The organism is Aliiglaciecola lipolytica E3, assembly GCF_000314975.1.
GTDB lineage: Bacteria > Pseudomonadota > Gammaproteobacteria > Enterobacterales > Alteromonadaceae > Aliiglaciecola > Aliiglaciecola lipolytica.
Genome location: NZ_BAEN01000030.1, coordinates 1 through 85,224 on the forward strand (window position 1 = coordinate 1; position 85,224 = coordinate 85,224).

Annotated in this window: 77 protein-coding genes and 5 tRNA genes; 56 read left to right on the top strand and 26 right to left on the bottom strand. The window is 43.3% G+C overall.

The annotated features are described in order from the left end of the window. The 3 genes from GLIP_RS06400 to GLIP_RS06410 all read right to left on the bottom strand — a co-directional run. On the bottom strand, positions 1 to 880 hold an 880-nt coding region (locus GLIP_RS06400; protein WP_040522172.1), incomplete at its 3' end, for an NADH:flavin oxidoreductase. Between the two features lie 147 nt (positions 881 to 1,027). Next, positions 1,028 to 3,151 carry an oxidoreductase gene (locus GLIP_RS06405; protein WP_008843782.1) on the bottom strand — a complete coding sequence of 708 codons (2,124 nt, stop codon included), beginning with the start codon at positions 3,149 to 3,151 and terminating at the stop codon, positions 1,028 to 1,030. Between the two features lie 77 nt (positions 3,152 to 3,228). Beyond that, positions 3,229 to 4,065: an alpha/beta fold hydrolase gene (locus GLIP_RS06410; RefSeq protein ID WP_008843783.1), complete on the bottom strand. Its 837-nt coding sequence runs from the start codon at positions 4,063 to 4,065 to the stop codon at positions 3,229 to 3,231. Between the two features lie 300 nt (positions 4,066 to 4,365). Between GLIP_RS06410 and GLIP_RS06415 the strand changes: the two genes are divergently transcribed. The 21 genes from GLIP_RS06415 to GLIP_RS06515 all read left to right on the top strand — a co-directional run bounded on the left by GLIP_RS06415 (position 4,366) and on the right by GLIP_RS06515 (position 25,587). After that, positions 4,366 to 5,103: an SDR family NAD(P)-dependent oxidoreductase gene (locus GLIP_RS06415; protein ID WP_008843784.1), complete on the top strand. Its 738-nt coding sequence runs from the start codon at positions 4,366 to 4,368 to the stop codon at positions 5,101 to 5,103. Positions 5,104 to 5,125: 22 nt separating this feature from the next. Further along, entirely contained in the window at positions 5,126 to 5,794 is a 669-nt protein-coding gene (locus GLIP_RS06420; RefSeq protein ID WP_008843785.1) for a nuclear transport factor 2 family protein, read from the top strand. A 23-nt stretch (positions 5,795 to 5,817) separates the two neighbouring features. Next, on the top strand, positions 5,818 to 7,677 hold the full coding sequence (locus GLIP_RS06425; protein ID WP_008843786.1) for a long-chain-acyl-CoA synthetase: 1,860 nt from the start codon (positions 5,818 to 5,820) through the stop codon (positions 7,675 to 7,677). Next, positions 7,674 to 8,888, top strand: coding sequence for a thiolase family protein (locus GLIP_RS06430; RefSeq protein ID WP_226992188.1), 1,215 nt, complete (start codon positions 7,674 to 7,676; stop codon positions 8,886 to 8,888). Before GLIP_RS06425 ends, GLIP_RS06430 begins: the two co-directional genes overlap by 4 nt. A 1-nt stretch (position 8,889) precedes the next feature. Then, complete coding sequence (locus tag GLIP_RS06435; RefSeq protein WP_008843788.1) at positions 8,890 to 9,825, top strand: bifunctional OB-fold nucleic acid binding domain-containing protein/MaoC family dehydratase; 936 nt, start codon at positions 8,890 to 8,892, stop codon at positions 9,823 to 9,825. 195 nt (positions 9,826 to 10,020) lie between these two features. Next, on the top strand, positions 10,021 to 10,911 hold the full coding sequence (locus GLIP_RS06440) for a VOC family protein (protein WP_008843789.1): 891 nt from the start codon (positions 10,021 to 10,023) through the stop codon (positions 10,909 to 10,911). Next, positions 10,912 to 11,787 (top strand): CoA transferase subunit A, encoded by an 876-nt coding sequence (locus GLIP_RS06445; RefSeq protein WP_008843790.1) that lies wholly within the window; start codon positions 10,912 to 10,914, stop codon positions 11,785 to 11,787. A 13-nt stretch (positions 11,788 to 11,800) separates the two neighbouring features. After that, positions 11,801 to 12,622, top strand: a complete 822-nt coding sequence (locus GLIP_RS06450) for a CoA-transferase subunit beta (protein WP_008843791.1) — start codon at positions 11,801 to 11,803, stop codon at positions 12,620 to 12,622. Further along, entirely contained in the window at positions 12,619 to 13,500 is an 882-nt protein-coding gene (locus tag GLIP_RS06455; RefSeq protein ID WP_008843792.1) for an enoyl-CoA hydratase, read from the top strand. The genes GLIP_RS06450 and GLIP_RS06455 overlap by 4 nt, the downstream gene beginning before the upstream one ends. After that, on the top strand, positions 13,439 to 14,614 hold the full coding sequence (locus GLIP_RS06460; protein ID WP_226992189.1) for an NAD(P)H-dependent flavin oxidoreductase: 1,176 nt from the start codon (positions 13,439 to 13,441) through the stop codon (positions 14,612 to 14,614). Before GLIP_RS06455 ends, GLIP_RS06460 begins: the two co-directional genes overlap by 62 nt. A 15-nt stretch (positions 14,615 to 14,629) precedes the next feature. Then, a complete protein-coding gene (locus GLIP_RS06465) occupies positions 14,630 to 15,382 on the top strand; it encodes an enoyl-CoA hydratase family protein (protein ID WP_008843794.1) in 753 nt (250 codons plus the stop codon). Between the two features lie 24 nt (positions 15,383 to 15,406). After that, positions 15,407 to 16,573, top strand: coding sequence for an acyl-CoA dehydrogenase family protein (locus GLIP_RS06470; protein ID WP_008843795.1), 1,167 nt, complete (start codon positions 15,407 to 15,409; stop codon positions 16,571 to 16,573). Positions 16,574 to 16,581: 8 nt separating this feature from the next. After that, the gene (locus GLIP_RS06475) at positions 16,582 to 17,646 is read left to right on the top strand and encodes an acyl-CoA dehydrogenase family protein (protein ID WP_008843796.1); all 1,065 of its coding nucleotides are present in this window, start codon (positions 16,582 to 16,584) and stop codon (positions 17,644 to 17,646) included. Further along, positions 17,643 to 18,794, top strand: a complete 1,152-nt coding sequence (locus GLIP_RS06480) for an acetyl-CoA C-acetyltransferase (protein WP_008843797.1) — start codon at positions 17,643 to 17,645, stop codon at positions 18,792 to 18,794. The genes GLIP_RS06475 and GLIP_RS06480 overlap by 4 nt, the downstream gene beginning before the upstream one ends. A gap of 26 nt (positions 18,795 to 18,820) precedes the next feature. Continuing rightward, positions 18,821 to 19,702: an SDR family oxidoreductase gene (locus tag GLIP_RS06485; protein WP_008843798.1), complete on the top strand. Its 882-nt coding sequence runs from the start codon at positions 18,821 to 18,823 to the stop codon at positions 19,700 to 19,702. Continuing rightward, positions 19,702 to 21,267 carry an amidase gene (locus GLIP_RS06490; protein ID WP_008843799.1) on the top strand — a complete coding sequence of 522 codons (1,566 nt, stop codon included), beginning with the start codon at positions 19,702 to 19,704 and terminating at the stop codon, positions 21,265 to 21,267. The genes GLIP_RS06485 and GLIP_RS06490 overlap by 1 nt, the downstream gene beginning before the upstream one ends. A gap of 107 nt (positions 21,268 to 21,374) precedes the next feature. Beyond that, the gene (locus tag GLIP_RS06495; RefSeq protein WP_008843800.1) at positions 21,375 to 22,160 is read left to right on the top strand and encodes an SDR family oxidoreductase; all 786 of its coding nucleotides are present in this window, start codon (positions 21,375 to 21,377) and stop codon (positions 22,158 to 22,160) included. Positions 22,161 to 22,185: 25 nt separating this feature from the next. Beyond that, entirely contained in the window at positions 22,186 to 22,647 is a 462-nt protein-coding gene (locus GLIP_RS06500; RefSeq protein WP_008843801.1) for a MaoC family dehydratase, read from the top strand. A gap of 77 nt (positions 22,648 to 22,724) precedes the next feature. After that, complete coding sequence (locus tag GLIP_RS06505) at positions 22,725 to 23,687, top strand: AraC family transcriptional regulator (protein WP_008843802.1); 963 nt, start codon at positions 22,725 to 22,727, stop codon at positions 23,685 to 23,687. A gap of 134 nt (positions 23,688 to 23,821) precedes the next feature. Next, positions 23,822 to 24,592 (top strand): class II aldolase/adducin family protein, encoded by a 771-nt coding sequence (locus GLIP_RS06510; protein ID WP_008843803.1) that lies wholly within the window; start codon positions 23,822 to 23,824, stop codon positions 24,590 to 24,592. Between the two features lie 68 nt (positions 24,593 to 24,660). Next, entirely contained in the window at positions 24,661 to 25,587 is a 927-nt protein-coding gene (locus GLIP_RS06515; RefSeq protein WP_008843804.1) for a TauD/TfdA dioxygenase family protein, read from the top strand. A 6-nt stretch (positions 25,588 to 25,593) separates the two neighbouring features. Here the strand turns inward: GLIP_RS06515 and GLIP_RS06520 are convergent, their stop codons facing one another. The 8 genes from GLIP_RS06520 to GLIP_RS06555 are packed head-to-tail and all read right to left on the bottom strand — an operon-like array spanning position 25,594 to position 32,766. Then, positions 25,594 to 26,109, bottom strand: coding sequence for a nuclear transport factor 2 family protein (locus tag GLIP_RS06520; RefSeq protein WP_008843805.1), 516 nt, complete (start codon positions 26,107 to 26,109; stop codon positions 25,594 to 25,596). Then, positions 26,106 to 26,858, bottom strand: a complete 753-nt coding sequence (locus GLIP_RS06525; RefSeq protein WP_008843806.1) for an SDR family NAD(P)-dependent oxidoreductase — start codon at positions 26,856 to 26,858, stop codon at positions 26,106 to 26,108. Before GLIP_RS06525 ends, GLIP_RS06520 begins: the two co-directional genes overlap by 4 nt. A 55-nt stretch (positions 26,859 to 26,913) precedes the next feature. Beyond that, the gene (locus GLIP_RS06530) at positions 26,914 to 27,681 is read right to left on the bottom strand and encodes an SDR family oxidoreductase (protein ID WP_008843807.1); all 768 of its coding nucleotides are present in this window, start codon (positions 27,679 to 27,681) and stop codon (positions 26,914 to 26,916) included. A gap of 24 nt (positions 27,682 to 27,705) precedes the next feature. Then, entirely contained in the window at positions 27,706 to 29,031 is a 1,326-nt protein-coding gene (locus GLIP_RS06535; protein WP_008843808.1) for an MFS transporter, read from the bottom strand. Then, positions 29,028 to 30,062, bottom strand: a complete 1,035-nt coding sequence (gene dmpG / locus GLIP_RS06540; RefSeq protein WP_008843809.1) for a 4-hydroxy-2-oxovalerate aldolase — start codon at positions 30,060 to 30,062, stop codon at positions 29,028 to 29,030. Before dmpG ends, GLIP_RS06535 begins: the two co-directional genes overlap by 4 nt. Before the next feature lie 29 nt (positions 30,063 to 30,091). Further along, positions 30,092 to 30,976, bottom strand: a complete 885-nt coding sequence (locus GLIP_RS06545) for an acetaldehyde dehydrogenase (acetylating) (RefSeq protein ID WP_008843810.1) — start codon at positions 30,974 to 30,976, stop codon at positions 30,092 to 30,094. A 24-nt stretch (positions 30,977 to 31,000) separates the two neighbouring features. Beyond that, on the bottom strand, positions 31,001 to 31,789 hold the full coding sequence (locus GLIP_RS06550; protein WP_008843811.1) for a fumarylacetoacetate hydrolase family protein: 789 nt from the start codon (positions 31,787 to 31,789) through the stop codon (positions 31,001 to 31,003). Further along, entirely contained in the window at positions 31,786 to 32,766 is a 981-nt protein-coding gene (locus GLIP_RS06555) for a flavin reductase (RefSeq protein WP_008843812.1), read from the bottom strand. Before GLIP_RS06555 ends, GLIP_RS06550 begins: the two co-directional genes overlap by 4 nt. A gap of 291 nt (positions 32,767 to 33,057) precedes the next feature. Here GLIP_RS06555 and GLIP_RS06560 point away from each other — a divergent pair, with 291 nt between their 5' ends. Beyond that, positions 33,058 to 34,494, top strand: coding sequence for a coniferyl aldehyde dehydrogenase (locus GLIP_RS06560; protein ID WP_008843813.1), 1,437 nt, complete (start codon positions 33,058 to 33,060; stop codon positions 34,492 to 34,494). Between the two features lie 73 nt (positions 34,495 to 34,567). On the opposite strand, the gene GLIP_RS06565 is transcribed toward GLIP_RS06560, so the two are convergent. Continuing rightward, positions 34,568 to 35,659 carry a Rieske 2Fe-2S domain-containing protein gene (locus GLIP_RS06565; RefSeq protein ID WP_008843814.1) on the bottom strand — a complete coding sequence of 364 codons (1,092 nt, stop codon included), beginning with the start codon at positions 35,657 to 35,659 and terminating at the stop codon, positions 34,568 to 34,570. A gap of 29 nt (positions 35,660 to 35,688) precedes the next feature. Continuing rightward, a complete protein-coding gene (locus GLIP_RS06570; RefSeq protein ID WP_008843815.1) occupies positions 35,689 to 37,059 on the bottom strand; it encodes a spinster family MFS transporter in 1,371 nt (456 codons plus the stop codon). Between the two features lie 152 nt (positions 37,060 to 37,211). Here GLIP_RS06570 and GLIP_RS06575 point away from each other — a divergent pair, with 152 nt between their 5' ends. The 7 genes from GLIP_RS06575 to GLIP_RS06605 all read left to right on the top strand — a co-directional run bounded on the left by GLIP_RS06575 (position 37,212) and on the right by GLIP_RS06605 (position 47,656). After that, positions 37,212 to 38,315, top strand: a complete 1,104-nt coding sequence (locus GLIP_RS06575; RefSeq protein ID WP_008843816.1) for an MBL fold metallo-hydrolase — start codon at positions 37,212 to 37,214, stop codon at positions 38,313 to 38,315. Further along, a complete protein-coding gene (locus GLIP_RS06580; protein ID WP_008843817.1) occupies positions 38,312 to 40,006 on the top strand; it encodes a class I adenylate-forming enzyme family protein in 1,695 nt (564 codons plus the stop codon). Before GLIP_RS06575 ends, GLIP_RS06580 begins: the two co-directional genes overlap by 4 nt. Before the next feature lie 115 nt (positions 40,007 to 40,121). Continuing rightward, positions 40,122 to 41,840 (top strand): FAD-binding protein, encoded by a 1,719-nt coding sequence (locus GLIP_RS06585; RefSeq protein ID WP_008843819.1) that lies wholly within the window; start codon positions 40,122 to 40,124, stop codon positions 41,838 to 41,840. 8 nt (positions 41,841 to 41,848) lie between these two features. Further along, positions 41,849 to 43,456, top strand: coding sequence for a FadD3 family acyl-CoA ligase (locus GLIP_RS06590; RefSeq protein WP_008843820.1), 1,608 nt, complete (start codon positions 41,849 to 41,851; stop codon positions 43,454 to 43,456). A gap of 41 nt (positions 43,457 to 43,497) precedes the next feature. Further along, the gene (locus tag GLIP_RS06595) at positions 43,498 to 44,655 is read left to right on the top strand and encodes an acyl-CoA dehydrogenase family protein (protein ID WP_008843821.1); all 1,158 of its coding nucleotides are present in this window, start codon (positions 43,498 to 43,500) and stop codon (positions 44,653 to 44,655) included. A gap of 83 nt (positions 44,656 to 44,738) precedes the next feature. After that, complete coding sequence (locus tag GLIP_RS06600; protein WP_008843822.1) at positions 44,739 to 45,941, top strand: acyl-CoA dehydrogenase family protein; 1,203 nt, start codon at positions 44,739 to 44,741, stop codon at positions 45,939 to 45,941. Then, positions 45,938 to 47,656, top strand: coding sequence for an FAD-binding protein (locus tag GLIP_RS06605; protein WP_008843823.1), 1,719 nt, complete (start codon positions 45,938 to 45,940; stop codon positions 47,654 to 47,656). The genes GLIP_RS06600 and GLIP_RS06605 overlap by 4 nt, the downstream gene beginning before the upstream one ends. A gap of 76 nt (positions 47,657 to 47,732) precedes the next feature. Here GLIP_RS06605 and GLIP_RS06610 read toward each other — a convergent pair whose 3' ends face one another. From GLIP_RS06610 to GLIP_RS06620, 3 genes are all read right to left on the bottom strand, one after another. After that, positions 47,733 to 48,530 (bottom strand): SDR family oxidoreductase, encoded by a 798-nt coding sequence (locus GLIP_RS06610; RefSeq protein WP_008843824.1) that lies wholly within the window; start codon positions 48,528 to 48,530, stop codon positions 47,733 to 47,735. An 11-nt stretch (positions 48,531 to 48,541) separates the two neighbouring features. Then, the gene (locus GLIP_RS06615) at positions 48,542 to 49,747 is read right to left on the bottom strand and encodes an acetyl-CoA C-acyltransferase (RefSeq protein WP_008843825.1); all 1,206 of its coding nucleotides are present in this window, start codon (positions 49,745 to 49,747) and stop codon (positions 48,542 to 48,544) included. A 116-nt stretch (positions 49,748 to 49,863) separates the two neighbouring features. Continuing rightward, on the bottom strand, positions 49,864 to 51,060 hold the full coding sequence (locus GLIP_RS06620) for an acyl-CoA dehydrogenase family protein (protein ID WP_008843826.1): 1,197 nt from the start codon (positions 51,058 to 51,060) through the stop codon (positions 49,864 to 49,866). A gap of 455 nt (positions 51,061 to 51,515) precedes the next feature. Here GLIP_RS06620 and GLIP_RS06625 point away from each other — a divergent pair, with 455 nt between their 5' ends. The 6 genes from GLIP_RS06625 (at position 51,516) to GLIP_RS21640 (ending at position 58,579) form a co-directional block, all read left to right on the top strand. Continuing rightward, on the top strand, positions 51,516 to 53,018 hold the full coding sequence (locus GLIP_RS06625) for a class I adenylate-forming enzyme family protein (protein WP_008843827.1): 1,503 nt from the start codon (positions 51,516 to 51,518) through the stop codon (positions 53,016 to 53,018). A 208-nt stretch (positions 53,019 to 53,226) separates the two neighbouring features. Continuing rightward, entirely contained in the window at positions 53,227 to 54,876 is a 1,650-nt protein-coding gene (locus GLIP_RS06630) for an electron transfer flavoprotein-ubiquinone oxidoreductase (protein ID WP_008843828.1), read from the top strand. Positions 54,877 to 55,445: 569 nt separating this feature from the next. Continuing rightward, on the top strand, positions 55,446 to 56,633 hold the full coding sequence (locus GLIP_RS06635) for an NAD(P) transhydrogenase subunit alpha (RefSeq protein ID WP_040522183.1): 1,188 nt from the start codon (positions 55,446 to 55,448) through the stop codon (positions 56,631 to 56,633). Further along, positions 56,633 to 56,914, top strand: coding sequence for an NAD(P) transhydrogenase subunit alpha (locus GLIP_RS06640; protein WP_008843830.1), 282 nt, complete (start codon positions 56,633 to 56,635; stop codon positions 56,912 to 56,914). The genes GLIP_RS06635 and GLIP_RS06640 overlap by 1 nt, the downstream gene beginning before the upstream one ends. Before the next feature lie 9 nt (positions 56,915 to 56,923). Next, positions 56,924 to 58,312 carry an NAD(P)(+) transhydrogenase (Re/Si-specific) subunit beta gene (locus tag GLIP_RS06645; RefSeq protein ID WP_008843831.1) on the top strand — a complete coding sequence of 463 codons (1,389 nt, stop codon included), beginning with the start codon at positions 56,924 to 56,926 and terminating at the stop codon, positions 58,310 to 58,312. Between the two features lie 96 nt (positions 58,313 to 58,408). Next, the gene (locus tag GLIP_RS21640) at positions 58,409 to 58,579 is read left to right on the top strand and encodes a TetR/AcrR family transcriptional regulator (RefSeq protein WP_083880077.1); all 171 of its coding nucleotides are present in this window, start codon (positions 58,409 to 58,411) and stop codon (positions 58,577 to 58,579) included. Between the two features lie 49 nt (positions 58,580 to 58,628). Here the strand turns inward: GLIP_RS21640 and GLIP_RS22085 are convergent, their stop codons facing one another. Genes GLIP_RS22085 through GLIP_RS06665 form a run of 4 tightly spaced genes read right to left on the bottom strand, consistent with a single transcriptional unit; the run spans position 58,629 to position 61,251 of the window. Next, positions 58,629 to 58,835, bottom strand: coding sequence for a hypothetical protein (locus GLIP_RS22085; protein ID WP_008843833.1), 207 nt, complete (start codon positions 58,833 to 58,835; stop codon positions 58,629 to 58,631). Then, positions 58,832 to 59,605 (bottom strand): ZIP family metal transporter, encoded by a 774-nt coding sequence (locus GLIP_RS06655; RefSeq protein ID WP_008843834.1) that lies wholly within the window; start codon positions 59,603 to 59,605, stop codon positions 58,832 to 58,834. The genes GLIP_RS22085 and GLIP_RS06655 overlap by 4 nt, the downstream gene beginning before the upstream one ends. A 4-nt stretch (positions 59,606 to 59,609) precedes the next feature. Next, positions 59,610 to 60,164 (bottom strand): cytochrome b, encoded by a 555-nt coding sequence (locus GLIP_RS06660; protein ID WP_008843835.1) that lies wholly within the window; start codon positions 60,162 to 60,164, stop codon positions 59,610 to 59,612. 1 nt (position 60,165) lies between these two features. Next, the gene (locus tag GLIP_RS06665; protein ID WP_008843836.1) at positions 60,166 to 61,251 is read right to left on the bottom strand and encodes a catalase family peroxidase; all 1,086 of its coding nucleotides are present in this window, start codon (positions 61,249 to 61,251) and stop codon (positions 60,166 to 60,168) included. Between the two features lie 180 nt (positions 61,252 to 61,431). Here GLIP_RS06665 and GLIP_RS06670 point away from each other — a divergent pair, with 180 nt between their 5' ends. The 8 genes from GLIP_RS06670 to GLIP_RS06705 all read left to right on the top strand — a co-directional run bounded on the left by GLIP_RS06670 (position 61,432) and on the right by GLIP_RS06705 (position 69,564). Further along, a complete protein-coding gene (locus GLIP_RS06670; RefSeq protein WP_040522187.1) occupies positions 61,432 to 61,920 on the top strand; it encodes a MarR family winged helix-turn-helix transcriptional regulator in 489 nt (162 codons plus the stop codon). 67 nt (positions 61,921 to 61,987) lie between these two features. Further along, positions 61,988 to 62,644 carry a MarC family NAAT transporter gene (locus GLIP_RS06675; RefSeq protein WP_052154944.1) on the top strand — a complete coding sequence of 219 codons (657 nt, stop codon included), beginning with the start codon at positions 61,988 to 61,990 and terminating at the stop codon, positions 62,642 to 62,644. 17 nt (positions 62,645 to 62,661) lie between these two features. After that, complete coding sequence (locus tag GLIP_RS06680; RefSeq protein WP_008843840.1) at positions 62,662 to 64,398, top strand: amidohydrolase; 1,737 nt, start codon at positions 62,662 to 62,664, stop codon at positions 64,396 to 64,398. A gap of 7 nt (positions 64,399 to 64,405) precedes the next feature. Then, positions 64,406 to 64,879, top strand: coding sequence for an META domain-containing protein (locus tag GLIP_RS06685; RefSeq protein WP_008843841.1), 474 nt, complete (start codon positions 64,406 to 64,408; stop codon positions 64,877 to 64,879). 35 nt (positions 64,880 to 64,914) lie between these two features. After that, positions 64,915 to 65,985 (top strand): HlyD family secretion protein, encoded by a 1,071-nt coding sequence (locus tag GLIP_RS06690; RefSeq protein WP_008843842.1) that lies wholly within the window; start codon positions 64,915 to 64,917, stop codon positions 65,983 to 65,985. Positions 65,986 to 65,997: 12 nt separating this feature from the next. Next, positions 65,998 to 67,050 (top strand): FUSC family protein, encoded by a 1,053-nt coding sequence (locus GLIP_RS06695; protein WP_008843843.1) that lies wholly within the window; start codon positions 65,998 to 66,000, stop codon positions 67,048 to 67,050. Beyond that, the gene (locus GLIP_RS06700) at positions 67,037 to 68,599 is read left to right on the top strand and encodes a phospholipase D family protein (protein ID WP_040522190.1); all 1,563 of its coding nucleotides are present in this window, start codon (positions 67,037 to 67,039) and stop codon (positions 68,597 to 68,599) included. Before GLIP_RS06695 ends, GLIP_RS06700 begins: the two co-directional genes overlap by 14 nt. A gap of 53 nt (positions 68,600 to 68,652) precedes the next feature. Beyond that, entirely contained in the window at positions 68,653 to 69,564 is a 912-nt protein-coding gene (locus GLIP_RS06705) for an HNH endonuclease (RefSeq protein WP_008843845.1), read from the top strand. Between the two features lie 113 nt (positions 69,565 to 69,677). Here the strand turns inward: GLIP_RS06705 and GLIP_RS06710 are convergent, their stop codons facing one another. The 3 genes from GLIP_RS06710 to GLIP_RS06720 are packed head-to-tail and all read right to left on the bottom strand — an operon-like array spanning position 69,678 to position 73,359. Further along, positions 69,678 to 70,952 (bottom strand): mechanosensitive ion channel family protein, encoded by a 1,275-nt coding sequence (locus GLIP_RS06710; RefSeq protein ID WP_008843846.1) that lies wholly within the window; start codon positions 70,950 to 70,952, stop codon positions 69,678 to 69,680. 15 nt (positions 70,953 to 70,967) lie between these two features. Beyond that, the gene (locus tag GLIP_RS06715) at positions 70,968 to 72,212 is read right to left on the bottom strand and encodes a RelA/SpoT domain-containing protein (protein WP_226992190.1); all 1,245 of its coding nucleotides are present in this window, start codon (positions 72,210 to 72,212) and stop codon (positions 70,968 to 70,970) included. Beyond that, a complete protein-coding gene (locus tag GLIP_RS06720; protein ID WP_008843848.1) occupies positions 72,184 to 73,359 on the bottom strand; it encodes a CynX/NimT family MFS transporter in 1,176 nt (391 codons plus the stop codon). Before GLIP_RS06720 ends, GLIP_RS06715 begins: the two co-directional genes overlap by 29 nt. 429 nt (positions 73,360 to 73,788) lie before the next feature. Here GLIP_RS06720 and GLIP_RS22275 point away from each other — a divergent pair, with 429 nt between their 5' ends. Next, on the top strand, positions 73,789 to 73,965 hold the full coding sequence (locus tag GLIP_RS22275) for a TRIC cation channel family protein (RefSeq protein WP_226992191.1): 177 nt from the start codon (positions 73,789 to 73,791) through the stop codon (positions 73,963 to 73,965). 202 nt (positions 73,966 to 74,167) lie between these two features. On the opposite strand, the gene GLIP_RS06725 is transcribed toward GLIP_RS22275, so the two are convergent. After that, positions 74,168 to 75,067 carry a LysR substrate-binding domain-containing protein gene (locus GLIP_RS06725; protein WP_008843850.1) on the bottom strand — a complete coding sequence of 300 codons (900 nt, stop codon included), beginning with the start codon at positions 75,065 to 75,067 and terminating at the stop codon, positions 74,168 to 74,170. 121 nt (positions 75,068 to 75,188) lie between these two features. Here GLIP_RS06725 and GLIP_RS06730 point away from each other — a divergent pair, with 121 nt between their 5' ends. After that, positions 75,189 to 76,106 carry a DMT family transporter gene (locus GLIP_RS06730; protein WP_008843851.1) on the top strand — a complete coding sequence of 306 codons (918 nt, stop codon included), beginning with the start codon at positions 75,189 to 75,191 and terminating at the stop codon, positions 76,104 to 76,106. 508 nt (positions 76,107 to 76,614) lie between these two features. On the opposite strand, the gene GLIP_RS06735 is transcribed toward GLIP_RS06730, so the two are convergent. Continuing rightward, positions 76,615 to 76,690: transfer RNA gene (locus GLIP_RS06735), tRNA-Val, on the bottom strand. Positions 76,691 to 76,717: 27 nt separating this feature from the next. Beyond that, positions 76,718 to 76,793, bottom strand: a tRNA-Val gene (locus GLIP_RS06740). 250 nt (positions 76,794 to 77,043) lie between these two features. On the opposite strand from GLIP_RS06740, the gene gltX reads away from it, so the two are divergent. The 11 genes from gltX to GLIP_RS06790 all read left to right on the top strand — a co-directional run bounded on the left by gltX (position 77,044) and on the right by GLIP_RS06790 (position 85,197). Further along, positions 77,044 to 78,453, top strand: coding sequence for a glutamate--tRNA ligase (gene gltX / locus GLIP_RS06745; RefSeq protein WP_008843852.1), 1,410 nt, complete (start codon positions 77,044 to 77,046; stop codon positions 78,451 to 78,453). 100 nt (positions 78,454 to 78,553) lie between these two features. After that, positions 78,554 to 78,629: transfer RNA gene (locus tag GLIP_RS06750), tRNA-Ala, on the top strand. A gap of 176 nt (positions 78,630 to 78,805) precedes the next feature. Further along, positions 78,806 to 78,881 (top strand) — tRNA-Glu (locus GLIP_RS06755). Positions 78,882 to 79,006: 125 nt separating this feature from the next. Next, positions 79,007 to 79,082 (top strand) — tRNA-Glu (locus GLIP_RS06760). A gap of 325 nt (positions 79,083 to 79,407) precedes the next feature. After that, positions 79,408 to 80,193: a YiiX/YebB-like N1pC/P60 family cysteine hydrolase gene (locus GLIP_RS06765; protein ID WP_008843853.1), complete on the top strand. Its 786-nt coding sequence runs from the start codon at positions 79,408 to 79,410 to the stop codon at positions 80,191 to 80,193. 26 nt (positions 80,194 to 80,219) lie between these two features. Next, positions 80,220 to 80,528, top strand: a complete 309-nt coding sequence (locus GLIP_RS06770; RefSeq protein ID WP_008843854.1) for a DUF1272 domain-containing protein — start codon at positions 80,220 to 80,222, stop codon at positions 80,526 to 80,528. After that, positions 80,525 to 80,728 carry a DUF1289 domain-containing protein gene (locus tag GLIP_RS21650; protein ID WP_083880080.1) on the top strand — a complete coding sequence of 68 codons (204 nt, stop codon included), beginning with the start codon at positions 80,525 to 80,527 and terminating at the stop codon, positions 80,726 to 80,728. The genes GLIP_RS06770 and GLIP_RS21650 overlap by 4 nt, the downstream gene beginning before the upstream one ends. A gap of 59 nt (positions 80,729 to 80,787) precedes the next feature. After that, entirely contained in the window at positions 80,788 to 81,744 is a 957-nt protein-coding gene (dusC, locus tag GLIP_RS06775) for a tRNA dihydrouridine(16) synthase DusC (RefSeq protein ID WP_008843856.1), read from the top strand. 52 nt (positions 81,745 to 81,796) lie between these two features. Further along, on the top strand, positions 81,797 to 82,333 hold the full coding sequence (locus GLIP_RS06780; protein ID WP_008843857.1) for a YaeQ family protein: 537 nt from the start codon (positions 81,797 to 81,799) through the stop codon (positions 82,331 to 82,333). A gap of 174 nt (positions 82,334 to 82,507) precedes the next feature. Next, positions 82,508 to 83,917, top strand: a complete 1,410-nt coding sequence (locus tag GLIP_RS06785; protein ID WP_008843858.1) for an amidohydrolase — start codon at positions 82,508 to 82,510, stop codon at positions 83,915 to 83,917. Next, positions 83,914 to 85,197 carry an amidohydrolase family protein gene (locus tag GLIP_RS06790; protein WP_226992192.1) on the top strand — a complete coding sequence of 428 codons (1,284 nt, stop codon included), beginning with the start codon at positions 83,914 to 83,916 and terminating at the stop codon, positions 85,195 to 85,197. Before GLIP_RS06785 ends, GLIP_RS06790 begins: the two co-directional genes overlap by 4 nt. Positions 85,198 to 85,224: the final 27 nt, after the last annotated feature.

The window sequence follows — 85,224 nt, forward strand, 5'->3', positions numbered from 1 at the left end:
CCATTAGCGATAATAGCTTTTGACCATGAGCTTTTAGGACTTTACCCATTTCTTCACGATTCATATTGCTGCCAAACATATACCATGTAGATTCGATATTACGTCCACCCGACAATACCAGCATATCTGCACCGGCATCTTGTAGTAACTGTGCAGTAATTATTGAGTCAGAAACCTGTGTGCCTTTGCGAACGCCATCGGCGACGCTGATTTTGCATAAAATTGCTAAATGCTCACCCACTGCCTTCTTAACGGCTGCGAGCACTCTGGCTGGGAAGCGCACTCTATTTTCGATACTACCGCCATATTCATCGTCCCGTTTATTGCTTAACGGCGATATAAATTGATTGAGTAAATAGCCATGACCCATATGCAATTCAAGAGCATCGAATCCAGCCTGTTTGCATAACTCAGCCGCTCGTACAAAATCATCAATAACCGTTTGCATATCGTTTTCATTCATTTCGCGGCAGAAAAAATTACCTTTTAGCAAGCCAGCTGGGTTAAAACCGCCGCTGGAACTCATGGTACGCCCCTTTACCCTTATACCGGTAACAAAAGAGCCAGCATGGGTGAGCTGCGCTGAAATGGCCCCTCCTTGAGTATGAACAGCATTTGTTAAGACTTTAAGGTCAGGTAACACTTCGTCACGCATCCATATTTGGTTGGGTAAAGTACGGCCTTCGGATGTTACTGCCATATAGGCAACTGTTGTCATGCCTACACCACCAGCGGCAAGATCACTATGATGCTTAACCAATGCCTTGGTGGGTTTACCTTCAATACACATTGCTTCGTTTGCGCCTGCTTTAATAAAACGATTTCGCAAATTGAGCGGGCCAATAGAGACTTTATCGAAAGGAGATAAGGTTGCTGTCACGTTGTTACTCCAAATTAATTTGTATAAAAATAAGCTAATTTTTGCATCACGTGGCAAATACTAGGCACTCTCGCAGCTTAAATAAAGATAGCGATTTTTTTGTCAGAGCCGACAACACCCTAGTCTTGCGAACAATTTTGCTGTGCTTTATGACGCTAAGCCAATGCGATAACCTGAATCTATAGCACCTTCTATATAACCTACCTTATTGCTATCGCCGATTACTTTCACCTCGAATCCCGCTTCTATTATTGCATCAGCAAGTTTTCTATCAGTCGCGATACCTGTCGCCATCACGACGGTATCGGATATTACACAGTGGTTTTCATCTTTAACCTTATAATGAACGTGTTTTTCGTCAATGCTAATAATGTTGGCTTGCCTTACCACTTCAACATCAAAATGTTTGAGGTTATGCAGCACGCGCCAGCGACGCACAATACTTAGCTCAGCACCTAAGTCGCGAGACTGCTCTAGAACGGTAACCTTACGTCCTCGCTCACCTAAAAATTCAGCTAACTCTAAACCTACTAACCCACCGCCGATAATAGTTACGCGTTTACCTAAGGGCATCCAAATATGCGATAAACGCTGCAGCGCTTCAACACTTTTGGTTAAGCCAAATAAGTTACCACAGCCAACCATTACGCGCTGATAAAGCGATAGTTGAGCACGGGTGCTCGGACTTATTTCACCTGTTAATAATTGCCTAAGTTGCTCGCCTGACCATACATGATTATGCTCAGAACCTTTGATGTTTGGCATATCGCGACTTGCACCTGTGGCCACATATACTTCGTCCGCTTGATAAGACTTAAGAGTTTCGGGTGTTACAGTGACGCCCAATTTTACCGTCACCTTTGATTCTGCTAACTGGCGTTTCTGAAAGTCTAATAACTGTCCGTTTTCTTTGTAAGCGAGCGTGGCGAAAAATAGTGTCCCACCAAGTCGTTTACTGCGTTCTAAAAGCGTCACATTATGCCCGCGATTACTCGCCGTCACCGCAGCTTCTATTCCTGCAGGACCGCCACCAATCACAACAATGTTTTTGGGTTTGTCGGTCATAATTAGGTTTAGTTTATATTCTTGCCCCGTGCGAGGGTTGACGGCGCATTTGACACGCTGGTTGATAAAAATTTGACTAACACACACGTAGCAATAGATGCAGGGACGTACATTAGCTTCTTTATTTGCAAAGAGTTTATTGGGCAATTCTGGGTCTGCTAACAGTTTTCGGCCCATGCCAACAAAGTCGCATTTCCCGTCTGCAATCGCTTCATCGGCTATTTTTGGCTCTATTCTACCGACAGCGATCACAGGAATAGATACTGCGTTGCTGACCTGCTCAGCCCAATCTAGAAAGCCTGCGGGTTTATGCACAATGGGCGCTTCGGTAAAAGCAGCACCGCTTGTGATATTCGCATAAGCCGAAATACTAACCGCATCAAGCCCTGCTTTTTCTACCATTTTGGTGACTGCAATACAGTCCTCTATGCTAATACCGCCATCAGTGCCAAGTTCTTCTGCATCTAGTCGGAGCCAAAGGGGATAATTCTTTCCAACTTGTTCTTGAATTGCTGCTATTACTTCAAGTAATAGGCGAGCGCGGTTTTCGATATTACCGCCGTACTCATCATCACGTTGGTTATAATATCGAGATAAAAAACCAGCGATAATGTATGTGTGCGCAGCATGTATCTCGATGCCATCAAACCCAGCAGCTTTGGCTCGTTTCGCAGCTTGCGCGAACCAATCTATCATTTGTCTTATATCAGCCTTATCCATAACCCGCATGGTCACCGGCACATCTTTACTAGGGCGCACAAAAGTACTGACTTCCTTCATAGTGACGTGCTGCATCATATCATTACCTTTAGGCGGTGGCGGTGGCATTGATGGCACCCAAACTTCTCGCCCTTCGGCCATGTCTCTTGTCGATGTTTTACCTGCATGTTGTAACTGCAGCGAAATTTTTGCTCCATGCTTATGAACTCTGTCGGTCAGCGCTTTTAAGCCAGGAATAAATTCATCTTTTGATATGCCCACTTGATAAGGTTCTGCAGTTCCTGCTGGATACGCGATTGAGACTACGCCCATGGTGATTAGGCCAACACCACCTTTCGCACGTGCCTCGTAATAAGCTTGAATACGCTCGCCGCAGTGACCATCTTTTTCGGCGTAGTTTGACCCCATCGGCGCCATAATTATGCGGTTTCGTAATGATAACTCACCAATTTTACTCGGCTTAAAAAGGTGTTGATATGCTGTCATGCTAGTCCTTTTACTTATTCATTTCTTATTTGCCGCAGTTGCTTGCATAAACTGTCTAAAGCTTATCTGATAAAAACTTAACTGTTTTGCAAAAAATCGATACAGGTAGCGTTAAATAATCGTGTGTGCTCTACTTGTACCCAATGACCACAGCGATTTAGCATCAAAAATCTAGCTTTAGGCAGGTTATCTAAAAATTTATGCACACCTTGGTGCGGATTAAATCTATCGTTTATTCCCCAAAAACCTAATACAGGACAATTAATTTCCGACAAACGCTCTGTCATGTTAGGCACCATCATTGTGCTGAACAGGTTAGCCGGTTGTGTCACTGCAACCGCTGAGCGCTCTGCCAATATATCGTCTGAAAGCGCGCTTGCATCAAATAGTTGTAAAGACATGACTTCGCGCATTTCTTCGATACCCATCGGGCCTCGGTTGAAAACTTCAACCATGCGCTGAATGCCTTCCATTTGAAAGTATGTTTCGCGTTCTTCAACACCGCCTGGCGCCATCAGCACTAGTCTTTCAATTGTGTTTGGATAAGCAAGTGCCTGACCTAATGCTATAGCGCCGCCCAAAGAATTACCTAGTAAGGTTACCTTGCCAAGATCTAAGGCCTTTATTAGCCCGTTGAGTGCAGCAACAAAAAAATCTAGATCGTAATTCACATCGTCAGGTTTATCTGAGCGTCCAAAACCCGGCAAATCTAAAATGATATTGCGATAACCAGCTTTTACAAATTCTGGGTAATTCTCTTTAAAGTTACTAAAGCCACTCGCGCCCGGACCACTGCCATGTAGCCATATTACTACAGGTCCGGACCCTTCTTCGAGATAGTGTAATGTAAGACCATTTTCAATCTTCACAAAGTGTCCTGTAGGGAGCGGTAAGTCCTGGGGTTGTGCAGTCAAAGTGTCTACTCCTAGTTGGTGCAGCAAAAGGTGCTAAAAAAGTACTGGCTCAAGTCGCCGGTTCACTAGCTCTTCAGAGCAAAAATGTGAATAAGTAGCTTCGTAAGTTCTAAAGATTGCGTTGCTATCGGACTAAAAGCATCGTCCATTTAGACCAATCTGTCATTTTTTGAGCCTTTTTTATAGTTAGTCTTGATGGACGATGTTACATCTCATTAGGTGTTTCAGTATTAACTAAAAATTAACAAGCGGTTTGTGTGCAGATATTTCTTCTCGCTATCGTTTTCAAAGGAAAAAACTATGAAGCATCAAGATCAAGTTGTCTTAGTGACTGGCGCAGGTCAAGGCATGGGGCAAGAGATTGTGCGGCATTTTGCTAGCGCGGGTGCCAAAGTCGTTGCTGTTGATATCAATACTGATGCGGTAAATAAAACAGTTGAAGCACTTGATAAGCCTGAAAATGCGCTTGGTCTAACTGCTAATATCGCAAGCAGCGCATCAGTCAAAGAAGCTATCGAAAACGTGGTTGAAAAGTTTGGACGTCTTGACGTAATCGTTAACTGTGCAGGCGTGGGCTCGTTTGATTCCTTTTTAGAAACACCTGATGAGCACTGGGATAAAGTCATAAGCGTTAATCTTAATGGCACCTTCTACTGTTGTCGCGAGGCGGCTAAAGTCATGGCAAAGCAAGGCTCGGGTTACATCATCAATATTTCAAGTACAGCGGCTATGACTGGCGAAGGTCCTAGTCACTATTGTTCGTCCAAAGCGGGTGTAATGGGGTTAACGCGAAGTATTTCGCGCGAACTAGCTGGCAATGGCATTAGGGTCAATACCATCATTCCGGGGCCTACAAACACGCCAATGATGGCCGACGTACCAGACGAGTGGACGCAACAGATGATTGCTAATATTCCTTTAGGTCGTATGGGGGAAAGTACCGATATTGCTAAGGTTGCAAGCTTTTTAGCCTGTGATGATTCAGGTTTTATTACTGGGCAAAATATTGCTGTTAACGGCGGCATGGCCTTTTTGTAGAAACTTTTTCTAGGTATTAACGATGAGCGATAACAGCGCAACAGCAGACAGTAAAAGCCCAGTCAACTCAAGCGGTATAGAAAAACGTATCGATAGGCTGGAATCAATAGAAGCTATTCGTCAACTAGCTGCAAAATATGCCTTATCACTCGATATGCGCGATATAGATGCTCATGTTGGTTTATTTGCGCCAGATGTTCGTGTAGGCGGAGGCAAAATAGGACGTGCCAATTTGAAAGCATGGGTCGATTCTACCCTACGCGACCAGTTTTCAGGCACCTCTCACCATTTAGGTCAGCACATTATTGAGTTTAAAGATGCCGATCATGCCATTGGCGTTGTTTACTCTAAAAATGAACATGAAACTGGACGAGAGTGGGTATTAATGCAAATGCTGTACTGGGATGACTACGAGCGTATAGAGGGCATTTGGTATTTTCGTCGTCGCTTGCCTTGCTATTGGTATGCAAGCGATCTTAACGCTGCGCCTATTGGCGATATGAAGATGCGGTGGCCAGGCCGCGAACCATATACAGGAACCTTCCATGACCTCTTTCCTTCATGGAAATCGTTTTGGGAAAATAGACCAAGTGCAAATGAGTTGCCTGAAGTAGCCTCACCAGCGCCACTTGATCAATTTTTACAAACAATGCGTGGTGACACTCCCGCACCTAAAATCCGCGTTCGATGATTGAGACACTAGGAGAATATACTTTGGAAGATACGACTATCCCATATGCAGGTTCGTTAGATGATGCACCCGTGTTACGTGCTGACACGCAAGCTAAAATGGACAAGCGTGCAATGGCTGCTAGGTCGGTGAGTCCGTCCCAAAAATATAGCATTGCGGATCGCTTAGAAGCACAAGCTAAAGATTATGCTGATTCCCCATTTATTGTTTATCAAGGTAAAACCTATACATACAAAGATGTCAATGAACAAGCTAATCGGCTAGCCAATGCTGTTCAAGCTAGAGGTCTAAAAGAGGGAGATGTATGTGCAATGGCGTTAGAAAATCGCCCTGAATTTTTCTTCACATGGTTTGGTTTAACTAAGCTTGGCGTCATTGTCGCTTTTATCAATACTCAAGTTCAAGGTTCTGTGTTAGAGCATGCAATAAAGACAACCAACAGCAGTGTGGTTATAGTTGGCGAAGAATGTGTTGAGCGTTTTATAGACACGCCTGCGCTGGCGAGTAAACAAATATGGTTGTTGCCAGATGCCGAAATTAGTAACAAGCCAAGCGTACCAAGTTGGATAGATACCTCTTTCTCAAATGATGTATCATTACAAAATGCCCAAAGTACATTTGACCGCAACGAAACAGTGGGTGAAACGCCTACTCTTTTGATCTTTACGTCAGGGACAACCGGTTTGCCTAAAGCCGCTATTTATAGCCATATGAGATGGCTTACGTCGGGTGATGTGATGGTGGATACAACATCCGCAACGCCAGATGATGTATTTTATTGTTGTCTACCGCTATATCATGGTGCAGCAGCTACATCTGTAACCTCTACCGCGCTTGCGGCGGGCGCGAGCATTGTGGTTAGACGCAAATTTAGTGTGAGCCAGTTTTGGCGCGATATTCAACAATATGGCGTGACCACTTGTCAATATATAGGCGAGATATGTCGCTACTTACTCAATTATGCAGATGCCAATGGTAATAAACCTAAGAATCATTCTTTGCGATGCATGCTAGGTGCTGGACTAACCGACGTAAGTTGGCGTCGTTGGTTAGAATATTTCGGGCAAATGGATATTTATGAAGGTTGGGGCTCTACAGAGGCGAATACGAATTTAATCAATATTGACAACTTCATAGGTTCGTGCGGAAGAGTACCAAGGTGGGATCGTACTAATTTTAGATTGGTTAGGTTTGACACCGAAACCGAAACCCACTTTAAAGATGAAAACGGCAACTATATTTTGTGTCAGCCCGGCGAAGTGGGTGAAGGCTTAGGGATGATAATTAATCATCCTGACTTTGGCGGGGGGCGTTTTGAAGGCTATACCTCAAAGGAAGGAACAGAAAAGAAAATTCTACGTGATGTATTTCAAAAGGGCGATGCATACTGGCGCTCTGGTGATTTACTGCGATATGACGAAAATGGCTATTTCTATTTTGTAGATCGCATAGGCGATACGTATAGGTGGAAAAGTGAAAATGTGTCGACTCAAGAAGTCGCCACCGCTCTTTCTGAATATGAAGGCGCAGAGCTAGTTAATATTTACGGCGTGCAAGTTCCCGAAAATGAAGGTCGTGCAGGTATGGCTGCAATTGTTATGCAAGATGGCTATCAATTTGATCCGCAATCATTCTATGAGCTTACAGTTAAAACAATACCCAATTATGCGGCACCTCAGTTTGTGAGAGTGAGTAAAGCTGCAGACATGACGTCGACGTTTAAATTACGTAAAGTAGATTTACAAAAACAAGGCTACGACCCTACGTTATGTAACGAACCAATTTATGTGCGCAACGACAAACAAGGCGCTTATCAAGAATATAGTAAAGATGCATTACAAGCGGCAGGATTTGCTCCGTTTGTCATTGCTGAGGAGAAATGATGGGACTTGCAGGTAATGCGGCGATAGTTGGCGCCGCGCAGTATAAACCCGAGAAATATCAAACCGCGCCGCAAATGTTCCATTTAGAACAAGTTGCAGATTTAGCGCATAAGGCTTTAACTGATGCAGGCTTGCATAAAAACGATCTCGACGGTTTAGTCATAAATGGTCCGCACTTTCATGAAGCGTCAGTATTTGTTCCTGCTATGGCAGCGGAATATTTAGGTATCGAAGTTAATTTTGCTGAAGTGGTCGATTTAGGTGGTTGTACTGCTGTCGCACAAGTTTGGCGCGCAGCCATGGCTATTGAGATGGGTTTATGCCAAGCCGTGCTTTGTGTAATACCTGCCAGAATGGCGCCGCTCGGGCCAACAGAGGACCCAGCATGGATGGCTCAAGCAATGCGTTTTGGCGGCCATAGTACTGCATTTGGAGCCCCCGAAGCAGAGTTTGATTTGCCTTACGGCCACATGGGACAAAATACCGGTTATGCCATGATTGCACAGCGTTATGCTGCGCAATACGGTTACGATAAATCTGCGATGGCAAAAATAGCGGTAGATCAGCGCTTTAACGCACAATATCACCAAGATGCTATCTTTAATGGTAAAGATTTAAGTATTGAAGATGTGCTGGCGTCTAAGCTAGTTGCTGACCCACTTCATGTGTTGGAAATTGTAATGCCTGTGGCAGGCGGTGCAGCGGTTATTGTTGCTTCAAAAGAATTAGCACAACGCGCAAAAAAACGACCAGCGTTTGTGACTGGTTTTGGTGAACGTTTATCGTTTAAATCACCCTCGTATGCGAAAGACATGACGGTAACCCCCGTTGCAGAAGCGGCTAAACGAGCCTTTAATATGGCGGGATTGTCACCAAAAGATATGCATGCAGCGCAAATTTATGATTGTTACACTATAACAGTATTACTTTCGCTTGAAGACGCTGGGTTCGTGCCTAAAGGTGAAGGTCAGCGATTTATCAAAGAACACAATTTAACGTTTAAAGGTGATTTTCCTTTAAACACGCATGGTGGTCAGCTTAGCTTTGGTCAATCAGCGGCTGCTGGTGGTTACTCTCAGGTGATAGAAGCTTTTGATCAAATCTCTAACTCTGCACAAGCTCGTCAGTTATCTGGTTGCGACAATGTATTTGTCAGCGGCACAGGTGGCGTAATGAGTGAGCAGGGCGCATTAATATTACAAGGGGGATAAGATGAGCACCTTAAAACCAATGCCATTAGCAACTAAAATTTCAAAGCCATACTGGCAAGCGCTCGAGCAAAATCAACTAAAAATACAGCAGTGTAACGATTGTGACTCATGGGTGTTTTATCCGCGCAATCATTGTACAGCGTGTTTTGCCCATGAGCTTGAATGGAAGGAAGTAAGTGGTGAGGCTACCTTGTATTCCTACACCTTAACACGTATCCCTACTATGCCTGAGTTTAGTGATGAAATGCCGCAAGCTTTAGCCGTTGTCGAACTGAAGGAAGGGGTGAGAGTTAACACAACGCTAATCGATATAGAAGAACAAGACATTCAGATAGGCATGCCGCTTAAACCCATTTTTGACAAGGTCACCGCTGATGGTAAAACACTGTTGCGTTTTACAGCAGTTAACAACCAGGGCGGTGAGCGCAAATTTGACAATCCGCTTGAAGGTCTGCCAGTAAATGACAAAGGGCAAGTGCAAGTGCCAGTGAGTAATTTAAGTGCGCTATATGCATTAGCAGATAATAAATTTACGGAGTGGAGCAACTCTATAGAGGTTGATCAAACGCTTATTAATGCGTTCGCCGATCTGTCCGGTGATGATTATTGGTTACACACAGATCCTGAGCGAGCGAAAGTAGAAAGCCCGTTTAAGACAACGATTGCTCACGGCTCTCTCGTTCAGGTGTTGCAATCTAGGCTGACTATCGCTTTACCATTTGAAATTGTTGGTTTTAACACAATGGTCAACTATGGCTCCAATCGACTTAGGTTTCCTGCACCGGTGCCAGCAGGCTCTATTATTCACGGACGCAGCAAGGTTAAAGATGTCAGTACGTCTCACAAAGGTGTGCAATTGACATTAGAAATGAACATCCACGTGCAAGGCAATGACAAACCAAGTGTTATAAACGATTTGGTTATTCTTTACCGATAACATCACGTCTAATAAAAAACACATAACACAACATTCAGCTTGCCCCTTTTGGGGTCAAGTTGTTTGCTCGCCTTGCATTTAACTTATTGAATTTTAAAAGTTTTAATCCTATCTCTTGTTAGTCTTTATGGACGATGAAGGTCATGTCTATAGATTTAATAATAAGACTAACAGCAATTATGTTTGAGAGGATTTATGGATATTCGCGCACTAGGTTATTTTGTAGCACAAACCGACAATGTACCAGAGTGGAAAGACTACGCAGAACAAGTCTTAGGTATGATGACATCCCCAACCGACGAAGATGGTCTATATGTAAAAATGGACGAGCGTCCTTATCGAATGTTGATCACTAAAGGCGACGATAAACGCTATGTCGCTTCAGGCTGGGAACTTGCCAATCAAGCTGCCTTTAATGACGCAAAACAACGCTTAGAAGAAAAGTCAGTAGCGTTTGAAGAAGCTGACAAGGCCTTCTGTAGGTCGCGCGGTGTGCAAGAGATACTCATTGTGAATGATCCTGCCGGCAATCGCCATGAACTCTATTGGGGTCATATCTCAGATTGTCAGCCTTTTGTGTCACCGCAAGGTGTTCCTGCCTTTGTAACTGGGGACATGGGGCTTGGCCATACGGTTTTACCGGCGCCCAATTTTGATGAAACCTATCGGTTCCTAACCGAGGTGTTGGGCTTTGAGCTATCTGATTTATTTAATTTTAAACCAGCGCCAGATGCACCCAACGTGCGCATTTACTTTATGCACTGCGCAAACGCTCGCCACCATAGTCTTGCAATCTGCGAGTTCCCAGTACCAAGTGGGTGCGTGCATGCGATGGTAGAGGTTGAAAGCATGACTGAAGTCGGTCGTGCACATGATAGGCAACAAGCACATGGCGTAGACCTATCGGCGACTTTAGGTCAGCATCTAAACGACAAAATGATTTCTTTTTATATGAAAACGCCTTCAGGTTTTGACCTTGAATATGGCTACGACGGCTTACAGATTGATAATTGGGAAGAACATTGCGCGTTTGAATTTAGTCGCGTAAGTCTTTGGGGTCATGACTTTACAGTAGGACAAAAATAAATGAATAAAGTAAAAACTGCTTCTCAAATAGTCTCAGAATTACGTGATGGTATGACCGTAGGTATTGGTGGATGGGGCCCTCGGCGTAAACCTATGGCGCTGATTCGTGAAATTTTGCGGTCCGATTTAAAAGACTTAACCATAGTCAGTTATGGCGGCGCCGACGTTGGCATGTTGTGCGCTGCTGGTAAGGTTAAAAAGTTGATTTTTGCTTTTGTTTCACTCGACTTCATTCCACTTGAACCTTACTTTCGTATTGCCCGACAACAAGGTGAACTAGAGCTCATGGAAATTGATGAGGGCATGCTCTTATTAGGTTTAAGAGCAGCGGCTTGGGGGTCTCCGTTTATTCCTACCCAAGTGGGCTTAGGCACTGATGTGATTAAGAACAACCCTGACTTAAAGGTAATTAATAGCCCTTATGACGATAAAGAGTGGGTAGCGATGCCCGCCCTAAAACTTGACGCTGCTTTAGTGCATGTTGACCGTGCTGATGAGCGTGGCGTGTGCAGAATATCTGCCCCCGATCATCATATGGATGACTGGTTTGTACGTGCGGCAAAAAAGAGCTATGTGAGTTGTGATGAAATTGTTGATAGTCATCATTTTAATAGTCCTGAAGTTGCTCGCCAAGTATTTTGGGAAAGAAGCTTAACGTCAGCGGTATGTCATATTCCAGGTGGCGCGCACCCAACCTCATGCGCACCTTTTTATGGCATAGATAACAAACACTTTTTGCGCTACAACAAGTCAGCAAAAGAGGGCGGTTTTACTGAATATAGCGATACGTTTATAAACGGTAAAACAGAGCAAGATTATCAGGCTTTGCTTGGCGGCATTGACGCCATTAAGCAGATCCCACAAACCACTTATTAAGGCGTGCAGAATTATGACATCAACTCAATATAGCTTAGCCGAATTAATGATTTGTGCCGCAGCAAAAGCATTTGTAAATGACGGTGAAGTATTGGCTACCGGAATAGGTGTGATACCTCGCTTAGCGGCCAGTTTATGCATGAGCACCAGCAATCCTGATTTAATGATGACTGACTCAGAGGCATATTTGCTCAGCGAACCCAATCCGATAGGTCCTCGCGATGATGACTTTGTTCAACAAAACGAAACATGGATGGGCTTTTCGCGTATTTTTGACAATGTGTGGAGTCAAAAACGACATGCGATGATTGGCCCCACGCAAATTGACAAATACGGACAAAGTAATATTTCGGCTTTGGGCGCTGATTATGACAAGCCGAAAGTTCAAATGCTAGGTGTTAGAGGATTACCGGGTAATTCTATCAGCCATGCTAATTCGTTTTTTGTGCCCAGCCATAATAAACGAGTATTTGTAGAAGGTGAATGCGATGTGGTGTGTTCAATTGGGTACAATCCAGCAAGGTTACCAAAAGGGTATCAGCTAGATGATATTGATATTCGTTTAGTGATTACTGATATTTGCGTAATGGATTGGCAAGGGCCCAATCATCAGCTTCGTCTAGTGAGTTTGCATCCCGGTGTAAGTGTTGAAGAGGTGATTGAAAAAACCGGCTTTGCTATTCATATTGATAACGACACCCCTACAACCGCTGCGCCCACGCATGAACAACTAGCAATTATCGCTAAGTTCGACCCTCATAACCTTCGAGCAAAGCAACTCAAAGATAACCCTCCCGGCGTGCGCGAGACCGCCAAAACAGAGGGCGATAAATGATGAGTGATGTAAAAGTAATTGATGACGTGGTGCACTATCAAGTAGAAGACAATATTGCCATTGTTACCATGAATCGTCCTGAGTATAACAACGCGCAAAACTCACAAATGACCTATGCCTTAGACAAAGCATTACAGCTAGCGACTAACGACGATGATGTAAAAGTAGTTGTTTTAGCGGGTGCCGGTAAACATTTTTCGGCTGGTCATGATATCGGCACGCCGGGGCGAGATGTCGACAAAAGCTTTGAGCGGACTCACCTTTGGTACGATCATGTGAATAAACCCGGTGGTGAGTTTTTATATACACGTGAACACGAAGTCTATTTAGGAATGTGCAGGCGCTGGCGCGAATTACCAAAGCCTACTATTGCGATGGTGCAAGGCGCATGCGTTGCTGGTGGATTAATGTTGGCGTGGGTATGTGACTTGATTGTGGCGGATGACCGTGCGTTTTTCTCAGATCCTGTTGTACGTATGGGCATCCCCGGCGTGGAGTACTTTGCGCATGTGCATGAACTTAACGCGCGTATAGCCAAAGAATTTTTATTTACCGGTGAGCGTATGTCTGCTGAACGTGCTTATCAAATGGGCATGGTCAACAAAGTAGTGTCAAGAGATTCGCTAAAAGAAGACACCATGGCACTCGCATCTCGCATAGCACAAATGCCTCGACTCGGTTTACAGCTAACTAAACAAGTCATTAATAGTGCTGAAGACTTAATGGGTAAACGCTCAACCATGGATATGGCCTTTGGTCTTCACCATTTTGCCCATGCTCATAACGAAACTGTGTCGGGAGACCGATTAGGTGGTTATGACGCAAAAGCAATGGCTGATGCTAATAAATCGTCAGCTTCATCTGCCAAGGGCAAGTGACATGGACGTGCAAACTGAAAACGTCGCTAAAGACAGTAAATGGAAGACGCCCGTAACGGAGGCGCTCGGTTGTCGCTATCCCATAATACAAACGGCTATGGGGTGGGTATCTGATGCAAACCTAGTCATTGCAACTACAAAAGCGGGCGGCTTTGGTTTTCTGGCTGGAGCCACCATTGCAAGAGAAGATATCGAAGCTCAAATACAAAAAGTGATTGCGGCTACAGGTTCGAGTAACTTTGGCCTAAATTTTCATATGTTTCAAGAAAACGCCATGCAATGCGTAGAGTTAGCTATGCAATATAAGTTGCGCGCAGTCAGTTATGGCAGGGGGCCTGATCAAGAGACTATTGCACGCTTAAAAGCAGCAGGTGTATTGTGTATTCCAACTGTTGGCGCGCTTAAGCATGCGATTAAAGCCGTTCAATTAGGCGCAGATATGATCACGATTCAAGGCAGCGAAGGTGGTGGTCATACAGGGAGTGTGCCAACTAGTATCTTATTGCCTCAGGTGTTAGAGGCGGTTTCGGTGCCTGTTATAAGTGCCGGCGGTTTTTCTTGTGGGCGCGGGCTTGCCTCAGCTTTAGCTGCAGGTGCTGCAGGGATGGCGATGGGTACACGTTTTATGATGACATCAGATGCACCTACCCCTGAGAATATTAAACAATGTTACATAGACACAAAAGAGCCGCAAGATATCAGAATATCTACGGCGGTCGATGGAATGCGCCATCGTATGCTAAATACACCTTTTGTCGACAAATTAGAAAGGGCGAGTGGCATGAAACGCCTATGGATAGCAATCAGTAGCGCGCGCCAATGGCAAAAAGAAACTGGCATGTCGAGCATGCATATGGTGAAGGTGTTCTTTAAGGGCCTGCGCGAAGACCCGTCTGCAACAGCAACGTTAATTATGTCTGCAAACCAACCTATTTTATTGCAAAAATCAATGGTAGAAGGCAAACCAGAAGCGGGGATCATGCCAAGTGGGCAAGTAGCCGCTGCAATTGAGAGTCTGCCCAGTGTAGAGGTCTTAATTCAACAAATTATTACGCAAGCAGACAGCTGCATCGAGCAATTGCTTGCTAGGCGTACAAATGGCATCAGCAAATAAGGGGTATCTAAAAAAATGAATCAAGCATTTACTAGTCAACTTGAAAACGGCATTGCTGAGATTGTTATTAATAAAGCACCAGTTAACGCGCTAGATAGTCATGAGTGGCATGCGCTTGCAGAACTTGTTAACAGCATTGGTCAAAACCCAGATGCTAGTGTGTTGATTATTCGGTCAGAAGGCAGAGGTTTTTGTGCCGGTGTAGATATTAAAGAATTAGATAAACACCCTGAGCGCATAGTTACTGTTAATGCGGGTAACTACGAAACATTCAAAGCCGTTCATCTTTGCCCAATTCCGATAATTGTTGCACTGCATGGCTATGTGCTTGGCGGCGGCATTGGTATTACTGGCGCAGCGGACATCGTGGTTGCCTCTGAGTGCACAACTTTTGCTTTACCAGAAGTTGACCGCGGTGCGATGGGCGGGGGTGCGCATTTACAGCGCTTGTTCCCTGTACAAAAAGTGCGTTATCTATTTTTTACAGGTGAATCGATCACTGTTCAAGATGCAGATAAATACGGATTTGTTGAGCGCATAGTCCCTAAAGATAAATTACGTGAAAATGCTTTAGATATTGCAAGCAAAATTGCTGCGAAAAGTTCGGATATGATTCGCATTGCGAAAGAGAGCCTTAATGGTATAGAAGATGGTGACTTAGAAGCTAAATATCGCTGGGAACAAGGCTTTACATTGCAAGCTTACACGAGCCCAGATTCTGCAGAAACACGCAGAGCCTTTGTCGATAAACGTGATGCAAAATTCTGATGCAAAGACAAATATGAGGCGATTATGGAACTAACATTTTCAAAAGAACAACAAAACTTTCGACTTGAGGTGCGTGAATGGCTAGCAGCCAATGTACCCAAACAAAAGCTGCCTACCTACGATACAAAAGAAGGTTTTGAATTACATCGTCAATGGGAAAAAAAGTTATTTGATGCAACCTTATCCATGGTGATGTGGCCGACAAAGTATGGCGGTAGAGGCTGTGATTTAATTGACTGGCTCATTTTTGAAGAAGAGTACTATGGCGCAGGTGCGCCAGGACGCGTGAATCAAAACGGCCAATTGTTGTTGGGTTCTACCATCATGGAATTTGGTACAGCTGAACAAAAAGCGAGATTTTTACCTAAAATGGCGTCTAGCGAAGACATGTGGGCACAAGCGTGGTCTGAGCCAAATGCCGGTTCAGATATGGCAAATATAAGCAGTAAAGCCGAACTTCATGGTGACCATTATATTATTAACGGCCAAAAGACATGGTCAACACGCGCTATTTATGCCGATTGGGCATTCGGTCTGTTCCGTTCAGAGGCAGGTTCAAAACGCCACCATGGATTATCATTTTTGTTAGTGCCTTTAGATGCCGAGGGCGTGACTATTCGACCAATTAAAGCGCTTGATGGTGAAGACGCATTTGCAGAGATATTTTTTGATAATGTTAAAGTGCCCGTTGAAAATCGTATAGGCGACGATGGCCAAGGTTGGCATGTTGCCATGGCTACGGCTGGCTTCGAACGTGGCTTACTGCTGCGTTCACCGGCTCGCTTTCAACAGCCAGCAAGGCGTTTAGTGAAGCTTTATCGTGATAACAAAGCCGTTGCCGATCGCGACGCCTCAATTGGTGCAGCAGTAGCAAAGTGTTGGTCAGACGCCGAGGCTTATGCGCTCTCGGCCTACAATACGGTGGGCCGCGTGAATAACGGCGAAAAAATTGGTGCAGAGTCTAGCTTAAATAAGATTTTTTGGTCTGAACTTGATTTACTCATTTTTCAAACTGCTATGGACATATTAGGCGCAACGGGTCAACTGTTAAGGTCGGCTGAGCTCGCTAAAGAACAGGCTTATTGGCTCGATGGTTTCTTGTTTGCGCAAGCGGGGCCTATTTATGCGGGTACCAACGAAATTCAACGCAATATTGTCGCTGAGCGCGTGCTTGGCCTACCTAAAAAGTGAGTAAATTTATGGACTTTACCTTTACTGAAGACCAACTCTTATTTCGAGAGGCTATTGGTCGCTTTTTGTCTACCGAAGCCTCGCCAGAAAATCTGAGAGATATTTGGAGTAATGAGCAAGCACCCATTGACAATTTGCTTGAACAAATTTGTGCACAAGGTCTAAGTGCCTTATCGATACCGGAAGCGAATGGCGGTTTAGGGATGGGTGATATAGCTTGGTCATTGATGACTCAAGAGTTAGGTTATTATGCCGTTGTTGACCAACTTGCAGATGCCGCATACGTAGGCGCGGGATTAATATCTGCGCTACCCAATACCGTAGCTTTAAAAGCGGAATATTTAGATAAAATATGTGAGGGTAAGCTGCGACTAGCCATTGGCCATGAATGCAGCCCTCTGGTCGCAGATGCCCAATTAGCGGGCGTTTTATTGATGCAACATAACAACGAAGTACACATTGTATCGCCTGACAATGTTCGTATTACGCCAAATGCAAGCATCGATACTTCGCGTCGTTTAGCACAAGTCGATTGGCAGCCAAGTGATAAAACCTGTGCCGCCTCTGGCGAGGAAGGGCAGATAATTTGGCAAGAGACACTCAACCGAGGGGCGCTTTCAGTGGCGGGTCAATTACTTGGCTTGGCGCAGCGGATGTTAGATTTAAGCGTTGAATATAGCCTGCAACGTAAACAATTTGGTAAAGAGATAGGTAGCTTTCAGGCAGTAAAACATCAATTAGCCGATGTTGCGGGAAAAATCGAAATTGCTAAACCTGTTTTATACAGGGCCGCGTGCTCACTCGAAAACAAGCATCCTTTGAGTGATATCCATGTATCGCAAGCGCGTAATTTTTGCAACGATGCAGCCGCTTTAGCAGCACGTCATTCTATTCAAGTGCACGGTGCAATGGGTTATACGTGGGAGGTCGATTTGCAGATGTATATGAAACGCAGTTGGGCTCTTAACAATACCTGGGGAGACAGTACTTGTCATCAAGCGCGGGTACAAAACTACGTGCTCAATACTGATGTCGACCTGGCGCCATCAAAAACCTTTGAGGTGATGTCATGACGCAAGCTTATATAGTAGACGCTTTACGATCGCCAACAGGACGCAGAAAAGGAAGTTTGGCTCATATACATGCGATAGATTTAGGAGCATCAGTATTAAAACCGCTAGTGGAGCGCAACAATATTCCTGCACAAGACTATGACGATGTCATTTTTGGCTGTGTGGATACGATAGGTTCACAAGCCGGCAATATTGCTCGCACAAGTTGGTTGGCTGCAGGTTTGCCACTAAGTGTGCCAGGTACAACGGTAGATCGCCAATGTGGATCTTCCCAGCAAGCCATTCACTTTGCTGCGCAAGCAGTAATGAGCGGCACACAAGATGTTATCGCGGTCGGCGGCGTGCAAACTATGACGCAAGTACCTATTTCTTCTGCGATGTTAGCTGGGCAAGCGCTCGGTTTTACAACCCCTTTCGCTGAAAGTAAATTGTGGGAGGCTCGCTTTGGTGATGCGCCCGTCAATCAGTTTTATGCCGCACAACGGATTGCCGATCACTGGGGCATAAGTCGTTCTGACATGGAAATATTTGCTCTAGAGAGCCACAAACGCGCACTTTATGCAGCGAAAGAAGGGCGCTTTAAAAGCCAAATTGTTCCTGTTGAAGGCTTAAGCATTGACGAGACGCCTAGACAAAGTACCTTAGAAAAAATGGCTGAACTACAGCCAGTAGACCCAACTTATCCAAGTATAACTGCAGCCGTATCGAGCTCGGTTTGTGATGCTTCAGCAGCAATGTTGATTGTTTCTGAGCAAGCGCTAAAAAAGTATCAGTTAACCCCAAGAGCTCGCATTCATCATATAAGCGTCTTGGGTGATGATCCTATTTGGCATTTACGTGCGCCCATTCCTGCCACTCAAGCGGCTCTAAAAAAAGCGAACTTATCGCTTGATGGTATTGATTTGGTGGAAATAAATGAGGCATTTGCATCTGTTGCCATGGCTTGGCTGAAAGAAACGGGGTACAGCCACGCAAAAACAAACGTTAATGGCGGTGCTATCGCATTAGGTCACCCCTTAGGTGCTACTGGCGTTCGCTTAATGACGGCGTTACTTCATGAGTTAGAGCGCACGGGTGGACGCTACGGCTTACAAACTATGTGCGAAGGCGGTGGTTTGGCTAATGTCAGCATTATCGAACGATTATAATAAGAATATAAATTAGGAGATACATTATGGCGATTTGCCAAGATCGTACAGTCATTATTACAGGCAGCGGAGGCGGTTTAGGTCGTGCTTATGCATTGGCATTTGCAGCAGAAGGAGCAAATGTTGTTGTGAACGATATTCGTTTAGATGCTGCGAAAGCTGTGGTTGGTGAAATTAATAACAATGGCGGTAAAGCAATTGCCAATAGTAGTGATATTACTACTACCGCTACCGCACAGCAGATTGTAGACGATGCCATTTCGGCTTTTGGCGAAGTACATGTGTTAATCAATAATGCCGGTGTCTTACGTGATGGTATGTTTGTTAATTCGGATGAAGACTCATGGGATATGGTAATGCGCGTGCATCTTAAAGGTCACTTCTGCTTAGCAAATATTTTAAGTCGACGATGGCGAGACCTAGCAAAAGCCGGCACTCCAATAAATGCGCGTATTATTAACACTAGTTCAGGCGCCGGCTTGCAAGGCTCGGTAGGACAATCAAATTACTCTGCCGCAAAAGGCGGCGTTGCTAGTTTAACGCTGGTTCAGGCCGCAGAACTTGCTCGTTATGGCATTACTGCTAATGCACTCGCACCTGCTGCAAGAACCGCTATGACCGAGTCAGCGATGCCAGATGTCGTTAAAAAACCAGAAGATGATAGCTTTGATGCATGGTCACCAGACAATGTTGCGCCCTTAGTTGTCTGGCTAGGCAGCGAAGGTTCAAGCCATATAAATGGCCAAATTTTTGAATCACAAGGTGGTCGAATTTCTTTGTGTGATGGCTGGCGAACAGGTCCTACAATAGACAAGGGCACAAAATTTGATGTGAATGAAATTCCGGATGTTATCGCTAAACTAAACACACAATCTGTTGCGCCGCAAAAAGTATGGGGTAGCAAGTAATGGAAAAGGTCGATATTGCGAAAAGAAAGCTAATTCAAGCGAGTACCGCTATTGGTGCAAGCGCCATGTTAGGTTTTTCGTTAAAGACTCAGGCATCAGCGTCGACCCATTATACTTCGTTTAGTGATTACGAAAATTGGGACATCACGGCCATGGCTGACTTACTGCGACAAGGTGACGTAAGCCCCCTTGAACTTACAGATAAAGCCATAGAAAAGTTTGAAGCGAACAGCGACTTAAATATGGTCGCCGTTGAACATTTTGAGATGGCGAGAAACAAAGCAAAATCGCTAAACCAATTATCAAGGAGTGCTAGGCGTCAAAAAATGAGCAACTCTCCCTTACTAGGTGTTCCGTTTGCTTTAAAAGATTTAGGGGTGGGATTGGCGGGCACTATTACCACTAACGGCAGTCAGTTCTTTAAGGATAACGTAGTAACAGAAAATTCAACCTTAGTTACGCGTTATCAAAAGGCTGGTTTAAATATAATGGCCAAGTTAACGAGTCCCGAGTTTGGCCAAACTCCGACTGGTGAATCAACCTTGCACGGTAACACCCTTAATCCTTGGGATAAAAGGTACAGTAGTGGTGGTTCTTCTGCAGGTTCAGCTGTGGCAGTTGCGGCTAGAGTATTACCTGCTGCTCATGCTAGTGATGGTGGCGGTTCGATTCGTATACCGGCGGCACATTGCGGTTTATTTGGTTTGAAACCCAGTCGAGGACGAGTGGCTACAGGGCCCACAAGCCTTGAAAGTTCAATGGGCCTCTCTGTGCACCATGCACTCACCAGAAGTGTGCGCGACTCAGCCATGTTACTGCAGTTGACCCAAGGAAAGGAACCAGGATCGCGCATTACCTTACCAAACGAGGATATGCTTGGTGCGTTGCATACCAAACCCAGAGCACTAAAAATAGCACTAATGGACACACATCCATTTGGCTATCCTGTAGAGCAAGATATAAAAGATGCCTTAACTAAAACGGTCAAATTACTTGAAGGTTTGGGTCATCATGTTGAACTTGCGAAGCCCGATTTGCCCTTACAAGAAATGTTTGGTGGTATGGGCGTTGCGACATCAAGCAGCTTATTAAAACATGTTCAAAGCAGAGAAAAAGCATTAGGCAGGGCAGCAAGAGAAGACGAATTTGAAGCGCTTGTATGGGGGCATTTACAAAAGGCGAAAAGCTTTACTGCACAACAAATGCTAGCAGCTAGGACAGGTTTTGATAAAGGAGCGCAAGTGCTTGATGCATTCTTTAATGACTATGATTATATAGTCTCACCTGTAACAACCGCTGCTCCGCCAAAGATTGGCGAACTAACTTTAAACCAGCCTTATGATGATTTTGTGAAAGTGGTTCTAAAATCCTCTCCTATTTGTGCTTTATTTAATATTACGGGACTACCTGCAATGTCTGTTCCATTGCACTGGAACAAAGCGGGTCTTCCAATTGGCGTGCAGTTTGCTGGCTCATTTGGGAATGAAGCAGGCCTTATTTCACTTGCCAGCCAACTTGAGCGAGCCGCTCCTTGGGCTGACAAGCGCCCTACAGCAATTGCATAGCGAAGGTAGCCATAAGCACAATAGGTTTTCAAAACAAGTTAACTAAATGGCGTGTATACAATAATAATTAATATGCCCCAAAATTTAAATCATATACGGAGAAACATATGACAACAGCACCAGAGTATATAAAAGGGCACGATTTACTACGCGCAAAGTCTGTACTCGTCACTGCGGCCGCTGGCGCTGGTATTGGCTTTTCTGCGGCACTTCGAGCGGCTGAAGAGGGTTGTAGAGCGCTAATGATTTCGGATATTCACAGTGGACGTTTAGATAAAGCTGTCGCTACGATAAAAGAACAGACGGGTTTACAAGCTGTATTTGGACAATTATGCGATGTAAGCAAAGAAGAGGAAGTGCAAGCGCTTATTGCGAGCGCGGAAGAAAAGCTCGAAGGGGTTGATGTACTCATCAATAACGCTGGATTGGGCGGGCAAGCGTCTGTGGTTAATATGACAGATGAGCAATGGAATAGGGTAATCGATATTACATTGACGGGCACATTTAGAATGACGCGAGCCATGCTGCCGTTTATGCAGTCGCGTAAAAAAGGCATCATTATAAATAATGCGTCAGTTTTGGGGTGGCGTGCTCAAAAGGAACAAGCTCACTATGCGGCGGCTAAAGCTGGTGTTATGGCTTTTACTCGATGTTCAGCGTTAGAAGCTGCTGACTTTGGCGTTAGGATTAACGCCGTTTCACCCTCCATCGCCCTTCACGATTTCTTAAAAAAGGCAGCGAGTGCCGAGATGTTAGAGCAACTCGCTTCTCAAGAAGCGTTTGGTCGCGCCGCCGAAGTCTGGGAAATCGCGAATGTTATGATGTTTTTGGCGAGCGACTACTCGTCTTATATGACTGGCGAAACGATATCTGTAAGCTCTCAAAGAGCGTAATAACAAACAAGTAGAGATAAAAAATATGGCTAATCAAGTTTTTACCAACAAAGAGGAGTTGTTAGACGCAACCGGCTCGCAATTAGGCACCACTGATTGGATCACCATTGAACAAGACCGAATAAATATGTTTGCAGAGTCGACAGGTGACCATCAGTGGATACATGTTAATCCAGACAAGGCTGCAAAAGGTCCCTTTGGGGCATGCATTGCACACGGTTACTTGACGCTCTCCTTAGTCAATTATTTTTTGCCGCAACTCATGGAAGTAAAAAATATTTCGATGGGAGTAAACTATGGTTGTGATAAGATCCGATTCCCCAATATCGTCAAAGTCGGCAGCAGGATACGCGGTGCTGGAGAAATCATAAAAGTAGAGCAAATAAAAGACGCTATTCAGGTCACGGCCAGAATTTCCATTGAAGTAGCCGACCAGCAGCGCCCTGCTTGTGTAGCAGACACAATTAGTCGATTTTCATTTACTTAATTATTTAGCGGAGTGAGACTATAAATACAGACCCAAGATATATTCTTTGGCTCCTAGACTTTTTATCCAGTATTGGCTTGGACAGCCTTACTCTTGCTAAAAATAATGGCATCGATTATTCACAGTTGCATACCTCCAACGCAGTAATCAGTGCCCGACAGCATCGCTCTTTGCTGCTTGATGCAAAACGCTTGTATGCTGGAACTGATCTCGGTCTCTTACTGGGATTGCAGCGCTCAATAGCCACCCATGACCAACTAGCATATTTAATGATTAGCAGCGCATCACTCAGAGAAGCGAGTAATGTAGGATTGAAATATCAAAACTATTCTGGTCGCTTTTCCGGAAACCTTGTTGTTACCTCTTTTAGTGAAATTCAATCAGATGGCTGTTACCAAATAGACGCGAAAGAAACTTTGGCTGATTTAAGAGTATTGGCAATAGAAGATATTCTTGCCAACATCGTCACCACAGCAAGATGGGTATTGGGCCGCGCATTGCCTTGCACAAAATTACGCTGTCATTATCCTGAGCCGGCACATATTGAAAGATATCATGAGGTATTTCAATGCCCTATAGAGTTTGATGCACCTGCTACTCAACTTTTTTTTGACGCAAGAATACTTGATCAACCTTTGCCCCAAGCGAGTCCTCAAAGTGCAGCCTTATACACGAAGTTGTGTGAAGAAAAAAGCAATCTACGTAACCATGGTGATATAGCCTGGCGACTATCTCAAATAATTGTGCTTGATCCTGCTTCCCCGCCCCCCTTATATGAAGCGGCAAAGATGTTACATTGCAGTGGGCGCACTTTAAGTCGTAAGTTAAGCAATCAGGGCTGGACATATCAAAAGCTTATAGATCAAGTGCGTGAAATTCATGCGAGACGACATTTGAGTGATCCCACACTGTCAATCACCAAAATAGGCCAACAACTTGGTTTTTCTGATAGTTCAGGTTTTCATCGAGCATTCAAAAAATGGACAGGACTTTCTCCCCGCGAATTTAGACAAGCACTATTCAATCCAAGCTCAAAATAGCCCCCCTCTAGTTACCGTTGTGTTCCAATGGCCAAATTGGATAGAAATTTGGCACAATGAGACAATTATATAAATAGTTAATTCAGTAATATTTAACCAATTATTAACAAAAACATAAAGATTGAGTCAAGATTATGAAAAAATATGACGGTGTAAATAAAGCCATGCTAGACAGGTTTGCGACTCGTCCGGGGCGTAAACCGCTTTTACCTGAATTAAGCGAAAAAGCGCAGGTGGCTTTGATGTGCCGCATGCTTATCAAAGAGGGCTGGGATGAGCATATCGCTGGTCACATTACTTATCGACTCGCAAATGGGAATATACTTACCAACCCATGGGAGGTGGCCTGGAGTGAATTAACTGCCAGCGATATTGTTACGCTAGACCCTAAAGGGAAAGTAATAGATAGTGACTGGAATGTCACGCCGGCTATTGGCTTGCACTTGCAGCTTCACGCCGCGCGACCTGATGTACATGTGGTGATCCATAATCACCCACATTGGAGTGGAATTTGGGCATGTATGCAAAAAGTCCCGCCTGTTTACGACCAAGCAAGTGCATACTGCGGAGTAGACCTACCATTATACAACGAGTATGAGGGCACTTTTGAAGATGAATCAACGAGTATGTCTGCAGTAGAGGCACTTGGCGATGCGAAATGGGCCTTATTAGCGAATCATGGTTCTCTGGTTGTCGGTAAAGATCTTAGGCAGGCTCACTTACGAGCGATTACACTTGAATGGCGAAGCAAACGAGCATACCAAGTTGAAACTGGCGGTGGAGGCACACCTTTAAATGATGCTGAAGTTGAAAAAGTGGCAATCGCCGATAAAAACGGTTTCCCGTTCATTTGGGAAGCAATGGCACGTAAAGAATTACGCTTAGATCCTAGCATTATTGACTAACACATCAGAATGCAGCAAAGGTTAACAGCCCGCTAACTTGTTTCTTGTAAATACGATAAGGGAAAATAATGGAACTCAGTATCACACCGCTTCATAATGTTGGCGTAGAAATTTCCGGCTTTGATATTAACGAGCCACTGACAGATGAGATTAAAGCTCAATTAAAATCACTTTGGTACGAACACGCCATATTGGTATTTCGCGACCAAGATATTAGTCCTGAAAAACAAATAGAGTTTAGTCGAATATTTGGCCCCTTAGAATTACATCCGTTAAAAGTGACGCAAAACGATAAGCACCCAGAATTATTTGAGCTGAAAAATGGTGGCCCGATGGATAAATTTCAGACGGCATTTTACAAAGGTGAAGAAATAGTCGGACGCTTAGATTGGCATATGGATTTGCATTATACGGCACGGCCAAATCATGGCGCATTACTAAGAGCCGTCGTAGTGGCAAAAGAAGACGGCTTAACTGGATTTGGTGACTTAGCTAAAGCCTACGACGCGCTAGATGATGAAACAAAAGCTCTTTTAGAAAAGCTGGAAGTTGTTTATAGCTTTAGTATGCAGCGTCGACATATGCGATATGTTAATCTCGACGGATATAAGCCAGGACCTAATAGCCCGAAAAAACCAAGCGATATCAATTTCCCAGACTTTTCAGACGCGGCATACCCAGCAGTAGTCACCCATCCGATCAGCGGTCGTAAAGTACTAGAAGTGGTTGAACAATTTATAGATAGAATAGTGACTCCACAGCAGTTTGGGCTATCGAACGATGAATCCATAGAGCTTCTAGAAAGATTGGTTAAACACGTACAAAAACCGGAGTTTACCTATTTCCATAAATGGAGAGAAGGCGATATGGTACTTTGGGACAACTGGCGAGCCATGCACTGCACAACGGGCACAAAACCGGGCGTGGATAGAGTTATAAACCGCACTACCATTAAAGGCAATGTAACGCTTGGAAGAGTATTAAAGACTGAGTAAGCCTGTTTAGTGCGAGAACGCGGCGTTCAATAACAAAGTTTGCGCTTCGCTTTCGCCAACAACTCTTGATTCACGGCAACTAATAAGCCAGCTTTTTTCATGTCGTACAAATTGCCACTCATTGATAGAGACTCGCATTAACTTGAAGTCATCAGTTTCTCGATGATATAACCTAGAATAGCCTGTTGCTCTAGCAGTATCTCCATTAATCTCAATGGTATAAGGACCCACAGTATGGGCGCAATTTGGTACCAAAGATTGGTGCATTTCTGAGTTAAGCATGTCTGCAATCGCTTGGTGACCTTCCATTTTTAGGTCGTTGCTGTCGCAGTCATCTCTACCTAACTTGGGCGAACTAACGATATAAACAGCATCGTTAGTGTGACAAGCCAGAGCAGCCGCAATATCAGCACAATCTACCGCTAAACCATATCGTACCATCAAATTACGCAAGGCGAGTTCGTCTTCTGCTTTTAATAAGCGCTGTTCGAGCGCTGTTACAGTGGCTGCTGAATCTATCATGCAGTGAGTGAGCCGCCATTTAATGGCAATACTTGACCGGTTACCCATTCCGCTTCTTTTGAAGCAAAATAAGCGACGCCTGCACCTACATCCTCAGGGCTTCCAGCGCGAGGTACAAAACAGGTCTTTTTAGCTAAAGTATCTGAGTCCCAGTTGTTCATTGTGCCTAAAGAAAGTGCGTTGACTGTTACCCCAGAACGCCCCGTTTCAGCGGCTAAATGACGAATAAAGCCAACTGCGCCAGCTTTTGATGCAGCATAAGCAGCAATGCCCATTGGTAAACCTGCGCGCCAAGACTCAGACGTAATAGCAATCACCCTGCCGTAGCTTCGCTCTTTCATACCCGGTACGACCGCATGGCAACAATTCATCAAACCAAACATATTTAGATTGACAAACTTTTGCCAATCTTCAATTGATGAGTCGAGAAATTTTTTATATCCCATGCCATCAGCAGGAACACCTGCATTTGATACCAAGATATCGATTTTTGTTTTATGCTGTAGAATACTGGTTACCATCGTTTTTACAGATTCATATTGAGTAACATCCGCGTGGGCAGGAAAGGCGTCAATACCTTCATCTACTAACATATCTGCTGTATCTTGTGCGCGGTCTTCATACAAATCGTTCACTGCAACGCTGGCACCCAATTTACCTAGCATTCTTGCTATGCCAATTCCCATGCCTTTTCCAGCGCCAGTCACTAATGCAACTTGGCCTTGCAGACTAAATACATCATGTGACATCAACATTCTCCTTACTAACTGCATGTATATTCGAGAAAGACAAACTGTCGTCAGTCTACATATTTCCTTTACGCATCATGGCGTCCATCCCACCATCAACATAAATCACGCTACCATGAATGAACGACGCTTTCGGTGATTGTAAAAAGGTCACAGCATCGGCAATTTCACTCGGCTGACCGTTTCTTCCGATTGGGGCAATAAAGTTTCGGACCGCTTCGCCAAAACGGGGATCATTTTTTGAGGCCTCGTGCAAAGGAGTTTCAACTGCACCTGGGGCCACAACATTTAAACGTATACCATTGCTACCATGTTTAACCGCTAAACGACGACAATGCAGAGTGAGCGCATATTTTGAAGAAGAATAGGCCACGTGTGGTTGGCCAAGTTCGTCAGCCAACTCGCGAGCGGCACTTTCATCGTTGTTAAGCATTAATTCAACCAAGTTATGTGGTTTAGCGACTTGTTGTGTTGCTGCAACTGAGCCTATTACAGTAATCGCAGGCGATTCAGATTTTGATAACGCGCTTTGTAACAATCCAATAAGCTCGGTTGTACCAAAATAATTGACTGACACTAATAAGCTGCTACTCGGCGCAGTAACACCCAGTCCAGCGCAACAAACCAAACCATCTAACTTGCCGTTGGATGATTTAATAGCTTGGTCGGCTGCTGCTTTTCGGCCTTGTGCTGTAGATAAGTCGGCGACAACATCGGCTTTTTGACGATCAATACCGATGACAGTATGGCCTTGTTCTTTAAGCTGCTCGCATACCGCTGCACCAATTCCTGAGGCAGAACCTGTAACTGTTATTATTGACATGAAAATCTCCTTGGTAATAAATAATTAGATGTTTATAGGGTCGCTAGCCGACGAGGTTCGCGTTGACTGATAAAGCTTAAGTCTCAACAAAATAACGATTGATACTAGCGTAGAGCAACTGGTCATTATAAGCGCAAAACGCAACGATTCGACGCCTGCAAAACCCGCAAAGATATCACTAAAAAAACCGACCAACATAGGACCCAAACCTAAGCCTAAGAGTGTAATGCAGACGGTTTGCATCGAAATAGCGAAGGCTCTTTGGTTATTAGGTACAATTTGTGTGAGTAAACTAATACTTGGGCTAAACCACCATACCGAAAAAAAACTAGCCAGTGAGCAAAAAATCATGGCAAAAGGAATACTGGCAAGCATCAAGTTGTCGCCTAAACCTTTTGGCCAAAGTAAATAAGTAACAATCGATAACCAGCCCAGCATGTGACCTACCAATGGAAGCTTTAACATGCCATATCGTCTTGCTATCCTATCGCTTAAGTAGCCACTCAATAAAATACCAATGGCTGCGCCACCGCCGCCAAAAATACCGGCCATCAGCCCAGCTTGAGTAAGGCTTAAGTCGTGACTACGAACTAAAAACGTTGCATTCCACATACCAAATGCGTTGGCACTAATTGTTGCGATAGAGCTTGCGTAAATAAGCAATCTATAATCTTTTAGTTTAAGAAGTGATTTCGCGGATTCTCTAAAACCTAATAACGCATTCGCTTCTTTTTCTGCTTGCGCCATTAAATGAAGCTCGCTGCCAACGATTTTGCGAGGATCCTTAAACACCAAAACAAAGAGAAGTGATGTGATCAAGGCGGGCAGTGATACTATCAATAAAGTTTGCCGCCATCCATATTGTTCAACCCAATGCGCGCCCACAGTAAGCGCAATAATTGCCGATATAGTAGCCCCTGATGTAAAGCAACTAATGGCAAATGAACGATGTTTAATAGGGTAAGTATCAGCCAACAAAGACAGAGATGACGAGGTCACGGGAGATTCAGCAATTGCGATTAACATTCGCATCACCAGCAACATGATAAAACCTGTCGCCATGCTACTAATCGCTGTAAATATACACCAACAAAGCGCACTCGCGGCGAGTAATTTTGTTCTAGACACTCTATCTGCTAAGCGTCCCGCAGATAACCCTGTTAATGCAAAAACAATCGCAAATGCTAAGCCAGTTAACAAACCCATCTGCGCATCGCTGGCACCAAATTCAGCCTTAATGGGTTCAATCATGACTGCCATGATTTGTCGACCTACAAATGTTTCGATATAAAACAGCGTTAGCATCAGCAATAATAGATGCTGACGCCAACTGGCGCTTTTTACGTTCAAGCTTTCGCTGCCTCGCGCGCTTTCGCCATGGTCATTGCGGTATCGTCAATCATATCTTCTTGTCCGCCTACGGTTTTCATGCGGCCAAGCTCTAGCAAGATATCGCGTGCTGGCACACCATACTTTTTCTCTGCGCGCTGAGCAAATAATAAGAATGACGAGTAAACACCAGCGTAACCTAATGTTAATGAGTTGCGGTCAACACGTATTGCTTGATCCATCATAGGCACTACTAAATCTTCTGCCACATCCATTATTTTGTATAAATCGATACCGTGGTCCGCGCCCATACGGTCTAAAACTGCGGTAAAAACTTCAAGTGGCGTATTACCTGCACCTGCACCTAAGCCGGCAACCGAACCATCTATGCGACTTGCGCCGGCTTCAATCGCCGCGAGTGAATTTGGAATACTCATGGCGAGATTATGGTGTCCATGAAAGCCTATTTCGGTTGTCTTATTGAGTTCGCTTCGCAGCAAACCTATGCGATTGGTGACATCTTCAGGCAACATGTATCCCGCAGAGTCTGTACAGTAAATACAATTGGCTCCGTATGATTCCATCAACTTTGCTTGAACGGCTAACTCTTCAGCGCTAATCATGTGTGCCATCATTAAGAAACCGACGGTATCAAGCCCCATTTTTTGTGCAGCCCTGATATGTTGCTCAGAAACATCAGCTTCGGTGCAATGTGTAGCGACGCGTATGGTGCTTACGCCATGGTCTACGGCCATTTTCAAATGATCCACTGTACCAATACCAGGAATAAGCAATGCTGATATTTTGGCGTTTTTCATTTTAGGTACGACAGCGCTTAAATATTCTTCATCAGTATGCGCAGGAAAACCATAATTTAAAGATGTTCCACCAAGACCATCACCATGCGTAACCTCAATTAAGGGAATACCTGACTGGTCTAAACCTGTAGCAATTGACACCATTTGCTCTAGGCTGATTTGATGTTGCTTAGCATGCATACCATCTCGCAATGACATGTCATGTAGGGTGACTTTTTTACCTTGTAAATTCATAAATACTGTCCTTATCTTTGACCGTCAGATTACGTATTTTGTAGCATGATGTGGGCAGACATTTCTGCCGTGCGCGCAGCTGATGCAGTCATAATATCTAGGTTGCCGGCGTAATTGGGTAAGTAGTCTCCCAATCCTTCGACCTCAAGAAATATAGATACTTTCCGCCCGTCGAATATAGGACCGTTTTTGAGTTTGTAACCAGGGACATATTTTTGCACTTCGCTTATCATTTTGTGCACTGACTCGGTGATGGCAGCCTCATCAGGTTGTGTCTCCGTTAAACAATGAATGGTATCTCGCATTAAAAGTGGAGGCTCCGCTGGATTAATAATGATAATTGCTTTACCTTTTTTAGCACCGCCCACTTGCTCAACAGCACCTGCTGTTGTGCGCGTAAATTCATCAATGTTCTGGCGAGTACCGGGTCCCACCGACTTTGATGAAACAGTTGCAACAATTTCACCATATTCAACGGCTTGCACTCTAGAAACAGCCGCCACCATAGGAATAGTCGCTTGACCACCACACGTCACCATGTTGATATTTTTTATATTTGACGCTAGTTTAGAAAGGTTCACAGGAGGTACACAAAACGGGCCGATAGCAGCGGGTGTTAGGTCAATCATAAGTACACCTTTAGCATTCACCTTAGCTGAGTTATCAGCATGAACATAAGCAGATGTTGCATCAAAGGCAATCTTTATATCGTCTTGTTCAATGTACGGCATAAGCCCTTCAACACCATCGGACGTTGTTTTGAGCCCTAACTCTTTTGCTCGAGCAAGCCCTTCAGAACCTGCATCAATTCCTACCATCCAAACTGGCTCCAACACATCACTGCGTTTAAGCTTATATAGCAAATCAGTGCCTATGTTGCCTGAACCAATCAGGGCGCATTTTATCTTTTTCATCTTTGTTCCCATTGGGTTATATAATTAATCGCAAAAGCTGACAGAGCAGCTACCTAAGCCTTCAATAGTCATTTCGAATGTATCACCTGACTTTGCATCTATTAATGGCGCTAACGCGCCCGATAAAATAATTTCGCCGGCTTTAAATTCTATGCCGTAGTTGCCAAGGGTGTTGGCTAACCAAGCAACAGCTTGAGCTGGATGCCCTTGCACCGCTGAGCCAACGCCAGATGCTGCGTGTTTACCATTCTGAAACATGGTCATTTTCGCACTTGCGAGGTCAATTGTTTTTGGATCTTTGCGATCAAGGCCTATTACAAACACACCGCAAGAGGCGTTATCAGCGACGGTATCAACAATACTGATATTCCAATTTTCAATTCTTGAATCAACAATCTCAAAACATGGGGCAACCCATTCAGTCGCTTCTAGCACTTGCTCGGCTGTTACGTTGGGCCCCTTGATATCGTGTTTTAAACAAAAAGCGATTTCACCCTCCGCACGCGGTTGTATTAGTAAGGATTTTTGTAAACTAATATTGCTTCCATCTGGGTAGTGCATGGTGTCGGTCAGAAAACCAAAATCAGGTTGATGTACGTTCAACATTTTTTGTACGGCTTCGCTAGTTACACCAATTTTTTTGCCAATAACTGATTCTTTTGCTTGGGTTTTAAGTTGGATAGTTTCCAATGAAACTTTGTATGCGTCGTCGATTGTCAAGTCGGGGAAGCGCGATATAAGAGGACTGATTGTTTTTCGTTTGTTCTGCGCATCAAAAAGTTCAATGGCTAATTGTTTGTGTAGATTATTCATTTAGCAGTTTCCTTTGCTTTCCATAGGTCAGGCAAACCAGGATCAGTTTTACTAATTAATCGTTTTAGTAACAGTTTAAGCGCCATTACATCTCCTTGACCGAGGTCCCTAATCAATTCCTCTTCAATAGCTTTAGCTTGTGCAATATGAAGTAATGATGTTTCACGACCATTGGCGGTCAATTGGTAGGTCTCATCATCCAGCTTTTCTATCAGTTCTTGGCTGATTAAAAACTCAATGTCAGTGTCGGTCAGGCTATGACCCGTGTATTCAATGTAATCATTAATTTCTTCAAGACTGAGATTCGCCTGTATATTGAGTACTGACAATGCAAAAAAGTGTGAGTCTTCATGGGCTTGTTCATCAAATACTTTGCGCATCCGAAACAGCATTTGAAAGTGAGAGCGACCAAGTAAATAACCTAGCAAATCTTCGTTATAGCTACACTCTGGCGCCTTTGGCTCAGATGAGAGTTCTACGCCTTCCCAGGGTTTCCTCGCAGTCATAGCATATTGGCCTTGTTGAAAAACAAGGGGAGGCAAGTCCTGCTGGTCAAAGTTAAGTACTTCGCCAATATAAATTAGGTGGTCTCCACCATCGTGTGTCACCATATTGCGGCACTGAAAACGAGCACTGCAGTCAGGTATCAATGGTGCGTCGCTTAACCCTTCTTCAAGATCAATTCCTGCAAATTTATTTTCACCCCGTGACGCAAAAGTGTTAGATAAGTCTTGTTGTTCTTGTGACAAAACATGCACATTCCAGTGTTTTGCTTCATTAAATGCCTCAACGCTCAAGGATGTTTTTGCTAAACTCCATAGCACCATGGGCGGGTCTAACGAAACGGAGTTGAAGCTGTTTGCTGTTAAGCCAACAGGCGTGCCATCTGGTGCGGTTGCCGTGATAATAGTAACGCCAGTTGTAAAACTACCTAGCGCATTTCGAAATGCAGTCGTATCAAATTCTTGTTGTGCCATGGTGAGAACCTGTTGCTATTGTTGTGTTAACAGTATCGTTACAAGATAGATTCTCATCATCGTCTCAATGGACTAAACCAAAAAAGCTACTATTTTATTTGTCTTGAGAGGGGTAAAACTGGTGTGCATCATAGTTAAATTATGTGTTAATTTTTGCAAGTAGTGGTCCATGTGGACGAGGATTATTTTATTAAAGTTAAGTAGCGTTCTTAGGATGATTTTTATGCGATAGGGGCTTTTTTATATGCACCATAGTCGTTAATGCAAATATCAACAAAAAGGAAATCGCCAATGAGTAATAATACAAAGTCAATGGCTACATTATTAGAAAAACAACAAAAAGCCCATCTGCAAAATATGCGCGTGAGTGTTGAAGAAAGGAAGGGGCGCATCCAGCAAGTCATCGACCTGCTAGTGGAACATCATCAAACATTAGTAGAGGCAATAGAAAGCGACTTTGGAGGCCGTAGCCAAGCGTTTTCAGTTATGAATGATATATTGGGTTCACTTGCTAGCCTCAAATATACGCGCGACAACTTGCACCTTTGGGTTGATAGCGAGGAGAGAAATGTGTTCTCTCCTTATGATCAGTTAGGCAGTTCAGCACGTGTCGAATACCAAGCTAAGGGTGTTGTTGGAATAATTGGCACTTGGAATTCGCCTTTGTACACCATACTTTCACCTCTTGCATGCGTATTGGGTGCCGGTAACAGAGCGATTTTAAAACCATCTGAAGTGACACCCAAAGTAGCCGCTACTTTAGCCAAGTTATTTGCGCAACATATCGACCCCCTTTTAATAAGTGTGGTTACCGGCGGAAAAGACGTTGGTGAGCAATTTAGTGCATTACCATTTAATCATTTAGTGTTTACTGGTAGTACAAGTATTGGTAAAAAAATTATGCGAGCAGCGGCAGATAATCTCGTGCCTGTTACCTTAGAGTTAGGCGGAAAATCGCCAGTAGTCATTAGCGAAAGCTCAGACTTAACTGAAAGTTGTAAACGTATAGCCATAGCCAAAAGTAATAATGGTGGGCAAGTTTGCGTTAGCCCTGACATCGTTTATGTGCCAAAACATAAGTTAGATGAGACAGCGCAGCTGCTTTTAGGTAGCTACAGAACTTTGTTTCCGACAATTAGCAATAATTCTGACATAGTACCGATTGTTAACGAACAGCATTGTCAGCGAGTAGTTGAATTAGTGGAGCAGGCGAGTCAATTAGAGGCTAAGGTGCTTAGTAGTCACGATAGTGATGGCCTTTCATCTGCAATTAACAAAGATAAACGCTTACCTCTACAAATTGTAATATCACCAAGTAAACAAGCGCGTATTATGCAAGAAGAAATCTTTGGACCCGCTTTAGTGTTGTTGCCTTATGAAAATATCGATGACGTGATTGATGATATTAATGGCCGCGAAAAGCCACTTGCGCTTTATTATTTCGGCGAGAATCAAAAGGAGCAAGAAAAAGTTTTAGCTAACACTTCGTCGGGTGGCGTGGCCATTAATGATTGTATGATACACGCTGCGATGCATGATGCTCCGTTTGGTGGCGTAGGTGCGTCTGGTATAGGGCATTACCATGGTCGAGAAGGGTTTTTAGCGTTTAGTCATATGCGAACGGTATTTGTTGCACCTGAACATGACCCAAGAGGAGAGTGGGGTATGCTGCCGCCTCATCATGATCAGTTTAAGGCGATGATGGTGGCCCAAGTTACGCCCGATTAATTATGGTTTATTGTTAAGGATACAAAAAAATGCAGTCAAATGACTGCATTTTTTATGAGTGAATAAAGCACCGTTATTCAGTATAGGCAACAGTACCCTTAGGAACGTAAACGCCATTTACTTTTGATTGAAATTCGTCTTTACGGGCTCTTGGATTATAAAACTGTTTATACCAAATGCGAGCTTTCATAAATGGACCATCGCTAGGTAAAAACAAACCGTTTAAACATGGCGCTTTATTTGTCCATACTTGAAAATCTTGCATAAATGCAGCTTTACTCGCATCTTGGAACTGGCGTGCTGCTATGCCGTCTTCGACGGTTGCCACTTTATTACCGCCTGGAGATTTAACTAAAAGCGCATGCCAAACTTTTACTGAACCATCTTCAACAGGCGTGTGTACGATCATAAGATATGACTCATAGTAGCCGGTTAAATGAGATAACAAAACGCCCGGTCCATGGTAGGTTGTGATGGTGTGCAATACAGGGCTTTCGCCATCTTCACCTACTAATGTTCGGTGGGGTCCACATTGTCGTTGGGTGGCTAAATGGCCGTCAAATTCATTTTCGTAACGCTCAACCGTCGAGCCATGGATTGGACTTAAGTGTCCATAATCACAAATATTATCAATAACCTCTTGAGGATGCTGTTCGAGGATCCCTAAATCGTCAAAACGCCAATGGACCCATGCGTCGTCGTCCCACTGAGGCAGACTTGGGTGATCCCACTCTGGCTCACCATTTTCTGGGTCATGCCAAATCCAAATCGCTCCCATACTCTCGGCAACTGGCCATGCTTTAACGCATGCTGTTTTAGGAATAGGGCCTTCATGATAGGGGATGTCATCACATTGACCATCAGGTCCAAAGCGCCAAGCATGATACGGACAGCGAATGCTATCACCTTCGATGTTAGTGCCACCACCGTCTATTATAACGTACGACGTATCGTTTTCAGCGGCAAGGTGCGTTTTCATGTGCGGACAATATGCATCTAACAGTACGACTCTACCAGTGGCTTGACCGCGATATAACGCAAAATCACGCCCAAAAAAACGAACCGCAACCGGCTTGTGTGTATTTATTTCTTCAGAGGTAGCTATCATAAACCAGCCTCGAGGAAAGGTGTAATCGCCTAAACGATAGTCTTGCGTAGTCGCCATTTAATGACTCCTCTTTTGTTTTTATGTGGTTAATTTGTATTTGAGCTTTCAGGCGTACTTTCAGCCGTTTTATTTGCCAATATTCCCATTTCGGTCATATGTTTGTGATAAGGCTTTATTGCTTTGTAATATAAAAATGCAGAGCCGACTAACATCAGTAGCATTAGCAAAATAGCAAATTGCAGACCTTCACCTTCATCACCTCGTGAAAAAATATCACTAAAAGTGCCTGTTAATAATGGACCAACGCCCGCCCCAAACAATGTTAAAAACAGTGCGAGCATTGCCACGCTTGTGGCGCGTTGTTTACTGTTGACTAAATTACTAACAGCAGCAAAGGATAAGGTTGGCCACCAGCTGTTAAAGAAGCTAAAACCTGCAGCAAAAACGATAGCGTGTGGAATGTTGACGCTGCCTAGGTGCCACATTGCATCGGCAGGCCAAAAAAGAAAGCCACATCCCAGTGGAATACTTATTAATACACCAATCATTGGCAGTCGCAATTGCCATCGGGTATCGGTGCGGCACAATTTATCGCAATAAAAACCGCTAAACATTGAACCAGCAGCGGCAAAAATGCCACTTGCTAAACCAAACGATAGGCCGGCATGTGCTAAGGTCATGTCAAAATTACGGACCATAAAAGTGGGCGCCCAAATACCATAACCATAGCCGACCATGCCTGCAATTGCGGTGCCCATGCAGATAAGCAGAAACCCTTTAATTTTAATGATGTCTTTGAGGTCAGATAAAAACTTGCCCTGAGGTTGAAGGCGTACTTTCTTTTCAGCTTCTGTATCGAACACACCCATACCCGGGTCGCGACCAAAAATATATAACAACAAAGCTAAAACGATACCGGGCGCACCAAAGAAGATAAATACGGCTCGCCAGCCATATTCTTGGGCTACCCATCCGCCCAGTGCCATTGCAGCCAACAAGCCAATATGTGGACCAAGCATGTAGAGACTAATTGCAAACGAGCGTTTGTGCGGTGGATATAAATCTGACACCATTGATATGGATGGGGATGTGCCTCCGGCTTCGCCTATTGCTACAGTCATTCTAAATATTACAAACTGCCAAAATTGTGCAACCATGCCACTTGCCATGGTCGCAAAGCTCCATAATCCACAGCAAACGGCAACGATATTGCGACGATTAACACCGCTGTCTGCCAAGCGACTTAGCGGAAAACTAAAAGCAGAATATAAAACCGCAAATGCAAGACCACTAACGGCGCCCATGACCGTATCAGAAACACCAAATTCTTGTTTTATAGGCTCAATAACAATTGCTATTAGGTTGCGATCTATATATGAAAATACATAAATCACAGCTAATAAAAACAGGGTAATTCGAGTTCTTGCAGGGCTTAAAGCACTCTGACCTAATTGCATCTATATTGTTCCTTTTCACAATAAGTTAACATAACTTTAACGCTGTCAAAATATTCAGCATCGTCCTTTTGGACGTATTACATTATTGCCAAATGTTTTCTTATTACTATAAGCGTTAAGAATATAAATCCATGTCCATTTTTGGAGAAAGAATGAAATCTCAAGTTGTTGTTGATGAGCGAACGGATAAAGAGCGTAATGTTGAGTTAGAGTATCCTCTAAACGCGCCCAATGCCGACGGTTCAGTGGTAGAGGTGGCAGAGGGCGTATTATGGCTGCGCATGCCTTTACCGATGGCGCTTGATCATATTAATCTTTATTTACTAGAAGATAACGACGGCTGGTACATTGTTGATACAGGTTTAGATACTAAAGAAACACGCCACCTTTGGGAGCATGTTACTCAAACACATTGTAAAGGAAAGCCAATAAAGGGTGTCATCTGCACCCATTTTCATTATGATCATAGTAATCTATCAAGTTGGCTAACTGAAAGATTTAATGTGCCATTGTTTATGACGCATGGTGAGTTTTATACACTTAAAGCGAACAGTAGTGGGTTAGCTAACCTAGGAAATGAACATCAATTAGCATTTTATCAGCGGTCAGGCGTCCCACAAGAAACTATCGAAAATATTTTTGAGGCTTGTAGGAGAGACCCATTTATCAAGCATTCTCCGCCTTCGTTCAACCGGCTACGCTCTGGTGACATACTCACAATCAATAGTCGTCAATGGTCAATAATAATCGGCGAAGGCCATTCTCCTGAGCATGCTTGCTTGTATTGCGAAGAAGATAAATTACTAATAGCAGGCGATCAATTACTCCCACACATAAGCTCCAACATTTTAATCAATGACATGGAGCCTAATGGTCAGCAGCTCAAATATTGGCTCCGAAGCCTCAAAAATTTGCAATGTTTGCGAGCAGATATTTTAGTGCTCCCAGCCCATGGACCAATCTTTACAGAGATACACGCTCGAGCACAGCAATTAATTGAGCATCATTTAGATACACTAAATACCTTGCGAGACTATGCCACTTCAAGAGACAGTTTTACTGCCTTTGAAGCAACAAACCACCTTTTTGACCGCGAACTCTCGCCCATTAATCGGATGATGGCTTTGGGGGAAACACTAGCGCATATAAATTGGTTAATGGGTAAGGGGTACTTGATAGCAAACACGGATTTGGTGTCCGGTATAAACATCTATAAACACTCAGACGCACAAAATAAGAACAGGATAAAGTTATGAGTTTAGTTGAAAAAATTGACGGAATTAATGCCCAACTTCTAGGCCCTGGTGCGCCTTTTGAAATAGTAGAAAAATCAATTAATGGACACGTGTATAACATATACAAAAATGCGCCATTGACCCTATCTCAAGTTATCGAAAATGCGAGACGAACTGACGAACAAAACTTCCTTGTTTATCAACAACAGCGAATAAGCTTTCAATCTTTCTTTAAAAGAGTGGATAGCTTAGCGAGCTGGATGCACCAACATGGCATCAAAAAGGGAGATCGCGTGGCGATAGCTATGCGTAATAGGCCTGAATGGGTAATTGCGTTCAGTGCAATAGCGCTCATAGGAGCCGTGCCTGCGCCTTTAAACAGTTTCGGCATGACTAAAGAGCTATGTGATGCCTTATCAGACATTGAAGCAAAATTACTCATTTGTGATGGCGCTCGATATTCAAGAGTTCATCAAAGTAGCGCATGGTCAGGTGTTAGCTTGGTGCTAAATGATACGAGCCTTGATTTAACCGGTGTTAGCAAAACTCATGACTTAGATAAGGCTTTGCACTTTCCTGCCTTAGAATTAAAACAACCAAAACTAGAAGATACAGATCCTGCTTTAATTTTATTTACCTCTGGAGCAACGAGCAAAGCGAAAGCGGTAATTTCAAGTCATATAGCGGTATGTCAGGCACTATTTAATATTGATTATATCAGTGCGATTTCTGCGATGACATCACCAGAAGCTATCGCACGAATTTTAGAAAAACAACTCGTCCCTACGTTACTAACTGCGGTCCCACTATTTCATGTTAGTGGCTTGCATGCACAATTACTTACAGCGCTGCGTGCGGGTAGTCGTTTAGTATTTACGCATAAGTGGGAAGCTAAAGAAGCCTTAAAAATAATCAAAAAGGAACAGGTGACACAATTTAATGGTGCACCGTCTATGGTAATGCAATTACTACGTGAACCCGAGTTTAACACCCCCGAAATCATGAAAACGTTTGGTGGGCTTGGCTTTGGCGGGTCTGGTCTACCTAACAGTCTAGTTGATAACGCCTTGTCTATTTTAAATCAACATATGGTTGGTATTGGTTTTGGCATGACGGAAACTAACGGAGTAGGTGCGGCTTGCTCAGGGACATTGTTCTCGCTTGAGCCAAAAAGTTCAGGTTTAAAGTCTCCCATAATCGATATTCGTATTTGTTCAACTGATGGCGTATCACTTAAAACAAACGAGATTGGTGAAGTATGCATGCGTGGTATCAGCTTAATGGACGGATACATAGGTAAATCTTCATCGAATACTGACACCTTTAAAGATGGATGGCTGCACAGTGGTGATATTGGTTATTTAGATGATAAGGGTTTCTTATTTATTGTCGACCGAATCAAAGACGTGATAATTCGTGCTGGTGAGAATATTTCGGCTGCAGAAGTTGAATCATGTCTACTTGAACATTCAGGGGTAGACGAAGCGGCGGTGTTTGGTATTGCCGACGATGAGACGGGAGAGGCTGTAGTTGCAGTGGTCCATCCGCTCGAAAATATGTCGATTAATGAAAATGACTTAATTGCCCACACAACGGCATGTTTGGCAAAATATAAAGTTCCCACGAAAATACATATATCACAGACTAGATTGCCACGTAATCCAGCAGGTAAGCTCTTGCGAAGCGAGCTTAAGAAGTCGATTTATTCATGACGCTTATAAATGACCTAATTAGAAATAGCGCTTTAATGTTACCTACTAATCCAGTGTTAAAACAAACGGTAGTCCTCAAAGCATCAAAATATTGTGCACGGATAGGAGAAAGTTGATGTCCGCAGATAGTAATGAAAATCAATATGACGTGATAGTTGTAGGGTCGGGAGCCGGCGCTATGACCTCAGCAATTTTTGCAGCCGATCAAGGTAATTCAGTCCTTATTGTTGAAAAAAGCGATAAGTATGGCGGCACTTCAGCTATTTCCGGTGGCGGGATATGGATACCCAACAACGATGAATTTAAAGCCATTGGTGGAAATGACAGTTATGAGTCTGCGTTAACGTATATTAAAGCCGCCAGCCAAGGCAGTGTTGCCGAATCTCGTATTCGTGCTTATTTGGACAATGCTCCTAAGATGCTGCGCGAACTGCATGCAAACACGCGAGTTAAATTTGCAGTGGCTGATAAATATCCTGATTACTATCCAACCCTAGAGGGAGCCTTGCACGGCGGTCGCACCATGGATCCTGAATTGTTTAATACCACAGGATTAGGAGAGGAAATAGAACATCAACAGCCTGCTTCAGGTAATACGCTATTGATGGGCAAAATGGCGTGGACAGCTAGACACGCGCACAAAGCGGTCGCTAAAGAGCGTGGCTGGATGTTAATGATTATTGGATTAATATTGCGATACAAGCTTGATTTTAGGCAACGCAGAAAAACAAAGAGGGATCGTCGAGCGGGTTTGGGTGCAAGTTTGGTCGCGGCTTTGCGTCACTCACTTATCGACCGCAATATTCCGCTTTGGCGTAACACCGAGTTTACTGACTTTGTTATTACCAATGATCGAGTAAGTGGTATTAAGGTAACAAAAGAGGGAAAGTCGATTACGCTTAATGCTCGCTATGGCGTGGTAATGGGTAGCGGTGGCTTTGAGCAAAATCAAAGTTTACGCGAAAAGTATTTACCCGAACCATCACAACAAATGTGGTCTGCTACCCCCAAAGGCGGCAATACTGGCGCTGCGTTAGAAGCTGGACAAAAACTGGGCGCAGCCACAGATTTGCTCGATTGGTGTTGGTGGACCCCAACGATAAAAGTACCTAAGGAACCGAGTTCTCGAGGTTTATTTGCAGAACGTTCTTTCCCTGGCGCCATTGTTGTAGACGGGGAAGGTAAACGCTTTTTCAACGAAGCCGCACCCTATCTAGAATTTGGTGATGCCATGTATAAGAACCACCAAAAAATGGGTAATTCTGTGCCTGCATGGGTCGTATTTGATGCACGATTTAGACATGAATACGCAATGGGACCTTTAATGCCAGGTAAGATAATGCCCGACAGCCGAGCATCTAAATCATGGCTTGAAACGGTTTATTGGAAAGCCGACACGCTAGAAGAACTAGCGCAAAAAATTAAGGTTGATGCGTCAGGTTTAGCCAAAACAGTAGAAACGATGAATCATTATGCGCAAACCGGTGTAGATGAAGAATTTGACCGTGGTGGTAATGTATTTGACCGATATTATGGCGATCCTAATGTCAAACCTAACCCTTGTTTAGCTCCTATAACTAAGGGTCCTTATTACGCCATGATGATTAATCCTGGTGACATTGGCACAAAAGGTGGCTTACTCACTAATGATTCTGCGCAAGTAGTTAAGCCTTCAGGTGAGCCAATTGAGGGCTTATATGCCATTGGCAACGCATCATCTTCGGTTATGGGAACAAGCTATCCTGGAGCAGGCTCTACCATTGGACCCGCGATGACTTTTGGTTATGTGGCTGCTAATCACATTACTGCCAATAGAGCGAGCAAAGCGGAGTAATTAAAGAAATGTCTACCAGTCAACATGCCAGTTTGCTTTTTAATTCAGATACACAAATAGATAGTGTGCCCAGACTCGTTTTTGCTGCGGCAGCAAAGTACGAAAATTTAACGGCGATAGAAGATGGTAATACGCACATTAGCTACAAAGAATTACCTACCGCTTGTTTAACAGTGTCGCGTGCACTTATCTCCCGCGGTATACAACCCGGTGACAGAATTGCAATATGGGGTAGCAATTCAGCTCGTTGGGTGCTAGCGGCAATTGGATTGCAAATGGCTGGTGCTGTGTTAGTGCCCATTAATACTAGAATGAAAGCGATTGAAGCTGCAGATATTATCAAGCGCAGTGGTGCAAAGCTTGTCTTTAGTGTGGGCGATTTTTTACACAAGGATTACCCTGCTGAATTAGCAAAATTATTTGAGCCCTCACAACTCAGTATTGTAACGCTAACCGAGCGTAAGGGCGACGCTTTGCAATCGTGTTCAGACTGGTCTGACTTTACGGCAAGTGCGCAGCACGTTAGCGAAGACCTAGCACTTAAACTAGCAACATCGATAGATGGTGAGCAATTGTCTGATCTTATGTTTACCTCGGGTACAACCGGTAAACCCAAAGGTGTGATGAGCCGTCATGGTGCAATGATCCGCGCATTTACCGTTTTCATTAACACCTTGGGCATTGTTCCGGGTGACCGCTATTTGATTGTAAATCCGTTTTTTCATTCATTTGGATATAAAGCAGGTTGGGTGGCATGTTTACTTGCAGGTGCCACAATATTGCCACAAGCTGTTTTCGACGCTGATGAGGTGTTTTCTCGTATTAGTGACGATAAAATCACTGTTTTACCTGGCCCCCCTACACTTTACTTATCGCTACTAGCGCACCCTAGTTTAGAAACTGCAGATTTAAGTAGTTTGCGTGTCGCCGTAACCGGTGCGTCCACTATCCCACCTATTTTAATTGAGCAGATGCGAAATCAATTAGGCTTTGATGTAGTAACCACCGCCTATGGTTTAACTGAGTGTGGCGGTCTTGCAAGTATTTGCGCTATAGATACCGACGTTGAGACAATTGCCAATACCAGCGGTTGTGCTATTGAAGGTACCGAAATTGCGATTATCTCAGCGCAGGGTGAGTTTCTTGAACATGGCAAAACAGGTGAAATTTGTATTCGTGGCTTTCATGTGATGAAAGGCTATTTTGAACAAGCTCAAGCAACCGCCGAAGCCATCGACAGTGATGGATGGTTGCATACGGGCGATGTGGGGCATTTAGATGAAAATGGGTATTTGAGCATCACCGACCGACTCAAAGATATGTATATATCGGGCGGCTTCAATTGTTATCCCGCTGAAATTGAAGCAGTACTAGTTGAAAATCCTGCTATCGCGCAATCTGCAGTTGTAGGCATAAAAGATGAGCGCATGGGAGAAGTAGGTTGTGCATTTATCACCTTAAAACATAATCACAATATAGATGAAGCTAGTCTGATTGCTTGGTGCAAAGATCGAATGGCAAATTACCGAGTGCCTAGAAAAGTGAGAATTATCGATGCTATGCCATTAAATGCATCCAACAAAATTGTTAAAGCCGAATTAATTAAGCTTGTCTAATTTACTTTCTACTTAACCCTCATCAAATAAGGGATCGTGATTTGGAATTTTCATTTACTGATGAACAAAAGATGATTCAAGATACTGCTCAAAGCTTTTTAGCAGAGCTGTCTACATCAAATGCAATACGCAGCGCAATGAATACCGAACAAGGTTTTGATAATGACACTTGGCAAAAGATTTGTTCACAAATGTACTGGCAAGCCACGCATATTCCAGAAGAATATGGAGGTATGGGTTTAGGCTATGTTGAGCTAGCTATAATGTTGGAAAAAATGGGGCAACATTTACTTTGTTCTCCCTTTCTTTCTACCGTCTGCTTCGGCGCAAATGCGCTAATAGTTGCTGGCTCTGAAGAGCAAAAGCAACAATATTTGAGTCAAATTTGTGAGTATGGTTTAACAGCAACTTTAGCTTATACAAGCAGCAACGGAATCTGGGATGCAGAGGCCGTACAGGCCGTTGTTAAGCCTCAAGGCGATGGGTACTTATTAAGTGGCACCTACCGTTACGTGCTTGATGGTCATACAGCAGATACGCTAATTGTCGCCGCCCGCAGCGAAAAAACGCAGGGTGATGATGGCATTAGTCTATTTATTGTTGAAGCGAATACATCAGGCATAAAGCGCACTTGGTTACCCACAATGGATCAAACTCGTAAGCAAGCTGAAATAGTCTTTAATGAGGTTGAGCTTAAGGCCACTGCGCTAATGGGAGAGTACCAAAGAGCTTGGCCAGCTTTAAAACAAATAATTGATTTAGCGACTATAGCAATTGCCGCAGAGCAAGTAGGAGGCGCGCAAAAAGTGCTAGATCTTAGCGTAGAGTATACTAAAGAAAGAGTGCAATTTGGTCGTTCTGTTGCGAGCTTCCAAGCAGTAAAGCATCAAGCCGCTGACATGATGATGCGCACAGAAGTGGCCAGATCTGCCATTTATTATGCGGCATGTGTGGCGCAAGAAGTACTGAGCAATTGTGTATCGTTGTCTGAACTAAGCGAAGCGGCTAGCGTGGCAAAGGCTTATTGTTCTGATAGTTATTTTAAAAACGCGGGCGACGCTATTCAACTGCATGGAGGCGTTGGCTTTACTTGGGAATATGATGTTCACTTATATTTTAAGCGTGCAAAATCTTCGGAAGTACTTCTAGGTAATAGTGCTTTTCATCGCGAACGCGTCGCAAAACTTTTATTAGACTGAGCTGTTTGTTTAATCGGCCAGCGACTGGGTAACGAGTGTCTGGATAATTATTAAATGAGTACGAGTAATTAGAGTGTACACAAATGAAACTTAGTTTTAGTTCTGAAGATGAAAAGTTCCGTGCTGAGATCGCGCAATGGTTATCGGATAACTTAGTCGGGGAGTTTGAGCAACTCAAATTTCGTGGTGGACCGGGCGACGAGCATATGTTTCCTGAAGAACGTAAAAAATGGGAGCAAAAGCTTGCCCAAGGAGGATGGACTTGCGTAGGTTGGCCGACGGAATATGGTGGCCGCGGATGCTCCATTGAACAACAAGTTATCTTTAATGAAGAGTATGCACGTGCAGGCGCCCCAGGAAGAATGGGCCATATTGGTGAAGGCTTAACTGGCCCGACACTGATTGCGTTTGGAAGCGAGGAGCAAAAACAAAAATATCTGCCGGGGATCATAGCAGGCAATGACTTGTGGTGTCAGGGATACTCGGAGCCAGGAGCGGGTTCTGATTTGGCCAACGTAAGCACTAAAGCTCATTTTGATCAAGAAAAAGGCAAATGGATTATCACGGGTCAAAAAGTGTGGACTTCATTAGCGCACGAATCTGACTATATTTTTGTGCTTGCTCGAACCGATCCCGACTCAAAAGCGCATAAAGGTTTAGGTTTCTTTTTGGTAAAGATGGACCAACCGAATATAGACGTTCGCGGAATTAAGCAAATCACTGGAACATGTGAGTTTAACGAAGTGTTTTTTGACGAAGCGCAATGCGATGCTCAGGATATTGTCGGTGAACCCGGCAATGGTTGGGCAATAGCGATGGGACTGTTAGGTTTTGAAAGAGGCGTTTCTACCCTTGGTCAGCAAATGCAGTTTCAAAATGAATTAAACCAAATTATTACCGCAGCGAAAGCGAATGGTAGTCATCAAGATCCTGTTATTAGACAACGCATTGCAGACGCCCATATTGGTTTAAAAATAATGCGTTATAACAGCATGCGAATGCTTTCTGGTGGCGGCAATAACGGCGAATTAAGGCAAGAAGCCCTAATTTACAAACTATTTTGGGCAAGCTGGCATCGTGATTTAGGTGAGCTAGCGATGGATGTATTAAAAGCCGAAGCGGAAATATTGGAGTCGGCCCCATATAACCTTACGCGCATGCAGTCGATGTATTTGTTTGTTCGCTCAGACACCATTTATGGTGGCACCAATGAAATTCAGCGAAATATTATTGCCGAACGCGGTTTAGGTATGCCAAAAGAACAAAGGCTTATAAAAAACTCATGACAGAAACGACATTACCAGAGCACTGGTTTTCAAACGTTGAGCAAGCACTCATTATTAGTAACGAAGACGATATCACATGGGATGTTGATACCGACTTAGTAGTAGTGGGATATGGCGCTGCTGGCTCATCTGCTGCTCTTGAAGCAAGCGAGAATGGCTTAAAGGTAACCGTACTTGAGCGTTTTGCCGGTGGTGGAGCCACAGTGATGAGCGGTGGTGTAGTTTATGCGGGCGGTGGTACAAGTGTGCAGCAGTCTGTTGGTGAGATTGATTCTCCACAAGCTATGTTCGATTACTTAAAGTTAGAAGTTCAAGATGTTGTGAGTGATGAAACACTCATGCGATTTTGTGAGCAAAGTGCAAGCAATATAGAGTGGCTGATGAGCCATGGCGTTAAGTTTTCGGGCCCTGTATATAAGCAAAAAACGTCTTATCCAAATGTAAAATATTTTTTATACCATTCAGATAATTCACTGTTATCTAACTATCGGGGTATGCAGGCTCCGGCAGCTAGAGGACATAGAGGCGTAATTAAAAATGGTAATTCTGCGGTTAATCTAGGTGGTGCTCTGTTTTGGCCCATGCGTGAGTCAGCTAAAAAGCTCGGCGTATCAGTTGAAACACAAACTGAAGCTCGGCAACTAGTTGTTGATAAGCAAGGGCGCGTGCTTGGCTTAAAAGCGCTTCAGTTAGTTAATGGTAGCGATGCAGAAAAAAGGCATCAACGCTATAGTGCATGGGCAAATTACGCAGCTAAGTACTTTCCTAATATGCTGCCTGGTGGTAAGTCTATGCGCCGATTGGCAAAGCACTTTCGCACTAAGGTCAAACAGATTGAAGAGACAGAACGAGAAATCAAATTTTATCGCGCGCGCTCGGGCGTTGTGTTGAGTGCTGGCGGATTTATTTTTAATCGGAAAATGGTGAAACATTACTGCCCAAAATATTTAAAAGGCTTACCTTTGGGCACGCATGCTGATGACGGCAGCGGGATTCGTTTAGGTGAAACCGCAGGTGGAGCGACTAAGCTCATGCAAAATGCTACCGCATGGCGTTTTATTAATCCGCCGCAAGCTTGGTCTAGAGGTATGATAGTCAACCAGCAAGGTGCAAGGTTTGTAAATGAATCAAGCTATGGCGCTACTATTGGAGAGGCGATGGTAGAGCGAAATAATGGCAAGGCCTGGCTAATTTTAGATTCGAAATTGGTCAAACAAGCATGGAGAGAAATAGCGCCCGGAAAGGTGTTGCCTTTTCAGCAAATGCTTGCGGCTTTAAATCACATTGTAGTAAAAAAGAAATTTAAAACTGTCAACGCTTTATGTGAGCATTATAAATTTGATGAGCCGACCCTCACAAAAAGCATTCAACAGTATGGTCAAATTGCCGATGGGGGTGTAATTGATGAGTTTGGTAAATCTTCTACTGATGCCAGCGTTTTAAATCCGCCTTTTCATGTTATAGATATCTCGTTAGCACAGTCATTGTTGCCATGCACAGTGTTAACTATGGGAGGCCTAGACGTCAATGAAAAAACGGGGGAGGTAGTAGATAAGAATAAACAATCGATTAAAGGTTTGTATGCTGCGGGCCGAACAGCCGTTGGTATTCCCTCAAATTTATATATGAGTGGCCTGTCTTTAGCAGATTGTATTTTTTCAGGTCGCAGAGCCGCCAACCATGCAGCTACAGAGCGCCTGAGTAGCTCAAATTAGTGTGTTTTGACAGACGATTATGGATTTAGAATCTAAGGGCTTAAACAACATCTGCGTTGTTTAAGCCAGTATAGAATTAAAACGAACTACGAGGCATTTCCATCGGAGTTTTGATTACCCCACCATTCACTCCATAAATCTCACCGGTAACATAACTCGCGGCTGGTGATGCTAAAAATAATGCGCAGGCTGCCACATCTTCAGGCTGACCTAATCTGTCCATAGGTGTCTGCTTGAGCATGGCCTTTTCCAAATCTTCATTCATCACACCTGCCAATGCGTCGGTTAGGGTAGAGCCAACACTAATCGCGTTGACTCGCACTTTTGGTGCGAAGTCTTGCGCTAAATTCATCGTCATAAAGTTCATTGCTGCTTTACCAACACCGTAACTCATAAAGCCAGGCTGAGGTAAGTGGCCTGCTACCGATGATATATTGACTATCGCGCCTGTACCCGACGTTTGTACCATATGGGGGGCACATAGACGTGACATAGAAAATGCAGTCGCGGTGTTGAACTTAAAACAGGCTTCAAATTCTTCAGTGCTAGTCATTAGCGTTGGCTTAATGTCACCAGACCCGCCAACATTGTTGACCAAGATATCTAGGCGACCAAATTCGTTAAGAGTTTGTTCTACTAATGAAGCACACTGCGCTTCATCCATTACATCACATACTACTAATAAAGCGCGCTTTCCACGTTTACGAATTTCTGCTGCGGTATCTTCTAATTGAGATTGAGTGCGCGCAGTCACGACAACATCCGCGCCGGCATCGGCAAAGGCGATTGCGATAGCTGCACCAATACCGCGACCTGAGCCGGTGACGATGGCCACTTTGTTATCTAAACGAAATCTATCTAATATATTGGTCATGTATTATTTCCCTATAAACACACTTCAAATAATCCAGCTGCGCCCATACCGCCGCCTACACACATGCTTATTACCACATATTTTACTTTTCGGCGCTTGCCTTCAATTAATGCATGACCAACCATGCGTGATCCACTCATTCCAAACGGATGACCAATCGATATTGCTCCGCCATTCACATTCAGTTTGTCGTTATCAATATTTAAGTAATCGCGTGAATAAATGAGCTGGCATGCAAACGCTTCGTTAATTTCCCATAATCCAATGTCGCCGATTGTCAGACCGTGTTTCTTTAACAACTTAGGAATGGCATAGATGGGACCAATTCCCATTTCGTCTGGATCACAACCCGCCACTACCATGCCGCGAAAAATGCCCATTGGAGCCAGGCCTTTTTGAATAGCTAAGTCTTTCTCCATAACAACACAAGCAGAGGCACCATCCGATAACTGGCTCGCATTGCCAGCGGTTATAAATTCTCCTTGTTTAATTACTCGACCATCTTTCCAAACTGGCTCTAGGCTTTGTAGGCTTTCAAGGGTAGTGGAAGGGCGGTTACCTTCATCTTTTAATAGCTTTACGTCTTCGTAAGTGATTTCTTTAGTCTCTCTATTAAATACGGACTTTGTTGATGGCATTGGCACGATTTCATTATCAAATAAACCGTTTTCTTGCGCTGCCGCGATGCGCTGCTGAGACTGCAAGCTATATTCGTCTTGTGCTAAGCGAGAAATATTGTAACGTTTTGCGACGACTTCTGCTGTTTCAATCATTTGCATATAAGCATGCTCAGATTTTGACAACACAGTCTTTGATACATTGCGATAAGTATTTTTATGCTTATTTTGCACCATTGAGATTGACTCAACACCGCCCGCCACCACGGTATCCATCGCGCCGACCATAATATTATTCGCAGCAAACCCAATACTCATTAGTCCTGATGAACATTGACGGTCTAGCGTCATGCCGGGGACACTATTGGGTAAACCTGCAGCTGTAGCGGTTAACCGACCCAAGTTATAACTCTGGGTTCCTTGCTGCGCTGCGCACCCAATAATAACATCATCAACTTCTGCGCCATCTATACCGGCTCTTTTGACAGCTTGTTTCACTGCATGACCCGATAATGCTGGTGCTTCGGTGTCGTTAAATGCTCCGCGAAATGCCTTGCCCATTGGTGTGCGGGCGGTGGAAACGATTACTGCTTCACGCATAATTAATCCTTAAATTTATTAATGAGCACTCTAATTAGAGTGGTAGGTAGAACTTGATTGCGAGACAACTATTAAAACGGCGCCATGTTGGCGCCGTATTGTTGTGTTTATCCTGGTTAAACGAAAGCGTCTGCATTGGGGAGTCCCAGCATAACCGCGCCATGACTACGAGCATATGTGTCTGTATTATTGGCTATGTGACCACGTGCAACATGTAAGTCGCGGAACGTACGTTCTATCGGGTTAGACTTAAACACACCACCCGCAGCGCAGGCTCGCATAATCTCGTTTACTGCTTCAGCGCATTGCTTTGGTACTTGCGCTGCTTGAGCTCGCTGCAATAAACGTTCTTCAACGGGCATTCTTTCTCCGCTTTTAGCAAAATCTACAATGCGTTGAAAATTGCGTAATAAAACAAGCTTAAGTTGGTCAGTTGTCATCATTGCTTCAGATACCGCTAATTGGGAATTAACATCTTCGGCAGTTTTCGAACCATGTTTACCAACAAATGTAGCACAACGGTCCCTGAACATTTTTACAGCACCTTCAGTCGCACCGATACATCCAGTCGAAACCGCTCGTTGGAATACTTGCGTGAATGGAATTTTGTAGAGCCATCCTGGATTAGTTTGACGGCCTAAACAGCCTTCATCGCTGTGGTCATTAGTTCGATGCGTACGATATTCAGGTACAAAAGCGTCTTCCACGTGTATATCATGGCTGCCAGTAGCTCTAAGTCCTAGCACATCAAAGTTATCAACGATCTCAAAATCTTCTTTTGGCAGTAAAAATGTACAATGCTCTAAGTCGCCTGAACCGTCTTTTTTGGGTAATAAGCCTCCAAGCAATATCCAATCACAATAGATAGACCCGCTACTCCAGCTCCAATGTCCGCTGAATTTATATCCCCCTTCTACGGGCTCTGCTTTACCGGTTGGCATGTAAGTTGAAGCCGTTAATACCTTGTGGTCATCTCCCCACACATCCTGTTGTGCCTGCTCAGGAAACAATGGGAGCTGCCAGTTATGAACACCAACCACGCCATAAACCCAAGAGGTTGCCATGCAACCTTTTGCTAACTCCATTTGCACCAAATAAAATACTCTAGGATCCATTTCGTATCCACCCCAACGTTTGGGTTGCAATACTTGGAACAATCCAGCATCTTGCATATCTTGTATTGTTTCTGGTGGAATGATACCGGCGTCTTCGGCGGCGCGCGCGCGCTCTGCAAGTTTAGGAGCAAGTTCGCGTGCGCGGTTTATTACTTCAATTGCCTCAGGGGTCAAATAGTCATCTTTTACGGTTAGCATGGTCTTATCTCCGAATTGCTTGGCTGACAGGGTCAGTGATTTTATAAAAGGTAATAACCTTTCGTTTTCATTATGTTTACATCCAGAGCATAAGCGTTCATCGTCCAATCAGACTAAAATTAAATCGGCTGATTTTTGTGCAGCTTTTTACTAGTAAACTGGTACCTATTGTCGAGATGTAGCGCCGTCTAGGGACAGTAATTACCTCAAATTTATGAATGACGTATTTAACTAATTGTATGTAATTTAAAGTTTACGATACTGGGTTACGAAGTTATCAATCGTGCTTTTAATCTTAATAATCAATTCGTCTTTCTAAAGTAAGTTTTAAAGAGATAAGTGTAATCACACTGCACTCACTAACACTAGTTGTTTTGAGGGATGCTATACAAACGTTTTTTAAGTCACACTAACAAACCTTATCGCACGTATATAACAAAGGCAGTAAAGCTTCGATGAAGACCATACACGACATCTTGTATACTCAAGCTAAATTAAATCCCACAAACATAGCGCTGTATTGGCAAAGTGCCTCTATTAGTTTCCTTACGCTTAGCCGTAGAGTTCAGAAATTATGTGTAGCTTTATCTGCAATTGGTAAACAGGGTAGCCGCATTGCAGTGCTGGCGTGGAACTGTCCACAATTTATAGAGCTGATATATGCTGCGTCAGCAAGTGGTCGTGTTTTAGTACCCATCAATGCTAGATTGGCACCCGCGGAGATCGAGTATCAACTAAGACTCAGTGGAGCCATCGCGATTTTTGGTGATAAGATATTATTATCAAAGCTACCTTCTGAATCTACCGATGAGATAGATGTCATTAGTTTTCAGAATGAATATGAGTCGTGGTTAATTAACTCGGACACAAAAGCCCCCTGTATCAAAATTAATGAACATGACATGGTTTGGATACTTTTCACTTCCGGGTCAACAGGAAAGCCAAAGGGCGCAGAGTTAACGCATTCATCTTTTCTAAATGCATTAAAAACGGCTTCAATTGCAAGGCCTGTGAAGCAAACTGACCGATATTTGTTTCCTTTTCCACTGTTTCATGTGGCTGCCCATAATGTTCTGTTGCAGCATCAATATGGCGCGGCTGTAGTACTAATGAAATCATTTAATGCAACGGATGCATTGTGTGCCATTCGTCAATTACAAGTTACTACCTTGTCACTTGCACCCACAATGATAGCAATGCTGCTTGAACAAGCTGATTTTCAATTTGATGATTTAGAACATGTGCGAAGCATTGGGTACGGCGCTTCAGCTATGCCAGCAACGCTATTACAGACATTATTGAGCAACACAAATGTTGGTCTGTGCCAAGGTTATGGTATGACGGAATTATCGGGAAACGTTGTTTTTTTAAGTGAAACAGACCATAGGTTAGCAGTTACCTCAAAACCTCAACTACTCACTTCAATTGGAAAACCAGCGGGTGAAGTGCAAGTGATGATTGTAAATGAACGCAATGTGCCTTGTTCGTTCGGAGAAGTTGGTGAAATTATTATAAAGGCCAAGCAATGCATGCGCGGATACTACAAAAACCTGATGCTTAGTCAACAGGCTATCGTTAATGACTATTTATATACGGGTGACCTAGGTTACATTGATAAAGATGGCTACCTTTATATGGTTGATCGCAAAAAAGACATGATTGTAAGTGGTGGTGAAAATATAGCGTCTAAAGAGGTTGAGGAGGTTCTGCGAGGTCACTCTAAGATTATAGAGTGTGCTGTAATTGGTTTACCCGATGCCAAATGGGGAGAAAAAGCATGTGCTGTTGTTGTTTCAAGTGAGCCAGTAACTGATAAGGAATTATCGAGTTATTGTAAGCAAAAAATTGCATCTTATAAGACGCCTAAAAAATGGTTTCGTCTAGTTCGTCTTCCAATTAATTCTACAGGAAAGATTGATAAAAAAGCACTAAGGGAAATGTTCTGCAATCGAGCCTGAAATCCGTATATTAAAATTAATATTAATCAAAAAATGATAGTGATAATAACCTCTGGATTTTATCCAATAACAAGCTAATAAGGCTATCGTGTGGCTAAGCTTGTTTTATAGTCCAAAAGCATCATGGAATGCCCTGTGGTTGATGTTGTAATAACGCTACGATAAAAGATTTAGCAGTACACCGAAAGTGTGAAGAGGATTACTAATAATGGAACGTGAACAAATGGTCTTCGACGTGCTTATTGTAGGCGCTGGCCCTTCTGGTCTTGCATGTGCAATAAAACTAGCGCAATTAAGTAATGCCAAACAACTTGATTTATCGATTTGTGTCATAGAGAAAGGTTCTGAGGTGGGTGCGCATATATTGTCGGGTGCCGTTTTTGAACCTAGCGCGCTAAATGAACTCTTACCGCAATGGCAATCAATGGACTCGCCAATCACTACACAAGTAAAGGAAGACTTTATTTATCTGTGTAGAAATGAGTTAAGCGCAATCAAAATTCCTAACCTTTTTGTCCCCAAGACGATGATGAATCATGGAAATTATATTGTCAGCATGGGAAATGTTTGTCGCTGGCTGGCAGAACAAGCTGAAGGTTTAGGCGTCGAAATATTTCCGGGTTTTGCCGCGGCAAGCGCCATTATTGAAGAAGGTGTGGTTAGAGGTGTTGTTACGGGTGATATGGGGCTTGATGAAAATAATCAGGCTAAAGACTCTTACATGCCTGGTATGGAACTTCGCGCAAAACAAACCATTTTTGCGGAAGGTTGCAGAGGGCATATAGGTAAGCAATTAATTTCACGATTTAAGTTAGATGAGGGCGTAGATCCTCAGCACTATGCTATTGGATTCAAAGAAGTATGGGATATTCCTCCTGAGCAGCATAACCTAGGCAGGGTAGTACACGGTGCAGGCTGGCCGTTATCTGATGCTACCGGTGGGAGTTACATGTATCATGCCGATAATAACCAGATTTATATTGGTCTCATTGTTGACTTAAATTATAAAAACCCTCATTTAAATCCATTTGCTGAGTTTCAAAAGATGAAACATCACCCCATATTCGCAAGTGTTTTAGAGGGAGGTAGCCGCGTATCTTATGGAGCGAGAGCTATAGCAAAGGGTGGCCTTCATTCACTACCAAAAACAACTATGCCAGGCGCAATGCTTGTGGGATGTGATGTAGGAACGTTAAATGGGGCAAAAATAAAGGGCAATCATACCGCTATGAAAAGTGGCATGCTAGCCGCTGAACATGTCATTGAATCAATATTAAATAAAACTGATGCAGATCATGAATACTCGTCAGAGAACTTCGATAAAAAACTCCAAGCGTCTTGGCTATATAAAGAGCTAAAGTCTGCAAGAAATTTTTCTGCAGCAATTCATAAGTGGGGCAATACCTTAGGTGGAGCCTTTAATACAATTGATCAAAATATTTTTTCAGGTTCACTACCGTTAGACTTGCATGAGCCTCAAGCTGACTATAAAGCGTTACAACTAGCAAAAGATGCTTATAAAATTGAATATCCAAGACCTGACAATAAACTTAGTTTCGACCGTTTGAGCTCGGTATTTTTAAGTAATACCAACCACGAAGAAGATCAACCAAGTCATTTGGTACTAGCCTCTAAATCGATACCGATCACTCGACATCTAGCTGATTACGATGAACCTGCTCAACGATATTGCCCGGCAGGCGTGTATGAGATAATGGAGGATGATAATGGGCCGTTTTTGCAAGTAAACTCACAAAATTGTATTCACTGCAAAACTTGTGACATCAAAGATCCGTCTCAAAATATTACTTGGGTTACACCTGAGGGCGGGGGCGGGCCTAACTATCCGAATATGTAAGTAGTAGAACAATTCAGCAAACTGCTTAGCGTTTGTCAGTGATAGGTATCACTACTTTATTCGGTTTGCCTCGCCTTAAACGCTTACTAGATATGCACTGCTAGCTTAAAAGTATGAAGTATCCTAGGCTTTTGTATGTGTAATCTGCGATATTGTCTTTTTTCTTCCTAATACTCACCTGCATTATAAGCGATGAAAAAGCCAAGAAATGGTTAATTAGTCGCAACCCCACCATCCTACTTAACACCAACACCAACACCAACACCGCAACTAAAGCTAGCACTATTGCGAGTAAACTAGTCCACGAGGACGATTTGTAAAACTTCAAACCACGGCAACATTCGTTAAAATGTTTTCTATTAAATAAATAGTCGGAAGTTATAAATTTGCACTGCAATGTATTTATCTTTGAGAACAACAAGCTGGCATAAAATAAAAATAATAAACGCTAGGTAATAGCTAAAACTAAACGACAGAAAATGGACTAAGGCGAAAATCGTCGCTTTAGCAAGAAAGTTTATTCAAAACAAACGATGTTATTACGCCATCGTTTATGAAAGGAAGACGTCGTGAAAATTTTTGTTATTAATGAAACACAAAACGAGGATGGACAAAACTCCACAAATCAAGAAAGGCGGTGCGCTGCAGTCCCAAATACAGTGAAGAAGTTCGTTCGTATGGGCTTTGACGTTATTGTTCAAGCGGGTGCTGGTTTACGTTCCGGATACGCAGATCAAGATTACCAAGATGAGGGCGCTATTATTGGTGAAGGCTTAGAAGGTATAAAAGACGCCGACCTTGTTTTGTTTGTGGGATCTCCTAGCCAACAACACATCTCGCTGATGAAGCGCGGCGCAATTATTATTGGCCACATCAATCCATTTTTCGAAAAGGCCAAAGTGCGCGCGCTCGCTAAAGCCGATGTAAGTACCTTATCAATCGAAATGATTCCTCGCAGCAGTCGTGCTCAAAAGATGGATGCGCTGAGTTCCCAAGCGAGCTTAGCCGGCTATGTCATGATGATCGAGGCGGCCGCAGCATTACCCCGTATCTTACCTATGATGATGACGCCCTCGGGCACGATTAAACCCGCTAAAGTATTTGTGATTGGTGCGGGAGTAGCGGGCTTGCAAGCGATTGCAACGGCAAAAAGAATGGGCGCCAATGTGCTTGCGTATGACACGCGTAGTGTTGTTGCTGAGCAGGTTGAATCACTTGGCGCCAAATTTTTATATATTGATATTGGCGCGACTGGGCAATCGCAGAATGGTTATGCTTTAGCCTTAAGTGATGAGCAAAAGCAACTCCAACTTGATGCGCAACAGCAGGCAATTGCAGAGGCCGATATTGTGATCACTACCGCACAACTCTTTGGTAGGCGACCGCCCTTGCTCATTCCTAAAGCCACTATTGCACTGATGAAGCCTGGCTCTGTTATTGTCGATATGGCAGCAGAATCGGGTGGAAATGTTGAAGGCAGCATCGCTGGGAAAACAATTGAAGTTAACCAAGTCACTGTGATCGGCTCAGGTAAATGGAGTCAACACGTGGTTAAAGATGCCACTGAAATGTATGCCAATAATTGCTTTCATTTAATTGACGAATTTTCGCGCTCTCACAAAAGTGAGAAGTCAACAAACAGTATCGCCAGTCTTGCTGTCGACTTAGAAGATGAGATCCTCTCTCAATGCATCATCACCCATCAAGGGCAAGTATGTAACGAGCAGTTATTAAAACACTACGAAGGAATTAAATAATGGACAATATTTACTTATTAATTATCGTCATTTTTGCCGCTCTTTTAGGCTTTGAACTTATCAAAAAGGTACCTGCTACTTTGCATACACCCCTTATGTCGGGTTCTAACGCAATTTCAGGTATTACGCTGGTGGGTGCACTTGCAAGCTCCGGCACCGAAAATGAACTCCTGAGTATTGTCCTTGGTACCTTAGCCGTTGCACTCGCAAGTATTAACGTTGTCGGTGGATATTTAGTAACTGACAGAATGCTAAGTATGTTTAAAAAGAAGCAACGATAGGATGATCATATGAATATCATTGAATTAACGATTAACCTAGTTTACGTGGTAGCAGCTGTCCTGTTCATATTTGGACTTAAACTACTTGGTCATCCAGATTCTGCTAAACGCGGTAATTTACTATCTGCTTTGGGAATGTTTATCGCGATTGTGGTCACCCTACTGGACCAAGATATTATTCAGTTTCATTGGATACTCGCCGGTATACTTGCGGGTGGGAGCTTTGGTGTATACAAGGCAAAAACGGTTCAAATGACAGCGATGCCAGAAATGGTTTCTTTGTTTAACGGATTTGGAGGGGCTGCGTCGATGCTGGTTGCTTGGGCAACCTTGTCAGCGTTCACCATCATGCAACTCGAGCAGGGAAGTCCGTTTATGTTTACGACACTGTTTATAACGGCTTTAATTGGCTCGATAACCTTCACCGGAAGTATTGTCGCATGGGGTAAATTATCTGGGCACTTTAGTAGTAAAGCATTAGTGTTTAAAGGTTTGAGATTTATTAGCATTGTTCATTTGCTGGGTATTAGTGCCTTATTTGTTTTGTTTGTGAGCTATCCAGAGCAAATCATATGGTTTTATATTGCCATGCTACTAGCCCTATCGTTTGGTGTCTGGGCAACAATGAGTATTGGCGGGGCCGATATGCCAGTGGTGATAGCCTTACTTAATAGCTATTCAGGTGTGGCCGCTTGCGCCGCTGGTTTGGCGATTAGTAATGTCATTTTAATTGTCACAGGACTGCTCGTAGGAGCATCGGGGCTTATTCTTACGCAAATTATGTGTAAGTCGATGAATCGCTCATTATTAAATGTATTGTTGTCAGGTTTTGCTACGCCAACACAAGATGCCATTCAAGTGAGTGGTGAGATTAAGGTTATGCCGACTCATGACGCCTATTATGTGCTTGAAGCCGCACAATCTGTACTGATCGTACCTGGATATGGTATGGCAGTCGCACAGGCGCAACATGCCCTAAGGGAATTACAAGAATTATTAGAAGACAATAACTGCGAAGTAAACTACGCGATACATCCGGTAGCGGGTCGAATGCCAGGTCATATGAATGTCTTGCTGGCGGAAGCAGATGTACCCTATGAACAATTGCTAGAAATGGATGAGGTGAATCCAAATATTGAGCGTTATGATGTGGTAATGGTAATTGGGGCTAATGATGTAGTTAACCCTGCTGCTAAAGAGCTCAAAGGAAGTCCAATATATGGCATGCCAGTGATTGAGGTTTATCGGGCTAAATCTGTTTTCGTTCTAAAAAGATCGGCTAATGCAGGTTTTGCAGGTGTCGAAAACCCACTGTTTTATAAAAACAATACAAGCATGCTACTTGGAGATGCGAAAGAAACTATTAATACGATTATAAAGGATTTTTCGTCAGACTAATTACTATATGTATTTGAAAAAATAAACCTATCACTATCGCTAAAGAAGTGCTTGGAGTTTTTTCGAAATACACAGTTATGAGTAAAGTAAATGACTATGAAAGATGTTAAAAAAACGCGCAGCGAACTAAAGCATGAAGCTATTTTGCGAGGTGCAGTAAAGGCTTTTAAAGAATTTGGTGTCAACGATACTAGCATATACAAAATTGCGGAAGTGGCGCAGGTGTCGAAGCGCACTGTATATAACCATTTCGCGAGTAAAGAATAGTTGGTAGTCTTGAACTTACTTCTCCACGACTTGTTTATCACATATTAGCTTAATCTGCCGAATCGTCGTTCTCAATCTGTTTCCTCTTTTTAATTTTAGCGCCCAATATACGTTGAGTGCGTTTTCGGCCAAGGTAATTAACCGGCGCATAAGGGTGTTTTCGTTTAAATAGTTTTTTTAGTGCTTTTAATATCGCGATTTTAAATTTATCACCCATGGAACGTTTTGTGGTGTTTTTTTCATTTTTCTTTTTCATAATAATTCACTAGCGCTATAAGCAACCAAAAAGCCTACGGCCGCAATTGGGCCCGTAATATCATGCATATCCTCGAATGCTTCTGGGATCATGGTTTGAATAATCATGACTAGAATTGCGCCAGCTGCTAACGCCAATGCAAACGCGATATAAGTGTCTCCTAATTGTCCAAGAAGCGTAAACCCAGCAAATGATGAGAGTGATAACAATAAGGCCATAGAAAACCATAAGCCAAATATAAACGTGGCACTTTTACCACTTCGTTTCATGCCTGCGGAGCTTGATAAACCTTCAGGGATATTAGATAAAAATATTGCAAGCAAGGTAACCAGTGCAACATTTCCACTGTCAATCATGCTCACGCCAATAGCGGCTGCCTCAGGTATACCATCAATTAATGCCCCTAGCGCAATTGCAATTCCCGCGCCGCCAACTGGGGCTGAAACGTTATTCTTTGCAGCATGTGAGTTGGCCTTTGGTCTAGCACGCTTTCTGTGTTTCGCGCCCGCGTGAGAGACCATATAATTCGCTGAAGAATAAACCAATACGCCTGCACTGAATCCTAAAAGAGTGGGCAGAAATCCGCCTTGCTCAGTTGCTTTTCCCACAAGCTCAAAGCACAGCGCTGAAATCAACACGCCTGCACCAAATGCCATGATACTCGCGATGACTTTTTGAGGCAGTTTGACAAAGTAGCCAATAATAGCGCCAAAAATAAGTGCACAACCGGCGACGAACCCCCATACGGCCGCTTCAATCGGTAAACTCACGTTGTCATTCCTCGTGCTTTGATGATGCCGACTTACTACTCATTGTCATTGAAGATAACACGCTGTCTTGGCGCACAATGCCATGATACAAAGCGGCGCACACATGCATCGTAATCAAAACAAGAAATATTATGGCAGCTAGTCCATGTATTTCACGAAATACAGCGTACAATTCAATATTTGGGCTTATTAGATTTGGTAGTGCAAACCATTCAAAGAAGGTAACGGGTCTATTGTCCGCATTCTGCATTAAATACCCTGATAAAGGCATCGCGAACATTGCCACATAAAGTCCAATTTGCGTCGCTTTGGCCGCGAGCTTTTGGGTGTTTGCTAAGTCATCAGGCAAAGCAGGAGAGGGTGTTTTAACACGATTGACAACGCGCACAATGACTAAGATAAACGCGAGAATGCCAAAAGATTTGTGAAGTGCAATTGCTTCCACTTGCCATACCGCTAGGCTTTGTACCATTGAAAAACCAAGCGCTAACATCGATAAAATAATGAGTGCCATCGACCAGTGGAGTATTTTTGAACCGCTTGAATATGAATGACTCATGCTATTGGCTCCTTAGTTGTGCTTGAATATCGTCGTTGTCGTTAAGTAACCGTTCTTTTGCCCGGCGACGATAAGATTCAGCGTATGCTGCGCTTCGCGCTCGTAGTATTGGATCGGCTGTCGCACTTATTCCTTCTGGTAATATAAGTGGGTCGAAATTAGTTGCTCCGCAGCGTGAGTCTGTTTGCGCGCTTGCTGATGTAATAACGAGCTGTCCAGCCATCACGCGTTGTCTTTGTTTTGGCCATAAAACAGTTGGATTGGTTTCATCATCCCGCGCATTGGCCAAGACAAATTCTAGGTTGAATATCACTTCGCCATTCTCAAGCATGCCAAATAATTGTGACTGCAGGGCATCATCATTGCTTGTATCAATTGTGATGCTGTCATCACTAAATTGAGGTACGGCCATAAAACGCACGGCTTGACTATTACCTTGCCCATCATGTAAAAAAAATGCGTTGATACTATGATATTGCTCGGCCGCAAAGCTCTTTGTGGGTCTGTAACTTTCCTTCCATTTATTAAACGCTGCGCTCTCAGGATGGTTTTTGAAAAACGCTTTTATTTTTGACGGATCTCTTTTACCTGTTAACGGATCAGGCGCTAAAGCACTAAGCTGCTTATAAAATGCATCCGGCGTCCCTACGGCCATCACGGGCGGCGTATTCATGGCAACGCGCCATTGATGGCTTGGACCTAAATCAATCGCAAATGCTAAACTTCGCACAGGGGCCTTTAGGTCCGGCGCGGTAGGGTTGTTGCCTGCTATAGAAAAACGCCCCATGAATGGATAATCACCCTCAGAGAAGACCTTTGCATCAGAGTATTGGGACAGTGCACCACTGGATCTAAACTCACCGGATAAACAAACACCCTTTGCATGAGCACGTCTGAATCCAGGTGCTGGCATATTCGTCTCTTGTAAATTTACGAATGTCTGTGCGCTAATTTCATTAATTGATGAGGTGGCAAACAAACCCCTGCTGATAACAAAGGCAGTAAATACAACTAGTACCGCACACACAGCGAACATAATTATTCGTTTAATCACTTTCTTGTCTTTGTCATGAGAATTCACTTTCATTTTGTTATCTCTCTCAAATACCCTTACACAATACCGACTATGATACAATAAGATATCTTAATGTAAAGATACTTTCAGGAAAACGATCGCAGGCGAACGATGTTTCAAAATAATAGAAGGTTGACAGACACATTTATATAAACTACCTTAATGTTAAGATATATTGAATTGAGTATATAAGTGGATTTAACAGATCATATGCAACAGCAATGGAAGATAGAAAACCCATCAATGCTAACTGATGACATGGCCTTGGTTGGCAGACTCTTAATTGTCAGTCACCAAATGAACGAAGCGATGGAAGCAACGCTTGTAAAGTATGATATAAAGCTTCCCAGCTACGGGGTCCTATCGGCGCTGCTCCGAGCGGGCGCGCCTCATGCACTTACGCCCAATCAGCTCTTAGAGCAAACGTTGATCACTTCAGGTGCTATGACCAATAGGATCAACAAGCTGGAGAATAAAGGCTTGGTTAAACGAATACCTTCAAAAAAGGATAAGCGTAGCTTTAAAGTCGCGTTGACGAGAAAGGGAAAAGACATCAGTGAAAAAGCGGTAAATGATGTTAACAAGCAGTACCAAACATTGACGAGCTATTTTGCTGAAAAAGACAAAGCGTACATGAATAACTTGCTACGTGGCTATTTGGAAAGCAAAGAAAAATTGTAAGCGATAAATAGCTTATTCATAGGTATTGACATACAGATTAATTAACGCATTTTGGAGTCGACAGGGTATGCAAGCATTTACAGAATATCTCGGGTATATCTCGCTCGTTGTCGCCGCGCTCATTCCCATTGCCAACCCATTTTCGACAGCGCCCATGTTTTTGTCGCTCACCAGTGATTTTTCAAAGCAAGAAAGACAAAAGACCGCTAACTTGGCGGCATTGTATATGTTCCTGTTTCTAAGTTGCTTTTTATTATTTGGTGCACATCTATTGGCTTTTTTTGGAATTGAGCTCACTTCACTTCGCATTGCAGGTGGGTTAATCATTGCGTATTTAGGTTTTAGAATGCTATTCCCCGCTCCGATTGCCACAGGCGCATCAAACCAACAAGGAAGTTGTGCTAACGATATTGCCTTTATACCCTTAGCCATGCCTTCAATGAGTGGACCAGGTGCAATATCCGTAGTGATTGCCATGGCCTCACAATTAAACGATGCGGGCTCGCTACGAAGCGAAGTGATCGGGTTTGCGGTCGTTATTGCCGGTATAGCAGTTTCAGCTAGCATTTGTTGGTCGGTCTTGAGAGGCGCTTCTAAGGTCGTCAAATTTTTAGGTAATACCGGAATACAGGCCATGACCAAAGTCATGGGCTTTTTTCTTATCAGTATTGGTGTGGACATGGTAGTAAGTACCGTAATCGTGTTGCTTCAATCTTCTTTGTAGGACAAGGCAGAATAAAAATGAAACCGTTAAATGTAAAGATGTTTAGAGTGGTAAAGCTTTGCTCGCTTATTTTGTCTGTAGTGCTAATTGGTGTTGGTTGCAGTAAACAGGTCGATACCAATGAAGCAACAGTTGTACCGATACTTTTTAAAAATGGCAACATTGTGACAATGGTAGGCTCAACGCCAAATTACGTAGAGGCGCTTGTGATAGATAAAGAAACTATCGTTTTTGCCGGAGGGCTTGCAAAGGCCAATGCTCAATTTGCAGGTGCCAACGTTATTGACTTAAATGGTAAAACTTTGTTACCCGCTTTTATTGATCCACATAGTCACATAGGCATGGTTGCCAGCGCCCTTGGGCAAGCCAATTTATCTGCCCCGCCAGTGGGTAGTGTTAAGAGCTTCGATGATATTATCGATGCGCTCCAAGCCTATAAAAAAGAGTTTAATATTGGCGCGGGAGAATGGATTTTTGCATGGGGATATGATGAGAACCAATTAGCTGAAAAGCGCCATATCACTAAACGGGAGCTTGATGCAGTATTTACCGACAATCCTGTTTACTTGCAGCACACGAGCGGTCACATGGGCGTGGCCAATAGCCAAGCATTGGCGCTATTAAATGTTGATAGCAATACGCCTGACCCGCAAGGCGGCAAGATTGTTCGCTTTGCGGGTACAAATGAGCCAACCGGGCTTGTGCAAGAAGTCGCAATGTATGAATTTGCGCGAAAAGCGATTGAAACCTTTGCGCCTCAAAAAGAGGCGCTATTCCCACGAGCGCAGCAATACTATCTGTCTCACGGCATAACAACCGCGCAAGATGGCAATACCGATCCTCAAAGTATGGCCTTATTTATCAAGATGGCGCAAGAAACCGGTTTGGATATCGATATTGTGTCTTTGCCTGGCACGCACAGTATAAAAGACAGTGAATATGCCTTTAACGAATATATCGACGGCGTAAAGTTTCAAGGTATTAAAATTGTTGCTGACGGCTCACCGCAGGGGAAGACCGCTTTTTTTAGCCAGCCCTATTTAACCGAGGTTGAGGGTTGTGAGACGGATTGCAAAGGTTTGCCTAGCATCTCACAAGACAATTTAAATGCACTTTTCGTTAAGGGCTATCAGCACAATCGTCAATTATTTATTCACAGTAACGGCGATGCGAGTATCGATATGATCATTGCCGCACATGAGTATGCTAGCAAAGCGCTTGATCAATCTATTGATAAAGACCGGCGCACAATCGTTATACATTCACAATTTGTCAGGCAAGACCAACTAGACACCTTTGTAAAATACAATATTTTGCCTTCATTTTTCACCAATCATGCGTATTTTTGGGGGGATGTTCACGTTAAAAACCTAGGGGAAGCAAGAGCGCATTATCTAAGCCCCATGAAAGATGCAATGGCCAAGGGCCTTATTGTGACCAACCACTCTGATGATACTGTGACACCGATTGATCCCATGTTTGGTCTTTACACCGCCGTTAACCGGCTATCTCGCTCAGGAAATGTCATCGGTGAAGCGCAGCGCGTGTCGCCATATCAAGCCCTTAAAGCGATTACTGCCAATGCGGCCTATCAACTTTTTGAAGAAGACACAAAAGGAACGCTCGAGCAGGGTAAGCAAGCCAACTTAGTGATTTTGAATGATAACCCCTTAACCGTCGATCCGCTGACACTAAAGGATATCGTCGTGATGAAAACGGTTAAAGCGGGACAAACCGTGTATGAGAAGGAGTAAGAGGACAATGAGTACAACAAGATTTTTATTCGTCATGATGTGTTTATGTAGTTTAGCCTCATGTTCAAATGAGGCTGCGATAGACACGCCATTTGCTGATGACACATCCGCTAATAGCCCCTTGGTGACTACCTATTGGAAGTTACAAACATTAAATGAGCAAACGGTAACAATGAGTGCATCTCAAGCGCGTGGACAACATCTCATCTTTAAGTCAAAAGATAATCAGCTTGTTGGATTCGGCGGTTGTAATCGCTTTTTTGGCAGCTTTGAGTTGAACAATGAAAGCGAGAATAGCGGCACATTAAGTGTGTCACAATTAGGCGCAACGAAAATGGCGTGTCCTGATAGCGATATAAATGAACAAGCATTTTTGAACGCATTGAGTAACACCCATCGCTATTCCATAAACGGTGAAACACTTCGCCTTTTTGATACACAAGATATCGAACTCGCGCGTTTTTCTGCTGTTTACCTGTAACACACAAATACTCGACTAATGAAAAGGAAGTAATCATGTCTTCAATAAGCCCCAAAAAGGTAGTGTTGGTAACCGTAGTGATTTTGGTCAGTTTCATTGTGATCTTCGCCATGAGCGATGCATACACACCTAGCTCGTCTAAAGGTGTTGTGTCAGCAAACGTGGTTGAGTTGTCGCCACGGGTGTCAGGCAATGTCAATATCATTCACGTGACCGATAACGCGGTTGTGGACGCGGGAGAGCCATTGTTTACCATTGACTCCTATCCATATGAGTTAGCCGTTAAAAGCGCAGAAGCAAATTTAAGTGTGGTGTTACAAAATCTTGATTCGTCTAGTGCCTCCATTGCCGCGGCGCAAGCATCTGTAACACAAGCGAGAGTGTCTAGAGATAATGCGCGGACCGAACAACAGCGTGTTGAGCGACTAGAACAAAGTGGGCTTATCCCCAAAGCCGATGCTGACAACGCACGAGCAAAAACACAAGATGCGATTGCTAGGTTTAATACCGCGCAAGCCAATCTCGCCAGTGCGGTCGCCGCGCTTGGGCCAGCGGGTGAGGACAATCCCCAGTTTGAAGCTGCATCGGCGAAACTTGCGGCCGCTCAATACGATTTAGCATCGACCACCATTACCGCGCCCCACAAAGGAGTGATCACCAATCTTAATTTATCGACAGGCCAGTACGTAGGGGCAGGGCAACCTGCACTGACATTCATTGATGCGCAATCAGTGTGGATCACCCTTGAGCTTCGCGAAAATCAGCTTCGGCATGTGAATACCGGAGACATGGCATCCGTATTATTTGACGCGTTACCCGGCCAAATATTTGAGGCCAAGGTCACCAGCGTAGCATGGGGCATTAGCATCGGGAAACAAACACAAGACGGGCTGGCGGTGAGTCAAGTCGACAATCGTTGGTTTGAGCCTGCTAGGCGTATCCCTATTAAAATTGAGCTTAGCGGTGGTATGGATAACTGGCCTAGAGAAGTGAAAGTAGGGGGGCAAGTACATGCTATTATTTACGCGAAAGAATCGGGCAATCCCGTCGGCTGGTTGGGTGCATTGCTACAACGCCTGCGCTCGCTTAGTTCTTACTTGTATTAAACGGTTAATATTATGTACGTAACGCCTGCTCCAACAAGAAAAGATGATCCGTATTATGCACTGCGACTGGGACTTGCTGGATCACTTGCCTACTTGGCAGTAGCAATATTAGCCCCTGCACTACCGCCATTAATAGCAGCATTGCCTATCGGCTTAATTGCCGCGCAACGAAAAGGCTTTAATGCTGGCAAAGCGTTGGCTGGCCCTATTGCCATGATAGTCATGGTATATGTCATGAGCACGCTGATTGCTTTTTTGCGGCCAATGCCCGGTGTATATATCATCGTAATGTGGCTTACGTATTTTACCGGCTACTACATGATTTTGAAAACAGGCGCGCAGGCCGGTATGCTCATCATCGTTGTCGCAGTGCTTATGTCGGTAATGGGCATGCACGGCAACGTCATATTAATGAGTATGCGAGATGGTTTTGTGCAAGCCTCATTAGTGACGCTGGTCATTATTCCGATAGTATTTTTTATTTTCCCTCCGAAAACAAAAGAAATGCATGTTGATGAGCCCGTCCCTACCAATAGGAACGTAACGCTTAATGCGTGTATTCGCGCCACGGTATTGAGTGGACTTAGTTTTTATATTTACACGGTGATGGAGCCATCAGACATGATGCTCGCGGTAATAGCCGCCATGGTCATTGTATTTCCGACGCGATATGCAATGTTGTATGAAGCAAAACAACGCGTCATGGCAACCTGTTTTGGTTGTGTCGCCGCTACGGCATGCCTTTTTATTTTCTCAATCACACCGCATTTGGTGGTGATATTACTGTTGATATTTTTAATGGGCATTTATTTCGGCACGCGTATGCTAGATAGTCAACGACCGAGTATGGTATACCAGTATGCGTTTTCAGTTGCCTTAGCCTTAATCGCAGGTTCATTGTCAAGTCAAGATGCATCTTACGCCATTTATACGCGTCTATTGCTAACCTTAGCAGGTGCTTTGGTGGCGGCGTTGACAGTGGCCTTGTGTGACTGGCTGTTGGCAATATATATAGAGCACCGAGTAGAAACACCACCTAGTGTGTCTAAACATGAGCAGACGTAAAATCTATACGATGGCAGTCATGGGGTGCGCACTAGCCATCCTAATATTAGCTTCAGGAGGCTGTTCCTTGTCGCCAGTGACAGATAGATATCCCTCGCATGCACTTAGCGCTTCAGAGGCTAACAAAACGTCATTAGGACAGGCCGTATCTAAGTCAAAACATGACAAAGAAGGAACCAGTGGTGTCTATATGATGGGCGATCCACAGCTCGCCTTTGCATCGCGCATGTTATTGTTTGAGCGCGCGGAGAAAACAATCGATCTGCAGTACTACATTTGGGATGCAGATGTAACTGGCACATTGATGTTCGAGGCTTTGTTAAGCGCTGCCAATCGGAACGTGAGGGTGCGCCTGTTACTAGACGATAACGGTATTAATGAGCTTGATGATGCACTTTACACTCTGAGCAATCATCCCAATATCGATGTAAGAATTTTTAATCCCTTCGTGCAAAGACAGCACAAATGGCTTGGGTATATCACACATTTCACTCGCGTAAATAGACGCATGCACAATAAGTCATTTACGGTAGACAATGTGGTGACAGTCATTGGCGGTCGTAATATCGCCGATGATTATTTTGGTGCCACGCAACATGTCCTAAAAGAAGATATAGATGTACTTGCCGTTGGCGACATTGTGGGCCATGTATCGAGTGACTTCGACCGATACTGGGCAAGTCAATCAGCCTATCCAATCACGCAGTTAGTGAACAACGAACATAAAGCTGTTTATTCAACCGCTATGCTATTTCCTGAGCAGTCTAATAACCCTCGACGACAAGAGTACATCACGCTAATCAAGCAATCATCCATCATTGATACTTTAGCCAAAGGTACGCTTGCGTTTTCGTGGTCTGAGGTTAAGCTAATAAGCGACAGTCCACAGAAAACGCTTAACACCAACAACGATGAAGATTTATTGGTCGCTAAGCTGCATGAGGCGCTGGGCGTGCCCACTAAAAGTGTGCTGATTGTCTCTCCCTATTTTGTGCCTACGCCAAAAGCGGTCTCGCATTTTACGGCACTCGCTAAGCAGGGTATTGCTGTCAATATTTTAACCAATTCGATGATGGCTACCGACGTATTGCCTGTTCATGCGGGATATGCAAAGCATCGCAAGACCTTGCTCAATGCCGGGGTGTCATTATTTGAGTTGAAACCTACTCGAGCAGACTCAAATAAGCTGAAGGATAAATTAGGCCCCTTTGGCAGCTCAGCATCTAGTCTACATGCAAAAATGTTCGTGATTGATGATAAACGACTATTTATCGGTTCATTCAACTTTGATCCACGCTCAATCAATATCAATACAGAGCTAGGATTTATTATTTACCATGAAGAATTGACTACACAGGTAAACACTCAGTTTGCTGAGAATATAGACAGTGCGGCGTACGCCTTAAGTTTAGACGAAAGCGGAGATATCGTTTGGCATGAAACTGTAAATGGCAATCTGATTACGCATACTCGCGAACCGGGCTCTGGGGTGTTGAATAACTTCGCGCTTAGCATATTGAGTATTTTACCTATAAACAGCCTGCTTTAAGCAAATTTCACAGAGTACTGGTTTAATCTTAAATAACGAAAAGGTCTCCAAAAGTGCCAAGTGGAAAATCACTAAAAAAATTGAGATTGTTCGAGCAAGGTGTTGCTAACTTATCGAACATAGTTACCTGTCCAGCCAATGTGTACTGTTGTCCCTTGTGTGGCGAATTTAAGTCAATAGATGAGTTGACGCTTGAGCACGTCCCGCCGAAGTCTATGGGCGGAAAAGAAATTATTCTAACATGTGCTCAATGTAACAATGATGCAGGCATATCGATTGATAGTCACATCGCGAAGCAGCAAAATATGCACAGACTGGCGCGGAGTATGGCCACACAAACCTTTACGCAAAAGGAAAGAGCCACCGTTGACATAAATGGTACTCGGCTGCGAGTTGAACTGACAAAAGATGATGACGACTCAACAATAAATATAGCAATACTTAAGCAGGCAAACAGTCCACAAGATATTCAATCTGTACAAAATTTTGCCCGTGAAATAGCGAGCTCAGATAAAGGCTTAACATTCGCATTAAATAGCGAGTCTCGATATCACTACAATGAAAAGTTAGTGAGAGTAGGCCATCTCAAAACCGCATTTCTGATTGCTACTGCGGCGATAGTCTATTCGTTTGCATTTAGTGATAGTGTCAGCGCATTTCGTCGGCAAATCCGCGAGCCTTCTGAATCAATCGTTAATTATCATCTAGAATATTACTCCCTTGAGGCGGAAGAAAACTCGCTAGCTGAAGCTCCAGAGCTTGGTGTGATTGTCGTTTCAATTTTTGGAGTGCGTGTTTTACTGCCTCATCCGCAACGCAGTCTTAGTGACTACGCAAGCACTGTAAGAGCTGTGGGTAATGGTTTGCTCGCCACGATTAAAGGCACCATAATTCCGTGGCCTGACAATTTTATTGGATGCTTAGACAATAGTGATGACATCGTATTTAGTATTGTTGAGACTTAGTACCTTAGAAGACAATTCATGCTTATGAGAGTACGCTAATTAATCCAAACGCGTCTGGTCATTGCAACTTGCATATTCCATCGCCTTGATTTCAATCTTGTTATTGTACTTCTTTACTTGATAGCTTTAAGGTAACGAACGTCATCGCCAGTAGGCGACTCATGCGCTTTTAAGCCAAATTCGGGTAAAACTGCTAAAATATGATCAAAAATATCAGACTGGATGTCTTCATATTTATCCCATTTTGTTGTGTTGGTAAATGCGTATATTTCAATGGGAATACCTTCATTCGAAGGTGATAGCTGCCTCACCAATAGGGTCATATTTTGATGAATGTACGGGTGGCTTTTAAGCATGGTTAGCAAGTACCGCCTAAAAGTGCCCAAATTCGTTAGGCGTCGACCATTTAGTGTCATGGTAAGGTCCGTTCGTTTGGCTTTATTTTCTTCCTCAATTGCCGGCAAAGATGTCGACAAATACTCCTGCAGAAGATCGGCTTTTTTAAGCTTGTCAGCATGCTCATTTGTAAGAAAAGACACCGTACTCATTTGAATGTTGATCGCCCGCTTTATTCGTCTTCCGCCTGCTTCTGACATACCGCGCCAGTTTTTAAAGGAATCAGAAATAAGGGCATAGGTAGGAATAGTGGTCGTTGTTTTATCCCAGTTACGCACTTTAACCGTTGTCAGTGCGATATCAATAACATCACCATCGGCACCGTATTTTGGCATCTCTAACCAATCACCCACGGCTAGCATATTGTTGGCCGACAACTGAATACCGGCTACAAGGCCTAAGATAGGATCTTTGAACACCAACAGTAAGATTGCAGAAAGTGCACCCAAACCGCTTAACAGTATGAGTGGAGACTTATCCATCAATAAAGATATCGCAAGGATCCCCGTGAGCACACTGGCAATAAGTTTGACAGTTTGTAATAGGCCACGCAGTGGAAAATGTGCCTGACGAGCCTTTCTATCAGACAAGGCTTGAAAAATATCCAGCAAGGTAAATAGCGATAGCAATGAGAAAAGTATTATCCACTGGTCAGCAACAACCTGCACGATGTGCTGAAATGTCACGCCTTCTTTGAGCCAAACATTGGCCTGTATAATGATAATTACCGCCTGCAGTACATACGATATTCGGCGGATAAGTTTAAACACTAATGGTACAACGGTGCTGGAAGCTTGTCCGTTTTTACCAAAGTTGAAATTGGCGCTGAAGACTTTTTTTGCAATTGCTTTAAACAAAAGGTGCAACACAATGGCAATAATGGTTAACCATGCAACGACGGCGATGTCATACCACAGGAAGGGACTGCCGGGTAAATGCAGCTCAAACCAACTTAGTAAGAAAGTGCGCAATTGTTCTGCGCTACTGGTCATGTTCATTGCTCCTTTTTAATTTTTTTGCTTCACACCGAACAAGGTCTTTAGGACGCTAGTAGAAAAGCTTTTTTCTGAATCATACGCTTCATAAATACGGCGTATGTAAAGTAAACAACGGATAAACTCACTCGAATCTGCAAAGTAGTTCGGGTACGCCGACTTAATACCACCAACGGCATTACTAAATACCAGCGCTACTACCGCATCTTCTGTCACTGCCGCATGTTTCTCCGCCGCGACATACACCTGCGCCGCTTTTTGCGCATTTTCTTCTTCAAACACGGTCGTTTGGACTTTCTTTTGTTTCATATTAATTTCAAGCAATACATACCCGCGAATGCGCTCATCGTTAAGTCTATCGTCAACGACTTTTAGTGAGCCGGTATAGGCCTCGAGCTTATTGATTATTTTAAGATCGCGACAGCTTTTAACGACCCGTTTGCAACACGCCAACATATGCTCTCGCGCCTTTTTATCGGGATGCTGAAATATGTGCTCGTACATCTTTTCGAACTGACTTTTATGATCGAGTTGTGAGAAAAGGTGAATATTGTCGATAACTTCAAACAAGGCACCCGCATCTCGAAAAAATGACTTCCAAACTTCTTCGCCTTGGTTCGTCTTTAAAGATTGGTGGGTGAATAAGTCGACAATTTCAAGCGACGTTGCCCAGTAGTGTTGCACGACAGTTCTAAGTTGTATTTCGATGTACTTTTTGCCACCTTTCCCATCATTAAACTGACCTATTAGGTGAACACTTCGATACCCGTCTTCTTTTGGATGGTTAATATAGTCTTTCATCTTCACTTGGCCACCGCGAATTCTAAATTCACTGCGCTTTTTAAGACGACGTTCTATTTGTCGTAATTTCTTAATGCTACTAACAATAACGCGACATCCACCAATATCTTGCATGTTGCGTAGCTTCATTTTTTCGAAACGGCGTAATTTATTAACGATTGAGACATGCCGCTTTAATCGCTTGGCGCAGATTGCTTGTTTATCATAGGCTTGCGCTTCCTTTTCAACAACATCAAACGCGGTTTCTAGCGGCGCTTCAAAGGTATGTCGCCAATACGACAGCACATCCATCGCGTTTGAAAACTCTTGATTGTCCTTAAGTACATCATCGGCGATGAGTTTTTCACCGGCTTTGGTGATGGCTTTTCCGCTGTATATTGCGTCCATGTCTACCTTGTATTCTTCTTGTTCATGATAAATCGTATCTCTACACTGTTCTTGCTTGTCCAGCGCCAAGGCCAGAGACGAACTTGATTAACAGGACAATAAATAACATCATTAAAGACGGGTGCCAACTGTGAGTGATGTCATGAATATAACCAAAAAGGAAAGGGCCTAGCGCTGCTATGGTATACCCAATTGCTTGTGCAAAACCAGATAGCTGTGAGGCAACAACTGCAGAGCTCGCGCGAAGCACAATGAGCATAAGCGATAAACTAAATGTTCCTCCCAGCACAAATCCAATTAAACCGCATAGCCAAATCATCCAGCTATTGCCGGCAATCAATAACCCCATTAGTGAAGCGCTTTCCAAAGTACATAATAATACAACGATAAGCAGTTGATTGCCTTTTCGCCCAGCAAGTATCGGTACAAGCAGTGCTCCTGCAATGCCGGTAAATTGCACCACAGCTAGTAGCCAACCGCTTTGCGCTGCCGTCATTCCTCTGTCTATCAATACTGTGGGTAGCCAAGCAAGTATCACATAAAATGTAAATGACTGGCAGCCCATAAATATAGCAACTTGCCAAGACAGACCGCTTTGCCACAAGGAGGATTTTGTTGCTAGCGATGGGCTAGGCAGCTCAGGCTCTGCTTGCAAGTGAAGTTTACACGCGCAGACAATCAACGCGATCACGGAGAATATACTGGCTAAACACAATGTGAGTTGCCAATTTAAGTCTAACGTATGGGCCATGGGAACACTTAAACCCGCACCTAAAGCCGCACCAATAGACATGGTGGCAGAATAAGCGCCTGTTATTTTGCCAGCACGCTCAGCAAAGCGCTCCTTAGTGATGGCAGGCAGGCTGACATTACCGATGGCTATGGCCAAACCAATGAGTGCAGATCCTATGAAAAGTGATATTTCAAAATTTAGCGAACGCACAATAATGCCGATCGATAAGACAGCCATTGCTGTTATTAGGGCGTGACGTAGCCCTATTCGTGTTATCAGAGTTGATGATGCGAATGAAAAGCCAGCAAACAAGATAAGCGGTAACGTTGTTAATAGACCCAACAAAGCATTAGAAAGCTTGAACGTCAGCGCAATGTCATTAATTAAAGGTCCAACGCCCGCTAGGCTTAAGCGCAGATTAAGTGCTACAAGCAAAACACAAATTAGTATCCAAACCGCGCGGCTTTGTTTTTGCTTAAACATTGCTAAACGAATCGTTTTGATCGTTTATCAAACCGCAATAAATAATTTGTTTTGCTAACATGGATTGATACTGCCTCTTGTCATACTAAATCGTAGTAAGTTTGCGAATGGTCGTTTTTATTTTCCAATTAGCTTAGATCAAATAACCTCAATGCAATGTAGTTTAACGTTAAGATAGTTGAATTGCAACTGAAAGTGTTTCTCAGCGTGCAGAAACAATGCCGTTTGCTGTCCAAAGTTATAGCGATACTCATTAGCTCGCTTAGAATCTCTTGAAATTCTTTATTCTCACGTAGGTGTATTTAGAGCGTTGTCTGTATTGCTTTTATTGAAAAGATAGTTTCTGCCTAAATTCGGACTCCTAAATTTACAAAATACATCAAGATTTGGATTAAAACTGGCTAGATTCACATAATATTGAGATAAATAATGGAAGTTATTCTGTTTACTGTGAATATTATTGCCACAATCGCCTTCGCAATATCCGGCGTATTAGTTGCAGCTCGACATAAGTTAGATTGGATTGGTTTTGTATTTATTACATGTATAACGGGGATAGGGGGGAGGAACCTTGCGAGTTGTTATATTCGATTTGCCAGCTTTTAGGTTAAGCGACTATTACATCATTATAATCTGCAGCATTGGGGCCTTGGTTACCTACTTTGCTGCACAGCATATTTCAAGACGAAGCAAATGCTTATTCTTGGCGGTTGCAACGCCTTTTTTGTGCGGGCGATGGCAATTGTTTACAACCTTATTATGACCCTCACAAAGGACTTGCGTAGATGTGCTCAATTCGCATTTGAGTTTATCTTGCGAACGCGCACTTTGACTTTAGCCAAGCGCCTAGTTGAACATATGCTTTGTTATCGGCTCTTGATGCTCGATATACATAATAAAATTTGGCACCCGTAAAGGCTTGAGACGCGTCTAGCCTCACTAAATTTGCCTGCAATTCAGCTTCGCTTATGATCATTTCATCAATAAGCCCAATACCTAAGTTATAGCGAGCCGCTTCTGCGGCTAATAAAACATGACTAAAATGCTGATAGCGTGCGTGCTTTGGTAAGCTTGTGCGTGTTTGTTCTGACCATTTGTGCCAATCGCGACAATCGTCTTTAGCGTGTTTATCATAGTTAACTGAAAGGAGCGGATAACGTTGTAGCGCCTGCTCAAGTGTAATATTTTTTATGTCGTTATATAGCGATTTTCCGCACACTAATGTCAGCTTTTCAGAATAAAGATAGCAGGTTTCAAAATGCCGTGAAGGAGCATTAAGCGTGATAAAACAATCGGCTGTATTGTCACTGATAATTGGGTCTTCGGTCACCATATTTAGCACAAGATTGATATCTGGATAAGCTTGTCTAAATTCATCAAGGTGAGGCATAAGCCATTTTATTGCCAGAGAACTATAAATAGCCAGTCGCAACTTATTTGAATGTTTGTGTTTAATTTGCTCACTAGCGTCAAAAATATGATTAAGCGCGTTGCTTACTTCTTCATAATAACGCTGGCCTTTTTGTGTGATTTCAAAATTTCTGCCTTGACGGTTGAAAAGACTTTCTCCTAAATACTCTTCGAGTAATCGAATTTGGTGGCTTACTGCGCTTTGTGTGACATTGAGCGACGTTGCCGCATCTGAAAAACTGTTTAAACGAGTAACCGCCTCAAAACAGTGTAATGCGCGTAATGGTGGTAATTCCATTATTAATATTTCTCATATTAAAATAATTTAAATCATTATATATCATGAAAACAAGCCTATACAATGCGTTTAAATTCTTAGCGCATTTCTTCGTGTCACACTATTGTTTAAGGAGTCAATCATGCCAAATATGAGTGTTGGCCTCGCCATGCTGTTATTGGTCGTCGGTAATGTAGTTGCAGTGTTTTCAGACTCCGTTATTAAAAGCTTACCGGACGATGTAGCGACATATCAGTTTGTGTTTTTTCGCCAGCTCGCCGCCGTTATTCTAGTGCTGCCTTTGTGCTTACTCACTAAAAAGCGCGGACTTTTGATAGACATGAAATGGCATCTTATAAGGGGGCATGTTTGGCTACTGGGCGCAGTGTTTATGGTGTTTGCCTTAAAATCGATGCCCATTGCTACCGCAAACGCAATATTCTATGCAGCGCCTCTGCTGATGATGGCACTAGCGTTTTATATTTGGAATGAAAAATTAAGCAAACAAAGTGTATCGGTCGCTATCGTTGGTTTTATTGGCGTGCTGATAGTGGTGCAGCCGACACAGCTCACATGGTCTGGTATAAGTGCTTTGGTGGTGGCAGTGACACTTGCAGCAAATAACTTATTGGTAAAGAAAATCCCTTTGCAACACAGTGTGCTTCACACCTTACTATTGACGAGTTTATTGGGTATGCCGGTCGCATTTGGACTAGCGCTGTGGGAGCAAAAACCTTGGGACTTTTCTATTTTTGTTTCAGCGCTGTTATCGACCTCATTTATTTTGATTTATTCGGCAGCATGCGTAGTAGCCTATCGCGCTGTGCAGGCTAATAAAATAGCAAGCGCAGAATATAGTGGTTTAATTGGTGCGGTCATAGTGGGCTTGATATGGTTTGGCGAAATTCCCAGTATGTATATGCTCATTGGATCAGTATTAATTGTGTTGCCTATGATTTGGCTTGCCAAATTTGAGCGTAAACAGCAAAGACGAGACATGAATGTAGCATCGGAATCTGATGACCGTGCAATTAACGTTAGGCAACTCAATGATAAATAAAGTGTGTTTATGTGGCCGTTGATATGTCCCATGCTATATCGATAGCGTTAACACTAAGAAGTCTTTTAGAGTGGTGTTTCTAAAGATGATTAAGCAGTTCCAGTCGACTTTTTCTCAGTCTTTCACATTATGACTTTGTGGATAGGTAGCTTTATTTGACCATCGTCAAATAAGGTTGCTTTACTCATACAGCACATTTAGAGATAGCAAAAGAAATTGATAGAAAATTGAAAGTTTTTGAAATGGATTAGTATGCTTTATTTTCTTCCAAGCTTTGCATGTTAATGATTGTTTAATCCCGTATGGGGCTTTGTCGCTTATGTCCCACGCCGTTGCTTGGAAAGGCTTATTTTACAACGGATTTGGGGAATGAGGTTAGACTGTGTGTCCCACAAAATCCCCACAAATTACCCACTGGCGACCCACTAGTGACTCATTCGCGTCCCACAGATTAACATTGATGATATTTTATACAGAAGATTTTAACGTAAGCGCTTGAAAAGTAAGATGGTGGACGCTACTGGGCTTGAACCAGTGACCCTCGCCTTGTAAGGGCGATGCTCTCCCAACTGAGCTAAGCGTCCAAATGCATGATTTGTAAGAAGAAAAAGTGGTGGACGCTACTGGGCTTGAACCAGTGACCCTCGCCTTGTAAGGGCGATGCTCTCCCAACTGAGCTAAGCGTCCAATTTCTCTATTCACTTACCGTGCTTGGCAAGTGGAGCGCTATTATAGATATGCGACTTTGACTGTCAACCCTAAACTTTAAAAATATTGTTTAATTGCTGTTTTTCTACTCTTCATGGGGTTGCTCAGAACAATTAATATACAAAATGTCTCAAAATCGCATTTAAACATGATTTGATTTTAAAATTGGTTTTTTTTACCTCTTCTAGACTGGTAAACTTCGCGCACTAAATCAAAAAGGAAAGAAAAAATGTCAGTGATCACCCGATTTGCTCCTAGTCCAACTGGTTATTTACATGTAGGAGGGGCGAGAACAGCTCTCTATTCATGGTTATATGCCAAAAGCAAAGGAGGTAAATTTGTTTTACGTATTGAAGATACTGACATTGAGCGTTCGACTCAAGCGGCTATTGATGCCATTTTGGAAGGTATGGAATGGTTGGGATTGGAGCACGACGAAGGTCCTTATTATCAAACAAAGAGATTTGATCGCTATAAAGAATTAATTGAACAATTACTTGACCAAGGTAAAGCTTATAAATGCTTTATGACTTCTGCTGAACTAGATGAAATCCGCGAGAAACAAATGGAGGCAGGTGAAAAACCTCGTTATCCAGGAACGTGGCGCGATAGAACAGATCATCCAGAAGGACAACCATTTGCTGTTCGTTTTAAAAATCCGTCAGAAGGAAAAGTGGTTATCAATGATCATATCAGAGGGAAAATTGAAATCGCGAATGCCGAATTAGATGATTTAGTAATTCAACGTAGTGATGGAACACCTACATATAATTTTTGTGTGGTAGTCGACGATTGGGATATGAATATTTCTCATGTAATTAGAGGTGAAGATCATATTAATAATACACCAAGACAAATTAATATCCTTGAAGCACTAGGCGCATCTATCCCTGAGTATGCTCACGTATCAATGATTTTGGGTGATGATGGAAAAAAATTATCAAAACGTCATGGTGCCGTTGGGGTTATGCAATATCGAGATGATGGTTTTCTGCCCCAAGCCTTATTGAATTACCTAGTTCGGTTGGGGTGGTCACATGGTGATCAAGAAATATTCTCACTTGAAGAAATGATTGAGCTATTTGAATTAGACGCAATCGGCCAATCGGCGTCTGCGTTCAATACAGACAAGCTAATTTGGTTAAACCAGCACTATATAAAATCACTTCCCAGTAGTGAAGTGGCTAAACACGCTTTATGGCATTTTGAAAATCAAAATATTGATATTAACAATGGTCCAAAAATAGAAGCCGTAATTGAAGCCCAAGCTGATCGAGTCAAAACATTAGTAGAATTAGCACAAATAAGCCGATATTTTTATGAAGATTATGAGGAATTTGATGCCGGTGCTGCAAAAAAACATCTTAGACCGGTAGCAAAAGAGGCACTACTGTTAGTAAAAGAAAAATTATCGACGATTCAAAATTGGACGCCAGAGGCTATACAAGACGCTATTAACGATACCGCACAACAATTAGATATTGGCATGGGAAAAGTAGGTATGCCTTTGCGAGTCGCTGTGACTGGGGCAGGGAATTCACCATCTCTGGATGTTACTCTAAATCTATTAAATCCTGAACAAGTTGCACAACGAATCGACAAAGCGCTCATTTATATAGCAAACAGAGAAATTTCTTAAAAAAATCGTTGACATGAAAAGAGCAGATGCCTAGAATGCGCCCCGCTGTCAAGGAATGGTAGCTAGCTAACCAGCTTAGCCACTAGTGACAAAAAAGCACGGGGCTATAGCTCAGCTGGGAGAGCGCTTGCATGGCATGCAAGAGGTCGGCGGTTCGATCCCGCCTAGCTCCACCAATATCAAGGATTGTTTACTACCACCTAGGCCAGTAAACATTAGATATGACAAGAATTTGTTTTGTAAGGTTTAATTAAGTTGTAGGGCGGTTGTCCGTTCTATAATGTCAATCCTCTTAGGGACTTGAATACCTTACAGATATTTATCGATGATTACGTCGATAAACAAAGTTTCTGTCCCCATCGTCTAGAGGCCTAGGACACCGCCCTTTCACGGCGGTAACAGGGGTTCGAATCCCCTTGGGGACGCCATATATAAGAGAGTACAGGTTAAGTACTCGGTAGCTGGTAGCAGCAACATGGAACGCTTAATTCACATTCCTAGGCGAATTAAGTAAACAGTAGTGATAGAAATTGTTTCTTATGAAATATTTTTTGTCCCCATCGTCTAGAGGCCTAGGACATCGCCCTTTCACGGCGGTAACAGGGGTTCGAATCCCCTTGGGGACGCCAATTGAAAAACCGCACTTTAAGGTGCGGTTTTTTTTTGCTTCTAAATTATACCGCACAAAACTAAATTCACTTTTATCTCCAAAAAGTATTCAAAGCAATTGTTGCCTGTCCACGATTGGAAGTTCATTGTTGCCTGTCCATGGTTGGGCGATCGACGAATGGGCGGTAATCGCCGATGCCTGTCCACGTTAAAATATTGAAGTAAATAAAGGTGCCTGTCCACGATCCAATATTACAAAGTCAGGCACTAATTTTTATGGCTAATTTGCAGAAAAATTTAAGCTGATGCATATTATGTAATAAATATATTCACCGGATAATTTCATTGAGTCCACTAAATTGGATAGGCAAAAAGATTGCGCATTTTTTACAAAAGCCTAGTCCTACTTATCGAAGCGAAACTACCTGCGAACCTGATGCGTTAATTAGAACACTCAAAAAAGGCGATGTACTTTTAGTTGATGGTATGAGCAGGATAAGTACAGCGATAAAGTATTTAACTCAATCCACTTGGTCACACGCAGCTCTTTGCATTAGCGATCAATGCAATGCTGAAGTCCCCGATATTACCAAAGTCTTGCTTCTGGAGGCTGATGTTGTTGAAGGCGTAAGAATTATTGATTTACAAGTATATGTAGATCAAGGGACTCGTATTTGTCGTCCAGTTAGCCTTAATCAAGAAGATATTGATAAAATTATTGAGTATGCCAAAGCAAGGCTTGGCCATCAGTACGACACCAAAAATATCCTAGATTTAGCTCGTTATTTGATTCAAACACCACCTGTACCAGTCGGGTGGCGTCGAAATATGTTGTCGTTGGGAAGTGGAGATCCCACACGAGCAATTTGTTCTTCTCTTTTAGCGCAATCATTTCAGTCCGTTGGCTATCCTATTTTGCCGCAAAAAATAAGCAAAGATCGGAATGCGTCGCATGACAGTGATAATATATTCTTCCGCTCTCGGCACCACACGTTATTTGTGCCTAGAGATTTTGACATTTCTCCGTATTTTGCCATCGTTAAACCTACGATTGAGCAGCATTTCGATCCATACACTTTTAATTGGGATTCACGTTCGGTTACTAAAGATTTCAAAATTGACAATTCATAAGCGGACAAAATTTTTCGGAGACAGGCATGTTAGAATTAAGACCAAATTGTGAGTGGTGCGACAAAGATTTACCTGCCGATAGTGAGGAAGCCTGTATTTGCACATACGAGTGCACCTTTTGTCAGGATTGTGTTGAATCTGTTCTACATAATGTTTGTCCTAATTGTGGCGGTGGTTTTAGTCCTCGCCCTATTAGACCGCACATTGAGCATAGGCCAGGTGTTAGCTTACAAAGTCAACCTGCGTCAACCAAACGAGTTCATAGCCCTTATACACTGCAGGAAATCGAAGAGTTTAGACAATTGGTTTTATCACGCAAAAAATTAAATAAATGAAACCATTAACAAAACCAGTTCCTTCTCCCTGTATTCGCAATTGTTGCTTAGACCAGAACGATATATGTGTGGGGTGTTATCGAAGTTTAGATGAAATTTTAGTCTGGGGAGAATCAGATAATTCGCAGAAATTAGAAATTATCGCTTGTACTGCAGAACGCAGACAAGAATACATCAGAAAATTAAAAAACAACTCCTAACGTGGCTATATTTGTTACAATCCGCCACCTCCAAATTCAGCATAAATAATAAGAGCTTAATGAAAATAGTGTTAGCGCCGATGGAAGGCGTGGTGGATCATCTGATGCGTGACATGCTTACCCAAGTGGGGGGCTTTGACCTGTGTGTGACTGAATTTGTTCGAGTTGTCGAGCAACTCCTGCCTAACAAAGTTTTTTATCGTTTATGTCCTGAATTACATCATCAAGGTTTTACACCTTCAGGAGTGCCTGTAAAAGTACAGTTACTAGGTCAAGAGCCTGATTGGTTGGCTGAAAACGCCGTAAGAGCGATTGAACTTGGTTCACATGGTGTTGACCTTAACTTTGGCTGTCCTGCAAAAACAGTGAATAAGAGTAAAGGTGGCGCTGTATTGTTAAAAGAACCAGAAGTACTCTACAGAATCGTGTCTGCAGTGCGTAAAGCCGTTCCTGAGCCTCATCAAGTTACTGCAAAAATGCGCCTCGGATTCGAAGATAAAACATTGGCGATCGAAAATGCGCAGGCTATTGAGGCCGCAGGTGCGAATAGTTTGGCAATTCATGCGCGTACAAAAACGGAAGGTTATAAACCTCCTGCTTACTGGGATTGGATTGGCAAAATAAAGCTGCAAACGCAGATCCCAATTATCGCCAATGGCGAAATTTGGTCAAAGCGGGACGCACAAATGTGTCAACAGCAATCGCTATGCAGCGATATTATGTTAGGGAGAGGCGCATTAGCGTTACCTAATTTAGCACAAGTCGTACGCAATAATGCACCTGCTATGACATGGGAAGAGGTAAAAGAACTTTTATTGACCTATTCGGGCTATGAAATCTTTGGTGATAAGGGGCGTTACTATCCAAATAGGATAAAACAGTGGCTAGGTTATCTGAAAGTGCAATTTCCTCAAGCCGAAAGTTTATTTTTAACCATTCGTTCAATGTCAAAATCCGCGGATATTGTGTCAGTTTTACAGCAATCTCCTAATCCAATTTGTGATGCAAAAATTTAAATATTTGAGCATTAAATTTAACCTTACACGATAAAAGTCGCAGGTGATTTTCATGGCATTAAAGCCAACGATTTATAAATTTCGTATCTCTTTGTCTAACATGGACAGGCATCATTATGACAATTTAAATCTTATAGTGGCTAAACATCCTTCTGAGACAGAACAACGAATGATGGCGCGAATTCTGGCATTTTGTATTGAAGCTCAAGAAGGTCTTGCCTTAACAAAAGGCTTAAGTGAAATTGATGAACCCGATATATGGTTGAAACAACCTAATGATGAAATAGAGCATTGGATTGAAATAGGTGAACCCGATGTTGAGCCAGTTAAAAAAGCAACACGATTAGCATCGAACGTTAAAGTATATAGTTTCAATACTAAGTCCGAGGTATGGTGGCAGCAATCGGAGTCAAAATTTAAACAATTAAACGCGCATTTCTACCGTTTTAATTGGCAACACATTTGTATTCTTACCGAATTGATTGAAAGAACCATGGATATGTCAGTCACAATTTCAGATCAGTCTGCTTATATCGCGACAAGTTTAGGTGAATGTGAAATTCCCTGGGATGAACTGCAAAGCGCTTAATTGCAGTATCTTCAACAACTGGTATATTTACGCCTAACAAACCTCATCGGAAATACACTGTTTTTCATTAAGTCAGTGCAAATTGCATGAGGTAAAGAGGATATTGACTATCCGTTATCGAAATTAAAAATAAAATAAAAATAATAAACTATTAACACTTTTCGGCAGGAAACCATGAAAAAAATATCAAGTCACTCTGGGTTAACACTCAGCGTTTTGGCTACTTTGATCTTAGCCGGTTGTGGATCAGAACAACCAGAAAAAGAGCCTCCAGTTACACTCAATAAAAACCCTTTTCCCAGCACCTACCAGCCAATGGCTAGTGAACCCACTTTAATTACCAACGTCCATATTTTGGATGGTATTGGTGGTTATCTTGAGTCAGGTTCGGTATTTATTAGCGACGGTAAAATTCAAGCAATTGGTGAATCTATAACTGCTCCGCAAGGCACCAAAACTATCGATGGGAATGGCCAGTGGGTGACGCCCGGAATTATTGATGTGCATAGTCACCTTGGGGTATACGCGACACCTGATACTGCTTCACATTCTGATGGTAATGAAATGACCGACCCGGTTACGGCGCAAGCGTGGGCGGAACATTCCATATGGCCCCAAGATCCCGGCTTTCAACGAGCTCTAATGGGAGGCGTGACAAGTTTGCAGATACTTCCTGGTTCTGCAAATTTAGTGGGTGGACGCGCAGTTACTGTGAAAAATGTCCCTAATCGTGTGATTCAAGATATGAAGTTTCCAGGAGCACCTTATGGGATGAAAATGGCCTGTGGCGAAAATCCAAAACGTGTTTACGGTAAAAAAGGCGGACCTGGTACACGCATGGGTAACGTCGCTGGATATCGTCAAGCTTGGGCCGATGCGCAAGAGTACAAAAGTAAGTGGGATCGATACTACGCTGAATATGATGACGGTAAAGATCCTAAAATACCTAAAAGAGATTTAAAATTAGAAACATTAGTTGGCGTTTTAGACGGTGAAATTATTGTGCATATGCATTGTTATCGTGCAGATGACATGGGCACGATGCTAGATGTAATGAAAGAATTTAATTATCAAATTGGTTCATTCCATCACGCTGTAGAGTCATATAAAATTGCTGACAAACTGAAGGAAAACAATGTTTGTTCTTCAATGTGGGCAGACTGGTGGGGCTTCAAAATGGAAGCGTATGACGGTATTCAAGAAAATATCCCAATGGTACATGCTGCTGGCGCGTGTGCAATCGTACATTCTGACGATGACAAAGGAATTCAGCGCTTAAACCAAGAAGCAGCAAAAGCGTGGGGTAATGGTAAGCGAGTAGGTATCAACATTTCTCAAGCTGATGCGTGGCAATGGTTGTCAGCTAATCCAGCTAAGTCGTTAGGCATTTTTGATCAAACAGGCTCGTTGGAAGTCGGTAAAAATGCTGATTTGGTGTTATGGAGTGCCGATCCATTTTCTACCTACGCCAAAGCAGTAAATGTTTACATTGACGGTGCATTAGCATTTGATCGAACCGATCCGAATAGTTGGCCGGTGAGTGATTTCGAGTTAGGCCAACCTGGTGAAGGAGACAGCAAATGATGAATACTAAGAGATTGTTATCATTGGTTCTGATCGCGTGTTTTGCTAACACTGTTTTGGCTAAAAATATCGCGATTGTCGATGCAACAGTGCATACCTTAACCGAACAAGGAACACTAGAAAACGCAACAGTGCTAATCAGCGATGGAACCATTCAATCCATCCTTACTGAACCCCCGTCTTTGCAAGGATATGAAATCATTGATGCAAAAGGCAAAGTGGTTACGCCTGGGTTAATTGGCGCATACACTTCATTGGGATTGGTCGAAGTTGGCATGTCCGCTGGAACAGTAGATAGCAGTGCATCTGACAATGCGATTAGCCAAACAGGTGCTGCTTATAATGTCGCTTATAGTGTAAATCCAAATTCAAGCTTATTTGCAATTTCGCGAATTGATGGCGTTACCTCAGCAGCAACAACAATGAATCGTACCGGACAGCTTTTCCAAGGTCAGGGTGCATTTATTTCGTTGGCACAAGGGAGCGATCCTATCATTAAACCAGCCGCTTTTGTTTCAACAGGTGTCGATAATGACGCAGCCGACAACAGCGGTGGTAGTAGAGCTGCATTGTGGGTAGCTTTGGAGCGTGCGTTAAAAGAAGCAAGCTACGTAAAAGGAAAAACGTTTAATCCCCAGTCTCCGTGGTACGGAGTAAGCAGTATCGATGACGCCAATGCACTCGTGCCTGTGGTCGATGGTGAAATACCACTTATGATCGCTGCTCACCGTGAAGCTGACTTGTTGCAAGTCATTGCATTGAAAAAGCGTCACCCTATGCTTAATATCGTAGTGTTGTATGCAACTGAGGGATGGAAAGTCGCTGAGAAGCTCGCTGAGGCGGATATTGCGGTTATCTTAAATCCAGAGTCAAATTTACCCTATGAATTCGACCAGCTCGCAGCTACGATGGAAAATGCAGGCCGATTGCACGAATCCGGTGTTACCGTAGCAATTGGAATGAACACCCATAATATTCGCTTGGCGAAACAGCACGCGGGCAACGCAGTGTCGCATGGGTTGCCATGGGAAGCAGGGTTAGCCGCGCTAACCATTAATCCGGCTAAAATTTTTGGTGTAGATGATAAAGTGGGCAGTCTAGCCAAAGGCAAACAAGCTGATTTAGTTGTATGGTCAGGTGACCCAATGGAAGTAACTGAAGCTGCTGAAGTGGTCATCATAAATGGGGAGTTGGTTGAGATGACATCTCGTCAAACTAAACTTCGTGACCGATATTTACAACCTACTGCTGGTAAGAGTGTGCAATACACAAGGCCTTAGTATAGATTCTGTTTAAACATAAAAAAA

Excerpts from the sequence above, each read along its gene's own strand:
- GLIP_RS06720 (WP_008843848.1), bottom strand. The coding sequence starts at position 73,359 with ATGTTTAAGCAAAAACAAAGCCGCGCGGTTTGGATACTAATTTGTGTT.
- GLIP_RS06475 (WP_008843796.1), top strand. The coding sequence starts at position 16,582 with ATGGACTTTACCTTTACTGAAGACCAACTCTTATTTCGAGAGGCTATT.
- GLIP_RS22275 (WP_226992191.1), top strand. The coding sequence starts at position 73,789 with ATGGAAGTTATTCTGTTTACTGTGAATATTATTGCCACAATCGCCTTC.
- GLIP_RS06710 (WP_008843846.1), bottom strand. The coding sequence starts at position 70,952 with ATGACCAGTAGCGCAGAACAATTGCGCACTTTCTTACTAAGTTGGTTT.
- GLIP_RS06770 (WP_008843854.1), top strand. The coding sequence starts at position 80,220 with ATGTTAGAATTAAGACCAAATTGTGAGTGGTGCGACAAAGATTTACCT.
- GLIP_RS06725 (WP_008843850.1), bottom strand. The coding sequence starts at position 75,067 with ATGGAATTACCACCATTACGCGCATTACACTGTTTTGAGGCGGTTACT.
- GLIP_RS06510 (WP_008843803.1), top strand. The coding sequence starts at position 23,822 with ATGAAAAAATATGACGGTGTAAATAAAGCCATGCTAGACAGGTTTGCG.
- GLIP_RS06680 (WP_008843840.1), top strand. The coding sequence starts at position 62,662 with ATGAAACCGTTAAATGTAAAGATGTTTAGAGTGGTAAAGCTTTGCTCG.
- GLIP_RS06545 (WP_008843810.1), bottom strand. The coding sequence starts at position 30,976 with ATGAAAAAGATAAAATGCGCCCTGATTGGTTCAGGCAACATAGGCACT.
- GLIP_RS22085 (WP_008843833.1), bottom strand. The coding sequence starts at position 58,835 with ATGAAAAAGAAAAATGAAAAAAACACCACAAAACGTTCCATGGGTGAT.
- GLIP_RS06780 (WP_008843857.1), top strand. The coding sequence starts at position 81,797 with ATGGCATTAAAGCCAACGATTTATAAATTTCGTATCTCTTTGTCTAAC.
- GLIP_RS06450 (WP_008843791.1), top strand. The coding sequence starts at position 11,801 with ATGACATCAACTCAATATAGCTTAGCCGAATTAATGATTTGTGCCGCA.
- GLIP_RS06675 (WP_052154944.1), top strand. The coding sequence starts at position 61,988 with ATGCAAGCATTTACAGAATATCTCGGGTATATCTCGCTCGTTGTCGCC.
- GLIP_RS06520 (WP_008843805.1), bottom strand. The coding sequence starts at position 26,109 with ATGATAGATTCAGCAGCCACTGTAACAGCGCTCGAACAGCGCTTATTA.
- GLIP_RS06455 (WP_008843792.1), top strand. The coding sequence starts at position 12,619 with ATGATGAGTGATGTAAAAGTAATTGATGACGTGGTGCACTATCAAGTA.
- GLIP_RS06610 (WP_008843824.1), bottom strand. The coding sequence starts at position 48,530 with ATGACCAATATATTAGATAGATTTCGTTTAGATAACAAAGTGGCCATC.
- GLIP_RS06495 (WP_008843800.1), top strand. The coding sequence starts at position 21,375 with ATGACAACAGCACCAGAGTATATAAAAGGGCACGATTTACTACGCGCA.
- GLIP_RS06415 (WP_008843784.1), top strand. The coding sequence starts at position 4,366 with ATGAAGCATCAAGATCAAGTTGTCTTAGTGACTGGCGCAGGTCAAGGC.
- dusC (WP_008843856.1), top strand. The coding sequence starts at position 80,788 with ATGAAAATAGTGTTAGCGCCGATGGAAGGCGTGGTGGATCATCTGATG.
- GLIP_RS06700 (WP_040522190.1), top strand. The coding sequence starts at position 67,037 with ATGAGCAGACGTAAAATCTATACGATGGCAGTCATGGGGTGCGCACTA.
- GLIP_RS06660 (WP_008843835.1), bottom strand. The coding sequence starts at position 60,164 with ATGAGTCATTCATATTCAAGCGGTTCAAAAATACTCCACTGGTCGATG.
- GLIP_RS21640 (WP_083880077.1), top strand. The coding sequence starts at position 58,409 with ATGAAAGATGTTAAAAAAACGCGCAGCGAACTAAAGCATGAAGCTATT.
- GLIP_RS06460 (WP_226992189.1), top strand. The coding sequence starts at position 13,439 with ATGACGCAAAAGCAATGGCTGATGCTAATAAATCGTCAGCTTCATCTG.
- GLIP_RS06500 (WP_008843801.1), top strand. The coding sequence starts at position 22,186 with ATGGCTAATCAAGTTTTTACCAACAAAGAGGAGTTGTTAGACGCAACC.
- GLIP_RS06555 (WP_008843812.1), bottom strand. The coding sequence starts at position 32,766 with ATGGCACAACAAGAATTTGATACGACTGCATTTCGAAATGCGCTAGGT.
- GLIP_RS06440 (WP_008843789.1), top strand. The coding sequence starts at position 10,021 with ATGGATATTCGCGCACTAGGTTATTTTGTAGCACAAACCGACAATGTA.
- GLIP_RS06575 (WP_008843816.1), top strand. The coding sequence starts at position 37,212 with ATGAAATCTCAAGTTGTTGTTGATGAGCGAACGGATAAAGAGCGTAAT.
- GLIP_RS06430 (WP_226992188.1), top strand. The coding sequence starts at position 7,674 with ATGATGGGACTTGCAGGTAATGCGGCGATAGTTGGCGCCGCGCAGTAT.
- GLIP_RS06785 (WP_008843858.1), top strand. The coding sequence starts at position 82,508 with ATGAAAAAAATATCAAGTCACTCTGGGTTAACACTCAGCGTTTTGGCT.
- GLIP_RS06485 (WP_008843798.1), top strand. The coding sequence starts at position 18,821 with ATGGCGATTTGCCAAGATCGTACAGTCATTATTACAGGCAGCGGAGGC.
- GLIP_RS06585 (WP_008843819.1), top strand. The coding sequence starts at position 40,122 with ATGTCCGCAGATAGTAATGAAAATCAATATGACGTGATAGTTGTAGGG.
- gltX (WP_008843852.1), top strand. The coding sequence starts at position 77,044 with ATGTCAGTGATCACCCGATTTGCTCCTAGTCCAACTGGTTATTTACAT.
- GLIP_RS06445 (WP_008843790.1), top strand. The coding sequence starts at position 10,912 with ATGAATAAAGTAAAAACTGCTTCTCAAATAGTCTCAGAATTACGTGAT.
- GLIP_RS06405 (WP_008843782.1), bottom strand. The coding sequence starts at position 3,151 with ATGACAGCATATCAACACCTTTTTAAGCCGAGTAAAATTGGTGAGTTA.
- GLIP_RS06630 (WP_008843828.1), top strand. The coding sequence starts at position 53,227 with ATGGAACGTGAACAAATGGTCTTCGACGTGCTTATTGTAGGCGCTGGC.
- GLIP_RS06420 (WP_008843785.1), top strand. The coding sequence starts at position 5,126 with ATGAGCGATAACAGCGCAACAGCAGACAGTAAAAGCCCAGTCAACTCA.
- GLIP_RS06435 (WP_008843788.1), top strand. The coding sequence starts at position 8,890 with ATGAGCACCTTAAAACCAATGCCATTAGCAACTAAAATTTCAAAGCCA.
- GLIP_RS06525 (WP_008843806.1), bottom strand. The coding sequence starts at position 26,858 with ATGTCACATGATGTATTTAGTCTGCAAGGCCAAGTTGCATTAGTGACT.
- GLIP_RS06665 (WP_008843836.1), bottom strand. The coding sequence starts at position 61,251 with ATGAAAGTGAATTCTCATGACAAAGACAAGAAAGTGATTAAACGAATA.
- GLIP_RS21650 (WP_083880080.1), top strand. The coding sequence starts at position 80,525 with ATGAAACCATTAACAAAACCAGTTCCTTCTCCCTGTATTCGCAATTGT.
- GLIP_RS06470 (WP_008843795.1), top strand. The coding sequence starts at position 15,407 with ATGGAACTAACATTTTCAAAAGAACAACAAAACTTTCGACTTGAGGTG.
- GLIP_RS06685 (WP_008843841.1), top strand. The coding sequence starts at position 64,406 with ATGAGTACAACAAGATTTTTATTCGTCATGATGTGTTTATGTAGTTTA.
- GLIP_RS06640 (WP_008843830.1), top strand. The coding sequence starts at position 56,633 with ATGGACAATATTTACTTATTAATTATCGTCATTTTTGCCGCTCTTTTA.
- GLIP_RS06625 (WP_008843827.1), top strand. The coding sequence starts at position 51,516 with ATGAAGACCATACACGACATCTTGTATACTCAAGCTAAATTAAATCCC.
- GLIP_RS06620 (WP_008843826.1), bottom strand. The coding sequence starts at position 51,060 with ATGCTAACCGTAAAAGATGACTATTTGACCCCTGAGGCAATTGAAGTA.
- GLIP_RS06550 (WP_008843811.1), bottom strand. The coding sequence starts at position 31,789 with ATGAATAATCTACACAAACAATTAGCCATTGAACTTTTTGATGCGCAG.
- GLIP_RS06590 (WP_008843820.1), top strand. The coding sequence starts at position 41,849 with ATGTCTACCAGTCAACATGCCAGTTTGCTTTTTAATTCAGATACACAA.
- GLIP_RS06605 (WP_008843823.1), top strand. The coding sequence starts at position 45,938 with ATGACAGAAACGACATTACCAGAGCACTGGTTTTCAAACGTTGAGCAA.
- GLIP_RS06490 (WP_008843799.1), top strand. The coding sequence starts at position 19,702 with ATGGAAAAGGTCGATATTGCGAAAAGAAAGCTAATTCAAGCGAGTACC.
- GLIP_RS06730 (WP_008843851.1), top strand. The coding sequence starts at position 75,189 with ATGCCAAATATGAGTGTTGGCCTCGCCATGCTGTTATTGGTCGTCGGT.
- GLIP_RS06695 (WP_008843843.1), top strand. The coding sequence starts at position 65,998 with ATGTACGTAACGCCTGCTCCAACAAGAAAAGATGATCCGTATTATGCA.
- GLIP_RS06515 (WP_008843804.1), top strand. The coding sequence starts at position 24,661 with ATGGAACTCAGTATCACACCGCTTCATAATGTTGGCGTAGAAATTTCC.
- GLIP_RS06465 (WP_008843794.1), top strand. The coding sequence starts at position 14,630 with ATGAATCAAGCATTTACTAGTCAACTTGAAAACGGCATTGCTGAGATT.
- GLIP_RS06790 (WP_226992192.1), top strand. The coding sequence starts at position 83,914 with ATGATGAATACTAAGAGATTGTTATCATTGGTTCTGATCGCGTGTTTT.
- GLIP_RS06570 (WP_008843815.1), bottom strand. The coding sequence starts at position 37,059 with ATGCAATTAGGTCAGAGTGCTTTAAGCCCTGCAAGAACTCGAATTACC.
- GLIP_RS06645 (WP_008843831.1), top strand. The coding sequence starts at position 56,924 with ATGAATATCATTGAATTAACGATTAACCTAGTTTACGTGGTAGCAGCT.
- GLIP_RS06560 (WP_008843813.1), top strand. The coding sequence starts at position 33,058 with ATGAGTAATAATACAAAGTCAATGGCTACATTATTAGAAAAACAACAA.
- dmpG (WP_008843809.1), bottom strand. The coding sequence starts at position 30,062 with ATGAATTTACAAGGTAAAAAAGTCACCCTACATGACATGTCATTGCGA.
- GLIP_RS06480 (WP_008843797.1), top strand. The coding sequence starts at position 17,643 with ATGACGCAAGCTTATATAGTAGACGCTTTACGATCGCCAACAGGACGC.
- GLIP_RS06615 (WP_008843825.1), bottom strand. The coding sequence starts at position 49,747 with ATGCGTGAAGCAGTAATCGTTTCCACCGCCCGCACACCAATGGGCAAG.
- GLIP_RS06530 (WP_008843807.1), bottom strand. The coding sequence starts at position 27,681 with ATGTCAATAATAACAGTTACAGGTTCTGCCTCAGGAATTGGTGCAGCG.
- GLIP_RS06580 (WP_008843817.1), top strand. The coding sequence starts at position 38,312 with ATGAGTTTAGTTGAAAAAATTGACGGAATTAATGCCCAACTTCTAGGC.
- GLIP_RS06565 (WP_008843814.1), bottom strand. The coding sequence starts at position 35,659 with ATGGCGACTACGCAAGACTATCGTTTAGGCGATTACACCTTTCCTCGA.
- GLIP_RS06690 (WP_008843842.1), top strand. The coding sequence starts at position 64,915 with ATGTCTTCAATAAGCCCCAAAAAGGTAGTGTTGGTAACCGTAGTGATT.
- GLIP_RS06600 (WP_008843822.1), top strand. The coding sequence starts at position 44,739 with ATGAAACTTAGTTTTAGTTCTGAAGATGAAAAGTTCCGTGCTGAGATC.